97 protein-coding genes, 4 tRNA genes, 1 pseudogene and 1 riboswitch (1 of these 103 running past the window's edge) are annotated in these 107758 nt (G+C 69.8%); of the genes and pseudogenes, 38 read left to right on the top strand and 64 right to left on the bottom strand.

The window, feature by feature from the left end; translation table 11 throughout:
• Positions 1-91 precede the first annotated feature (91 nt).
• On the bottom strand, positions 92-787 hold the full coding sequence (locus tag CLV43_RS42530; protein ID WP_106195997.1) for a nitroreductase family protein: 696 nt from the start codon (positions 785-787) through the stop codon (positions 92-94).
• Between the two features lie 99 nt (positions 788-886).
• Between CLV43_RS42530 and CLV43_RS42525 the strand changes: the two genes are divergently transcribed.
• Entirely contained in the window at positions 887-2266 is a 1380-nt protein-coding gene (locus CLV43_RS42525) for a YibE/F family protein (protein ID WP_245887449.1), read from the top strand.
• On the opposite strand, the gene CLV43_RS42520 is transcribed toward CLV43_RS42525, so the two are convergent.
• The gene (locus CLV43_RS42520; RefSeq protein ID WP_106195963.1) at positions 2260-2622 is read right to left on the bottom strand and encodes a DUF1304 domain-containing protein; all 363 of its coding nucleotides are present in this window, start codon (positions 2620-2622) and stop codon (positions 2260-2262) included. The genes CLV43_RS42525 and CLV43_RS42520 overlap by 7 nt on opposite strands.
• 163 nt (positions 2623-2785) lie before the next feature.
• On the opposite strand from CLV43_RS42520, the gene CLV43_RS42515 reads away from it, so the two are divergent.
• Positions 2786-3649: a spermidine synthase gene (locus CLV43_RS42515; protein ID WP_106195995.1), complete on the top strand. Its 864-nt coding sequence runs from the start codon at positions 2786-2788 to the stop codon at positions 3647-3649.
• 448 nt (positions 3650-4097) lie between these two features.
• Here CLV43_RS42515 and CLV43_RS42510 read toward each other — a convergent pair whose 3' ends face one another.
• The 4 genes and pseudogenes from CLV43_RS42510 to CLV43_RS50390 all read right to left on the bottom strand — a co-directional run.
• Positions 4098-5231, bottom strand: a complete 1134-nt coding sequence (locus tag CLV43_RS42510) for a N(5)-(carboxyethyl)ornithine synthase (protein ID WP_106195962.1) — start codon at positions 5229-5231, stop codon at positions 4098-4100.
• 201 nt (positions 5232-5432) lie between these two features.
• Entirely contained in the window at positions 5433-6377 is a 945-nt protein-coding gene (locus CLV43_RS42505; RefSeq protein WP_106195960.1) for a threonine ammonia-lyase, read from the bottom strand.
• 103 nt (positions 6378-6480) lie between these two features.
• Positions 6481-7647, bottom strand: coding sequence for a hypothetical protein (locus tag CLV43_RS42500; RefSeq protein ID WP_106195958.1), 1167 nt, complete (start codon positions 7645-7647; stop codon positions 6481-6483).
• Positions 7647-7835, bottom strand: a pseudogene (locus CLV43_RS50390) (carbohydrate-binding protein); the annotation flags it as partial. The gene CLV43_RS42500 and the pseudogene CLV43_RS50390, both read right to left, overlap by 1 nt.
• 1221 nt (positions 7836-9056) lie before the next feature.
• On the opposite strand from CLV43_RS50390, the gene CLV43_RS42490 reads away from it, so the two are divergent.
• On the top strand, positions 9057-9767 hold the full coding sequence (locus CLV43_RS42490; RefSeq protein ID WP_106195957.1) for a GntR family transcriptional regulator: 711 nt from the start codon (positions 9057-9059) through the stop codon (positions 9765-9767).
• On the opposite strand, the gene CLV43_RS42485 is transcribed toward CLV43_RS42490, so the two are convergent.
• Together CLV43_RS42485 and CLV43_RS50275 are read right to left on the bottom strand one after the other, a co-directional pair.
• Positions 9722-11608 carry a DUF6807 family protein gene (locus CLV43_RS42485; RefSeq protein ID WP_106195955.1) on the bottom strand — a complete coding sequence of 629 codons (1887 nt, stop codon included), beginning with the start codon at positions 11606-11608 and terminating at the stop codon, positions 9722-9724. The two genes, CLV43_RS42490 and CLV43_RS42485, sit on opposite strands and share 46 nt — an antisense overlap.
• 540 nt (positions 11609-12148) lie before the next feature.
• Positions 12149-14002 carry a rhamnogalacturonan lyase gene (locus CLV43_RS50275; protein WP_170156259.1) on the bottom strand — a complete coding sequence of 618 codons (1854 nt, stop codon included), beginning with the start codon at positions 14000-14002 and terminating at the stop codon, positions 12149-12151.
• A gap of 407 nt (positions 14003-14409) precedes the next feature.
• Between CLV43_RS50275 and CLV43_RS42475 the strand changes: the two genes are divergently transcribed.
• The 6 genes from CLV43_RS42475 (at position 14410) to CLV43_RS42445 (ending at position 19719) form a co-directional block, all read left to right on the top strand.
• Positions 14410-15681 (top strand): ABC transporter substrate-binding protein, encoded by a 1272-nt coding sequence (locus CLV43_RS42475; RefSeq protein ID WP_146175127.1) that lies wholly within the window; start codon positions 14410-14412, stop codon positions 15679-15681.
• A 4-nt stretch (positions 15682-15685) separates the two neighbouring features.
• Positions 15686-16642, top strand: a complete 957-nt coding sequence (locus CLV43_RS42470; protein WP_106195951.1) for a carbohydrate ABC transporter permease — start codon at positions 15686-15688, stop codon at positions 16640-16642.
• A complete protein-coding gene (locus CLV43_RS42465) occupies positions 16639-17463 on the top strand; it encodes a carbohydrate ABC transporter permease (RefSeq protein ID WP_106195949.1) in 825 nt (274 codons plus the stop codon). Before CLV43_RS42470 ends, CLV43_RS42465 begins: the two co-directional genes overlap by 4 nt.
• A complete protein-coding gene (locus CLV43_RS48270) occupies positions 17460-18035 on the top strand; it encodes a hypothetical protein (RefSeq protein WP_170156258.1) in 576 nt (191 codons plus the stop codon). The genes CLV43_RS42465 and CLV43_RS48270 overlap by 4 nt, the downstream gene beginning before the upstream one ends.
• 187 nt (positions 18036-18222) lie before the next feature.
• Complete coding sequence (locus tag CLV43_RS42450) at positions 18223-18885, top strand: Crp/Fnr family transcriptional regulator (RefSeq protein WP_245887447.1); 663 nt, start codon at positions 18223-18225, stop codon at positions 18883-18885.
• A 42-nt stretch (positions 18886-18927) separates the two neighbouring features.
• Entirely contained in the window at positions 18928-19719 is a 792-nt protein-coding gene (locus tag CLV43_RS42445) for a nucleotidyl cyclase domain-containing protein (protein WP_211304825.1), read from the top strand.
• A gap of 97 nt (positions 19720-19816) precedes the next feature.
• Here the strand turns inward: CLV43_RS42445 and CLV43_RS42440 are convergent, their stop codons facing one another.
• From CLV43_RS42440 to CLV43_RS42410, 7 genes are all read right to left on the bottom strand, one after another.
• Positions 19817-21322 (bottom strand): beta-N-acetylhexosaminidase, encoded by a 1506-nt coding sequence (locus CLV43_RS42440; RefSeq protein WP_211304824.1) that lies wholly within the window; start codon positions 21320-21322, stop codon positions 19817-19819.
• A gap of 11 nt (positions 21323-21333) precedes the next feature.
• Positions 21334-22158: a carbohydrate ABC transporter permease gene (locus CLV43_RS42435; RefSeq protein WP_106195940.1), complete on the bottom strand. Its 825-nt coding sequence runs from the start codon at positions 22156-22158 to the stop codon at positions 21334-21336.
• Positions 22155-23114, bottom strand: a complete 960-nt coding sequence (locus CLV43_RS42430; RefSeq protein WP_211304823.1) for a carbohydrate ABC transporter permease — start codon at positions 23112-23114, stop codon at positions 22155-22157. The genes CLV43_RS42435 and CLV43_RS42430 overlap by 4 nt, the downstream gene beginning before the upstream one ends.
• Positions 23115-23123: 9 nt before the next feature.
• The gene (locus CLV43_RS42425) at positions 23124-24380 is read right to left on the bottom strand and encodes an extracellular solute-binding protein (protein WP_106195939.1); all 1257 of its coding nucleotides are present in this window, start codon (positions 24378-24380) and stop codon (positions 23124-23126) included.
• Between the two features lie 525 nt (positions 24381-24905).
• Positions 24906-25490, bottom strand: a complete 585-nt coding sequence (locus CLV43_RS42420) for a hypothetical protein (RefSeq protein WP_106195991.1) — start codon at positions 25488-25490, stop codon at positions 24906-24908.
• A 44-nt stretch (positions 25491-25534) separates the two neighbouring features.
• On the bottom strand, positions 25535-26797 hold the full coding sequence (hisS, locus tag CLV43_RS42415; protein WP_106195937.1) for a histidine--tRNA ligase: 1263 nt from the start codon (positions 26795-26797) through the stop codon (positions 25535-25537).
• 1 nt (position 26798) lies between these two features.
• Positions 26799-27497, bottom strand: coding sequence for an MBL fold metallo-hydrolase (locus CLV43_RS42410; protein ID WP_106195935.1), 699 nt, complete (start codon positions 27495-27497; stop codon positions 26799-26801).
• Between the two features lie 169 nt (positions 27498-27666).
• Between CLV43_RS42410 and CLV43_RS42405 the strand changes: the two genes are divergently transcribed.
• Entirely contained in the window at positions 27667-28536 is an 870-nt protein-coding gene (locus tag CLV43_RS42405) for a peptidylprolyl isomerase (RefSeq protein ID WP_106195934.1), read from the top strand.
• 97 nt (positions 28537-28633) lie between these two features.
• Here CLV43_RS42405 and CLV43_RS42400 read toward each other — a convergent pair whose 3' ends face one another.
• Positions 28634-28996: a winged helix-turn-helix transcriptional regulator gene (locus tag CLV43_RS42400; protein WP_106195932.1), complete on the bottom strand. Its 363-nt coding sequence runs from the start codon at positions 28994-28996 to the stop codon at positions 28634-28636.
• A gap of 99 nt (positions 28997-29095) precedes the next feature.
• Here CLV43_RS42400 and CLV43_RS42395 point away from each other — a divergent pair, with 99 nt between their 5' ends.
• On the top strand, positions 29096-29920 hold the full coding sequence (locus CLV43_RS42395) for an alpha/beta fold hydrolase (RefSeq protein WP_106195930.1): 825 nt from the start codon (positions 29096-29098) through the stop codon (positions 29918-29920).
• On the opposite strand, the gene CLV43_RS42390 is transcribed toward CLV43_RS42395, so the two are convergent.
• From CLV43_RS42390 to ruvC, 8 genes are all read right to left on the bottom strand, one after another.
• On the bottom strand, positions 29913-32213 hold the full coding sequence (locus tag CLV43_RS42390; RefSeq protein WP_106195928.1) for a RelA/SpoT family protein: 2301 nt from the start codon (positions 32211-32213) through the stop codon (positions 29913-29915). The two genes, CLV43_RS42395 and CLV43_RS42390, sit on opposite strands and share 8 nt — an antisense overlap.
• A gap of 81 nt (positions 32214-32294) precedes the next feature.
• On the bottom strand, positions 32295-32813 hold the full coding sequence (locus CLV43_RS42385) for an adenine phosphoribosyltransferase (RefSeq protein ID WP_106195927.1): 519 nt from the start codon (positions 32811-32813) through the stop codon (positions 32295-32297).
• Positions 32810-33991: a protein translocase subunit SecF gene (gene secF / locus CLV43_RS42380; RefSeq protein ID WP_106195925.1), complete on the bottom strand. Its 1182-nt coding sequence runs from the start codon at positions 33989-33991 to the stop codon at positions 32810-32812. The genes CLV43_RS42385 and secF overlap by 4 nt, the downstream gene beginning before the upstream one ends.
• A 1-nt stretch (position 33992) precedes the next feature.
• Positions 33993-35870, bottom strand: a complete 1878-nt coding sequence (gene secD, locus CLV43_RS42375; RefSeq protein WP_106195923.1) for a protein translocase subunit SecD — start codon at positions 35868-35870, stop codon at positions 33993-33995.
• Between the two features lie 201 nt (positions 35871-36071).
• Entirely contained in the window at positions 36072-36479 is a 408-nt protein-coding gene (yajC, locus tag CLV43_RS42370; protein ID WP_425445800.1) for a preprotein translocase subunit YajC, read from the bottom strand.
• A 95-nt stretch (positions 36480-36574) separates the two neighbouring features.
• Positions 36575-37552: a Holliday junction branch migration DNA helicase RuvB gene (gene ruvB, locus CLV43_RS42365; protein ID WP_106195987.1), complete on the bottom strand. Its 978-nt coding sequence runs from the start codon at positions 37550-37552 to the stop codon at positions 36575-36577.
• A 112-nt stretch (positions 37553-37664) separates the two neighbouring features.
• The gene (ruvA, locus tag CLV43_RS42360; protein ID WP_106195922.1) at positions 37665-38255 is read right to left on the bottom strand and encodes a Holliday junction branch migration protein RuvA; all 591 of its coding nucleotides are present in this window, start codon (positions 38253-38255) and stop codon (positions 37665-37667) included.
• Positions 38252-38830 (bottom strand): crossover junction endodeoxyribonuclease RuvC, encoded by a 579-nt coding sequence (gene ruvC / locus CLV43_RS42355; RefSeq protein WP_170156257.1) that lies wholly within the window; start codon positions 38828-38830, stop codon positions 38252-38254. The genes ruvA and ruvC overlap by 4 nt, the downstream gene beginning before the upstream one ends.
• A 254-nt stretch (positions 38831-39084) precedes the next feature.
• On the opposite strand from ruvC, the gene CLV43_RS50270 reads away from it, so the two are divergent.
• Both CLV43_RS50270 and CLV43_RS42345 read left to right on the top strand, forming a co-directional pair.
• Positions 39085-40581 (top strand): diguanylate cyclase domain-containing protein, encoded by a 1497-nt coding sequence (locus CLV43_RS50270; RefSeq protein WP_281262205.1) that lies wholly within the window; start codon positions 39085-39087, stop codon positions 40579-40581.
• Positions 40578-41048: a cupin domain-containing protein gene (locus CLV43_RS42345; RefSeq protein ID WP_245887445.1), complete on the top strand. Its 471-nt coding sequence runs from the start codon at positions 40578-40580 to the stop codon at positions 41046-41048. The genes CLV43_RS50270 and CLV43_RS42345 overlap by 4 nt, the downstream gene beginning before the upstream one ends.
• A 294-nt stretch (positions 41049-41342) precedes the next feature.
• Here CLV43_RS42345 and CLV43_RS42340 read toward each other — a convergent pair whose 3' ends face one another.
• Complete coding sequence (locus CLV43_RS42340) at positions 41343-42050, bottom strand: SDR family oxidoreductase (protein WP_106195919.1); 708 nt, start codon at positions 42048-42050, stop codon at positions 41343-41345.
• Between the two features lie 87 nt (positions 42051-42137).
• Here CLV43_RS42340 and CLV43_RS42335 point away from each other — a divergent pair, with 87 nt between their 5' ends.
• From CLV43_RS42335 to CLV43_RS42320, 4 genes are all read left to right on the top strand, one after another.
• Positions 42138-43190 (top strand): serine hydrolase, encoded by a 1053-nt coding sequence (locus CLV43_RS42335; protein ID WP_106195917.1) that lies wholly within the window; start codon positions 42138-42140, stop codon positions 43188-43190.
• Positions 43191-43356: 166 nt separating this feature from the next.
• A complete protein-coding gene (locus tag CLV43_RS42330) occupies positions 43357-44397 on the top strand; it encodes a LacI family DNA-binding transcriptional regulator (RefSeq protein WP_106195915.1) in 1041 nt (346 codons plus the stop codon).
• A gap of 164 nt (positions 44398-44561) precedes the next feature.
• A complete protein-coding gene (locus tag CLV43_RS42325) occupies positions 44562-45896 on the top strand; it encodes a hemolysin family protein (RefSeq protein WP_106195913.1) in 1335 nt (444 codons plus the stop codon).
• On the top strand, positions 45893-46930 hold the full coding sequence (locus tag CLV43_RS42320; protein ID WP_106195912.1) for a hemolysin family protein: 1038 nt from the start codon (positions 45893-45895) through the stop codon (positions 46928-46930). Before CLV43_RS42325 ends, CLV43_RS42320 begins: the two co-directional genes overlap by 4 nt.
• 24 nt (positions 46931-46954) lie before the next feature.
• On the opposite strand, the gene CLV43_RS42315 is transcribed toward CLV43_RS42320, so the two are convergent.
• The gene (locus tag CLV43_RS42315; protein WP_106195910.1) at positions 46955-48157 is read right to left on the bottom strand and encodes an MFS transporter; all 1203 of its coding nucleotides are present in this window, start codon (positions 48155-48157) and stop codon (positions 46955-46957) included.
• Between the two features lie 496 nt (positions 48158-48653).
• Between CLV43_RS42315 and CLV43_RS42310 the strand changes: the two genes are divergently transcribed.
• Both CLV43_RS42310 and CLV43_RS42305 read left to right on the top strand, forming a co-directional pair.
• Entirely contained in the window at positions 48654-49535 is an 882-nt protein-coding gene (locus CLV43_RS42310) for a 3-methyladenine DNA glycosylase (RefSeq protein ID WP_106195909.1), read from the top strand.
• A gap of 171 nt (positions 49536-49706) precedes the next feature.
• Positions 49707-51488: a substrate-binding domain-containing protein gene (locus CLV43_RS42305; protein WP_106195907.1), complete on the top strand. Its 1782-nt coding sequence runs from the start codon at positions 49707-49709 to the stop codon at positions 51486-51488.
• Here the strand turns inward: CLV43_RS42305 and CLV43_RS42300 are convergent.
• Complete coding sequence (locus tag CLV43_RS42300; RefSeq protein ID WP_106195906.1) at positions 51485-51898, bottom strand: SsgA family sporulation/cell division regulator; 414 nt, start codon at positions 51896-51898, stop codon at positions 51485-51487. The two genes, CLV43_RS42305 and CLV43_RS42300, sit on opposite strands and share 4 nt — an antisense overlap.
• A 113-nt stretch (positions 51899-52011) precedes the next feature.
• The gene (locus tag CLV43_RS42295) at positions 52012-52995 is read right to left on the bottom strand and encodes a helix-turn-helix transcriptional regulator (protein WP_106195904.1); all 984 of its coding nucleotides are present in this window, start codon (positions 52993-52995) and stop codon (positions 52012-52014) included.
• A gap of 62 nt (positions 52996-53057) precedes the next feature.
• Between CLV43_RS42295 and CLV43_RS42290 the strand changes: the two genes are divergently transcribed.
• A complete protein-coding gene (locus CLV43_RS42290; protein ID WP_106195902.1) occupies positions 53058-53471 on the top strand; it encodes a DUF3224 domain-containing protein in 414 nt (137 codons plus the stop codon).
• Between the two features lie 231 nt (positions 53472-53702).
• On the opposite strand, the gene CLV43_RS42285 is transcribed toward CLV43_RS42290, so the two are convergent.
• The 8 genes from CLV43_RS42285 to CLV43_RS42245 form a co-directional block, all read right to left on the bottom strand.
• Positions 53703-53951 (bottom strand): hypothetical protein, encoded by a 249-nt coding sequence (locus tag CLV43_RS42285; protein ID WP_106195901.1) that lies wholly within the window; start codon positions 53949-53951, stop codon positions 53703-53705.
• A 670-nt stretch (positions 53952-54621) separates the two neighbouring features.
• Complete coding sequence (locus tag CLV43_RS42275; RefSeq protein ID WP_106195897.1) at positions 54622-54987, bottom strand: DUF427 domain-containing protein; 366 nt, start codon at positions 54985-54987, stop codon at positions 54622-54624.
• 77 nt (positions 54988-55064) lie between these two features.
• Positions 55065-56303, bottom strand: coding sequence for an MFS transporter (locus tag CLV43_RS42270; protein WP_106195896.1), 1239 nt, complete (start codon positions 56301-56303; stop codon positions 55065-55067).
• The gene (locus CLV43_RS42265; RefSeq protein ID WP_106195894.1) at positions 56290-56856 is read right to left on the bottom strand and encodes an isochorismatase family protein; all 567 of its coding nucleotides are present in this window, start codon (positions 56854-56856) and stop codon (positions 56290-56292) included. Before CLV43_RS42265 ends, CLV43_RS42270 begins: the two co-directional genes overlap by 14 nt.
• A 50-nt stretch (positions 56857-56906) precedes the next feature.
• Entirely contained in the window at positions 56907-57341 is a 435-nt protein-coding gene (locus tag CLV43_RS42260) for a MarR family winged helix-turn-helix transcriptional regulator (protein WP_211304822.1), read from the bottom strand.
• 334 nt (positions 57342-57675) lie between these two features.
• Positions 57676-60561, bottom strand: coding sequence for an aminomethyl-transferring glycine dehydrogenase (gene gcvP, locus CLV43_RS42255; protein ID WP_106195890.1), 2886 nt, complete (start codon positions 60559-60561; stop codon positions 57676-57678).
• A 161-nt stretch (positions 60562-60722) separates the two neighbouring features.
• Positions 60723-60818, bottom strand: a riboswitch (glycine riboswitch).
• 176 nt (positions 60819-60994) lie between these two features.
• Entirely contained in the window at positions 60995-61639 is a 645-nt protein-coding gene (locus CLV43_RS42250) for a class I SAM-dependent methyltransferase (RefSeq protein WP_106195889.1), read from the bottom strand.
• 197 nt (positions 61640-61836) lie between these two features.
• The gene (locus tag CLV43_RS42245) at positions 61837-63765 is read right to left on the bottom strand and encodes an ATP-binding protein (RefSeq protein WP_146175125.1); all 1929 of its coding nucleotides are present in this window, start codon (positions 63763-63765) and stop codon (positions 61837-61839) included.
• Between the two features lie 1600 nt (positions 63766-65365).
• On the opposite strand from CLV43_RS42245, the gene CLV43_RS47425 reads away from it, so the two are divergent.
• The 4 genes from CLV43_RS47425 (at position 65366) to CLV43_RS42225 (ending at position 72676) form a co-directional block, all read left to right on the top strand.
• Complete coding sequence (locus tag CLV43_RS47425) at positions 65366-66712, top strand: hypothetical protein (RefSeq protein ID WP_146175124.1); 1347 nt, start codon at positions 65366-65368, stop codon at positions 66710-66712.
• Positions 66709-67281 carry a hypothetical protein gene (locus CLV43_RS42235; RefSeq protein WP_106195884.1) on the top strand — a complete coding sequence of 191 codons (573 nt, stop codon included), beginning with the start codon at positions 66709-66711 and terminating at the stop codon, positions 67279-67281. Before CLV43_RS47425 ends, CLV43_RS42235 begins: the two co-directional genes overlap by 4 nt.
• Positions 67278-69200 (top strand): AAA family ATPase, encoded by a 1923-nt coding sequence (locus CLV43_RS42230; RefSeq protein WP_106195882.1) that lies wholly within the window; start codon positions 67278-67280, stop codon positions 69198-69200. The genes CLV43_RS42235 and CLV43_RS42230 overlap by 4 nt, the downstream gene beginning before the upstream one ends.
• A gap of 1247 nt (positions 69201-70447) precedes the next feature.
• A complete protein-coding gene (locus tag CLV43_RS42225; RefSeq protein ID WP_106195880.1) occupies positions 70448-72676 on the top strand; it encodes an NACHT domain-containing protein in 2229 nt (742 codons plus the stop codon).
• Positions 72677-73016: 340 nt separating this feature from the next.
• On the opposite strand, the gene CLV43_RS48265 is transcribed toward CLV43_RS42225, so the two are convergent.
• The gene (locus tag CLV43_RS48265) at positions 73017-73292 is read right to left on the bottom strand and encodes a hypothetical protein (protein ID WP_170156256.1); all 276 of its coding nucleotides are present in this window, start codon (positions 73290-73292) and stop codon (positions 73017-73019) included.
• Between the two features lie 54 nt (positions 73293-73346).
• Positions 73347-73721, bottom strand: a complete 375-nt coding sequence (locus tag CLV43_RS42215) for a hypothetical protein (protein WP_245887444.1) — start codon at positions 73719-73721, stop codon at positions 73347-73349.
• A 239-nt stretch (positions 73722-73960) separates the two neighbouring features.
• Between CLV43_RS42215 and CLV43_RS47420 the strand changes: the two genes are divergently transcribed.
• A complete protein-coding gene (locus CLV43_RS47420; RefSeq protein WP_146175123.1) occupies positions 73961-74209 on the top strand; it encodes a hypothetical protein in 249 nt (82 codons plus the stop codon).
• Positions 74210-74618: 409 nt separating this feature from the next.
• Here the strand turns inward: CLV43_RS47420 and CLV43_RS42210 are convergent, their stop codons facing one another.
• The 7 genes from CLV43_RS42210 to CLV43_RS42180 all read right to left on the bottom strand — a co-directional run bounded on the left by CLV43_RS42210 (position 74619) and on the right by CLV43_RS42180 (position 79718).
• A complete protein-coding gene (locus CLV43_RS42210; RefSeq protein WP_106195878.1) occupies positions 74619-75185 on the bottom strand; it encodes a MerR family transcriptional regulator in 567 nt (188 codons plus the stop codon).
• 407 nt (positions 75186-75592) lie between these two features.
• A complete protein-coding gene (locus CLV43_RS42205) occupies positions 75593-76066 on the bottom strand; it encodes a bifunctional nuclease family protein (protein WP_106195876.1) in 474 nt (157 codons plus the stop codon).
• Positions 76067-76238: 172 nt separating this feature from the next.
• Complete coding sequence (gene ftsR / locus CLV43_RS42200; RefSeq protein WP_106195874.1) at positions 76239-76943, bottom strand: transcriptional regulator FtsR; 705 nt, start codon at positions 76941-76943, stop codon at positions 76239-76241.
• On the bottom strand, positions 76940-77404 hold the full coding sequence (garA, locus tag CLV43_RS42195; protein WP_106195872.1) for a glycogen accumulation regulator GarA: 465 nt from the start codon (positions 77402-77404) through the stop codon (positions 76940-76942). The genes ftsR and garA overlap by 4 nt, the downstream gene beginning before the upstream one ends.
• A 113-nt stretch (positions 77405-77517) precedes the next feature.
• The gene (gcvH, locus tag CLV43_RS42190; RefSeq protein ID WP_106195870.1) at positions 77518-77919 is read right to left on the bottom strand and encodes a glycine cleavage system protein GcvH; all 402 of its coding nucleotides are present in this window, start codon (positions 77917-77919) and stop codon (positions 77518-77520) included.
• A 90-nt stretch (positions 77920-78009) separates the two neighbouring features.
• Positions 78010-78606 (bottom strand): cardiolipin synthase ClsA, encoded by a 597-nt coding sequence (gene clsA / locus CLV43_RS42185; protein WP_106195868.1) that lies wholly within the window; start codon positions 78604-78606, stop codon positions 78010-78012.
• 884 nt (positions 78607-79490) lie between these two features.
• Positions 79491-79718, bottom strand: coding sequence for a hypothetical protein (locus CLV43_RS42180; RefSeq protein ID WP_106195982.1), 228 nt, complete (start codon positions 79716-79718; stop codon positions 79491-79493).
• Positions 79719-80247: 529 nt separating this feature from the next.
• Here CLV43_RS42180 and CLV43_RS42175 point away from each other — a divergent pair.
• The 3 genes from CLV43_RS42175 (at position 80248) to CLV43_RS42165 (ending at position 81782) form a co-directional block, all read left to right on the top strand.
• The gene (locus tag CLV43_RS42175) at positions 80248-80856 is read left to right on the top strand and encodes an FMN-binding negative transcriptional regulator (protein WP_106195866.1); all 609 of its coding nucleotides are present in this window, start codon (positions 80248-80250) and stop codon (positions 80854-80856) included.
• Positions 80857-80936: 80 nt separating this feature from the next.
• Complete coding sequence (locus CLV43_RS42170; protein ID WP_211304821.1) at positions 80937-81227, top strand: hypothetical protein; 291 nt, start codon at positions 80937-80939, stop codon at positions 81225-81227.
• 177 nt (positions 81228-81404) lie between these two features.
• A complete protein-coding gene (locus tag CLV43_RS42165) occupies positions 81405-81782 on the top strand; it encodes an anti-sigma factor antagonist (protein ID WP_245887443.1) in 378 nt (125 codons plus the stop codon).
• A 6-nt stretch (positions 81783-81788) separates the two neighbouring features.
• Here CLV43_RS42165 and CLV43_RS42160 read toward each other — a convergent pair whose 3' ends face one another.
• Positions 81789-82517 carry an ATP-binding protein gene (locus CLV43_RS42160; RefSeq protein ID WP_245887442.1) on the bottom strand — a complete coding sequence of 243 codons (729 nt, stop codon included), beginning with the start codon at positions 82515-82517 and terminating at the stop codon, positions 81789-81791.
• A 167-nt stretch (positions 82518-82684) separates the two neighbouring features.
• Between CLV43_RS42160 and CLV43_RS42155 the strand changes: the two genes are divergently transcribed.
• Positions 82685-83122, top strand: coding sequence for an ATP-binding protein (locus CLV43_RS42155; protein WP_106195860.1), 438 nt, complete (start codon positions 82685-82687; stop codon positions 83120-83122).
• Positions 83119-83940 carry a SigB/SigF/SigG family RNA polymerase sigma factor gene (locus CLV43_RS42150; RefSeq protein ID WP_106195859.1) on the top strand — a complete coding sequence of 274 codons (822 nt, stop codon included), beginning with the start codon at positions 83119-83121 and terminating at the stop codon, positions 83938-83940. The genes CLV43_RS42155 and CLV43_RS42150 overlap by 4 nt, the downstream gene beginning before the upstream one ends.
• Positions 83941-83949: 9 nt before the next feature.
• Here the strand turns inward: CLV43_RS42150 and CLV43_RS42145 are convergent, their stop codons facing one another.
• The 11 genes from CLV43_RS42145 to CLV43_RS42100 all read right to left on the bottom strand — a co-directional run bounded on the left by CLV43_RS42145 (position 83950) and on the right by CLV43_RS42100 (position 91645).
• Positions 83950-84246 carry a WhiB family transcriptional regulator gene (locus tag CLV43_RS42145; RefSeq protein WP_106195857.1) on the bottom strand — a complete coding sequence of 99 codons (297 nt, stop codon included), beginning with the start codon at positions 84244-84246 and terminating at the stop codon, positions 83950-83952.
• Positions 84247-84469: 223 nt separating this feature from the next.
• Positions 84470-84682, bottom strand: coding sequence for a hypothetical protein (locus CLV43_RS42140; RefSeq protein WP_106195855.1), 213 nt, complete (start codon positions 84680-84682; stop codon positions 84470-84472).
• 60 nt (positions 84683-84742) lie between these two features.
• Positions 84743-86524, bottom strand: coding sequence for a thiamine pyrophosphate-requiring protein (locus CLV43_RS42135; RefSeq protein ID WP_106195853.1), 1782 nt, complete (start codon positions 86522-86524; stop codon positions 84743-84745).
• A gap of 51 nt (positions 86525-86575) precedes the next feature.
• Positions 86576-87262, bottom strand: a complete 687-nt coding sequence (locus CLV43_RS42130) for a M50 family metallopeptidase (protein WP_245887452.1) — start codon at positions 87260-87262, stop codon at positions 86576-86578.
• Positions 87263-87797: 535 nt separating this feature from the next.
• Complete coding sequence (locus CLV43_RS42125; RefSeq protein ID WP_106195851.1) at positions 87798-88709, bottom strand: NsdA family TPR-like regulatory protein; 912 nt, start codon at positions 88707-88709, stop codon at positions 87798-87800.
• On the bottom strand, positions 88706-89392 hold the full coding sequence (locus CLV43_RS42120) for a DUF4383 domain-containing protein (protein WP_106195850.1): 687 nt from the start codon (positions 89390-89392) through the stop codon (positions 88706-88708). Before CLV43_RS42120 ends, CLV43_RS42125 begins: the two co-directional genes overlap by 4 nt.
• A gap of 114 nt (positions 89393-89506) precedes the next feature.
• A tRNA-His gene (locus tag CLV43_RS48260) sits at positions 89507-89583 on the bottom strand.
• Between the two features lie 2 nt (positions 89584-89585).
• Positions 89586-89659 (bottom strand) — tRNA-Leu (locus tag CLV43_RS42115).
• A 116-nt stretch (positions 89660-89775) separates the two neighbouring features.
• Positions 89776-89847 (bottom strand) — tRNA-Glu (locus CLV43_RS42110).
• A gap of 67 nt (positions 89848-89914) precedes the next feature.
• A tRNA-Arg gene (locus tag CLV43_RS42105) sits at positions 89915-89988 on the bottom strand.
• A 226-nt stretch (positions 89989-90214) separates the two neighbouring features.
• The gene (locus CLV43_RS42100; RefSeq protein WP_106195848.1) at positions 90215-91645 is read right to left on the bottom strand and encodes a PucR family transcriptional regulator; all 1431 of its coding nucleotides are present in this window, start codon (positions 91643-91645) and stop codon (positions 90215-90217) included.
• Positions 91646-91760: 115 nt separating this feature from the next.
• On the opposite strand from CLV43_RS42100, the gene speB reads away from it, so the two are divergent.
• The 6 genes from speB (at position 91761) to CLV43_RS42070 (ending at position 97847) form a co-directional block, all read left to right on the top strand.
• Positions 91761-92735 (top strand): agmatinase, encoded by a 975-nt coding sequence (gene speB / locus CLV43_RS42095; RefSeq protein ID WP_245887441.1) that lies wholly within the window; start codon positions 91761-91763, stop codon positions 92733-92735.
• Positions 92732-94057, top strand: coding sequence for a thiamine pyrophosphate-dependent enzyme (locus CLV43_RS42090; protein WP_106195845.1), 1326 nt, complete (start codon positions 92732-92734; stop codon positions 94055-94057). Before speB ends, CLV43_RS42090 begins: the two co-directional genes overlap by 4 nt.
• A gap of 73 nt (positions 94058-94130) precedes the next feature.
• Positions 94131-94946 carry a transglutaminase-like domain-containing protein gene (locus CLV43_RS42085; protein ID WP_106195844.1) on the top strand — a complete coding sequence of 272 codons (816 nt, stop codon included), beginning with the start codon at positions 94131-94133 and terminating at the stop codon, positions 94944-94946.
• Positions 94943-95824, top strand: coding sequence for a transglutaminase family protein (locus CLV43_RS42080; protein ID WP_106195842.1), 882 nt, complete (start codon positions 94943-94945; stop codon positions 95822-95824). Before CLV43_RS42085 ends, CLV43_RS42080 begins: the two co-directional genes overlap by 4 nt.
• Positions 95821-96831, top strand: coding sequence for an alpha/beta fold hydrolase (locus tag CLV43_RS42075; RefSeq protein WP_106195841.1), 1011 nt, complete (start codon positions 95821-95823; stop codon positions 96829-96831). Before CLV43_RS42080 ends, CLV43_RS42075 begins: the two co-directional genes overlap by 4 nt.
• 56 nt (positions 96832-96887) lie before the next feature.
• Positions 96888-97847 (top strand): zinc-binding dehydrogenase, encoded by a 960-nt coding sequence (locus CLV43_RS42070; protein ID WP_106195839.1) that lies wholly within the window; start codon positions 96888-96890, stop codon positions 97845-97847.
• A 153-nt stretch (positions 97848-98000) separates the two neighbouring features.
• Here CLV43_RS42070 and CLV43_RS42065 read toward each other — a convergent pair whose 3' ends face one another.
• The 3 genes from CLV43_RS42065 to CLV43_RS42055 all read right to left on the bottom strand — a co-directional run bounded on the left by CLV43_RS42065 (position 98001) and on the right by CLV43_RS42055 (position 100267).
• On the bottom strand, positions 98001-98705 hold the full coding sequence (locus CLV43_RS42065) for an anti-sigma factor family protein (RefSeq protein WP_106195837.1): 705 nt from the start codon (positions 98703-98705) through the stop codon (positions 98001-98003).
• Positions 98702-99253 carry a sigma-70 family RNA polymerase sigma factor gene (locus tag CLV43_RS42060; RefSeq protein ID WP_106195835.1) on the bottom strand — a complete coding sequence of 184 codons (552 nt, stop codon included), beginning with the start codon at positions 99251-99253 and terminating at the stop codon, positions 98702-98704. Before CLV43_RS42060 ends, CLV43_RS42065 begins: the two co-directional genes overlap by 4 nt.
• A gap of 78 nt (positions 99254-99331) precedes the next feature.
• Positions 99332-100267 (bottom strand): DUF1996 domain-containing protein, encoded by a 936-nt coding sequence (locus CLV43_RS42055; RefSeq protein ID WP_245887440.1) that lies wholly within the window; start codon positions 100265-100267, stop codon positions 99332-99334.
• A gap of 61 nt (positions 100268-100328) precedes the next feature.
• Here CLV43_RS42055 and CLV43_RS42050 point away from each other — a divergent pair, with 61 nt between their 5' ends.
• Positions 100329-100778, top strand: a complete 450-nt coding sequence (locus CLV43_RS42050) for a VOC family protein (protein WP_106195831.1) — start codon at positions 100329-100331, stop codon at positions 100776-100778.
• 34 nt (positions 100779-100812) lie between these two features.
• On the opposite strand, the gene CLV43_RS42045 is transcribed toward CLV43_RS42050, so the two are convergent.
• Positions 100813-101337 carry an anti-sigma factor gene (locus CLV43_RS42045; protein WP_146175122.1) on the bottom strand — a complete coding sequence of 175 codons (525 nt, stop codon included), beginning with the start codon at positions 101335-101337 and terminating at the stop codon, positions 100813-100815.
• A 391-nt stretch (positions 101338-101728) separates the two neighbouring features.
• On the opposite strand from CLV43_RS42045, the gene CLV43_RS42035 reads away from it, so the two are divergent.
• Positions 101729-102658, top strand: coding sequence for a LacI family DNA-binding transcriptional regulator (locus tag CLV43_RS42035; protein WP_342749855.1), 930 nt, complete (start codon positions 101729-101731; stop codon positions 102656-102658).
• 331 nt (positions 102659-102989) lie between these two features.
• On the opposite strand, the gene CLV43_RS42030 is transcribed toward CLV43_RS42035, so the two are convergent.
• The 3 genes from CLV43_RS42030 to CLV43_RS42020 all read right to left on the bottom strand — a co-directional run.
• Positions 102990-103625 (bottom strand): barstar family protein, encoded by a 636-nt coding sequence (locus CLV43_RS42030; protein ID WP_146175121.1) that lies wholly within the window; start codon positions 103623-103625, stop codon positions 102990-102992.
• A 156-nt stretch (positions 103626-103781) separates the two neighbouring features.
• On the bottom strand, positions 103782-105542 hold the full coding sequence (locus tag CLV43_RS42025; protein WP_106195823.1) for an AMP-dependent synthetase/ligase: 1761 nt from the start codon (positions 105540-105542) through the stop codon (positions 103782-103784).
• Positions 105543-105552: 10 nt separating this feature from the next.
• Positions 105553-107758, bottom strand: partial view of a molybdopterin-dependent oxidoreductase gene (locus tag CLV43_RS42020; RefSeq protein ID WP_106195821.1) — the 3' portion only. The gene runs 23 nt beyond the window's last position; only the last 2206 of its 2229 coding nucleotides appear in the window; its start codon lies beyond the right edge, outside the window; its stop codon occupies positions 105553-105555.

Here is a 107758-nt window from a genome sequence, read left to right as displayed (position 1 = left end):
GCCTCATCGTCGGAGAGCACCAACTCGGGCAGTTTCGGGTTCGGCATGCCACCGAACCCTACGCCTGCACACGAACTAAAGACTCAGGACACTAGATGGTGACGATCACCTGGTCCATCGACTTGCGGACCAGGTTCGGCACGACGCAGTCGTCCGCCGGGTAGCCGATCGGGATCACCGCGAACGCCTTCTCGTTGCGCGGCCGCTTCAGCACCTCGGCCAGGAACCTCATCGGCGACGGCGTGTGCGTCAACGCCGACAGCCCCGACAGGTGCAGTGCGGTCAGCAGCATCCCGACGGCGATGCCGACCGACTCGTCCACGTAGTAGTGCTTGCGGGTGCTGCCGTCGGCCTCCAGGTAGAACCGCTGCTCGAACACCACGACCAGGTAGGGGGCGTCGGTCAGGTGCGGCTTGTAGTCGTCCGTCCCGAGTGGACGGAGGGCGTCGAGCCACTGCTCGCCCAGCCTGCCCTGGTAGGAGATCCGCTCCTCGGCCTCGGCCGCCTCGCGGATGCGCGCCCGGACCTCCTTGTCCTTGACCACGACGAACGTCCACGGCTGCTGGTGGGCGCCGCTCGGCGCGGTCGAGGCGACCGCGATGGCGTCGAGCACGAGCTGTTCCGGCACGGCTTCCCTGGAGAACATCCGCACGGTTCGGCGTTCGTCCATGCGCTCCCGGAGCCAGGCCGCCGTGCGCAGCGACTCCTCAAGCGGGAGGCGCGCGGGCCGGTAGGGCACCGGCTCGTAGTCGAGTCCGTGGTCGGGTGTCCACCGTGTGCTCGTCACGTCACCGAGTGTGGCCCGGTGCACCCGTTCAGCAGAACCCCTGACCCGTCGACCGTCCGCGTAGCGGTCCCCCCTAGCCGGTCGTGAATGATGGGCGCCGTGGAGGACAAGCTGCCGACCGGACGACGCCGCCGTCGAGCCCAGCCGAGCACGGGGCACGGCCACGGCCATGGGCACGGTCCGGCGGAACCGGCGTCCAGACAGGTCCGCAAGCTGCTGCTGGTCCTGCTGCTGCCGCTGGTGCTGGCCACCGTGGTGGGCGCACTGGTGCTGTACCCGTTCGGCCACGACCAGAAGACCGGCGCGCAGCTCGGTCTGCACCAGACGCCGGTCAAGGCCGACGTGACCGGTGTGGTGCAGGGGTCGTGCGGCGGGCAGGCGGGCACGGGCAACTGCTTCCTGGTGACGGTGAAGACCACCGACGGCAACGCCGCGGGCACGACGCTGACGCTCCCGGTGCCCGACGAGCCCGCCACGCCGAAGTTCACCGCGGGCGACGCGGTGGTGCTGGCCTACTCCGGCGCCGACCCGAAGAACCCGCAGTCCTACCAGGTAGTCGACTTCCAGCGCGGACTGCCGCTGACGCTGCTCGCGGTGCTGTTCGTGCTGGCCGTGCTGGTCCTGGGCCGCAAGCAGGGGCTGGCCGCGCTGGGCGCGCTGGTCCTCAGCTTCGTGGTGCTGATCATGTTCGTGCTGCCCGCGATCCTGGCGGGCGAGAACCCGCTGACCGTGGCCGTGGTGGGCGCCGGACTGATCATGTTCATCGTGCTGTACCTCACGCACGGGCTGACCGCGCGGACGTCCACGGCGGTGCTCGGCACCCTCGTCAGCCTGGTCGTCATCGGCACGCTCGGCGCCCTGTTCTCGGCGTTCGCGAAGCTCACCGGGCTGGACGAGGAGACGGCGAACGTCATCGCGCTGCTCGGCCACGGCATCGACACGCGGGGACTGCTGCTGGCCGCGGCGCTGATCGGCGCGCTCGGCGTGCTGGACGACGTGACGGTCACCCAGACCAGCGCGGTGTGGGAGCTGCGGAGGGCGAACCCGTCGCTGACCACCCGCGAGCTGTACATCGCGGGCCTGCGGATCGGCCGCGACCACCTGTCGTCGGTGGTGAACACGCTGGTCATGGCGTACGCGGGTGCCGCGCTGCCGGTGCTGCTGGCGTTCGCGCTGTCCGGGCGCGGGCTCGGCGAGATCTTCACCGCGCAGCAGGTCGCCCAGGAGATCGTGCGGACGCTGGTCGGCAGCATCGGTCTGGTCGCCGCGGTGCCGGTGACCACGGTGCTGGCCGCGATCGTGGCCTCGCGGGAGCCCGTGTCCACTGTGGAGGAACCGGAACCGGAACCCGAGCCCGAACCGGACCTGGAGCCCGAACCGGTCGCCCCGCGCAGGCGGAGGCGACCGGTGGCGAGGCTGTCCGGCGACATCTACACCGGGTACCACCCGGACAAGGGGCCGTGGCGCAGGCCTCAGTGAGTGACCAGCACCGCGATCAGCGCGACCGTCGCGGGCAGGGTCTGCACGAAGATGATCCGCTTGCTCGCGGTCAGCGCGCCGTAGATGCCCGCCACGATCACGCACACCAGGAAGAACACGGCGAACTGGAACGACGGCTGCCCGTCGACGACCAGCGAGTACAGCAGGCCCGCGCCCAGGAAGCCGTTGTAGAGGCCCTGGTTGGCGCCGAGCGCCTTGGTCTCCTTCGCGTACTCCTCGGTGAAGCCGAACGCCTTCATGCCGCGCGGCTTGTCCCAGAGGAACATCTCCAGCACGAGGATGTAGAAGTGGATGATCGCCACCAGGCCGACCAAGATGTTCGCCGCGATCTGCACGGGGTTCCTCCAGGGTTGAGCGTGTGCTGCCCCGTATCGTGACAGCGCGCACCCGTTCCGGCTCGACCCGGTCTCCTATTAGGGGGTACGGGCAGCCGATCCAGGGGTGTTCGGGCAAGCCGGTCGTCAGGTCCACCTCCGGGGATGGCGGATACTGGTGGGCGTGGCACGCGGCAGGAACACACCCCAGACGGTGAGCGAGCAGGTCGACTCCGGCACGGCCGAACTGTCGCCGGACCCCGACCGCCCCAACGCCTGGCTCCTGCGCCTCAACGGCACCGCCCAGTCCCACGTGGACCTGGACGACCCGACCCACCTCGAGTTCGAGTACGTCCAACGCCTCGCCCACCTCGTGGACCTGCTCGCCCCCACCGGCAGACCGATCCGCGCACTGCACCTCGGCGGCGGCGGGTTCACCCTGCCGCGCTACATCGCGGCGACCCGACCGCGATCCACGCAGCAGGTGGTGGAGATCGACGGCGCGCTGATCGAACTGCTGCGGCGGGCACTGCCGACGGACAAGAACGCCCGGATCCGCATGCGCAACGGCGACGCGCGCGAAGTGATGTCACGAGCCCCGACCGACACCTTCGACCTCGTGGTGTCGGACGTGTTCTCCGGGGCGCGGACACCAGCCCACCTGACGTCGGTCGAGTACGTCCGGGAAGCCGCCCGGACGATGGTGGCGAGCGGGGTCTACGCGTCGAACATCGGGGACGGGAACGGGTTGGTCTACGCACGGGCCCAAGCGGCGACGGTGCGGGCGGTGTTCGAACACGTGGCGGTGATCGCGGAGCCGGGGATCCTGCGGGGGCGGAGGTTCGGCAACCTGGTGATCCTGGGGTCGGCGGTGGAGCTGCCGATCGAGCAGCTGGTGCGGAGGACGGCGGGGGACCCGTTCCCGGGGAGGGTGGAGCACGGGGGTTCGCTGGTGAAGTTCATCGGTGGGGCGAAGGCGACCACGGATGTGACGGCTACTCGGTCGCCTAGTCCGCCGCCTGGGACTTGGGGGTTGCCGGCGGAGTGATGGCGTGAGGTTGGGCGTTGTGTGTTGGCGGGGTCGGGCTCTCGACCCCGCCCGGGGGCCTGGGCCCGGTGCGTTGTGCTCCCCTGGGGAAGCCGGTTTTCGTCCCTCCAGCCCCTGGTGAAGCCCTGCCCCCGGCGCGCGATTGTCTCAATGCCCCACCCCTGTTTATCAAGACGATGAAGCTGTCTTGACAAACAGGGGTGGGGCAGGAGGGCGCTGTGTATCGGGGGCGGGAGGGGATCTGGCTTCGCCAGACATCAGGCTGCGCCTGACACAGGCATCGGCTGGCGCCGACAAGGCCCCAGGCGCTCCGCGCCGGATGCGCGCTGGCGGGCTGCGCCCAACTGCGGATCCTCGGCTCCGCCGTTGGACAGGGCATCCTCGCTGCGCGTCGGACAAAACGGGCGGGAGCTTTGCGCCGGGTGTGGGGTGGCGGCTTTGCGTTTGGTTAGTGGGGGTATTCGGCGGGGCGGTTTTGGAAAGCGAGGATGGCTGGGTTGCGGATGGTGCCGTTGGCGATTTCGATGGCGCGGCGGATGGTTTCGTCTTTTTCCCAGGTGGGGTGGCCGGAGAGGACGGTGCGGATGTGGGGTAGTAGAGCCTCGCTGATTTCCCAGGTGGCGGAGTTCCACAGGTGGGAAGGGCTGTGGTCGACGGCGTAGTAGGTGATGTTGTCGCCGACCACGAAGGTGGGGGCGGCGAAGGTGGTGGGGCGGGCCCAGCTGAAGCCCATGCCCTCGTCGCAGGAGACGTCGACGATGAGGGTGCCGGGCGGGAGGGTGGGGAGGTCGGCGTCGATGAGGAACGTGAGCGGGGCGGCGGTGTCCTGGAGGACGCAGTTGACGATGATGTCGTGGCCCGCGAGGAACTCGGCGAGCGGGACGCGACCGTCCTCGGTGTCGGCGTGGCTGCGGCGGGGGTCTTCGTCGTCGTGGTCGAACTGGACCATGACGGAGGACGGGATGGGGGAGCTGACGGCGGCGACGTCGCGGTTGGTGAGGACGTGGACGTCGTGGACGCCGAGGGCGTTGAGCGCCGTGACGGCGCCGCGGGCGGTGGCGCCGAAGCCGATGACGACGGCGCGCATGCGCCTGCCGTAGTCGCCGGTGGAGCCGACCTGCTCCAGCGCGTGCAGGACGGAGCAGTAGCCGGCGAGCTCGTTGTTCTTGTGGAAGACGTGCAGGCCGAACGAGCCGTCGCTGGTCCAGTGGTTCATCGCCTCGAACGCGATGACGGTCAGCCTGCGGTCGATGGCGGACTGGGTGAGCTTCTCGTCCTGGACGCAGTGCGGCCAGCCCCACAGCACCTGGCCGTCACGCAGGCCGGCCACGTCACCGGGCAGGGGCTTGGCGAGCAGGACGACGTCGCATTCGGCGATGAGCTCCGCGCGGGTGCGCAGGCCCGCGACCTGCGAGGCGAGGCGTTCGTCGGAGACGCCGAAGCGTTCGCCGTAACCGTGCTCGAGGTAGGTCACGGCCAGCAGGTCGGCGTCCATCCGGTCGAAGTGCGACGGGTGGATCGGCAGTCGGCGTTCATTCTCCTTGCTCGACCGAGAGATCACTCCGAGTGTGAGCAGGTCCACCTGAATCCCCTTTTCGCGCACGACTGAGAAACCGATCGCACGACTGTTGACCAGCTGAAATCTGGCCTGGCCGACCCTACGCCATTTTCCACCGGTCAGCCGGGTGGCGTTTTCGGTCGGGGCGCGGGGAAATCGACGGGGTTCCGGTCGGAAAAACGCGGGCCGGTGGAAATCGACGCGGCGGGGTGACGTACCGCGGGCTCAGACCGAGCCGGCGAGTGCGGCCAGACCGGTGTTGCCGCCGGACAGCACGAGCACGGTGACACCACCGGCGGGTGGGGTGACCAGGCCGGAGCGGACGGCGGCGAGACCGACGACGGCGGACGGCTCGACCAGCAGCTTGGTCGCGTCGACCACGCTCCACCAGGCGTCGCGGATGGCGTCCTCGGTGACCTCGACGACCTCGTCGACGTACTCCTTGACGTGCGCGAACGTCTTGATCCCCGCGAACGGCGCGGCCAGCCCGTCGGCCAGGGACACCGGTCGGATCGGCAGCGGCGCGGCGCCGCCCATCCGCAGGGCGTGGCTCATCGCGGGGGCGGTGACCGGCTCGACGCCGATCACGGCGGCCTGCGGCGCGAGCGCTTTCACGGCCGCCGCCACTCCGCTGATCAGCCCGCCGCCGCCGACCGGCACGAGCACGAGGTCCGGTGGCGGACCGGCCTCGACCAGCTCCAGGCCCACCGTGCCCTGGCCCGCGATCACGTCGAGGTCGTCGAACGGGTGCAGCAGGGGGTAGCCGCGCTCGGTGGACAGCGCCTCGGCGTCGATCAGCAGGTTCGGCGTGAACGCGATCTCACCGCCGTACCGGCGGACCGCGTCGACCTTGGCCGGGACCGCTCCCGGAGGCATGCAGACGACCACCCGGACACCGAGCAGCTGCCCGGCGCACGCGGTCGCCGCCGCGTGGTTGCCCGCGGAGAACGTCACCACCCCGGTGGGCAGCAGGCCGCGTTCCTTCTTGCGCAGCAAGGCGTTCAGCACGCCCCGGATCTTGAAGCTGCCCGCGTGCTGGAGGTTCTCCGCCTTCGCGAACACCCGCGAGCCCAGCTCGTCGGACAGCCGCTCGACCTCCAGCAGCGGAGTGCGCACCACCCGCCCCGCGATCCGGTCGGCAGCGGCCCGCACGTCCTCGATGGTCACCACGCGACCAACCTAGTGGTGCCGGGTGAACGGACGGCAGACGCGTGCGCGCCGACCGCGCGGAAACCCGGCGGGTGCGGTCTCCTGCGACCGCACCCGCCGAGGCTCAGCAGCGGCCGAGGTCCTCCCACTGGGCGGTCAGGCCCGGCTCGGAGCCCTGCGTCCACCAGCGGGCGCGCCACAGGTGCTGGACGTGCGCGACGCGGGCGTTCTCCAGGTAGACGTCACCCCACTGCCACGCGGGCACGCCCGCGCAGCCGACAGGCTGGCCCGGCGTGGTGGTGGTCGTCGTCGTGGTGGTCGTGGTGGTCGTCGTGGTCGTCGGCGGGGTGCCGCAGTCGCCCACGAGGTTGTCCACGAACTTCACGCCGCCGGACCGGTAGGACGCCGCGTTCGCCGCCGCGGCGGCGGGCGTGAGCACCTGGTTCTTCGCGTAGTAGACCCAGTCGGCCTGCTCCAGGTAGGTGGCGAGGCCGCCGTTGTGCGCGGCGAGGTCGATGAACCACTGGTTGAAGTTCAGCGACATGGCCTGGCGCGGGTACACGTCGAACGGCCCGGAGCGGTCGTGGTCGGCGACCAGCGTGCCGTCGATGTAGTACTTCACGTGCCCGTCCGCGACGGTCGCGACGACGTTGTGCCAACCGTCCACACTGGACCGCTGGCTGTTGTTCTTGTTCTTCGACACCCACGGTTCCAGCTGGTAGGTGTTCCAGCTGGTCTGGTAGTTGATCGGACCGGTCTCGCCCCACCCGCCGTTGGGCAGGTACTCGGAGAAGTCCAGCTCGCTGTAGAGCGGGTCGTTGTCGTAGCGCAGCGGGCTGATCGTGAAGAACGTCTGGTTCACGTGGTCGCCGTCGGGGCCGCTCACGGGGGCGTCGGAGAACCGGATCCGGCTCGCGTACGTGCCCTCGAAGAACCGGCGCTCCCCTTGCAGCACCTCGGTGTGCTTGGTGCCCGACGAGGTGCCGTCGGTCGACGAGGCCAGCTGCATGACCTTGTCCCCCGCCACCGTCGGGAACGTGACGTTCTCCGGCGCCCAGGTCGCGCCCGGAACACCGGGCCCGCCCGCGTTGGACCGCACCTGCCAGCCGTGCGAGCCGAGCGCGCCGTCGGTGTGCGACGTGTAGTCGAAGTCGTCGAACAGCACGCCGCAGCCCGCCGCCGCGGCCGGAGCCGCCGCGCCGTGCGCGCCACCGGTGGTGGCGAGCGAGACGACCACCACGGCCGCGGCGAGCGCGGCACCCGCTACCTGGAACGTCCTCGCGCGCCCCATCAGGCACGCTGCCAGAGTGCGGGGGTGTTCGTGGGCTCCCAGCCGGCGATGGCGGTGTGCTGCTGGAGGCAGCGGTAGGTGACGCCGTCGTAGGTCGTGGTCGCGCCGACCGCGTAGAACGTGCCCGCGGCCCAGGAGCCGGTGGCCGGTGGCTGCGTCGGGCTCGTCGGGGGTGGCGGGCTGCTGGTGCAGCTGCCGCTGCCGAGGTCGTCCTTGAAGCGCACGCCGCCCGAGCGGAACGAGGCCGCGTTGGCCACCGCCGTCGCGGGCGAGAGCACCTGGTCCTTCGCGTAGTAGACCCAGTCCACCTGCTGGAGGTAGGTGGACGTGCCGCCGCTGTGACCGGCGGTGTCGATGAACCACTGGTTGAAGTTCAGCGTCATCGCCTGGCGCGGGTAGACGTCGAACGGACCGGTGCGGTCGTGGTCGGCGACCAGCGTGCCGTCGATGTAGTACTTCACGTGCCCGGCGGAGACCGTGGACACGACGGTGTGCCAGCCGTTGATGCTGCGGCGCTGGGCGTTGCTCTTGTTCTCCGCGTACCAGGGGTCGGGGGTGTAGGTGTGCCAGCTGGTCTGGAAGTTGACCGGGCCGGTCTCGCCCCACCCGCCGTTGGGCAGGTACTCGGAGAAGTCCAGCTCGCTGTAGATCGGGTCGTTGTTGTAGCGCAGCGGGCTGATGGTGAAGAACGTCTGGTTGACGTGGTCGCCGTCCGCGCCGCCGGAGGGCGCGTCGGAGAACCGGATGCGGCTGGCGTAGGTGCCCTCCAGGAACCGCTGGGCCCCTTGGAAGATCTCGGTCTGCGTCGTGCCCGCGCCGGTGCCGTTCGTCGCCGACGCCAGCTGCAGCACCTTGTCGCCGTCCGACGTCGGGAACGTGACGTTCTCCGGGGCCCAGCGGGCACCGGGGACACCGGGACCGCCCGCGTTGGACCGCACCTGCCAGCCGTGCGACCGGAGGGCGCTGTCGGTGTAGGAGCCGTAGTTGAAGTCGTCGAACAGCGCGCCGCACGCCGCGGCGCCGACATCGCTTGAGGTGAGCGCCGGGGCGGCGGACGCGGTGGAGACGCCCACCACGGCCATCGCCAGCGCAGACACGGCCGCCGCTGCGGCCGTGGTGGTGCGGGTACTGCTGGATCGCGACATGAGCGTCCGCTCTCTCGGTGGGGACGGGGAGAACCGCGGCGACCGGTAGATCCGCTGCTGTTTACCACTGGTCCAGCAGCAGATCCCCCATCAGCAAAGTGGTCTACCTCACAGGTAAAGTCAAGAGGTCTAGACCGATATTCTGCCTGCGGTTCCAAGGTTAGGGGATACCGGCAACAGGTAATACCACTGGTCACTTTCCAACCGGCTGAACACCCTCACCAGTTGCTACGATGCACAGGGCGCAACGGGAGGGAGCCTGCGGTGCGGCGAACAGAGGTAAGAGAGCGTCTGCGCGAGCTCATCCAGCAACGCCAGCCCGGAGAGGTCATGCCCTCCGAGCGCGCGCTCAGCGAGGAGTTCGGCGTCTCCCGCCCCACCCTGCGCGCGGCCATGGACGACCTGGCGCGCGACGGCCTGCTGGTCCGCGAGCACGGCCGGGGCACGTTCACCGGCACCCGCAAGATCAGCCAGGAGCTGACCCCCACCACCCCCGGCGACTTCACCGTCCCGCCCGCGGAGGGCACCTGGTTCAGCAAGGTCGTCGAGTTCCGGGTCGAGGCCGCGGGCGCCCGCCTCGGCCGGCGCCTGGAGGTGTCCCCCAGCCACGAGCTCCTGACCGTCGCGCGGGTCCGCATCGTCGAGAAGGCGCCGATGGCGATCGAGCGGATCATCCTGCCGCACAACCTCGTCCCCGGCATCGGCCCGGAGGACTTCGAGTCGGGCTCGCTCTACGAGCTGCTCAGGATCCGGTACGAGATCGTCGCCACGACCGCGTTGCAGACCACCGAGCCCACGGTCACCGACCCGGAGGAGGCCGCCCTCCTCGGCGTCCCCCAGTACGCGCCCGCGCTGCTGTTCGAGCGCACCACCAGGGACGCCAACGAGCGGGTCTTCGAGTACACCAGGTCGATCTACCGCGGCGACCGCTACCGCATCACGTCCCACCTGCGCTTCGACCGCACGTCGGGCTGACCGGTCGGGGTGACCACCCCGTCGTGGAGGCTCATCACGACCTCGACGACGAGGTCCCGGCCGGGCCTGACGATCCTCGGCCTGTCCCAGCACAGCGCGGAGCCGATGCCGCGGTACTGGGCGACGCGCACGAACCACGGGTCGCGGGGTCCGGACAGCACCGCCGTCCACGGCGCAACGGGGTCGGCGACCACGACGGCCAGCCAGTCGGCGACGACGCCGTTGAGCTCGTCGGTGCCGCCGCCGTCCGGCGCGACCACCCGCACCAGCGCCGGGTCCACGTCCGGCAGCCGCCAGAACCAGCCGCCGTAGCCCGCCCCCCGCCTGCCCAGGCTGGCGGGGCTGTTCAGCACCACCTCGGCGTCGGCGGACAGCACGCTGGTCCACGTCAGCTCCCACCCGCCCGGCACGACCCGCCTGCGGATCTCCCGGCGTTCGCGCAGCAGGACTGCACCCAGCGAGTCGCACCACCGGACGGTGCCGTCGGCGGCCTGGCGGACCTGTCCCAGCTCGCCCTCGACGTACCCCCGGTCGCGCCGGTAGCTCCGACCGCCCCACAGGTTCACGCCGTCGACGTCGGGCAGCGCCAGGCCGATCCCCCGGTGCCACGGGTGGTCGACGGGGTGCTCGCCGGTGACGACCGCGCCGCCGAGCGTCCGGACCGGGTGCAACGCCGGTCGCGCCACCACCTCCGGTGGCACGACGGTCTCCACGCCGTACTCCGCCACCCGCCCGAGCACCGACCACGGGACACCCAGCTCGGCGAAGGTCCGCAGCTCGTCGGCCGCGCGGACCACCGCGTCGTCGACACCGTCCACCACGACCCGATTCCCCTTCCGCCGCAACCACTTCCGGTCGATCGGGACCGGCTCCGCGGCCGTCCGCACGGCTTCCAGCACGCGCATGAAGCCGCCGCACGCCGCCAGCGGCGACTGCAACGGCACCGCGGGGTCGGCCAGGTGCGCCAGCAGGTTCTCCAGCGGCGTGACGTGGTCGAACACCTCCTCGACGCCGTCGAGCACGAGCCGGTCGAGCGTGTAGTGCAGCTCGGCGCGGCCGCGGCTGCCGTGGACGACGAGCACGGGCTCCTGCTCGACGTCTGCGCACAGGGTCACCGCGATGACGACGGTCGTGCCGCGGTCGGTGCGCAGCCGCAGGCAGGACGTGTCGTCGGCCTCGATGTCGTTGGCCCGCAGCAGTTCCAGCTCGATCGCCGACACGTCGTCACCACCGTCCACGGCCAGCGCCGTCACGACGGCGTGCGCGTAGGGGTTGGTGATGGCGCCGTCCACCACGGGTTCACCGTCCAACGTGCGCCGCCCGGCCCACGGTGCGCGGGCGTAGTAGGCGTCGTCGCGCGACCACGCCCCGCGCACGCCGAACCCGGTGACCTCACCGAGCTCGCCGCGCCGCACCAGGTCGGCGAGCCGTCGCACTGCGCCGGAGCCCAGGCTTTGGAAGCCGACCTGGCAGGCTGCGCCGGCCGAGAGGTCGACGAGCTCCTGCCACTGCCGCAGGGTTGGCGTCGGGGGTTTCTCCAGGAGGAGGTGGGCGCCGGAGGTGAGGATGTGGCGGGCCAGCGGCAGGTGGGTGTGCAGGGGGGTGGAGACGATGCCGATGTCCGGGTGGGTGTCGGAGAGGAGCTGGGGGAGGTCGGGGGTGGAGGGGCGGTTGCCCAGTAGGCGTTGGGTTTCGGAGTCCAGGGGGGCGATTTCGCAGATGCCGGCGAAGTGGATCTTTCCGGTGGATTCGAGGTGGAGCAGTTCGCGTAGGTAGTGGCGGCCGTAGCCGGAGGCGCCGGCGAGGATGACGGTGGGTGGGCTGTTGGGCCTTGGCGTCATGTTTGTCTCGCTTGGAGAGGAAAGCGTTTACCGGGTTGGGGGTGTGGGGTTGCTCGGTGCTGGGGGGGGTGTTCTAGCCGCCGTGGGTGTCGCCCGGTGTTGGTGCCGCGGGCTCCGGGGGTGTCGCTGCGGTGGTTTCCGGGGGGTGTCGCTACAGCGGGCCCAGGTGCGGTCGGCTTGACTTGGGGCCCCTTTTTTGGGCTTCGTCGGGCGAAAAAGGGCAGGTGGTAGAGCCTGCCCGCCGCCGCAAGTTTAAGCCCAAAAACCCCAAGTCAAGCCGACCGCACGAGCGGACGAGCACCGCTCGCTTCCAGCGTCGCTGGGTGACTTGTGTGCTGCTTCCAGCGTCGTGGGCCGCTTGCTGGTTGCTTCCAGCGTCGTTGGGTGGCTGGCTGGCTGCTTCCAGCGTCGTTGGGCGTTGGCTTCTGGTTCCAGCGTTGGCGGGTAGTTGGTCGCTGTTGGTTCGTTGTTGCTGTGGATGTGGGAAGTGCTGTGCCGCAGCGTTGTGGTGACAGCGCTTCCGGTTGGGGTTCGTCTTGTTTAGGGGGTGGCGAAGCTGGGGTGTGGGGGTTGGTTGTAGGCGGTGTTCTGCCAGGCGATGGCCAGGCGGTACTGGCGGTCCTGCATGAGGGAGGGGTGTTTGATGGTGGTGGTGTCGGTGGTGGAGTAGATGCGGAGCGCCTTGTTGTCCGAGGTGCGCCAGATGACTTCCTCGCGCCAGTCGCCGAGGATGTCGGCGGAGAGGGCGGGGGTGGCTTTGGTGCCGTTGTTGGAGGAGACGCCGGAGCCGGTGAGGAGGCGGGTGTCGGCGGAGGTGCCGTACTTGTCGATGGTGGTGTCGTTGAGGAGCTCGCGCTGGGCGTCGCCGTCCCACCAGATGACGAAGTTGGCGGAACCCGGTTTGCGGCTGGCGACCTGGGAGCCGGTGGTGGCGGAGCGGAGGCCGCCGACCGCTGAGGACCAGACTTCGGCGCCGGTGTTGCCGGACCAGATGTCGGCGGCGACGCCGCGGCCGTTGTCGCAGCCGCAGGAGGGTGCGCTCCAGATGATCTGGCCGGTGCGGGCGTCGCCGATCCAGTCGGCGGGATCGGTGGTCGACTCGGAGGGCTTGAAGACCTCGAGGCCAGCTCTGGAGGGGATGAAGTCGCCGACGTGCAGGGCGTCGCCGTGGTGGGTGTTGTTCTGCCAGAGGCCGCTGCCGTTGTCGTCGACGGCCATCGAGCCGTAGATGATCTCGTCGCGGCCGTCGGAGTCGACGTCGGCTACGGACAGCTGGTGGTTGCCCTTGCCGGTCCACGCGGAGCCGTTGGTGGAGGACGAGGAGTCGAAGGTCCAGCGCCGGGTCAGCGCGCCGCCGCGGAAGTCCCAGGCCGACAGGGTGCTGCGGGTGTAGTAGCCGCGCGCCATGACGATGCTCGGCGAGGAACCGTCCAGGTAGGCCGTTCCGGCCAGGAACCGGTCGACCCGGTTGCCGTAGCTGTCGCCCCAGCCGGAGACCGTGCCGCGCGCGACCACGAAGTTCTCGGTGTCCAGGACGGCGCCGTCGGTGCCGCGGAACACCGACAGGTACTCGGGTCCGGTGAGGACGTAGCCGGAGGAGTTGCGGTAGTCCGCCGACGAGCTGCCGATGACCTGCCCGGTGCCGGACCTGGTGCCGTCACCGGTCTTGGTGACCACCTCGGCCTTGCCGTCGCCGTCGTAGTCGAACACCTGGAACTGGGTGTAGTGCGCGCCCGCCCGGATGTTGCGGCCGAGGTCGACGCGCCACAGCCTGGTGCCGTTGAGCTTGTAGGCGTCGAGGTACACGTTGCCCGTGTAGCCCGACTGCGAGTTGTCCTTGGCGTTGGTGGGGTCCCACTTCAGCACGATCTCCCACGAGCCGTCGCCGTCCAGGTCGCCGACCGAGGCGTCGTTCGCGACGTAGGTGTACGACTCGCCGCTGGGCGTCGTGCCGCCAGCGGGGATCTGCAGCGGGACGTCCTGGCTGGTCGCGGTCGCCGCCACGCCGTCGGCGCTCGCCGCGAGCTGTTCGACGCCGCCGACCACGGGCCGGACGGAGTAGCGCGCGCCGGGTGGGGCGCCCGCGTCCCGGTAGCTGGTCGCGGTGGTGACGGGTGTCGGGGTGACCAGCTTCCCGTCGCGGTAGACGTTGAACGCCGAGTCGGTGGCGTCGGTCCGGAGTTGCCGCCAGGACACGAAGTTGCCGTCGTCGGTGGACGACCGGATGCTGATCAGGCCCCGGTCGAGGTTCTCGGTCGTGCTCGTGGACGACGGCGGTGGCACCGCGTTCGCGGGTGCCGCGGCGGCGTTCACCGCCGCCGCGCAGGAGGCGACCAGCACGACCGCCAACAGGTGTCGTCGAGCCCGACCAGTACTGCCGTTGAGGATTCTCATGGCACCGCCCCGATTTCTCCGCACAGGTATCCGATTTCCAAGACAATGCGAAACCGACGAGGGCGACAGCCCCCGCCTTGCTCGACCCCGGCAGCGGTCGCGCTTGTTCGCGGCACCACCCGGAACACCGGGCGAGTGACCACTGGAAAGCGCTTTCCAAATTATCAACATAGGCGCGGCACCCATGCACGTCAACAAGGACTTCCCCCGGCGGGACCCGTCGAGCTCCCGCGTCGAAGCCGTTCGACAGCGCGTTCGACGGATTCGACGGCGAACCGCCGTTTTCCTTGCGGTGAAAGGAAAGCCGCATTGACCGCGGCGCGACGGCCTCGTAGCCTTCCCGGCACGACGGCACGAAACGGCGTCCTGCCAACGCGAATGCGACCGGAGGTACCACCGTGGTCGGATTGAAACGATTCAGGTCGCTGGTCGTGCCGGTGGTGGCGCTGCTGCTGGCCGCCACGACCGCGTGCGGCGGATCGGGTGGAGCCGACGGCGCGGAGGAGTCCGGCCCGGTCACCCTGCGGTTCTCCTGGTGGGGCAACGCCGAACGCGCGGCGCTCATGCAGCGGGCGCTGGACCTGTTCCACAGCAAGAACCCCACCATCACGGTCACGCCGAGCTTCCAGGAGTTCGAGGCCTACTGGCAGAAGATCGCGACCGAGACCGCGGGCGGGAACGCGCCGGACGTCCTGCAGACGGACTTCGCCTACCTCAGGGAGTACGCCGACCGCCACGCGCTCTACGACCTGAAGGAGCAGGAGGGCAAGAACCTCGACCTCGGCGACCTCATCGAAGGGCTCAAGGGCGCGGGTGAGATCAAGGACGGCCTGTACGGCGTGCCGGTGGGCGGCAACACCTGGGGCTACATCTACAACCCCGCTCTCTACGCCCAAGCCGGCGTGGCGGAGCCCGAGCTCGGCTGGACCTGGAGCGACTACCGCGCGGCCGCCAAGCGGATCACCGAGAAGACCGGGGTCGCGGGCAGCGGCAACCCCATCGACACCTACTACAACCTGGAGCTGCAGCTCCTCCAGGAGGGCAAGTCCCTCTACACCGACGAGGGGAAGCTCGGCTTCGACCGGGCCCGGCTCGCCGCCTTCCTCGGTGACGGCAAGAGGATGGCCGACGACAAGTCGGTGCTGCCGGTCGAGAAGGGCGTGCAGATCAAGCCGAAGCACCCGCTGGAGTCCGACCTGGTCGCGGGCGCGGGCGCGTGGGACAACTTCCTCGACCGCTACTCCAAGTCCACCAGGGCGGAGCTGAGGATCGCCCCCTCCCCCAGCGACACCCCCCAGGTCCTGGGCCAGTACATCAAGCCCGCGCTGCTGCTGAGCGTGTCGCGGAAGTCCGAGCACCCGGCGGCGGCCGCCAAGCTGGTGTCGTTCATGATCAACGATCCGGAGGTCGGCAGGATCTTCGGCGCCAACCGCGGCCTGCCACCGACCAACGCCCAGCGCGCGGCCGCACAGCTCACCGGACCCCTGGCCGCCGTGGCCGCCTACGAGGACGGGCTCAAGGGCAAGCTCACCAGGACGCCGCCCGCGCCGCCCAAGGGCGCGGGCGCGCTGGAGCAGGCGTTCATCCGGATCAACGAGGAGCTGCTGTACAACAGGATCACGGTGGACCAGGCCGTGGACCGGTTCTTCACCGAGGCCGACCAGACCCTCGGCTCCTGAGCCGATGGCGACGGTCACGCCGATCCGCGCCGCCGACGCCGCCCCGTCCGGAGCGGGCCACCGGCGCGGGCGGGCCCGCCGCTCCGACGACGGGATCACCGGGTACCTCTTCCTGTCGCCGTGGATCCTCGGCGTCCTGCTGCTGACACTCGGCCCGATGGCGACTTCGCTGTACCTCTCGTTCACCGACTACGACCTGTTCGACACCCCGGAATGGGTCGGCCTGGACAACTACGCGCGGATGTTCTCCGACCAGCGCTGGCTCAGGTCGGTGCGGGTGACCGCGCTCTACGTGGCGCTCGCGGTGCCCGTCAAGCTCGCCGCCGCGCTCGGCGTCGCCCTGCTGCTCAACGGCAAGCGCCGTGGCCAGGGGCTGTACCGGGCGGCGTTCTACGGGCCGTCGCTGATCGGCGGCAGCGTGAGCGTCGCGATCGTGTGGAAGACGATGTTCAGCGACGACGCCGCGGTCGACCGGGTGCTGCGGGCGTTCGGCGTCGACACCGGCGGGTGGGCGGGCAACCCGGACCTCTCGCTGCTGATGCTGGTGCTGCTGGCGGCGTGGCAGCTCGGCGCGCCGATGGTGATCTTCCTGGCCGGGCTCAAGCAGGTGCCGCGGGAGCTGTACGAGGCCGCCGAGGTCGACGGCGCGGGGCCGTGGCGGCGGTTCGCCTCGATCACCTTGCCGATGATCTCGCCGGTGGTCTTCTTCAACCTGCTGATGGAGACCATCCACTCGTTCCAGGTGTTCACGTCCGCCTACGTCGTGGGCGGGCCGAACGGCGCCCCGGCGGGCACGACGCTGTTCTACACCGTCTACCTGTTCGACCGCGGCTTCGGCGACTACCGCATGGGCTACGCGTCCGCGATGGCGTGGGTGCTGCTGCTGGCCGTCGGCCTGGTCACCGCGCTGCTGTTCCGGTCCGCGCGCGGCTGGGTCCACTACTCCGGGGAGAAGGCGTGAAGCGGGTGGTGTGGCACGTCGGCGTCCTGCTGCTGCTGGCCGTCCTGCTGTACCCGCTGGTGTGGATCGTGGCGGCCACGTTCAAGCCCTCGGCCGAGATCGTGGGCGACCTGCGGCTGCTGCCGACCGATCCCACGACGGCGAACTACGGGCGCGCCGTGGACGGGGTCGGCGGCGTCGGGATCGGGCGGTACTTCCTCAACTCCGGCCTGCTGGCCGTGCTGTCCGTCGTCGGCACCGTCTCGTCATCGGCGCCGGCCGCGTTCGCGTTCGCCCGGCTGCGCTTCCGCGGCCGCTCGGCGATGTTCGCCGTGATGATCTCCACGCTCCTGCTGCCGTTCCACGTGCTGATCATCCCGCAGTACGTCGTGTTCCAGCGGCTGGACCTCGTCGACACCTACGTGCCCCTGCTGATCGGCAAGTTCCTGGCGGCGGAGGCGTTCTTCGTCTTCCTCGTCGTCCAGTTCATCCGCACCATCCCGCACGAGCTCGACGAGTCGGCGAAGATCGACGGCGCGGGCCCGTGGCGGATCTTCTGGAACATCGTGCTGCCGCTGGCCAGACCCGCCCTGGTCACCACCGCGATCTTCACGTTCATCTGGACCTGGAACGACTTCTTCGGTCCGCTGATCTACCTCAGCACCCCGGACAAGTACCCGCTGCCGCTGGCGCTGCAGCTGTTCATCGACGAGGCGGGCGGTTCGGACTTCGGCGCGCTGATGGCGATGTCCGTGCTGGCCCTGGTGCCGGTCGTGCTGTTCTTCCTGTTCTTCCAGCGCTTCCTCGTCGAGGGCGTGTCGACCTCGGGGATCAAGGGGTGAAGCGGCTGCCGCTGTTCGCCGAGTGCCTCACCGCCGGGGTGCTGGTGGTGCTGACCGCCCTGCCCCTGGTCACCCTGCTGCCCGCGCTCGCCGCGGGCTGCGCGCACATCAGGGCGCACGTCGACGGCGAGACCACCGCGGTCCGCGCGTACTTCACCCGCGTGCGGGCGGCTGCGTGCGGAGGTGCGGGCCCGTCGGTCGGCGTGGTCGCCGGGTTCGCGGTGCCCGCCGCGGACCTGGTCGTCCTGCGGCACACCGGGTTGCCGGGCGGCGGCGCGGTCGGCGCGGTCTGCACGGCGGTGGCCGCCGGGCTCGCGGTGGTCGTCCTGCGGGCCGCCGCGACGTGGTCACCGGGTGGGCGCTGGACCGCACTCGTGCGGACGGCCGCGCGCCGCGCCGTGGTCGACCCGACCGGTTCGCTGCTCCTCGGCACGGCGCTCGGCGTGCTCGTCGTCGTCACCTGGCAGCTCCCACCGCTGGTCGTGCCCATGCTCGGCTGCGTCCTGATGGCGGCGGTCGCCGTGGAACGCCGCGCCACCCGGCTCCACGACCCGAGCCGCTCCGGGCGGTGAGTCCCGCTTCCGGTGGAATACCGGGAAATCCCCTAATCCGTTCCCGGTCCACGCAGCACACTGTGGCCCAGGAACGGGCCCGCCGTCGTGCCGGGAGTTCCTCCAACGGATGGGGTGCCGGATGAGTTCTGTTCAACCGCCGGGAGGCCGCTTCCCCGGCAACGGCGATTGGCCGACGGGAACGTACATGGACATGCTGCGGCCGCGCAGCCAGGCCGCGCTGCTCAGGTTGGGGGTACCGCTCACCTACCGGCACGGCGACGTGCTGCTGCGGGAGTCGGAGCGGTCCTCGCACGTCATGCTGCTGTGCCAGGCCGTGGTCAAGGCGACGGTGAGCCTGGAGAACGGGCGCATGGCGCTGCTGAGCATCAAGGTCGGCGGCGACGTGATCGGCGAGATGGCGGCGCTGAACGACGAGCCGAGGTCGGCCACGGTGACGGTGTTCGGCGAGGCGCGGGTGCGGCTGATCCAGTCCGAGGAGTTCCAGCACTACCTGGCGGAGTACCCCGACGCGAGCATCGCGCTCACCCGGATGATCATGCAGACGCTGAAGTGGGCCGACAAGCGCCGCGTCGACTTCAACGGCTACCCGGCGTTCGTCCGGCTGGCGCGGGCGGTGCACGAGCTGGCCGCGAACTACGGCCGCCGGGTGCCGGAGGGCATCACCGTGGACATCGGCCTCACGCAACGGGAGCTCGGTGCGCTCGTGGGCGTCGAGGAGGACACCGCGCGCAAGGAACTGCGCGAGCTCAAGAGCCGCGGTGTCATCAGTCTGGGCTACCGCACCATCACGGTAACGGACGAGAAGGCGTTGAGCGCCATCGCTGACGGCAACGGCGAACCCCGGTGATTCCCCTATTCGGTACCGCGGAACCGGGCGATGCTGACTCGCATGGACCAGTACACGATCGGGAACCCGCTGACTCGGCGAACCTCCACCCCCGTGGCCGGGGAGAGAGGTCGGCTGCTCGTCGCCGAGCGCGGCGCGCCGGAGGCGGCGACTCCCGATGAGCCGGGGCACCCGGCCACGACGGCGACCCACGGCGAGCTGGTGTACCGGCTCGTCGTGGCCGTGGACATCGCCAACTACAGCAAGCTGGACGCCCTCGACCAGTCGCTGGTGCAGAGCAGGCTGAGCGAGGTCCTCGACCGCGCGGGGCAGCGCGCGGGGCTGGCCAGGAGCCAGTGGTACCGCCAGCTCCGCGGCGACGGGGAGCTCGCGGTGCTGCCCGCGAACGTGGACGCGGCCTGGGTCGTCGCGGAGTTCACCGAACAGCTCGTCGCGGCACTGGCGGACGTCGCGCGGGCCCACCCGACCGAGCCGGCCCTGCGGCTGCGGATCGCGATGCACCACGGAACGCTGGCCGCGGGCCACTTCGGGTTGGCGGGCAACGCACCCGTGGTCACGTGCAGGCTGCTGGACTCCGACAACGCGCGCGACGCGCTGACCGAGGACTCGTCCGCGCACCTGGTGCTGGTCGTCTCCGAGCAGCTGTACCAGGACGTCGTCGTGAGCCGGTTCCACGGCCTGTCCCCGCAGCGGTTCCGGCAGACCAGGGTGTCGGCCAAGGACGTCGACTACGCCGGGTACCTCTGCACCGGCGGCCCGCGGACGCCGGACCGGCCGGACAACCGGGTCGGCGCCCTGCCGGGGAACGTCCGCAACATCAGGGAAGCCAGCTGAGCCGGGCACCACGGGGACCCCGTGCCGGAGGGCGCGTCCTGGTCGTTCGGCGTGGACCGCGACCAGGACGCGCCTCCCGTCGGTGGGGATCAGGGGGTCAGCCCGTCGCGCCCAGCGGGCGGTGGTTGATGGACAGGGCGCTCAGCCGCCGTTCGTGCTCCCGCAGGGTGGTGAGGAAGGCGGGCCAGTCGTCCCCGCCGGACCAGGCGCTGCCCGCCAGCGCGCACAGGCGCGGGAAGGCCAGGTACTCGGCGTGCGTCGGGTCCTTGACGAACTCCGTCCACAGCTGCGCCTGCGTGCCGAGCACGAGCGCCGACTCCTCGTCGGACCACCCCGGCGGCGGGAGCTCCTGGGTGTAGACGTCCTTGAGCGTGACCACGCCCGCGGGCTGGCCGGGCGGCTCGTCGGCGGTGTTCGCCTGCGGGTAGTCCAGGTAGGTGGAGCGCCACGGGGTCATGATCACCGGGTGGCCGTTGCGGGCGGCCTGCTTGCCGTGGGCGGGGTCCCGCCAGACCATGACCGCGGTCTCCGCGGGCAGGTCCGGCGCGCCGCCGCCCTCGTCCCAGCAGACCGGCGTGCGGCCGTTGGCCAGCAGGAACCTGCTGATCCTGGCGAGGAACCAGGAGTGCAGGTCGTCCGGGCCGGACAGGCCTTCCGCCGCGACCCGGTCGAGGGCCAGCGGGCTGCGGTGCCACTCCGCGGTGGGGCACTCGTCGCCGCCGATGTGGATGCGCTCACCGGGGAAGACGTCCATCACCTCGGCGAGGACCTCCTCGCAGAAGTCCAGTGTGGACTCCTGGACGCCGAACACCTCCTCCGAGACGCCCCAGCTGGTCCACACCGGCAGGTGGCGGTCCGGGAAGTTGCCGAGCCGCGGGTAGGCGGCGAGCGCGGCCCGCGCGTGGCCGGGCATCTCGATCTCCGGCATGATCGCGACCCCGCGCTCCTCGGCGTGCGCTACCAGGCCGCGCAGCTCCGCGGTGGTGTAGGCGCCGCCGTGCGGGCTGGCGTCGAACCGGGTGCTGCCGGCCGGGCCGACCATGCTCTCCGCGCGCCACCCGCCGACCTCGGTGAGCCTGGGGCGACCGGGGACGGGCATCCGCCAGCCCTGGTCGTCGGTCAGGTGCAGGTGCAGGACGTTGAGCTTGTGCAGCGCCAACAGGTCCACGAACCGGTGCAGGAACTCCACCGGCATGAAGTGCCTCGCCACGTCGAGCATGGCGCCGCGCCACGGGAAGGCCGGGACGTCGACCACGTCGACGCACGGCACCTCGACCGGACCGGCACCGGGCAGCGGGAGCAGCTGGCGCAACGACTGCACGCCGTGCAGCAGACCCGCGTGGGCGGCCGCCCGCAGCCGGACGTTGTGCTGGTCCACCCGCAGCTCGTAGCCCTCGTCGCCGAGGTGGGACAGCGCCGGGTTGACCGCCAGCACCACGGCGCCCTCCGACGACGGCGCCAGCGCGACGCCGTGCGGCCGGAGGTAGTCGCGGAGCAGCCGGACGGCCCCGGCGGCCTGCGGTCCGATGTGGACGGTCGTCGACCGGTCCAGCGCGAACGAGCCGGGAAGCCGCACCAGGTGTCTCGGCGGGGGAACGATCACGCCTGCACTCCTCATCCTTTGACCGCGCCCGCGGTGATACCGGAGGTGACCCGCCCCTGCAGGGCGAGGAAGACGAGCAGCACGGGCACCATGAACAGGGTCGAGGCGGCCATGGTGGCGCCCCAGTCGGTGCCGAAGGTGTTGCTGAACGAGGACAGCCAGACCGGGAGGGTCCGGTCGTCGCGGTTCTTGATGATCAGCAGGTTGGCGAAGGCGAACTCGTTCCACGCCGTGATGAAGCCGAACAGCGACGTGGACATGAGGCCCGGCGCCAGCAGCGGGAAGACGATCCGGCGGAACGCCTGCACCCGCGTGCAGCCGTCGACCAGCGCGGCCTCCTCCAGGTCCACCGGGATGGCGCCGAGGAACCCGCGCAGGGTGACGATGGTGAACGGGAGCGTGATCATGAAGTAGATCAGCGTCAGCATGGACAGCTTGTCGAGCATGTCCGTGTCGCGGGCGATGACGTACATCGGGATCAGCAGCGCCTCCCACGGGGTCATCTGGGCGACGAACACCATGAGGATGAACCCCCGCCTGCCCTTCCACCTCATCCGCGCGACGGCGAACGCCGCCAGCAGCGCGACGGCCAGCGCCAGCAGGACGCCACCGATCGACACGACGAGGCTGTTGCGCCAGAACAGCCAGAAGCCGCTGGCGTGGACCGCGGTGGCGAAGTGGTCGAAGCTGACCGTGGTGGGCCAGAACGTCGGCGTCGGGGCCTGGATGTCCTTGGTGGGCTTGAAGGCCGTGAGGACCATCCAGTACACCGGGAACACCGCGACCACGCAGACGAGCAGCGCGGAGAACGCGAGCGGGAGCCTGCGCCAGGTCACAGTTCCGCCTCCTGCCTGAACATCTGGCGGAAGTACGCCAGCAGCACGACCACCAGCAGCAGCACCGTGATCATCGAGACGGCCGCGCCGAGGTCGTACTTGTTGAGGGACTGGGCGATCTGGAACGCGTAGACCGGCAGCGTCGTCGTGGCATCCCCCGGACCACCCTGGCTGATGGCCCAGATCTGGACGAACGACTTGAACACCCAGATCACCTCCAGCGACAGGATCAGCCCGAACATCGGCCGCAGGATCGGGAACGTGATGGAGGTGAACAGCCGCCACGCGCCCGCGCCGTCGATCTTCGCCGACTCGTAGAGCTCGGACGGGACGGTCGTCATCGCCGAGTACAGCGACAGCGCGGCGAACGGGACCGACTGCCACACGATCAGCGCGACCAGGATGCCGAAGGTCGACGTCCCGTGCGCGAACCACGTGTAGTCCTGGAACCGCTCGAACCCCAGCTGGACCAGCACCCAGTTCACGACGCCGAGCCTGGACTGGAACAGCCACTGGAACACCGTGGTGGCCGCGATGATCGGGGTCGCCCAGGTGAGCACCAGGCAGCCCATCACCAGCAGCCGCAACCACTTGCCCAGCGCCGAGAGCAGCAGCGCGACCGCGGTGGACAGCACCATGATCAGCACGACGTTGACCGCGGTGAACAGCAGCGTCCGCCGGACCACCGCCCAGAACACCGGGTCGGCCAGCGCCTCCCGGTAGTTGGCCAGGCCCACGAACGCCGCGCCGCCGCGGATCAGCTCGCCGAGCCGGAAGTGCTGCACGGAGATGACCGCGTTGCGCACCAACGGGTACAGCAGCAGGTACGCCGACGCGAGCACGGTCGGCGCGACCAGCAGGTAGGGCCAGAACACCACCCGGCGCCGCCGCCTCGGGCGCTGAGGCGGCGGCGGTCCCTGGGTGGTGGCCGGTCGGGACGACAGGGTCGTCGACACGGCCGCGGCCTACTTGCCGGAGTTCAGCGCCGTGGCGATCACGTCGTCGGCCTTCTTGGCCTCCGCGGTCGGGTCACCACCGGTCAGCACGGCGGTGAGGAAGTCCTTCACCGGGTTCTTCGCCTCCACCGCGGCCCAGTTCGGCGACTGCGGCGTCCCGTGCCCGTTCACGGCGCCCGCGGCCATCGCCGAGGCACCGGGGTTCTCGGCCAGCGCGGAGGCGAGGCTCGTGCGGTTCGGCACGTAGTTCATCGCCTTCGCCAGCTCCGTCTGCCACTTCTCCCCGGCCAGCGCCTTGATCATCCGGTAGGCCTGGTCCTGGTGGTCCGACGACTCCGGCACGATCAGGTCCGACCCGCCGGTGAACACCGCACCCGGCTTGTCCGCCGTCTTGCCGGGGATCGGGAAGAACCCGAGCTTGCCCTCCAGCGCCGGGTTCGCCTTCGTGATCAGCGCGGCCGCGCCGGGCACAGCGATCAGCTGCGCGACGTCACCCCTCGAGAAGACGTCGGTCTGCTGCGGCTTCGCCTCGTCGGAGTCCTTGGGCCCCTTGCCCAACGCCTGGAGCTGCTTGTAGAAGTCCACGGCCGCGGCGCCCGCGGGCGTCCCCAGCCCGCCCTTCCACTTGTCGCCGTCCTTGGTCGCGAGGTCTCCCCCCTCGTCCCACAGGAACCCCGACAGCACGTACCAGTTCTGACCGGGCAGGTAGATGCCCTGGTTCGCGCCCTGGTTCAGCTTCGCCGTCGTCTCCAGCCACTCGGCCCGCGTCTTCGGCGGCGCCGCGACCCCCGCCGCCGCGAACAGGTCCTTGTTGTAGATCACGACCCGGTTCGCCGCGTAGTAGGGGATCCCGAACTGCTTCCCGTCCACCGCCCCCGGCTCGCTCAGCCCCGGAATCCAGTCCTTGCCGTTCAGCTCGTCGACCTTCGCGCTGAGGTCCACCACACCACCGCTGGCCGCGTACTGCGCCACCTGCGTGTTGCCCACCTCGATCACGTCGGGCGCGTCGTTGCTGGCCAGCGCGCTGACCACCTTCTGCCCGATCCCACCCCACTCCTGGATCTGGATGTTCAGCTTCACCTGCGAGTTCTGCGACTCGAAGTCACTGGTGAACCGCTGCAGGAAGTCCGGGGTGACGCTGTCCTTCATGAGCCAGACGTCCAACGTCACCGGACCGTCCGAAGTGGACGTCGGCGTGGACGAACCACAGGCCGCGGCGGCGAACGCCAGCGCGAACACAGCGGTGATCAGGCGGGGGCTCTTCATCAGTCACCTCGAGGCGCGATGTTGACCATTGGTAAGACCAGATCTGTTGCCCCAGAAGGTGGCATAGACCAATCCTCCGGTCAAGGGTCGAGACCCAAAGGATGTTTTCGCAGACCAGGGAGGGGGGTGATGATCTACCGAACGGCGGTTGACACCGCGGGCGGTGATGAGAACGAGGGCAAGTGGTCAGTTTTTGGCTAACCAGTTGGGTGGTGGGTGCCGAGGGGGTGGCTGGTTGTTCGACGCTGGGTATGGGATGCGCCGAGGTCGAGATCGGGTATCGCTGCGGCCGTGGGCGGTGCGGCCGACTTGACTTGGGGCCCCTTTTTTGGGCTTCGTCGGGCGAAAAAGGGCAGGTGGTAGAGCCTGCCCGCCGCCGCAAGTTTAAGCCCAAAAACCCCAAGTCAAGTCGGCCGCACGGCGGACGAGCATGCTCGCCGGCGTTGTGGGCGGGGTGTTTGCTCGGCTTGGTGGTGGGTTGCGCTGTTTACTCGGCCTGGTGGTGGGGCGCTGGGGGCAGTCGCACTACCCCAGGGAGGCCACGAACTTCGATACGGCGTCCGGGTGCAGTTTTTGGGCCAGGCGGCCTCCGGGGGCCAGCGAGCCGAGCTTGTACAGCGGGCGGTCGGCTGCTGCTTCTCCTCGTGCCTCCGCCCTCAGCTGGGCGATGAGCAGTTCGCAGAACACCAGGCCCCGTGCGTCGCCGCGCGAAGCCAGCACGTCCGCCAGTCTCCTCAGCGGGAACACACCCTGCTCGCGGCCGCCGGTGCCCGCGTAGATGGCCAGGGCCAGGTTGATCGCCTTGCCGCCGCCGCGCACGAACAGACCGACGGTCCTGCTGCCCCGGACGTCCGTGACGAGCAGGTCCAGTTCCTCCGCGCCCTTCAGGTCCACCGAACGGGTGCCGAAGGCGCGCACGGACAGGACGTGGCCTTGCAGCCAGACGCGCCGGCGCGCTTCGCTCCACGCCAGCAGCATCAGCGGCAGCGCCACGATCACGAACGCGATCAGGCCCGGCACGCGGCCGGCGATCAGGCCGATGACGCCGCCGAAGAACCCGGCCACGAGGACGGCGCCGATGGCGACCATGCGGGCGCGCTTGCGCACCATGACGGGGTCGAGGAGGTCGAGCGGGATGCGTTCGGCGTCGTCGGTCACCGGTCGAGGGCTTTCCGGACGGTGGTGACGACGTCGGTCAGCGGGACCGCCTGCTGGTCGCCGGTGGCGAGCTCCTTGAGCTGGGCGACACCGGCTTCGATGTCGCGTTCGCCGAGGACGAGGGCGTAGCGGGCGCCGGACTTGTCGGCGGCCTTCATGGCGCCCTTCATGCCGCGGCCGCCGTAGGCGAGGTCGAACCGCACCCCCGCCGCGCGCAGCTCACCGGACAGCCCGACCAGGCGGGACTTGGCGGTCTCGCCGAGCGGGACGCCGTAGACGTCGCACCTCGTCACGTCGCCGGGGGTGAGGCCCTCGGCCTGGCAGGCCAGCAGGGTGCGGTCGACACCGAGGCCGAAGCCGACGCCGGAAAGCGGTTGCCCGCCCAGCTGCTCCATGAGCCCGTCGTAGCGGCCGCCGCCGCCGATCCCGGACTGGGAGCCGAGACCGTCGTGCACGAACTCGAACGTCGTCTTCGTGTAGTAGTCGAGCCCGCGCACCATCCGCGGGTTCTCGGTGAACTTCACGCCGAGGTCGTCGAGGTAGCCCTTCACCTGCTCGTAGTGCGCCCGCGTCTCCGCCGCCAGATGGTCGAGCATGAGCGGCGCGTCGTCCATCAGCGCGCGCACCTCGGGGCGCTTGTCGTCCAGCACCCGCAACGGGTTCAGGTTCGCGCGGGTGCGGGTCGCCTCGTCCAGCGGCAGCTTCGCGAGGAACGCCTGGAGCTTCTCGCGGTACTGCGGGCGGTCCGAGCCGTCGCCCAGCGAGGTGATGTCGAGCCGGTAGCCGGTCAGGCCCAACGACCGGAAGCCCGCGTCGGCGATGGCGATCACCTCGGCGTCCAGCGCCGGGTCGTCCACGCCGACCGCCTCGACGCCGACCTGCTGGAGCTGGCGGTAGCGGCCGGCCTGCGGCCGCTCGTAGCGGAAGAACGGCCCGGCGTAGTACAGCTTCGCGGGCAGCTGGCCGCGGTCGAGGCCGTGCTCGATCACGGCCCGCATCACGCCCGCCGTGCCCTCGGGCCGCAGCGTCACGGACCGCTCGCCGCGGTCGTTGAAGGAGTACATCTCCTTGCTCACGACGTCGGTCGACTCGCCGACGCCGCGGGCGAACAGCGCCGTCTCCTCGAAGACGGGCAGCTCGACGTAGCCGTAACCGGCCAGGCGCGCGGGCTCGGCCAGCGCCTCGCGCACGGCGAGGAACGACGCGGAGGTCGGCGGGAAGTAGTCGGGGACACCCTTGGGTGCCGAGAAAGAAGTCACGTCACAGTCCTCGGTGCGGGGCGGCCGGTGCGGAGTCACCCAGTTGGAGCAGGTACGGGTTGCTCACGCGTTCGCGGCCGATGGTGGTCGTCGGTCCGTGGCCGGGCAGCACCACCGTGTCGTCCGACAGCGTCAACACCTTGCGGCGCAACGACGTCAGCATGCTCCGGTGGTCTCCGCCCGGCAGGTCGGTGCGGCCGATCGAGCCCGCGAAGAGGGTGTCGCCGGACAGCACCAGCCGTCCGCCCTCCTCGGTGCCCGCGCGGAACATCACCGACCCGCCCGTATGGCCAGGGGAGTGGTCGACGGTCATCTTCAGCCCGGCGAGGTCCAGCTCGGCGCCGTCGGACAGCTCGCGCACCTGCTTGGGCTCGCGCATCTCCAGCTTCCCGCCGAAGAACGCGGCCGACTCGGCGCTGATGCCCTTCAACGGGTCCGACAGCAGGTCCTGGTCGTCCGGGTGGATCCACGCCGGGACGTCGTGCCCGTCGCACACCGGCGCGACCGAGTACGAGTGGTCGAAGTGCCCGTGGGTCAGCAGCACGGCGACCGGCGACAACCGGTGCTCGCGCAGGGCCTTCTCCAACGGCTCGACGGCGTCCTGGCCGGGGTCGACCACCACGCAGGCCTCGCCCTCGCCCGTGGCCAACAGGTAGCAGTTGGCCTGCAGGGCGCCGGTCGGGAACCCGATCACCAGCACGGCGGTACCTCTCGACGGCAACGGATTGGCAACAGAAGGCGGCGGAACCGCTCCACCAGCCTAGCCGGCACACGCCAGTCATATGTGCGCCCCCTAGACTGCCCAGGATTGTCGGCTCTGCCGACGCGCTCTATCCACCCGCAGCACGACATCCCTGGGGAGGGAGCAGGTGCCGAACAACGAGCAGCGCCGCGAACAAGCAAAGCGGAAGCTGGAGCGTCAGCTCGAGAACCGACAGAAGCGGGCCAAGCGCCGCCGGACCACCGCACTGGTGGCGACGGTCGTGACCGTGGTGGTCGTCGCGGGCGGCATCTACTTCCTCGCGACGCGCGACTGGAGCAACGGCGACGCCACCGCCGCGACCGGCGAGAGCAGCACCGCTCCGAAGCCGATCCAGATCCCGACCGAGGTCAAGGCGCTGCCCAAGCGCCCGACCGCGCTCGCGGACCCGGTCACCTGCGAGTACCGGCCGTCCGCCGAGCCCGGCTCGAAGGAGGGCATCAAGGCGCCCGAGGCCGCCGGGATCTCCTCCACGGGCACCCAGGCGATCACGATCAAGGCGAACATCGGCGAGCTGAAGCTGACGCTCGACAAGTCGCTGGCGCCGTGCACGGTCAACAGCTTCGTCAGCCTGGTCACCCAGAAGTACTACGACGGGTCCAGCTGCCACCGGATCGGCACCGAGGGTCTGCAGATGCTGCAGTGCGGCGACCCGACCGGGACCGGCAGCGGCGGTCCGGGGTACGCGTTCGACAACGAGACGTGGCCGGAGCTGACCTACGGTCGCGGCTACCTCGCCATGGCGAACGCCGGGCTCGACCAGACGACGCAGAAGGGCACGAACGGCAGCCAGTTCTTCATCGTGTACGGCGATGCCCAGCTCTCGCCCGACTACACGGTGTTCGGCAGCCTCGACGAGGCGGGCCTGAAGCTCATCGACGACGTGGCGCGCGCCGGACACGACGGCTCGTTCGACCCGTCGCCCGGTGGCGGCAAGCCGAACAAGGAAGTGAAGTTCGAGACGGTCACCGTCGGCTAGTACCCAGGCGCACGGAGGCCCCCGGCACGATCGTGCTGGGGGCCTTCGCGTCTTCCCCGTGGGTGTCGCGACCCTGGCGGCATCGTGCCGAACGGCTCTAACGTTTCGCTGACGCGCGGGCGAGGTCGATCTCCGCCATGTGCTCCTCCGCCCACGTCCGCACGGCCGCCAGCGGACCGTCCAACGAGAGGCCGAGCGGCGTGAGCCGGTAGTGCACCCGCACCGGCACGGTCGGCTCGACCCGCCGTTCGGCCAGCCCGTCGTGGACCAGGTTCTGCAAGGTCACCGACAGCATCTTCTGCGAGACCCCCGGCATCCGCCGCCGCAGCTCCGCGAAGCGCACCTCCTCCGGGTCCGCCTCGGCCAGCACCTTGACCGCCATCGACGTCCACTTGGAGCCGATGCGGTCCAGCAGCCTTCGGGTCGGGCACTCGGGGCTGAACAGGTCGCCACGGGTCACCTGGAACTCACCACCTGTCGCGGAAGTGCCGTCTTGGCAGCTCGGAGCCGGTTACCTAGCTTGACCGGGTAACCAATCGTAACCCCCTCTGGAGCTCGCATGGTCGACATCACCGAACGCCTGGTCACCGCGAACGGGATCGAGGTGAACGTGGCGACCGCCGGACGCGGACCGGCCGTGCTCCTGCTGCACGGCTTCCCGCACACCTGGCGGCTGTGGTCGCGGGTCGTCCCCGCGCTCGCCGCGCACCACCGGGTGATCGCCCCGGACCTGCGCGGACTCGGCGCGAGCACCCGTGCGGCCGACGGCTACGACGCGGGGAACCTGGCCACGGACGCCGAGGGCGTGCTGGACGCGCTGGGCGAACCGACGGCCGCGGTGGTCGGGATCGACGCGGGCACTCCCCCGGCGTTCCTGCTCGCGATGCGCCGACCCGAACGAGTGCGGCGGCTGGTGCTGATGGAGTCGCTGCTGGGACCGCTGCCCGGCGCGGAGGCGTTCAGCCCGCCGTGGTGGTTCGGGTTCCACTCGGTGCCGGGGCTGGCCGAGGAGGTCGTCCAGGGCCAAGAGGCCGCCTACCTGCGGTTCTTCCTGAACGCGGGCACGCTCGGCCGGGGCGTCCCGGCGGAGGTCGAAGCGGCCTTCGTCGACGCCTACACCGGCCGGGAGTCGCTCCGCTGCGCGTTCGAGCACTACCGGGCGATGCCGGAGTCCGGACGGCAGATCCAGGACGCCGCCCGGACGGGCAGGCTCGCGGTGCCGACGATGGCGATCGGCTCCCACCCGGTCGGGAAGGCCCTGGAGCACCAGCTGCGGCCGGTCGCCGACGACCTGACCGGCCACCTGCTCGACGACTGCGGGCACATCATCCCGCTCGACCGGCCGAACGACCTGCTGCCGCTGCTGGAGGGGTTCCTCAGCTAGCCGACGTCACCCGGTACACGTCGTAGACGCCCTCCACGCTGCGCACCGCCTTCAGCACGTGGCCGAGGTGCTTCGGGTCGCCCATCTCGAACGAGAACCGGCTCACCGCCACCCGGTCGCGCGAGGTGGTGACCGACGCGGACAGGATGTTGACCTTCTCGTCGGCCAGCACCTTGGTCACGTCCGACAGCAGCCGGTGCCGGTCCAGCGCCTCCACCTGGATCGCCACCAGGAACACCGAGGACGCCGACGGCGCCCACTCGACGTCCAGCAGCCGCTCCGGCGAGGCCAGCAGCTCGTCCGCGTTCGTGCAGTCCGTGCGGTGCACGCTCACGCCACCACCGCGCGTCACGAACCCGAGGATGTCGTCGCCGGGCACCGGGGTACAGCACCGGGCGAGCTTCACCCACACGTCCGTGGCGTCCTTGACGACCACACCCGCGTCCCCGGTGACCCGGCGGCGCGTGACGGTGGACGGCGTGGAGCGCTCGGCCAGCTCCTCCTCGGCGTGGTCGACCCCGCCGAGCTGGGCGACCAGCCGCTGCACCACGTGCCGACCGGAGGTGTGGCCCTCCCCCACCGCGGCGTACAGCGCGCTCACGTCGGGGTAGTGCAGCTCCTTGGCCAGCGCGCCCATCGAGTCGGCCGACACCAACCGCTGCAAGGGCAGTCCGACGCGGCGGACCTCCTTGGCGATCGCGTCCTTGCCGACCTCGATCGCCTCTTCCTTGCGCTCCTTGGCGAACCACTGCTTGATCTTCGCCTTGGCCCTCGGCGAGGCCACGAACGACAGCCAGTCACGCGACGGGCCCGCTCCCTCGGCCTTCGAGGTGAAGATCTCGACGACCTCGCCGTTCTCGAGCTTGCGCTCCAGGGCGACGAGGCGGCCGTTCACGCGGGCGCCGATGCAGCGGTGGCCCACCTCGGTGTGCACCGAGTAGGCGAAGTCGACCGGCGTCGACCCGGCGGGCAGCGTCTCGACATCACCCTTCGGGGTGAACACGAAGATCTCGCGCGCGGCGAGGTCGAAGCGCAGCGACTCCAGGAACTCGCCGGGGTCGGCGGCCTCGCGCTGCCAGTCGAGGAGCTGGCGCATCCAGGCCATCTCGTCGACCTCGACGCCCTTGCCGTTGTGCGTGCCGCGCGTCTCCTTGTACCGCCAGTGCGCCGCGATTCCGTACTCGGCGGTGCGGTGCATGTCGTACGTGCGGATCTGCACTTCCAGCGGCTTGCCGTCCGGACCGATCACCGTGGTGTGCAGCGACTGGTAGACGCCGAAGCGCGGCTGGGCGATGTAGTCCTTGAACCGGCCGGGCATCGGCTGCCACAGCGCGTGCACGACGCCCATGGCGGCGTAGCAGTCGCGGACCTCGTCGACCTGGATCCGCACGCCCACCAGGTCGTGGATGTCGTCGAAGTCGCGGCCGCGGACGATCATCTTCTGGTGGATCGAGTAGTAGTGCTTCGGCCTGCCCTCGACCTTCGCGGTGATCCGCGAGCCCTCCAGCTGGCCGGTCAGCTCCTTGATCACGCCACCGAGGTAGGTGTCGCGCGAGGGCGCCCGGTTCGCGACCAGCCGGACGATCTCGTCGTACTTCTTCGGCTGCAGGATCGCGAACGCGAGGTCCTCCAGCTCCCACTTCACCGTCGCCATGCCCAGGCGGTGCGCGAGCGGGGCGAGGACCTCCAGGGTCTCCCGCGCCTTGCGCGCCTGCTTCTCGGGCGGCAGGAACCGCATCGTGCGCATGTTGTGCAGCCGGTCGGCCAGCTTGATGACCAGCACGCGCGGGTCCTTGGCCATGGCGATGACCATCTTGCGGATGGTCTCCGCCTCGGCCGCGGCGCCGAGCTTCACCTTGTCGAGCTTCGTCACGCCGTCGACCAGCCGGGCGACCTCGTCGCCGAAGTCCTCGCGGAGGGCCTCCAGCGAGTAGTCGGTGTCCTCGACGGTGTCGTGCAGCAGGGCCGCCACCAGCGTGGTGGTGTCCATGCCCAGCTCACCCAGGATCGTCGCCACGGCGAGCGGGTGGGTGATGTAGGGGTCGCCGGACTTGCGGCGCTGGGGCCGGTGCTTCTCCTCGGCCACGTCGTAGGCGGCCTGCAGCAGGGCCAGGTCGGCCTTGGGGTGCAGTCCGCTGTGCACGGCGGCGAGGGGTTCGAGCACCTGCTTGACGGGCGCCGCCCGCTGGGCGGTGATGCGCCGCGCGAGTCGCGCGCGCACGCGCCGGGTGGCTGACGGCGGCCGTGCGGGCACGGGCTGCGTCGTCGCCGCGGGTTCGGTGTCCTGGCTCAACCACGCTCCTCAGGGGCTAGAGACCCGAGGATAGCCCCGCGAGCCGGCAAAACCGGCGCGCGGGGCGACGAGCGGGGCACTTCACACGGCGAGCAGCGCGCTGACGTTCCGCCCGGCTAGTCGCTCGCGACCGCCCAATGCGGTGATCTCCAGGACCACGGAGACCCCGGTCACGATCGCCCCCGCGCGCTCCACGAGTGTGCAGGCGGCCTCGGCGGTGCCCCCGGTGGCGAGCACGTCGTCCACGATCACGACGTGCTGACCAGGCCGGATGGCCTCGGAGGGCAGTTCCAGCTCCGCCGTGCCGTACTCGAGCTCGTAGGGCTCTCGGTCCGCGACCGACGGCAGCTTGCCCGGCTTGCGCAGCGGCACGACGCCGTAGCGCCAGCCGTACCCGAGCGGGGCGCCCAGCAGGAAGCCGCGCGACTCGATCGCGGCGACCACCTGCGTGTCCGGGTGGATGTCGTCCTGCAGGGCGTCGACCACGGCGCGCAGTGCGTCCGGATCCGCCAACACCGGCGTGAGGTCCCGGAAGACGACACCCGGACGGGGGAAGTCCGGGACCTCACGCAGGAGCTTCAGCGCGTTCTCCAGCTTCAACGCTGCTTCTTGCCGGTCGGACGGCCGCGACGGAGGTCGCTGGCCTTGGGGGTGCGCGACGGCACGCCCGCGGCCGCGGCGTACGCCTTCTCCTTGCGGATCTCGGCGTCCACCACGGTCTCGTCGGTCGACTCCACGGCGTCGTCGACGGACTGGCCCGCGGCGAGCTTGCGGGCCTGGCTGGCGCGGCGGTCGAGCACCCGCTTGGCCTGGGCCTTGTACTTCGGGTCGCGCATCTTCAGGTCGACGGCCGCGGGCGTCGCGATGAAGATCGACGACAGGGCACCGATGAAGATACCGGTGAGCTGCACCAGCGCGAGGTCCTTGAGCGTGCCGACGCCGAGGAAGCCGACGCCGATCACGAGCAGGCCGAGCACCGGGAGCAGCGCGATCAGCGAGGTGTTGATCGACCGCATCAGGGTCTGGTTGACCGCCAGGTTGGCCGCCTCGCCGTACGTGCGGCGGGTCAGGCCCAGGATGCCCCTGGTGTTCTCCTTGACCTTGTCGAACACGACCACCGTGTCGTAGAGCGAGAAGCCGAGGATGGTCAGCAGGCCGATCACCGTCGCGGGCGAGACCTCGAACCCGACGAGCGAGTACACGCCCGCCGTGATGATGACGTCGTGGAGCACGGCGATGAGCGCCGCGATGGCCATCGACAGCTCGAAGTACAGCGCCAGGAAGATCGCGACCGCGATCAGGAACACGACCAGCGCGATCAGGGCCTTGGTGGTGATCTCACCGCCCCAGGACGCGCTCACCGCGCTGTCGCTGATCGCCTGGATGCCGCCGGTCGGCTTCAGGTCCGCGTCGAGCGTGCTCTTCAGCTTGGCGACCTGCTCGACGTTCAGCGTCTCGGACCGGATCTGGATGGTCGCGGTGTCGCCGACGCCGACGCTCTGCACGGCCGTCGCGTCCTCGCCGAGCGCCTTGGAGAAGCTCGACTTGACCGCCTCGACCGTGATGGGGCCCGAGGAGCTGGTGGACGGCATCTGGACCTTGGTGCCGCCGACGAAGTCGATGCCCAGGTTGAACTGCTTGATGCCGATCGAGGCGATCGAGATCAGCAGGATGATGCCGAAGAGCACGTACCAGCGCTTGCGCTTGCCGATGATGTCGAAGGCGCCCGTACCCACGTAGAGGCGGTGGAAGACACCGTTCCCCTTGACCTTCGCCACGTCAGGCCTCCTTCACGGCGGTGCTCTTCGAGCCCGCGTGAGCGCGCTGGTCGACACCGGCCTGCTGCGCCCCGCCGAGGCCGGACAGCTTGGGGTTGGACAGGAACTTGGACTTCGACGCCATGGCCACCAGCGGGTGCGTGACCAGGAAGACGACCACCAGGTCGAGCACCGTCGACATGCCGAGCGTGAACGCGAAGCCCTTCACCTGGCCGACCGCGATCACGTACAGGATCGCCGACGCCAGGAAGCTCACGCCGTCCGCGGACAGGATCGTGCGCCGCGAGCGGATCCACGCCCTGGGCACGGCCGACCGGAACGACCGGCCTTCGCGCACCTCGTCCTTCAGGCGTTCGAAGAACACCACGAACGAGTCCGCCGTGATGCCGATCGACACGATGAAGCCCGCGATGCCCGCGAGGTCCAGGGTGAACCCGATCCAGCGGCCGAGCAACACCAGGACGGCGTAGACGATGCCGCCCGAGAGGACCAGCGACATGATCGTCAGGATGCCGAGCAGGCGGTAGTAGAACAGGCAGTAGAGGAACACCAGGCCGAGGCCGATGCCACCGGCGATCAGACCGGCCTTGAGCGAGGCCAGGCCCAGGGTGGCGGACACCGTCTCGGCCTCGGAGGCCTCGAACGACAGCGGCAGCGAGCCGTACTTCAGCACGTTCGCGAGCTGGTCGGCCTCCTTCTGGGTGAAGGTGCCGCTGATCTGGGTGCTGCCGCCGAGGATCGGCTCGTTGATGTTCGGCGCCGACACGACCTGGCTGTCGAGCACCACGGCGACCTGCTGCTGCGTGTTCGCGGTGGTGAACTTGCCCCACTTGGAACCGCCGTCGCCCTTGAAGTCCAGGCTGACGACGAAGCCCGCGCCCTGCGGGTCGCTGCCCGAGGTCGCGTTGTTGATGTCCTCACCGGTGAGCCGGGTGTAGAGCGAGAAGTCGTCGGCCTTGGTGGTCTTGTCGTCCGCGGCCGGGTTGACCGGGGCGAGCACGTACTTCGCCGTCTGGTCCTGGTCGCAGGTGATCAGCGGCTTGTCGAAGTCGTCGTTGCCCAGCAGCGGGTCCTGCTTGGGGCAGGTGAACGCCGTCAGCGCCTGCGTCACGGTCTGCGCGTCCAGCGTGGTGAGCGCCGGGTCCTGGCGGCAGGCCTTGGCCTCCGCGATCGCCTTCGTGACGTCCTTGTCGTACTCGCCGCCGAAGACCTTCATGCAGTCGGGCTGGCCCGCGGGCGGCTGGGCCGCGTCGCTGGCCGGGGGCTGCGCCGGGTCGCTCGCGGCGGGCGACGACGGTGCCGTCGGGTCACCGCTGGCGGGCTGGTTCTCCAGCAGCGGGGCCGGACGGCCCTGCGGGGCGGCGCTCGACGACGGCGTCCCGGAGCCCGCGGTCTCGCCCGGCGGGACGGACCCCGACGTGGGGGGCGTGCTGCCGGACGTCGGCGCGGCGCTGCCGGTGGTGGACGGCGTGCCGCTCTGCGGGACGGTCGGCGCGTTCGGCAGCGGCTGGCCGACGACCTTGCGGAACGCCAGTCGGGCCGTCTTGCCGAGGCTCTTCGCGCCCTCGCCGTCGGCGCCGGGAACGGTGATGACCAGGTTCGTGCCGTCGCGGACGACCTCGGAGCCGGACACACCGAGACCGTTGACGCGGGTCTCGATGAGCGTGCGGGCCTGGTTGAGCGCCTCGTCCGTCGGCGTCTTCCCGTCGGGGGCTCGCGCGGTCAGCGTGACCCGCGTTCCACCCTGGAGGTCGATGCCGAGCTTGGGGGTCGCCTTGCCGCTCCCGGTGAAGAACACCAGGGAGTACAGCGCGACCACGATGAGGACAAATGCGCCCAGGTACTTCGCTGGGCGGATCTGCCCGGCCGGAGGTGCCACGGTCCGTCCGTCTCCTCGAACTGGAAGATGATGTCAGGTCGGCCACCCGTTCCCGGTGGAACGGACAGCACGCCCTCACCCGAAGGTGTTCAGTCCGGGCGAGGGCGGAGCGTACCCCGCGTCGTGTGAGCTGGACGTCACTGCCCGCAGTTGGCACTTTTGACCGTTGCCAACCGCGGGACCGCACGCCCGTTCAGGCGCTCACTTCTTGGCGTTGTGCTCCAGCGGCTCGGCGACGACGGCGGTCGACGCGGGGGTCGCGGACGGCGACGCCGGGGTCTCGACCTCGGTCACCTCGTCGAGCTCCTCGTCGTCCTCGTACTCGTCGTCGACGGTGTCGGCCGCGACGATCTTCTCGCGCACGGCCTGGCGCAGCCAGGTCGTCACGACGCCGTCCGCGATCTCCAGGTCGATCGTGCTCTCGTCGGTGGCGTCCGCGACCGTGGCGTACAGGCCGGAGGTCGTCATCACGCGGTCACCCGGCTCCAGCGAGCTCAGCAGCGTCTGCTGCTCGGCCGCCGCGCGCTTCTGCTTGCGCGCGCTGAGGAACAGCGGCACCGCGAGCAGCACCAGCAGCAACGGGAACATCAGGGATGAGAGTTGCATCATTCTCCGTTCGGCCGGACGACCGATCGGTGTCCGGAAAGTCCGATTTTTCTGGGTGCCAACGGCGATTGTGCCAGGTCACCGAACCCGATCACTCGTCAGGCCGACGGTGGCCGCAATCCCAGGTGCAGCCAGGCCGCGTCGGTGGCCACCCGTCCCCTGGGCGTACGCGCCAGCATGCCGGCTCTGACCAGGTAGGGCTCGCACACCTCCTCCACCGTGGTCACCTCCTCACCGACCGCGACCGCGAGCGTCGCGACGCCCACCGGGCCGCCGCCGAACGAGCGCACCAGCGCGCCGAGCACGGCCCGGTCCAGCCGGTCCAGGCCCAGCTCGTCCACGTCGTAGACGGCGAGCGCGTCGCGGGCGACCTGGAGGTCCACCACGCCGTCCGCGCGGACCTCGGCGAAGTCGCGGACCCGGCGCAGCAGCCGGTTCGCGATCCGGGGAGTGCCGCGGGACCGGCCCGCGATCTCCAGCGCGCCGTCCTCCCGCAGGTCGACGCCCAGGATCTTCGCCGAGCGCCGGACGATGTGGTCGAGCTCGTCGGCGGTGTAGAACTCCATGTGCCCGGTGAAGCCGAACCGGTCGCGCAGCGGACCGGTCAGCGACCCGGACCGGGTGGTGGCGCCGACCAGCGTGAACGGCGCGATGTCCAGCGGGATGCTGGTCGCGCCGGGGCCCTTGCCGACGACGACGTCGACCCGGAAGTCCTCCATCGCGAGGTACAGCATCTCCTCGGCGGGGCGGGCGATGCGGTGGATCTCGTCGATGAACAGCACGTCGCCCTCGACGAGGTTCGACAGCATCGCGGCGAGGTCGCCCGCCCGTTCCAGCGCGGGGCCGGAGGTGATCCGCAGCGACGCGCCCAGCTCGGCGGCGATGATCATCGCGAGGCTGGTCTTGCCCAGGCCGGGCGGACCGGACAGCAGCACGTGGTCCGGCGGCGAACCGCGCCGCATGGCGCCGTGCAGCACCAGCTCCAGCTGCTCGCGGACCTTGAGCTGGCCGACGAACTCGGTCAGGTCCTTCGGCCGCAGGGTGCCCTCGACGTCGCGCTCGGTCGGGACCACCAGCGGCGAGAGGGGCTCGTCGGAGTCGTCGAAGTCGAAGTCGGTGCTCACGACGCCTCCGCGCGGGCGGGCACGTCGGCGGTGCCCGCGGCTGGGACAAGCACGTCGGTGCGACTCACCGCTTGCGCCCCAGGGCCGCGAGCGAGCGGCGGAGCACGGTCGGGGTGGACTGGGCGGAGTCCTCGGCGATGACCGCGTCCACCGCCGACTCGGCCTGCTTGGCCGGGAACCCGAGCCCCAGCAGCGCCTCCACGACCTGGTCGCGCACCTGCGGCGCGCCCTCCGCGACGCCGTCCGCGCCGGGCAGCGGGCCCGCCTTGTCGCGCAGCTCGATGATCAGCCGCTCGGCGCCCTTGCGGCCGATGCCGGGCACCTGGGTCAGCACGGTGATGTTGCCGTCGGCCAGCGCCGCGCGCAGCTTGTCCGGCTCCAGCACGGCCAACGTGGCCAGCGCGAGCCGCGGACCGATCCCGGACACCGTCTGCAGCAGCCCGAACAGCTCGCGGGAGTCCGCGTCGGTGAAGCCGAACAGGGTCAGCGAGTCCTCGCGCACGACGAGCGCCGTCGACAGCCTCGCCTCCTCACCGCGGCGCAGCCCGGCCAGCGTGGACGGGGTCGCCTGCACGGCGAACCCCACTCCCCCGACCTCCACGACCACGTGGTCGAGCCCGATGGACAGCACCTGTCCGCGCAGCGACGAGATCACTTGGCCCTGCCTCCGTTCTTCGCCGCCGCCTGGGCGAGCCTGAGCTTGTGGGTGCGGGCAATCTCGGCGGCCTTCGCCTGCGCCTGCGCCATCCTGGTCTGCAGCGGCGCCCGCCAGATGTGGCAGATCGCCAGCGCGAGCGCGTCCGCCGCGTCCGCGGGCTTCGGCGCCTCGGCGAGACCGAGCAGCTTGGTCACCATGGTGGTGACCTGCGACTTGTCCGCGCGGCCCGACCCCGTGACGGCGGCCTTGACCTCGCTGGGGGTGTGGAACATGACCGGGAGACTCCGGCGCGCGGCGGCCAGCGCGACCACTCCGCCCGCCTGCGCGGTGGCCATCGCGGTGCGCACGTTGTGCTGGCTGAACACCCGCTCGATCGCGACGACCTCGGGGCGGTACCGGTCCAGCCAGACCTCGACCTCGTCGGCGAGGTGCAGCAGCCTCGTGGCCAGCTCGTCGTCCGGTGAGGTGCGGACCACGTCGACCGCGACGATCCGCACGGTCCGGCCCGGTCCGCCGTCCACGACGCCGAACCCGCACCGGGTCAGGCCTGGGTCGACGCCGAACACGCGCACTGGGGTCCCTCCACCGAGACGAACATCCGTTCGAACTTTAGTGGGTGCGGTCCGGGCGGCTCCGCCCGACACGCGACAGTCACGGATCAGCGACATCGGGCGCGCCTTCGGTCGACACTGCGTCACCGCGTCACTACAGTGACCACGTCCCATTGATCCACTTCTTCCTTCTCGACCGCGGCGAAGCGGGGGCCATGACACTGAGAAGATTCGGTGCCCGGGCGGCCTTCCTCTGCACCCTCCTGGTGCTCTTGGTGGCGGTCGTGGTGTCGGGCGTCCTCGGCCACGGGCTCTCCGTCGCGCTGGACAAGACCTCGCAGCTGGCCGTGTCGGTCACCGCGGTCGTCGTCTACTGGCGGACCGCCCACGCCCAGGAGGGCGTCGAACGCCGGTGGCGGCTCTGGATGACCGCCGCCATGACCTCGCTGTCGATCGGCCTGCTGGCCCTGGGCTGGACCCAGCTGGTCCTCGGCCTGTCGCTGACCGAGCCGACGCTGCTGCCGGTGGGCTTCATCATGCCGACGGTGCTGGCGATGGGCACGGTCCTCACGCTGGGCTTCCTGCTCTCGCCGGTGCTCGCGATGGGCGCGGTGCTGGCGCTGGCGCGCGGGTCGTCGGACTCGGTGCGCATCCCCCGCGGCCGGGTCGTCGTCGTGCTCGACGGGCTGATAGTCGTGGGCTCGCTGTTCGTGCTCACCTGGGTGGCCGCGCTGGAGTCGATGGTGCAGGCCTCGGTGACGTCGAGCCCCGGCTTCGCGATCAGCATCGCCCACCCCACCGTCTACCTCGTGCTCGTGGTGACCCTCCTGGTCACGTCGTGGACCCACCAGCCCGTGCGCAGGCTGCCGATGCTGCTGCTCGCGCTCGCGGCACTGGCCCAGTCGGGCTCCGGCTGGGTGTTCGCCTGGTTCGTCACCCACGGCGTGACCACCATCCCGCCGATCGCGGACGCCGGTTTCATGGCCTGCCCGGTGCTGCTGCTGCTCAGCGCCCTCGCCCCGGCCAAGACCCGCTCGGCCCGCCGCACCGGGTCCAAGGAACTGCCGCACCTGCTGGTGCCCTACCTCCCGCTGCTGGTCACCGGCCTGTTCATCGCGATCGGCACCGCCACGGGCGTCCGCTTCAACCCGCTGGAGATCTACGTCGGCCTCGGCGTGATGTTCCTGGTCATCGTGCGCCAGCTGATCACCCTCATGGACAACGCCGCCCTCGTGGCCAAGCTGCACGAGAGCCAGGAGCAGCTGCGCCACCAGGCCTTCCACGACCCGCTGACCGGCGTGGCCAACCGCGAGCTGTTCCGCGAACGGCTGACCGCCGCCCTGCGCCGCGGCGAACCGGTGGTGCTCGCGTTCATCGACGTGGACGGCTTCAAGACCGTGAACGACAACTACGGCCACGCCGAGGGCGACGCGGTGCTGCGGATCGTGGCGACCAGGCTCCAGCGCTGCGTGCGCGACCAGGACACCGTGGCCCGGCTCGGCGGCGACGAGTTCGGCCTGCTCGTGGAGAGCGGCGCGGTGGACCCGTCGGAGATCGGCAACCGCGTCCTCGACGCCCTCAAGACCCCGCACCAGACGCAGGGGCGCGAGCACGAGGTCCGCGCCAGCATCGGCATCGCCCACCGGCACGACTGCGACGAGGACGTCACCGCCGACGACATGCTGGGCACGGCCGACGCCGCGATGTACACGGCGAAGCGGCTGGGCAAGGGCATGGTGGTCGTGCACGGGTCGGTTCCCGAGCTGCGGTGAACGCCCCCGCCCCGCTGACGGCCGACGAGGTCGTCGCCGCGCTCGGACTGGTGGAGCTGCCCGTGGAGGGCGGGTACTTCGCGCAGGGGTACCGGTCGGAGGACCTGTCGACCATCTACTACCTGCTGCGGGACGGGGAGTTCTCGGCGGTGCACCGGTTGAGCGGGGTGGAGGTGTACGCGCACCACGCGGGGGCGCCGTTGCGGTTCCTGCTGCTGCACCCGGACGGGACGGTGACGCGTCCGGTGCTGGGGTCCGATCTCGGGGCCGGGGAGAGGCCGCAGCTGGTGGTGCCCGCGGGGGTGTGGCAGGCGAGCGAGCCGGTGGGAGGGTGGGCTTTGGTGACGACTGTGGTGGTGCCGCCTTATACGGATGAGGGGGTGGAGTTCGGGGAGGGGGAGTTGGGGGAGGCGTATCCGGGGTACGGGGCGGAGGTGCGGCGGTTGTGCGGGGTTGTCGAGGGGTAGCGAGTGCGCCTGGTCCGTGGCTGGGTGGGGGTTACGACCTGCGGTGGTGTGGTCGATTTGACTTGGGGCCCCTCTTTTTGGGCTTTGTCGGCGTAAAAGGGCAGGTGGTAGAGCGTGCCCGCCGACTAATTGTAAGCCCAAAAACCCCAAGTCAAATCGACCACGGTTGCGTGCTTTTCGTTGCGTACCAGCGGCTTTCGTGGGTCGGACGTTCTTCGTTGGTGCTGCCTTGTTGCTGCTCCTGCTCCCGCCCCTGCTTTGTTGTTGCTCTTGGTCTTGCTCTTGCTTGGTCGGTCAGCGGTAGGGGCCCTGGCCGGTGGGGCGGATGAGGATTTCGTTGACGTCGACCGTGGTGGGTTGCGAGACGGCGTAGAGGACTGCGCGGCCTACGTCGGCGGGGGCGAGTTTTGGTTCGGTGGTGCGGGTTTTCGGGATGGCGGTGGTGTCGGTGAGGCCTGGTTGGAGGAGGGTTACGCGGACGCCGGTTTCGGTGCATTCGGCGCGGATGTTCTGGGCGAGGGCGGTGACGGCCCATTTGGTGGCGGAGTAGAGGTTGCCGGGGCGGGTGCCGCGGCCGGCGGCGGAGCCGGTGAGGACGAGGTGGCCGGTGCTGCGCATGAGGGCGGGCATGGTGGCGCGGGCGGTGTAGGCGGGGCCGCAGATGTTGGTGAGGACCATGTCGGACCAGTCCGGGGGTGGGGCGCCCTGGTCGGTGGTGAAGGACGTGACGACGCTGCTGCCGGCGTTGGCGAAGACGACGTCGATGGAGCCCCACTCCTCCTCGACGCGCGAGGCGAGGAAAGCGAGCTCGTGCCAGGCGGTGACGTCGCAGCCCGCGGCCCACACGCGGTCGGGGCCGCCGAGTCTGGTGCCGAGGTTGACTAGGTCCTCGGGGTGGCGGGACGTCAGCACCAGCCGGTAGCCCGCGGCGGCGGCGAGTTCGGCGGTGGCCGCGCCGATGCCGCGGGAAGCACCCGTGATCATGAATACCGGATCGCCCATGACGCGCACGCTACTCAAGGTCGTCAGCGAAATGAGAGCGACACCTGATTGGATCAACGCGTTGGTCCGAACCAGGTGGGGGACACCATGAACATCACACGCAGATTCGCACTGGGGCTCGGTTCCGTGGCCGCCGCTTCCGCCGTTCTGGGGACGTCGGCGGCGACCGCCTCGGCCCAGGCGGACGAGGTGGACACCGAGCCGGAGCTGGAGAGCGTGATCCCGGGGACGGCGGAGGTGGCGCGGCGCAAGGTCGCGCGGAAGTACCGGCTGGAGACGCGCAAGGCGCGGGGCACGTGGTCGTCGTACATCGGGGTCGCCGACCCGAACGGCACCGTGCGGTCCGCGGTGGAGGAGAACGCCGACGCCGTGGTCGAGGCGTACAGCGTGAACAAGATCGCGGTCGCGGTGACCGTGCTCGACAAGGTCGACCGCGGTCTGCTGACGCTGGACCAGCGGATCGAGGTGACGGCGGACATCGTCATCCAGGACACCGACGGCATCTTCGGCCTGGACGGCGCGTACCCGAGCTCGGTGACGATCGGCCACGCGCTCGCCGCGCTGCTGACCGTCTCGGACAACACCGCGGTGCGGCTGTGCGGCCTGGTGGTGCCCGCGGCGGAGATCAACGAGATCCTGCGGTCCAAGGGCTTCGTGCACACCCAGGTCGTGCCGGTGGCCAACCCGAACCGGTACTACCTGGGCACGACGACGCCGCGCGAGACCTTCACGCTGCTGCAGAAGCTGGTGAAGGGCGAGCTGCTGTCGGAGGCGTCCACGGCCCACCTGCTGACCGTCCTGCGGTCGCTCACCGCGTTCACCGACGGCATCCGGCTGGAGCTGTCGTCGAACGAGCGGCTGCAGGTCGCGACGAAGGCGGGCTGGTTCGACGACGGCCGCAACGAGGCGGGCGTCGTGTTCGACAAGACCGGCAAGCCGATCATCACCTACGCGCTGTTCGCGTCGGGGGCCTTCCGCGGTGACGCGGCGGAGAACCTGGAGAACTACGGCGCGACGCACCCGGCGCTGCGGGCCCGCACGGCGATCGGCCGGACCCTGTTCGACTCGGTCCTGCGGATCACGTCGAGCACGCCGCGCTCCTGGCGTTCGCAGGGCTACCGCCCGTGGAAGGGCGCCTGAGGTATTTCCCGGCGCCCAGCGCCCTCCGGGAAGGAGACCGGGTCGGTCGTCGCCGCCGTCGACGACCGACCCGGTCGGGCGCGGAAAACGCTTGCGGTGAGCGCCGTGCCGCACCCGTCGCCTGCGACGACTACGCTCCGGAGCAGGCGAACGAGGAGGCACGGGTTTGACTCCCAGGCAGGTCACGCTGGCGGAGGTCGCGAGCCACGCGGGGGTGTCGCTGGCGACCGCGTCCCGCGTGCTCAACGGCAGCACGCGGCAGGTGAGCGACGAGCTGCGCGACCGCGTCGTCGGCTCGGCGGAGGAGCTCGGCTACCTCCCCAACGCCGCCGCGCAGTCGTTGGCGCGCAACAGCAGCGTCCTGGTCGGTCTGGTGGTGCACGACATCTCCGACCCGTACTTCTCCAGCATCGCCGCGGGCGTGACGAGGGTCGCCGAGGAGGCGGGCCTGGTCGTCGTGCTGGGCACGACCGGCCGCGACCCCGACCGCGAGGTGGAGCTGCTCTACACGCTGCGCGCGCACCGGGCGCGGGCCGTCGTCATCGCGGGCAGCCGCACGACCAGCCGCGCGAACACGGCCAGGCTCGCCGCCGAGATCGAGGCGTTCGGCGCCCAGGGCGGTCGGGTGGCGTGCGTCTCGCAGGCGCGGATCCCCACCGACACCGTGGTGCCGTCGAACCGGGCGGGCGCCCGCTCGTTGGCGCGCGAGCTCGCCGCGCTCGGGCACAAGAGGTTCGCCGTGCTCGCCGGACCGCCCTCGCTGGTGGTGGCGGGCGACCGGCTGGCCGGGTTCAAGGCGGGCCTCGCGGACGCGGGTGTCGACCTGCCCCCGTCGGCGGTGATCACCGGGGCGTTCACCAGGGACGGCGGCTACGCGGCCGCGAACGACCTGCTGGCCGCCAAGACCGGCGCGACCTGCGTGTTCGCCGTCAACGACGTGATGGCGCTGGGCGCCATGGCGGCGCTGCGCGACCGCGGGCTGAGGGTGCCGGAGGACGTGTCGGTCGCCGGTTTCGACGACATCCCCACGCTGCAGGACCTGGTGCCGGGGCTGAGCACCGTGCGGCTGCCGCTGGAGGAGCTGGGCGAGCGGGCCGCGCGGCTCGTGCTGGACGAGGGCTCGGTCGAGCCGCGGACGGTGAAGGTGGCGGGTGAGGTCGTGCTCAGGGCGAGCACCAGGGCACCGTCCGGAACCGGACTGCGCTGAGGGCCGTACGCTCTAAACTGGACCGAACTCTGTCCCACCTGCAAGATCCATCGAGGAGTGACTCCTTCCGTGCGCGACGCGCAGTCACCTGGTTTCAGTACTGAGCCGGGTCGAACACCCGGCTGCCATACCAGCCCGATCCCGTCCCTCGCCGGAGGCGGCAGGTGATCGGAACCCTCCTGAGCGTGCTCGGCCTGCTGGCCGTGATAGCCCTCACCGTCGGGACCGCCACCGCGGTCGCCGCCGAGTTCTCGTTGACCGCCCTCGAACGCAGCACCGTGGACAACCACGCGGCCGTCGTGGGCGACGCCAAGGCCCTGAAGCTCCAGAAGGCGCACAAGTCGCTGTCCTTCCAGCTCTCCGGCGCCCAGCTGGCCATCACCATCACCACCCTGATCACCGGTTACATCGCCGAACCCGCCATCGCGGAGCTGGTCGAGCCCGGCCTGACCGCGCTCGGCGTGCCGCTGGCGGTGGCCGACCCGTTGGCGCTGGCCATCGCGTTGGCGCTGGCCACGGCCGTGTCGATGGTGTTCGGCGAGCTGGTGCCGAAGAACCTCGCCATCGCCAAGCCCATGGAGACCGCCCGCGCGGTCGTCGGCTTCCAGTCGGCGTTCTCCAGCGCGTTCCGCTGGCTCATCAGCGGCATGAACCTCACGGCGAACTGGCTGGTCCGCAGGCTGGGCGTGGAACCGGTCGACGAGCTGGCGTCCGCGCGCTCGCCGGAGGAGCTGGGCGCGCTGGTGCGCTCCAGCGCCGAGCACGGCACGCTCGACCAGGGCACGGCGACGCTGCTGGACCGCTCGCTGCGCTTCGGCGACCGCACGGCCGGCGAGCTGATGACCCCGCGCGTGCAGGTCGAGTCGCTGCGGGTCGAGGCGACCGTGCTCGACCTGATCGAGAAGACCCGCGCGACCGGGTTCTCCCGGTTCCCCGTGCACAACGGGGACATCGACGAGGTGCGCGGCATGGTGCACGTGAAGCAGGCGTTCAGCGTGCCGGTGCACCAGCGCGCGAGCACCCCGGTGTCCGCGCTGACCAGGCCGGTGCAGACCGTGCCGGAGACCCTGGAGGGCGACGCGCTGCTGGACCGGTTGCGCGCCTCCGGGCTGCAGACCGCGCTCGTCGTCGACGAGTACGGCGGCACGGCGGGGCTCGTGACGCTGGAGGACGTGGTCGAGGAGATCGTGGGCGACGTCCGCGACGAGCACGACCGCGGCGAGGCGGCCCCGGTGCGGCCGTTGGGCAAGGGGAGCTGGATGGTGTCCGGCCTGCTGCGCGACGACGAGGTCGCCGAGGCGACCAGGTTCCGGATGCCCGAGGGCGACTACGAGACGCTGGCGGGGCTGGTCATGGCCAGGCTGGGCCGCATCCCCGACGTCGGGGACGAGATCAGGGTGGACGGCTGGCGGATCACCGTGATGCGGATGGACCGGCACCGGACGGCCGAGCTGCGGGTGGCCAAGGTCGTCGAGGCCGAGCAGGTGGCGGCGCAATGAGCCTCCTCGTGCTCCTGCTGTTCCTGGCGGGCAACGCGTTCTTCGTCGGCGCCGAGTTCGCCATCATCACCGCCCGCCGCGACCGGCTGGAGGCGCTGGCCGACCGCGGCAGCAGCCGGGCCCGCACCGCGATCAAGGCGGGCAGGCAGCTGCCGCTGATCATCGCGGGCGCGCAGCTCGGCATCACGCTGTGCTCGCTGGGGCTGGGCGCGATCGGCGAGCCGGCCGTCGCGTCGATCCTCGAGTCGCCGTTCCACGCGGTCGGCATCCCCACCGCGCTGCGGCACGGCATCTCCTTCGCCATCGCCCTGATCATCGTGGTCGCGCTGCACACGATCCTCGGCGAGATGGTCCCGAAGAACCTGGCCATCGCGAACCCCGAGCAGCTGGCGATCTGGCTCGTGCCGGTGCACTACGGGTTCTGCAAGCTGGTCGGCCCGGTGCTGCGGATGTTCACCGTCGTGTCGACGGCCGTGCTGAGGCTGATGAAGGTCACGCCGAAGGACGAGCTGGAGTCGGCGTACACGACCGACGAGCTGGCCATGCTCATCGCCCAGTCCCGCCAGGAGGGGCTGCTCGAGGACTCCGAGCACCGCAGGCTCGCGCAGACGCTGTCGTCGGCCGAGCGCACGGTGGCCGACGTGCTCGTGCCGCTGGACAGGTTGACGACGTTGTCGGCCAACCCGACCGTGGGCGAGGTCGAGTCGTCCGTGGCGCGGACCGGTTTCTCCCGGTTCCCCGTCCGCGGCGACAACGGCCGCCTGCTCGGCTACCTGCACGTCAAGGACGTGCTCGACCTCGCGGGCGCCGACCCCGGCACCCCGGTCCCGCGCACCCGCATCCGCGGCCTGCCGGACCTGCCGGTCGACGCCCACCTGGACGAGGCGCTGGCCGCCCTGCGCCGGGCGCAGTCGCACCTGGCGCGGGCCGTCGACGCCGACGGCGGGCTGTGCGGCGTCGTCGCCATGGAGGACCTGGTCGAGGAGTACGTGGGCACCGTCCGCGACGGCACCCACGTCAGCCGCGAGCTGTAGCTCCCGGAGGGGAGGCCCGAGCCGTCACGCGGCGACTCGGGCCTCCTCCACCGCGAACCCCTTCGGCGAGACCGTCCGCCACATCAGCACCACGGACAGCAGCTGCACCGCCGCCGCCATCACCCACACCCAGCGCAGCCCCCACTGCGCCGCCACGAACCCACCCGTGAGCGCCCCCAGCGGCGTCAACCCCCACGCCAGCGCCCGGTGGCTCGTCAACACCCGGCCCAGCAGCGGTTTCGGCGTGAACCGCTGCCTGCTCGACTGCGAGCACACGTTCCACAGCAGCGTCGTGGACGACAGCAGCCCCAACGACACCGCGACCAGCGCGAACACCGGCGGCAGCACCGCGATCAGCAGCTGCGACACGACCCCGGCGATCGCCGCGAACCTCATCGACCACGCGTACCCCAGCCAGTCGACCACCTTGTGCACCACGAACGACCCACCGATCCACCCCACCGCCAGGCACGCCAGCAGCACCCCGTAGCCGAACGAGCCGACGTGCAGCTCCTGCGTCGCGTACAGCACGAACATCGACACACCCGCGCTCGACGCGAACGACCCCAGCGCCACGGCCAACGTGATGTTGCGCAGCAACGGGCTCCCCACCAGGAACGCCAACCCCACCTTCACGTCCCGCAACGGGTTCCCCGGCGGACTCGGCTCGTGCCGCGCCGAGATTCCCCGCGCCAACCACAGCGCCACCACCGCCGTCCCGCACGCGATCCACGCCGACAACCCCAACGCCACCGCCAGCAGGAACCCGCTCAACGGCGGCACCAGGAACTGCACCACCCCGCGCTCGATCACGATCATCCGCGCGTTCGCCGCCGCCAGCCCCTCCGGCCCCACCACATCCGGCACCAACGCCCCACTGGCCCCGTCACCGAGCACCTGCGAGGTGACGACGACGAACGACACCACGAGCAGCAGCGGCAGGCTCAACCACCCCACCGCCGCCGCCACCCCCAATGTCGCCGCCGCCACCGCCTGCACCACGAACGCCGCCCCCAGCACAGCCGTCCGCGGAAACCGATCGATCAACACCCCGGCCACCAACGAGAACAACAACCACGGAAGCTGCCCCACCACGTTCACCAACGCGACCTGCCGCGGATCAGTCGTGATCGTCACCGCCATCAACGGCAACGCCGTCAACAACAACCCCTCCCCAGCCGACCCGCTGACCGCCACCACCTGCAACCGCCGCCACCCAGACCCCATCCCCACACCTTGTAGGCCAGAGCCGGAGACAAGCGAGCGTTTTAGCGAGCAGCGAAAGACCATCGACCAAAACCAAAACCAGCGAGCAAAACCCACCCCACCCCCTCCACGATGGGCGCAGCCCGCCAGCGCGCATCCGGCGCGGAGCGCCTGGGGCCTTGTCCGCAGCGCAGCAAGGATGCTCTGTCCGACGCGCAGCGAGGATGCCTCGTCGGGCGCAGCCCGATGCCTTGCTGGCGAAGCCAGATCCCCTCCCGCCCCCGATAAACAGCGCCCTCCTGCCCCACCCCCGTTTGTCAAGATAGCTTCACCGTCTTGACAAACAGGGGTGAGGCATTGAGACAATCGCGCGCCGGGGGCCGGGCTTCGCCAGGGGTGGGAGGGCCGGAAGCCGGACTTCACACGATAGGAGGCCCACAAGCCAGGCTCCACCCACGTGGACACAACGCACCGGGGCCCGGCCTCCCCTCACCCCCACCCCCGTACCGTTCCCCCCATGGAGGTGCTCACCCAACCCGACTGGACCTCACGCCAAGCCCACCACCGCACCCGCGTCCAGCACTGGACAACCCCCCACCACGCCCGCAAGGCCACCGGCGAGAAGCACCCCGTTCTCGACTTCCTCTTCTCCTACTACTCCCACCGCCCCTCCAAGCTCGAACGCTGGCACCCCGGCCCTGGCGTCGTCCTCACCGGCCCCGCCGCCCGCGAGTTCCTGCGCTGGCCCGCCTACACCGAAACCGCCGAAGGCGTCACGCTCGACGTGGCGCGGTTCGCCGAGGCGCGGTGGTCGACGGTGGGGTTCGCGCACCGGTTGTTGAGCGCGACCGCGTCGAGGGCGCCGCGGCTGGGCTGTTTCGGGTTGCACGAGTGGGCGATGGTGTACCGGCAGCGGGCCGAGCAGGTGCGGCACAACGCGTGGCCGTTGCGGCTCGGGTCGGCGGGGACGGACGCGGTGGTGGACGGGAGCCGGGTGCAGTGCGGGCACTTCGACGCGTTCCGGTTCTTCACGCCGGACGCGCGGCCGCACAACACGTTGCAGCCGACGCGGGAGACGCAGGTCGAGTTCGAGCAGCCGGGCTGCCTGCACGCGAACATGGACCTGTTCAAGTGGGCCTACAAGCTGGATCCGGCGACGCCGTCGGAGCTGGTGGCGGACTGCTTCGAGCTCGCGGCGGACGTGCGGGAGCTGGACATGAGGGCGAGCCCGTACGACCTGGCGCCGCTGGGCTACGAGCCGGTGGCGATCGAGACGCCGGAGGGGCGTGCGGAGTACGTGCGGCGGCAGGCGGAGTTCGCCGAGCGGGCGGTACCACTGCGAGCGGCGTTGTTGGAACTGAGCGTGACGTTGCTTCGCTCTTCCGCACCCGTGGACTGAGCCGTCCGGGGAAGAATGACGGCATTCGATCTACACATTCTTAACGTTCCCCTCAGTCCTCACCTGTTAGCGTGACGGCCGACCGGTACAGGTGTCGTCGGGGACGGTTGATCGGTCACCGGACGCGGTGGTCGTCCCACGTGCCGTGGTCAGACTCTGAAGGGGTAGTCGATGTCCCGACATCGCACGCTGCGCACACGGGTCAAGCGCGGCATAGCCGGGTGGCCGGTCGCGGTCATCGGAGTGGTCGCGCTGCTCGTCCTCGGGGTCTTCGGCTGGAGCTGGCTGGGCGGTGTGCTCGAACGCCGGGCCGCGGCCGAGGCCGGTGACTGCGCCGAGGGCGAGGCGCTGCTGCGGATCGCGTCGACGCCGAGCGCGGCCGACGCGGTGCGCGACGTGGCGAAGGCGTGGAGCGCGCAACGCCCGGTGGTCTACGACCACTGCATCCGCATCGAGGTGCAGTCGATCGACTCCGAGGTCGTGCTGGACAGCCTCACCCAGGGGTGGGACGAGGGGAAGCTGGGCGCGAAGCCGCACGCGTGGATCACCGACTCGATGCTGTGGGCGAACCGGTTGGGCGCGCAGAACCACGCGCTGCTCGGTGCCGCCCCGCAGTCGATCGCGCAGAGCCCCGTGCTGCTCGCCCTCCCCGAGGCGGGCGCGACGGCCGTGCAGTCCTCGGCGGGCTTCCGGTGGACCGACCTGCCCGGCGTGACGTCCGCGCCCGGCGGCTGGGACCGGTTCGGCAAGGGCGAGTGGGGCCAGTTCAAGGTGGCGATGCCCGACCCGACGACGAACGCGGCGACCGCGATGGCGATCCAGTCGGCGCTGGCGGGCGCGAGCCCCGAGGGCAAGGGCCCGGTCACCACGGAGATGCTGGGCCTCGACCCGGTGAAGAACACGATGGCGAGCCTGGTCGCGGCCAAGCCCGTGGAGACGCCCGGCAGCACGTGGGAGGCCATGAACCTGCTGGCCGACAGCTCCGCGGTGAACGGGTCGGGTTTCAGCGCGGTGCCCGTGTTCGAGGTCGACCTCTACCGGCACAACACCGGCAAGGACAGCGGCACTCCCCCGCTCAAGCCGCTCTACGGCGTGGCGCCGGGCGGTCCGACGCCGGTCGCGGACTTCCCGTTCGTGGCGCTGGCGGGCGACTGGGTCGGCGAGGCCCAGGTGCGGGCGGCGCAGGCGTTCCGCGAGTTCCTGACGGGCACCGGCCAGCAGAAGATCCTCGCCGAGGCGGGGCTGCGCGTGCCGTCCTCGACCGAACGGCCGAAGCCCTCACCGGGGGTGCGCTGGGCGACGATGACCGAGGGCCTGGCACCGGCGGACTCGAACACCACGCAGCAGATCTCGGCGGCGTGGGCGACGGCCGACAACGGCCAGGTCGTGCGGGTGCTGGTCGACTCGTCGAAGTCCATGGAGGAGTCGGGCGGTGACGGGAAGAGCCGGATGGAGTGGCTGAAGGCCGCGCTGTCGGGCCAGGTCAACCGTTCGCTGTCCGGGTCGGTCGGGCTGTGGGAGTTCTCGCGCCAGGTCGACGGCGACCTGCCGTACCGCGAGCTGGTGCCCACGGGCCCGGTCGTGGAGCAGCGGCAGGAACTGCTGGACGGCATCGCCGGGCTGAAACCGCTGAGCGCGACGCAGCTCTACACGAGCCTGGTGGCGCTGTACAAGGACGCGCTGAACGACTACCAGGACGGCAAGCGCAACCGGATCGTCGTGTTCACCGACGGGCCCAACGACGGCGGGCTCGACTTCGACGGGCTGCGCTCCCAGCTGGACAAGCTCAAGGACGAGGCCCGCCCGATCCCGGTCAGCATCATCGCGATCGGCTCCGCGCCGGAACGCGACCCGTTGACCCAGATCACCCAGTCGACCGGCGGCACGTTCTCCGTCGTGGAGGACGGCAGGGCGATCGACTCCGCGCTGGCGCAGGTCCTGTCGGCGCCCTAGCGCGGGATGGCGAGCTTCGCGAGCTCGGCCTCGAAGTCGATCCACAGCTCTTCCTCGCCGGGCGACACGAGGTCGTAGGAGAGGTCGAGGAACTCGGAGATGTCGTCGGACGGCACGGCCAGCACGGCGAACCCGGCGGGCGCGTTCAGCTCGACCAGGACGTGCTCGGGGTCCTCCGGCGACGGCTGGACCGCGATGTCGCCCTCACCCGTCGGCGAGAGCAGTCCGTCGGCCAGTAACTCGCGGCCGAACATCCACTCGACCTCGCCGTGGCCGGTGTGGAAGCGGACCGCGACGGCGTACGGGTCGTCGGGGTCGTAGCGCAGCTCGGCCGCGATCGGCGCGGGCGCGCCACCCGGCCCGAGCAGCTCGAACGTCGTCGAGACGGTGATCACGAACTTGTTGTCCATAGCATCGACGATAAGTACGCGACCAGGCACCCGATACCCCTAGAAAAGGCGAACGGACCCCAAAAACACCACAACTTGCCCTCTTGTGCCCGTGCCGGTCCGGGCAGCTCGGATCACGACCGCGTTTCGTAGACGGCGGCCATCGCGGCCACCCTCGCGATCATGCGGTCGCGGAGCTCCGGCGGACCGACGACCTCCGCGTCCGGACCGAGCCGCATGAGGTCGACCTCGGCGTGGTCGAGCGACTCGACGGGGACCTCCACGGTCGTCCAGCCGTCGGCGTCCGGCTCGGCGGTGGAGTCCCGCAGCGCCCGCGCGGCGACCAGGCTCAGCAGGAACTGCGCGCGGCCGAGCCCGGTGGGCGACATCCGGACCGTGACGCGCATGCCGTACATCCGCTGCTCGAAGTGCTCCGACCAGTCCGCCCAGAAGTCCGTGAGGTCGAAGTCGTCCGGCCGGTCGAACCCCTCGTCGACCGCCGTCAGCTCCAGCACGCGGGCCACGCGGTAGGTGCGCAGGTCGTCGTCGGCGCGCGCCACGAGGTACCAGACGCCCGCCTTCAGCACGAGGCCGAGCGGGTCGACCGTGCGGCGCACCTCGATCGCCCGCCCACCCCACCGCCGGTACCGGATGTCCAGCCGCCGCTGGTTCCACACCGCGTCCGCGATCGTCGACAGGAGCGGCGTCTCGTCGGCGTGCCGGAACCAGCCCGGCGTGTCCAGGTGGAACCGCTCGCGGATGCGCCCGGCCCGCGACCGCAGCTCCTGCGGCAACGCGGCCTGCAGCTTCAGCTGCGCCGCCGCCACCACCGTCCCCAACCCCAGCTCCGCCGCGGGCCCCGGCATCCCCGCCAGGAACAACGACTCGGCCTCCTCGCTGGTCAGCCCGGTCAACCGGGTGCGGTACCCGTCGAGCAACCGGTACCCGCCCGCGGGCCCCCGCTCCGCGTACACCGGCACCCCCGCCGCCCCGAGCGCCTCGACGTCCCGGTACACCGTCCGCACCGACACCTCCAGCTCGTCGGCCAGCTCCTGCGCCGTCAACCGCCCGCGCGACTGGAGCAGGAGCAGCAGGGACAGCAGTCGACTCGCGCGCATACCCCCAAGTTTCCCCCCTTACCTGACGTTCGGTGTCAGGTAAGGCGGGTTCACTTCCCGGCATGAGCACCACAGCGAGCGGCACCATCGAGATGAAGAGCTGGGACGAGAAGACCTGGGACGGCAAGCCCCACAACGAGGTCTCCGGCCACAAGCTCACCCAGGGCACGATGGTCGGCGCCTACCACGGCGACCTGGACGCCTCCGGCGAAACCCGGTTCGTCATGACCTACGCCGACGACGCCAACTGCGAGTCCACCGGCCACGAGCTCGTCACCGGGACGCTCGGCGACCGCACCGGCACGTTCGTGCTCCAGCACGTCAGCGGGTTCCACGACGGGACCGTGACGGGCGGGTTCACCGTGGTCGCGGGGTCGGGGACGGGGGAGCTGGAGGGGTTGAGCGGGCACGGGGAGGTCGTGTGGGCCGAGGGCCAAAGCGGCACCTACACCCTGGAGTACGACCTGCCCGCGTGAGTCGTGCCCGCATTCGATGACACGGGGTCAACGATGCGAAATCGCCACCCAAAAGAGGTCGGGTCGCATTACACTGCCCGCCATCGCGTGGGCTAACGTCGCCCGTGCACCGAACACACCGCGAAGTTGCCACAGGTGGCAACCCGATCAAGGGACTCCCATGGGCGGCGAGGAGGGTGACGACTAGGGTCGTCACGGCAGGACCGACCCGCACGCCCCGTGGTGTGCGGGTCATTTAATCTCCAGCCGCATCCCGACCGTGGTCTTCGACGGGAAACCGCACCCGCGAAAGGTGAACACCTTCCGTTCCTCCGGGTCCTCGCCGACAGTGATCGACAGGTTCTCGACCGGCTCCCGGAAACCGATGGCGGCGTGGTAAGCATCGACTTTCGCGGGCAGCACGACGGAGTACTCGACCGCCTGCACCGGCATCAGGTTGCTGAACCGGAACGTGAAGTCGTCGGCGATTCGGTCGCGCATCAGGGGAATGCACTTCCCCGGCCACACCCTCTCGACTTCGAGCCTGATCTGCCATGAGGGTCAGGACCTCGCGGACGTCCCCGTTCTTCGGAACGTACACGGTCTGCTTCCACTCCTCGACCAGGATCAACGGCTTGGGGTGGTTGTCGATCACGAAGTCGCAGTACCGCCCCAGGAGGAACTTGTGCGAGTCGTACTTCTTCTTCAGCTTCCGCCGGTCCGCGAGCAGCAGCAGAATGACCGACAGCACGAAGAGAACGACCGACACCAATGCGCCCAATTTGATGGACTGCGAGTTGCCGAACACCACGCCGAGCAGACCCGCGAATCCCATGAGGCCGACAATCGCCCGGATGACCGATGACGGTTCCTCACGGAGGAGGTAGTCGTCCAACCAGGCCACGAAGCTCTTGAGCATACCGCCTCCTCGGTCCGTCACCGCACCGAAACATCCCGTGAACGCCAGGGTAAATGGTGCAACTCGAAAACCTGCTGGTACGTTCGGGTAGTCCGGGCGAATTCGGAAAAGTGAAAGTCCGAGATGGCTTTCGGTACCGGATTGGCACGGGCGAATCCAACCGTTACCGATTTGCTGATCGAGGCGTGATCGCCGTCGAAAGCGAAAGCGGCCCCGTCCTGGTAGGACGGAGCCGCCTGCGGTGGGGTCAGGTCAGCCGACGGTGATGTCGACCTTGTTCGGGTAGAACGCCACGTGGCCCGCGATCTCCGCGACGGCCGGGTAGGGCTCCTCGTAGAACCAGACGACGTCGGTCAGGTCTTCGCCGCCGGTGATCGTGTAGTACGAGGCGTCGCCCTTGAACGGGCAGTACGTGCTGGTGTCGGTGCGTCGGAGCACGGACTGGTCGATGTCGCCGACCGGGATGTACTGCACGGCCGGGTAGGTGGACTCCTGGAGCGTGAGCGCCTTGGTGGTGTCGGCGATGACGCGGTCACCGGCGCGCACGACGACGCGGTCCGCCGTGGGCGTGACGGTGATGGGGTGGTCCGGGCCGGGGATCTTGACTTCGCGTGCCATGAGCGGGTGCTGCCTTTCGGTGGGGTCAGCGGGTCCTCCCCTGGTGCAACTCCCGGCGGGGGCGCGGCATTTCCGGGTCAGCCGACCGGCTGCTTGCGGGCGTACTTGAGCAGGTGGTACACGCCGACGACGGCCGCGGCGAAGCCCGCCGTGGCGCCGAGGCCGAGTGACCAGCGGGGGCCGAACGCGTCGGCGACCCAGCCGACGATCGGGGCGCCGATGGGAGTGCCGCCGACGACGATGGCCAGCAGGATGGAGATCACGCGGCCGCGCATCACGGGGTCGGTGGCCAGCTGGATGGAGCTGTTCGCGGTGGTCGTGAGGGTCTGGGAGGCCACGCCGACCACGACCAGCGCCATCCCGAACAGCCAGAACGTCGGCATCACCGCGGCCAGCGCGCACCCGACGCCGAACACGGCGGCGCCGACGGCGAGCAGGGAGACCCGCGGGCTGGCGCGGCGGGCGGACAGCAGCGCGCCCACGACGGAGCCGACGGCGAGCGCGGACGTGAGCAGCCCGAACTCCCGCGAGCCGAGGTGGAACACGCTGACCGACATGCTGGAGATGAAGATCGGGAAGTTCATCCCGAACGTGCCGACCAGGAACAGCATCAGCAGGATCGTCCTGATGTCCGGCCGCGCCCACACGTAGCGCAGGCCCTCGGCGAAGCCGCCGCGACCACGGGCCGCCCGAACCGCGGGGTGCAGCTCGCGCAGGCGCAGGAAGCGCAGCGACAGCAGCACGGCGCCGAACGTGGCCGCGTTGACCAGGAACACCCACCCGGAGCCGACGACCGAGATCAGCACCCCCGCCACCGCGGGCCCGATCATCCTGGCGGCGTTGAACGAGGTCGAGTTGAGCGCCACCGCGTTCGACAGGTTGGGCCCGACCACCAGCTCCGACACGAACGTCTGCCGCGCGGGCGCGTCGAACGCGGTCACGCAGCCGAGCAGCAGCGCGAACAGGTACACCTGCCACAGCCGCACGGCCCCGGTGACGGTCAGCAGGCCGAGGCCGAGCGCCAGGAACCCCATGGACGCCTGGGTCGCCATCAGCAGCTTGCGGCGGTCGAGCCGGTCGGCGGCGAGGCCGGTGAACGGCAGCAGCAGCACCTGCGGGCCGAACTGGAGCGCCATGACGACGCCGACGACGGTCGCGTTGTTGTGCGTGAGCTGGGTCAGCACCACCCAGTCCTGGGCCGTGCGCTGCATCCACGTCCCGATGTTCGAGACGATCGCGCCGCTCGCCCACACGCGGTAGTTGAAGACGCCCAGCGACCGGAACGTCCCCGTCGCCAGGACCTCAGGCGTCGCCATCACCACCGTCGAGGAGGGCGGTGATCTCCTCGGTCGTGCCGGTCTCGCCCAGCCTCGGGAAGATCCGCGTGACGCTGTTGTCGTGCGCCTCCGCGCTCCGGTCGGTCATCGCGTCGACTGCCAGGGTGACGTGGTAGCCGAGCTCGTGCGCGTGCCGCGCGGTCGACTCGACGCCCGCCGAGGTGGCGACGCCGACGACCACGACCTGCGTGACGCCCCGCCCCTTCAGGTACTCGTCGAGGTCGGTGCCGGTGAACGCGCCCCACGTCCGCTTGACGACGTCGTGGTCGCCCGGCTGCCGGTTCAGCTCCGGCACCAGCTCGCACCACTCCGCGGGGATGTCCCCCAACCGCGCCCCCTCCGTCCGGCCCGGCGCGCCGCCGGTGACCGTGACGAGGACGACCGGCAGGCCGTGCGCGCGGAACGCGTCGGCCAGCGCGGCGGAGTTCTTCACGACCTGGTCTACGGGGTGCGCCGCCGGGATGGCGACGACGCCCTTCTGCAGGTCGACGACGACGAGCGCGGTGTTCGGGTCGATCGTGGTGACTGGCATGGTTCCCCTTGGTTGCGGGCACGCCGAAGAAGCCCTCCGGCGTGGTGTTCCTACGAGTCCGCGACGCGCTTGAGCAGCTCGACGGCCGACGCCAGCTCCCGCTGTTCCGCGGGCGTGAGCGTCGCGCGGACGGCCTGGAACAACCAGCCCTCCCGCGCGGCCCGCCCCGCCGCGACCTTCTCCCGCGCCTCGGCGGTCAGCGACAGGATCGTGCGCCGCCCGTCAGCCGGGTCGGGCACACCCTCGACGAACCCGGCCGCCTCCAGCACGGCCACGTTCGCCCCCATCGACTGCGGCCGCACGCCCTCCGCACGGGCCAGGTCGGTCACCGTCGCCGGACCACCGTTCTCCAGGCGGACCAGCACGGCGATCTGCGACGGCGTGAAGTCGGTCGAGCTCGAATGCTCCCGCATCCGCCGCCTCAGCTTGGCGACCAGCGCCCGCAGCTCCGCTGCCAACGCCGCCACGTCCACGGTCTCGTCCACGCCTCCAGCGTAGCCGTTAGGAAGGCAAACTACAAAGGTTGCCTTCATAGTTTGGCCATGGAAATCCGCTGTCGGATCGTCAACGGATGCTGTTCACCTCGCCAGCACAGCTCAACTGGCACAGCACGGCCGGCACAGTTCGGCCGGCACAGTTCGGCCGGCACAGCCCCCGGCCAGCGCGAAACAGACGTCCCCCCTCAGGGGTCCCCCGGTTTTGATTCTACCGACGGGGTACGACAGTTTTCGCTGTTCAACGTGGCGGCAAGATCAAGTACTGGACCCCGGAAACGCGGAAGGGCCGCCCCGCAGGACGGCCCTTCCGCGGTGGTGGGAGCTAGCTGTATGCGGAGATGGGTGGGCAGGAGCAGACGAGGTTGCGGTCGCCCTTGGCGCCGTCGATGCGGCGGACCGGCGGCCAGATCTTCGGGGTGCCGGTGCCCGCGGGGAAGACGGCGGTCTCGCGGCTGTACGGGTGGTTCCACTCGCGGGTGATGGACGCGGCGGTGTGCGGTGCGTTGCGCAGCGGGTTGTCGTCGGCGGGCCATTCGCCGGAGGCGACCTGGTCGATCTCGCGGCGGATGGCGATCATGGCGTCGATGAACCGGTCGATCTCGCCGAGGTCCTCGCTCTCGGTGGGCTCGACCATCAGCGTGCCCGGCACGGGGAACGACATGGTCGGGGCGTGCAGGCCGTAGTCGGCGAGGCGCTTGGCCACGTCGTCCACGGTGACACCGGTCGACTTGGTGATGCCGCGCAGGTCGAGGATGCACTCGTGGGCGACGAAGCCGCCCTCGCCGGTGTAGAGGACCGGGTAGTGCTCGTCGAGCCGTCGGGCCACGTAGTTGGCGGCGGCGACCGCGGTCAGGGTGGCGCGGCGCAGGCCGTCGGCGCCCATCATGCGGACGTACGCCCACGAGATCGGCAGGATCGACGCGGAGCCCCACGGGGCGCCGCTGATCGGGCCGACACCGGTCTCGGGACCGGCCAGCGGCTGGAGCGGGTGGTTCGGCAGGTACGGCGCGAGGTGCGAGCGCACGCCGATCGGGCCGACGCCGGGACCGCCGCCGCCGTGCGGGATGCAGAACGTCTTGTGCAGGTTCAGGTGCGAGACGTCCGAGCCGAACTTGCCGTACTGGGCGAGGCCGATCAGCGCGTTGAGGTTCGCGCCGTCCACGTACACCTGGCCACCGGCGTCGTGCACCAGGCCGCAGACCTCGCGGACGGTGTCCTCGTACACGCCGTGCGTGGACGGGTAGGTGATCATGATCGCGGCGAGGTCGTCGCGGTGCTCGTCGACCGTGGCGCGCAGGTGCGCGAGGTCGATGTTGCCCTTGTCGTCGCACTTGACCACGACGACCTTCATGCCCGCCATCACGGCGCTGGCGGCGTTCGTGCCGTGCGCGCTGGACGGGATGAGGCAGATGTCGCGGGCCGCCTGGCCGCGGCCGCGGTGGTAGGCGCGGATCGCCAGCAGACCGGCGAACTCGCCCTGGCTGCCCGCGTTCGGCTGGATGCTCACCGCGTCGTAGCCGGTGACCTCGGCCAGCCAGTCCTCCAGGTCCTCCACCAGCGCGAGCAGGCCCTCGGCGTCCGACGCGGGCGCGAACGGGTGCAGGTCGGCGAACTCGGGCCAGGTGATGGGCTCCATCTCGGCGGTGGCGTTGAGCTTCATCGTGCACGAGCCCAGCGGGATCATGCTGCGGTCGAGCGCGACGTCCTTGTCCGACAGCGCGCGCAGGTAGCGCAGCAGCGCCGTCTCCGAGCGGTGCGCGTGGAACACCGGGTGCGTCATGAACTCCGACGTGCGGCGCAGCTCGGCCGGGATGCCGTCGGCGGTGTCCGCGTCGAGCGCGTCCACGTCCGACACCTCCACGCCGAACGCCAGCCACACGTCGACGAGGTTGGCGCGGGTCGTGGTCTCGTCGCAGGCGATCGCGACCGTGTCGCCGTCGACCAGCCGCAGGTTGATGCCGCGGGCGCGGGCGGCCTCGACGACCTCGGCCGCGCGGTCCGGCACGTGCGCCTGGACGGTGTCGAAGAACTCGCCGTGCACGACCTCCACGCCGCCTTCGAGCAGGCCGGCGGCGAGCACGGTGGCCATCCGGTGCGCCCTCGTGCCGATCGCGCGCAGGCCGTCGGGGCCGTGGTAGACGCCGTACATCGAGGCGATCACGGCGAGCAGGACCTGCGCCGTGCAGATGTTGCTGGTCGCCTTCTCGCGGCGGATGTGCTGCTCACGGGTCTGCAGCGCGAGCCGGTAGGCGCGGTCGCCGTCGGCGTCCACGGACACGCCCACCAGGCGGCCGGGCAGCTGGCGCTCCAGGCCGGTGCGCACCGCCATGTACCCGGCGTGCGGGCCGCCGAAGCCGATCGGCACGCCGAAGCGCTGGGTGGTGCCGACGACGACGTCCGCGCCGACCTCGCCGGGCGGGCGCAGCAGCGTGAGGGCCAGCAGGTCCGCGACGACGACCGCGAGCGCGCCCGCCTTGTGCACCTCGGCGATCACGGACTCGTGGTCGCGCACCACACCGGACGCGCCGGGGTAGGACAGCAGCACGCCGAAGAAGTCGCCGCCGAGGCCGAGGCCCTCGATGCCCTGCGACAGGTCCGCGACGACGATCTCGATGCCCAGCGGCTCCGCGCGCGTCTCGATCACGGCCAGCGTCTGCGGCAGCGTGTCGGCGTCCACCACGAACTTGGCCGACTTCGACTTGCCCGCCCGGCGCACCAGCGTCATCGCCTCGGCGGCCGCGGTGGACTCGTCGAGCATGGAGGCGTTGGACAGCGGCAGCGCGGTCAGGTCGGCGACCATGGTCTGGAAGTTCAGCAGCGCCTCGAGGCGGCCCTGCGAGATCTCCGGCTGGTAGGGCGTGTAGGCCGTGTACCAGGCCGGGCTCTCCAGCACGTTGCGGCGGATCACCGGGGGCGTGATCGTGCCGTAGTAGCCGAGGCCGATCATCTGCGTCATCGGCCGGTTGCGCGAGGCCAGCTCGCGCAGCTCGGCCAGCGCCTCGGTCTCCGTCGCGGGGGCGGGCAGGTCGAGGACCAGCTCGCGTTCGCGGATCGACGGCGGGACCGCCCGCTGCGCCAGCTCCTCCAACGAGCCGACACCGATGACGTCGAGGATCCGGGCCAGCTCGGCCGGGCGGGGACCGACGTGGCGGTCGGCGAACGGGGTGCCGTGCTCGAGAGCGGCGAGAGGAATGCGGTCCTGCGTCATGGAGGCGCCTCCGGCGGGGGTTGGGCTACGGACACACTTCTGCCGTTGCCCTCCCCCTCTGTCTCCAACCCGCTCAGCGGGCGCCTGAGAGCTTCACCCGGCACGAGACCGGGTTTTCACCGTCGGCGGGGTCGGTTTCCCGGCCCACTTTCCAGAGGCGTCTAGCCCGTGCGGTCCTTGCGCCTGAGAGGTTCCGGGGAGGATTTGCTCCTTCGGCGCCGAGCGGACGGGAACTCGGACTCTCCCGCACGGGTTCAGCGACTACCCGGTAATCGTACCCGGCCGGCATGGACGCGGTACCACGGGCGCGATGCGGATCACTAGGGCGGATCACCCGGCCGATCAGCGAAAACGACACCACGAGACCGGGGTCCCCTCGACGGGTGGGCCCCCGGTCAACACCGTACGGACGGGCACCGACATTTTCCGTTGGTCAGCCGACGGCCTTGCGGGCGAGCAGGCATGCGCCTTGGCGCTTGGCGCCCTCGGTGACGAGCCGCATGGTCACCTCGAACCCGCTCTCCCCCAGCAGATCCGCCATGGCTTCCGGCCGGTGCAGATCAACGGTGTAGGACACCGGATGCCCGCCGTAGGCGCTCCGCGGACTCAACCGCTCATCACCCACGTGAAACCCGACCAGCAACCGACCACCCGGCGCCAGAACCCGGTGGAAGCCATCGAGCACGCCCGGAAGCTCCTCACGGGGCACGTGGAAGATCGACCACCAGGCCACCACACCACCCAGCTCCCCGTCCGGAACGTCGAGCGCGGTCATCGACCCGACCTCGAACCGCAGATCGGGATAGGTGCGCCGAGCGATGCCGACCATGTTCGGCGACAGGTCCACACCGAACGCCTGCACGCCAAGAGAGCTAAGAAGCGCGGTCACCTGCCCCGGACCACACCCCACATCCGCGATCGGCCCACCCCCGTCACCCCGGACCAACTCGGCGAACGCCGCAAGAAGGTGACGCCCAAGCGGAAAGTTCGCAAAAAGCCCCTTCACCACCTCCGCGTAGTCCTCGGCAACCGTGTCGTAGGAGATCCGCGTAGCAGCAAGGTAAGCAGGCTCGACCATGCCGAAGAACCCTAGTCACCCCCACCACCCATAACTCAGGGATACCAAACCCCCAAGAAGCCTTGAAGAAACCCTCAAAGGGTATGTGTTGCGAAGACGCAACTAAGAACCGTTGCATCGAGCCCTGGCCAGGGCTCGTACCCGACTAGCCGAACCGCCCTTGCCAGTCATATGAAGGACATGAGGCGTGTACTCCGCTACGAAGACTCGCCCAGCCTACTGGTCACGATTGCTTCCCAGTGCGTGTCGCCGGTCTCCTGGAATGCGGTTACTGCTTTCCTCCAGGCACTCTTGGCCTCATCCAGCCGTCCTAAATTCTGCAGTGCGAGCCCAAGGTTGCATAGCGTTCGCCCTTCGCGGTGGCGATCATTGGTCTCTCGGTAGATGATGGCTGCATTCTGGTAGGCAGTGATCGCGTCCTCGAACTTCTGCAGCTCCTGTAGTGCGTTTCCGAGGTTGTTCAGCGCCTTGCCTTCGCCGTGGCGGTCGCCGGTCTCTCGGCAGATGGTCGAAGCGATCTGGTGAGCGGTGATCGCTTCATCGAACCGCCGCACCCGCCGCAGTGCGATCCCGAGGTTGTTCAGCGCTGTGCCTTCGCTGTGGCGGTCGCTGGTTTCCTGGTAGATGGTGGCGGCGTTTTGGTGGGCGGTGATCGCCTCGTCGAACCGCCGCACGTCCTGCAGTGCGTTTCCGAGGTTGTTCAGTGCCGCGCCTTCGCCATGGCGGTCGCCAGTTTCCAGACAGATGGCGAGGTCTTGATAGTGGGCGGTGATTGCTTCGTCGAACCGCCGTATCTCCCGTAGTGCGAGCCCAAGAAAGCTCCAGGCGTCGGCAAGTGTACTGGGGGTGTTGAGGTGTTTGGCGGCGGTGAGTGCGTGTTCACTGACGCTGACCCAGTCGGTGAAATGGCGACGCCACTCCAGGTATTGGGTCAGGTTGGTGGCGAGTTGGGTGGTGAGCTCGTAGTGGCCGGTGTCCAACGCGAGTGTGACTGCGGTGGTGAGGTTGGTGTGTTCGATGTCGAACCAGGCTAGCGCGTCTTGGCGGCCGGTAAACCGGTCGGGCACTGGGTTACCTGGTAGTGCCCGCAGGTGAGCATCTGCTGCTCTTGCGGTGTGCTGGTATTGCTCTAGTAGTCGGTGTGTGGCGGGGTTTCGTTGTTGGGGGTCGAGGTGGTCACGGGCGTGCAGGCGGATTACGTCGTGCATGGACCATCTGCCGTTGGTGTGGCGGAGCAGGCTCGCCTGCCGCAGTGCCCGCAGCCAGGGTGCTACGTGTGCGGGTGGGTGTCCGGCGAGAGCTGCTGCAGCGTCGGTGTGGAAGTCGGATCCGGGGTTGAGGGTGAGCAGTGGCAGTAGGTCGGCTGCTTCGGGCTCGCGGGCGCGGAGCCTTCGCCAGGACAGGTCGAAGACGGTGGTCAGGGATTGTTCGCCGTGCCGGACGCGATGCACTCCCAGCCCGTCGGTGAGTTCGGCGAGCAGGGTAGTGATGGTCATGGTGGGTTCGTCGGCCAGGATCGAGGCGGTGATTTCCACAGCCAGCGGCAGCGCCCCGCAGGTGTTCACCAGCTGAACTGCCGCATCCGGTTCCTGGGTGACTCGGGTGTCATCGGGGTGGCGTCGGGCAAGGATGCGGGTGAGCAGGTGCACGGCCTCATCGGTAGCGAGGACGTCCAAGTCGAGTTGGCGAGCACCGGCGAGGGTGTCGCGGGTGGTGACCAGCGCTCGGTGTGCCGGATGTCGTGGCAGCAGGTCGGACACCTGTCTGCCGGTGGAGGCGTTGTCGAGGACGAGAAGCACTCGATGGTCTTGGTCGGCGAGCTGGTCGAGAACCTGGTGGTACACCGTGGCTTGCTCGTCGACTGTGGCCGGAATTTGCTCGCTGGCTAGGCCGAGGACGCGCAGCACCGGTGCGTACACCTGTTCCGGTTGGACAGGGTTGTCGTCGAGGTCGTAGCCGCGCAGGTCGACGAACAGCACGCCACCGCTGAACCAGCCTTGCTCGGCGGCCTGGGTCGCGGTGTGGCGGGCGAGTGCAGTTTTGCCGATCCCGCCCATGCCCGCCACCGCTGACACCACCACCGTCCCCGAACCCGACTCAGTAGCTGCGGGGGCGAGCAGATCCAACAGTTGTTCCACCTGCTCGGCACGGCCGACGAACAGCTCACCCCGACCTGGCGCACCGCTCAGCCTGATGACAACTGCGGCTGCACCGGTCGCGGCAGCAGCCTAATAGACGACGTTGAAGTCTCGTCCGACGGTCCTGGCGGCGGCACCGCCAGGGCCGGTGTGTGCGTAGCCGGTCTGTGAGGTGGCCGGGGGCGTGGGGTGAGCGGGTGTGGTTCCGGGGGCGGGGTGCTCTAAGCCCGGTCCGGCCGGTGAGGGTCCGGTGCCTGCCCCAGGTTCGCGTCACGCCCGACCGCGCCGATCGCGATACTGCCGCTGCCGAAGCGTTTGCGGTGCCGCTGACGACAGTCACACTCTCCGAGGCCGCTAGGCCGCTGTTCTTCTCAGCTTCGACGAAGGTTGCGCCTCGCTCAATCGCTCCGTCACCGGAGGGCGTGTGCGATTCGGCAGGAGTGTCCATTCGGTGCATCGCGGTGCTGTCGGGTTTTTGCCGCATCGCTACCACCAGCGCCACGACAGCCACCGCCAGGCCGCCGATGCCGGCGATCCAGCTCAACGCCTCCAAGGTAGGGCGAGCCGGGTGGTTCTCGTCGGTCAGGAAGACCGGCACGCCGAACCGCAGCACCGCCCACACCAGACCACCACCAGCAAGGGCGCCACCGGCCACCCACCACGCGCGACTCCGACCGACCATGACCGATCCCCTCACCCCAAGCCCCCAGTGCGCCCGCGGACGGTAGTCGATGATCGCACCTCACCTGCTCCCCGTTACGGAAACACGCCCCGTTCACGACATCCGCCCGCGCACGTTCACCGCCGGGGCATAACCGCACGCTACTCAATGCTGGCCCGAACTGGTCACAAGAGATTCACCCCAAGAGACGAAACCGCAAAAATGCGACCTTGCTACTTAGTTCAAGACCAAGCGAACCTTTAACTACTGGTCTCAACGAAGGGTGTGTGTTGCGAAGACGTAACTAAAAACTTGAGGCTCACGCACAGGCCAGGACAGGTACCCGTCCCTCTGGATCAGCCGTACCTGTCCCGCCCGTTATACATGGGACAGGTAGGGCAGGACGGGCATGTGTTGCCTCTGAGCAGCGTTGACGTATCCGGTGGAGCGATGGGACGGGTCGTCGTGAACCCGTCCCGCCCGTCCCGAAGTCCACGTTCGGTGTCCATGTGAACGTCACCTTGCACGGGACAGGCGGCCGCGGTGACTCCGCCACCGCTTCAGCAGCGAGGAGCAGGAGCCATGATCGACCTGCACAGGTCCAGGGCTCCGGTGCGCGTAGTGGTGGATCGGTACGGCATCGAGGTACGCGCGATCAAGCGGCTACTTCAAGCACACAGCGTCCGCAAGCGGTAGTGCGGATGGTGGGCTTTATGAGGAAGCCCTGTGAGGGCGGAAGTTCTACACCTCCACAGGGCCTCTGTTTCGCCTTACGTAGGGCTAACGGCGTAGCCATGTCGACTGCTGCCGCCGTTAGAGTGATCGCGCAGTGTCGTCAGCCAGGTTTTGATCGCTGGGCTCTATAGTGTGCCGATGTCCTTAGGGCCACTTGTTCCTTCGCTTGGAGTCGCTGGCAGTGGTACCCCGGTGACTGCAGCCGAAATGGTGCTATCAGTGGTTCCAGCAGAAGACTCCGGGTCAGACACTGCCGATCGCTATGAGTGGCAGGCAGCCATGGCTGCTGCAGACAGCCTGGCACTCTACCTACGGTCGCTCGACGACCAAGGGAGGTTGCCGCATGATTGCGACGGTCGTGTTCTGTGCGAATGGCAGGAAGACTGGGTTTTGCTTGAGGGAGACGACGCTGAGCTCGTATCGGGCAAACATCGCGATCCTTCAGTTAGCGCCTTTACTACTGTAAATAAGCTCGCTGATGAGGGCGGGCTTGCGCATTTGTTTGAGCGCTGGTCTGTTTTGGATGAGACCCCGCTGTGTCGATTGGTCACTACCGGAGGAATCGCTGCTGGAGACCCCCAAGATGTTCTGGCGGCGTGTGACTACTTCCGTCAGATGAGACTGTCTGGCGTTGCCATTACAGTGACCGATGACCACCGTAATGTTGTGGATAAGCTGCGAGAGTCGATCGCTCGCTATCACTCTGCCGTCAAATCCCGATGGAAGGGAACAGGCGGTTCAGCGCCAGTATCAAAGGACAAGCAGTGCACTGAAGTGGCTCGGTTCCTGTCTATGTTGCGCTTGGATCACGGCAAACCGCAGCGCGCTCACATTGAGTATGCAGCACCGTCGATGTTTGCTCAACCCGTGCTTGACAGACTAGCTATGAGCGGAAGAGTCGCCGTCGTGTGGGAAGCCGTAGTGCGGCTGTTTCGAGCCCGTATGCGCGCCAAAGGGCCCATACCAAGCGCGGCTTTGCCCGCCGTGATGGCCTACAGAGTGGGGGCCTCCGTGCCAACCGCCAACGACGTCGAGCGCGACCTAGCCGCGCGGATCGTCACAATGAGCGACATTGACATAGCCATCAGGACGGCTCTCGCCATGCCAGCTGGATACGAGCCGGTGCAGCGGGTGCCGCTGACCACTCGACTGGCCGTGAAGATGAACACCGGCGGATGCTCCGACAATGCCGTCGAGCGTGCCGAGCACTTGCGCATGGAGTACCAGGATTACTGGCGTGACCGCATCAGCGGCGACGCCCTGGCTCGCGTGGAGCAAAGAGGCTTCGAGCGTCGGCTACTCCGCATCAATGACGAGGCCAACGACTCCGTTTCTGTCGCTGGCGGAGTGTTGTGGCGGCGGCTGCAACAGCGGATGGACGAGCTTCCTAGCGACTCGTTGCCCGCTGGCATGGACGCCGATCTCGCCCTAGGTGGGCTATGCGAGTGGGCTAATCGATGCAAGGTGTGGTTCGGGCAGCGTTTTGACGTCGACGCAGTGATTGCGCGGCTGCGCGCTGAGCGGGAAGCGGCATCATGACCCAACCCGAAGACGTACTCGAACGTACACTGTTGCGTGAAGACCTTGCCTATCATCAGGCGCGGGTGCTGCTGTTGGTCACCGCGGTGGCCGCTACTAAGGGGCATGCAAATAAGCTCGACGGGCTGACCAAGTTGGCAAAATTGGACTTTCTCCTCCGCTACCCGGCCTTGGCTCCGCAGGTTCTCGACCGACTCGATCGGACTGACCCGCGGTTGCACCTCGGTGTGCATGAATTATCCGCACCTACACACGTCGAAGCGCCAATGACGCGGTACAAATATGGGCCTTGGGATGATCGGTACTACGCCATCATCGGCGCATTGATCGGCCGAGGACTACTACGCTACACAGGTGCCCGCAAGGGCAGCGTTGCCGTGACCCCCACTCCTGCTGGCCGACGCCTCGCTGATGACCTGGGGAATAGTCAACAGTGGATCGACATCAACGATCGCAGCCGCGCGATTGCTGAGGCGTCGGCGAACATGACAGGAAATGCGTTGAAAGACCGCATCTATGAACGGCTTGCCTACCTCATGGACCGTCCGCACCGGCAGGTGATCCGGTGACCGTTCAGTTCCGCATCGACGCCTTGACCCTTGACACAACTGAAGGCGAGGTTGGTTATCAGTTCACCTCCGACCTTACCGTTCTAGCAGGTCCGACGGGGGTAGGTAAGACCACGCTGTTGGAGCTGATCAAGTTCGGCTTCGGAGGTGACGCTCGCCTTGCCCCAGTCGCAGTTGAGCACGTAGAGGCTGTGTCGCTCGACGTCACGCTCGGCGATGAAAAGCTGCGACTTACGCGCAGCCTGGATCAGGCTAAACGTAAGACTGCGCGTGTCACCGACCTGGTCACACTAGAACGGCAACCTGACCATAACGTCGGCAATGAGCAACCAAGTCTCAATACGCTCCTCTTGCGCTGCCTCGGCCTACCCGATGATATGCGCGCTGCCGCAGGTGGCAACAGTGTTCGTGAAGGCAACCGTATCACCTTCAATGACATTCTGACCTACCTCTACATCCCTCAATACGAGATCAACCGCGACATCGCACGTAGTCAAGACAGCTACCTTGAACCCAAGCGCCGGGCAGTGTTCGAGCTTCTTTTTGGCTTGACTGACGCAAACATCCTGGCAATGCGCTCGCGCATCAACAAACTCAAAGCTAAGATTGACAGTGCAGAAAAAGAGCACTCCACGGTGGTGGAATTTCTGCGTGCCAGCGGCACTACCGCCCGCAGCGAAGCCGTCGAGACCGGCGAGCAAGCACGGGCCAACCAGGAAGCCGCCGAGCGGGAACTGGGCGCCCTTCGGGAAGAAATTGAGCCGATCGCTGACCGGGAAACGCAAGTAGTGCGGGATCTTTTGGCGGAAGCCGAACGGGCCCTCGCTGATGTCCGTACCGCTAATGTTGACCTGAACAGGCGACAAGCCGAATACATGGCTGAACGTCGCCGGGTCCAAGGCGACCTCGATCGGCTAGACAGGATGCGCACGGCCGGCGAACGTCTGGCTGACATCGAATTCACAGTATGTCCTCGCTGCATGCAGTCCCTTGAACGACACATACCCGCAGGCGCCTGCCGGTTGTGTCTGCAAGCTGACACTGTCGTCGACACCGGGCAAATTGATCAGTACGAGGTTCGGCAACTTGCGTCTCAGCTGACCGAGATGGAAGACCAGCTCCGCGCTCTGGACACCCAGCAAGCAGTACTCATACGCGCTATTGGCGATCGCGAGCGACTCATCGAACACCTCTCTAGCACGCTCGAAACTCGCACGGCCGAGCGGGTGACTCCGCGGCTGCAAGCGTTCAGTGACGCCTCACAGCGTCTCGCCACAGCGCGGACGCAGCAAGAACTCCTCGAAGCCACGTTGCGTCAGTGGGATCGGGTAGCAGACTTGGAAAATGCCGCAGATACTCTCCGAGGTGAGCGTGAACAGCTAAAAGGGCAGTTGAAACGGGCTACCGCACAACTGGAAGAACGCCGTACCCGCATCGTCGATGAGATTAGCGAAGAGTTCGCCAGCACTGTCGCGGCAGTTGGTATCCCCGGTGTGCAGACTGCATCCGTTGACAAAGACAAGTACCTGCCGTTCCTTAACGGTAAGATTTTCTCCCAAGTGGTTCAAGTGGGCGGTGGCATGGCTACCGCCACGCAGGTGGCCTACTGGTCCTCTCTGCTGGCTATAGCCCTACGCAACCACGACACAAACTATCCAGCATTTCTGCTCCTTGATAGCCCTCGGCTAGCGCTAAACACAGCAGAGAAGCTTACGGCAGCGCTCTACCGGAGGCTTGTCACTCAGGCTGACGCCAATCCTGGCCGTGTCCAGTTCATCATCGCTGACAATGAGCTTCCAGACAGCTACCGTGGGCACTACGCACAGGTAGACTTTAACTATCTCCACCCGACTGTTGCCACCATCGAGCACCCAGGCGAATCCGAAGTGGTCACTATTGATGACCTTCATGACGAGTAATTATAATATCTGACGTACGTTTTGCATTGCTAGTTTATGGATTCCATGTCGGTCGGATATTTTTTCCTCTTGCGCTCGGAAGAAGTGCCAACGAGCTAACTCGAACTGGTCGCAAGAGATCCACCCTAAGAAGAAACCGCAAGAATGCGAATTTTCTGCTTGGCTCCGAACTGAATGAACCGCTAACTATTAGTCTCGATAAAGGGCGTGTGTTGCGAAGACGTAACCGCTGAGTAGCGTCCGACGTCGCCAGGGCGCTTCACGATCGTGGATTGGGCAAGTGGTCGCTACTCGACGAGTGACGACCGCATGTCCGGGGAGTCCGGTGGTCGTGACTTCAGGTCGAGTGGCAGCCGTGGCTGATAGCCTGACCGTGTCGGTGGTTTGCGTATCTGAAGAGAGTTCGCATGCCGCGCAAGCGGCCCCACAAGTTCAGGCGGATGACTCGCCATCGTGCGATGTGGCGGCACACGCCACACATTCGGGGTCTTCCCGCAGCGGTGCAAGGGAAAACGCTCAGATCGAGATCAAAACCGCGGCCAACTGGGCACAGTTCGGACTTTGGCCTGGTGCGGTGTCAGAAGCACTCGCGGGGTGGTCGCGGACCGCGTTGACCCCACGGGCTGTGGAATCTCACCCATGTGCGTGCTGTGGTCGCGGGAGTTGAGCGCTTCTGGACGAAGTGCTCGCGATGATGTCCACGTCGTCAGGGCGAGCCCTCACCCGCTTGATTGCCCTGATGGACGATGAGTTTCGTCAGCGAACATTGCCCAACCCTCTCGCGCCAGAGGAATGGCCGTGGTGGGAACGCACATGTGAACGTTGTTAAGGCTCGACCACCACAGCCGATAGCACCGCGTGGCCGGAGGCGTGATCATGCCGCATTCCGCTGGCCGCTCCTGCTGGTCTTGCCGAAGGGTATGTGTTGCGAAGACGCAACCAATGCCAGTCGTCCGCCGTATGCGTCAGCACGGCTGCGAGTCACTGACGCTCCCTCCGGCTGGACTCTGCGGTGTCCAGACATACCTTGCGGATCGCGTTGCTTGCGCGGCTTAGCCAGCCGAGGGGATGCCGACGATGATCGGTCTGGATGTCAGCGATGTGCTGAGGCTGGAGCGGAGCAGGCGGAGCGCCGAAAACGCGTGAGCCGTGGAGGGCCATTCGTTCGGGCCATAACGATGCGGCGTGGATGGGCGATGCAGGGGTGTGACGAACTAACGCACGAGCAGTCAACCTAGGTCGTTTGGGTGGGCAACTTGTTCGGCGCGGTCGTGTTCGGCTGGACAACGTCGGCAGTGTCTCCGGCTATCGACATGTGGGATGGGTGGGTCGGGATCAAGGTGATGACTGGCAGTGGTAACCGTTCTGGGCTGGTGTACGGGGTTGGTGCGGCCTTGTGTGTGGCTGTGGCAGTCGGGATGGGGGTGAGGCTGATACCGCAGGCGAAGGTCGGTGATGTCGACCCGGTGTCCGCCGTGGTGGCGCTGGCTGCGCTGGCGGTGGCGTTCCTGTCGGCTCGGCAGTCGGCGCGTGCGCTGCGATCCGCGCATCCAGTCGCGATGGAGGTGGCGGCGCGATTAGCCACCGAGGTACAGCGCAGGGAGGGACAGGCCCGGACGCAGTTGTTGGGCGGGCAGGGGCGCACGATCGATGTGGATTTCGACTTCCGCTCGGCGCTTGCCCACGACGCCCGCCACGCCGAGCCTGTGGGCCGTCTCAACGACGTGGTGGCCTACTACCGGGCTCTGCACCCGCAGCGGTTGGTCATCACCGGTGCTCCCGGTGCCGGGAAGACGGTGCTGGCGCTGGAACTGGCACTCGGACTACTTACAGATAGAGAGCCCGGCGACGCAGTGCCGGTTCGGGTGTCGGCGGCGGCCTGGGACACCGAACGCCCTCTTCGCGGATGGTTGATCGAGCACCTTGTCGAGGCTTACCTTCTGACGCGCTCGTCGGCCGAAGCACTCCTTGACGGGGGTTTGATTCTACCGGTCGTCGACGGCCTGGACGAGATGGACGCCGACCAGACTCCTGGCTACGCCTCGCGAGCGGCTCGCGCTGTCCAAGCACTCAATGCCTACCAGCATGGGCGCGACGTGGCGCCACTGGTGCTTACCTGCCGCAGCGGCCAGTATCAGGCTTTGAGGGAGGTCCGGGTCTGGGCACACGACGCGGCACGCGTCGAAATCCGCGCGGTCGACTCAGCAAAGGCTGCACAGTTCATCCGATCCCGCGTGACCGACGTGACCCGCTGGCGACCGGTCTTGGACACCATCACCGACCACCCCGGCGCTGTCCTGGCTGTCGGCCTGTCTACGCCGTGGCGACTGACCCTGGCCACCACTGTCTACGAGCAGCGGGAACCGGAAACCGGAAGCTATCTACGTGATCCCGTGGCATTGACCAGGCTCAGCGCGAACAGCCCCGAGTTGGTACGAGATCACCTACTGGAACACTTCATCCCCGCCGCCGTCGCCGCCCATATGGTTGCTGCCGAACTTTCAGAACAGTGCTACCCCGACCACCTAGTTCACCAGTGGCTCCGTGTGCTTGCCAGCTACCTTGAGCATAACGCCAGGATCGGTCGCACCCTGGGCGGCGTGCCGCTATCCGGCACTGATCTCGTTTTGCACCAGTTATGGCCACTTGCTGGGGTCAACCGTGTTCGCATTACAGTACTGGCAGCGTTCGCCCTGATCTGGCTCATCGCTACCCCGATCCTGCTGGTACAGGTTGGCATTGGCTTCAGCGTTCGTCAGGTGGTCGGCGCGGGTAGTCCGATGATCGGGGTCGTCTACATGGCCTACGCATCATGGTCAGAGCTCTGGCCTGCGCCAGCTCTCATCAACATCAGCAAGCTCCGAACCCGACGAGGCCGCCGTCAGTTTGCCGGTCATCTTGCGGGAGGGCTCGGGTTCGGACTCGTGATCGGGCTCGGGCTCGGGCCTGTGATTGGGCTCGTGAGCGGGCTCGTGTTCGGGCTCGCAAACGGGTTTATGCTCGGGCTCACGGCCGGGCTTGTGATCGGGCTCACGGCCGGGTTCGTGTTCGGGTTTGTAGAGGGGCTCGCGGACGACAGGACAGCTGCGTCGTGGGATCCGCGCGAAATCGTCAAGTTCGATCTAGCGGGTGGCCTCGTGATCGGCCTCGTGTTCGGGCTTGTGATCGGGCTCGTGTTCGCGGCCCGGCTCGTATTCGTGCCTGGACTCGTGTTCGCGGTCGTGGTTGTGGTCGCGTTTGGACTTACGTTCGGCCTCAGGTTTGGGCTCGCCGGAACCCGTTATGTTGCTCTTCTGTTCTGCATTAGGCGACCGTTCACGACTCGACCATTGCCGTGGCGGCTCGGTCAATTCCTCAACTGGTGCTACCAAGCGGGTCTGATCCGCCAAGCCGGTATCGGCTACCAGTTCCGCCACCGAGAATTGCAGCACTATCTTGCTCATTCCCCACCGCAGCCCGCTCCATCCACTCGATAATGATCTTCATCCCGTCAGGAATTGATCCAGTTCTCGAACGGCGTGTGTTGCGAAGGCGCAACCAAGGAGCCGCGAGTTCATGTACTGATCGGAGCGGGTATCCCGATCGACCCGGTCTTGCAAAGATCGCCACCTCGGTGAAGGCGGCCATCCGCCGCAGTGGAGTCATGCGAATACGGGGTATCCCAGTGCGTCGACAGCGGAGGAACACGGGGGCTCGGGTGGGGTACTTGATCGGTGTGGGCGGGTTGCTCCTGGTCGTCGTCGCGGTGTGGTGCGGCGGAAATCGCGAGGCAAGCGGCTTGCGCTCTTCGCCTACGTCGTGGCGCTCGCGGGCGGGTCACTGGTGGCGCAGTTCCTCCTCAAGCCACTCGTACCGCACTCCGTGGTGGCCGCGGTCCTGCTGGGTGGCATCACCGCGGGCATTCTCGCTGCGGCCGTCATCGGTAAACGTCGAACGAATCCGTGATCGCAGCGTGCCATCAGCGTTGTAGCCACGCACGTACTCGAAAGGCCTGCTGCCGGGCGGAGTCCCGTTCGCCGAGTTCTCCACCAGCCGGTCGTTGATCGGGCGTTTGAGCTTGCGGACCTCGCAGACCACCGAGTTCCCGACCAAGCCGATCGGTGACACCTACGAGGTCGCGAAGCGCATCGCGCAGGAACTGGAGAACTAGTTGCCACCGAACGCCTTGACCCGCTCCTCGCCGTCCACGCTCTCCCCGAACACCCGCGCGTCCGGGTCGTGGTCCCCTCGGCCGCGCACATCACCCGACGGCACGGCGGCCGCCAACGCGTTGACCCGCACCTGCGGAAGTGCTCCGGGTTCCCGGCGCCGCAGCCAGTCGACCAGGTGCTCCCGCACCAGGCACCGCAGATCCCACAACCGCGGGGCGTCCGGCGCGCTGACCAACGCCCGTACCCGCACGAACGAGTTCACCGCGTCCGTCACCTGCAACACGCACACCCGCCCGTCCCACAGGTCCACGCCCTCCAGCGCACGCCGCAGTTCCTGCCGCATGTCCTCGACCGGCACGGTCCAATCCACATCCAACTCCACTGTCCCGAGCAACTCGGATTGACTCTTCGTCCAGTTCTCGAAGGGCGTGTGTTGCGAAGACGTAAGCATCGACGCCGCTGCCGTGCTCTCTGATCAGAGTGGGTACCTCGATCGGCCCGGTCTTGCGAAGGTTGCCACCTCGGTGAAGGCGGCCATTCGCCGCAATGGAAGTCATGCGATACCGGGTATCCCAAGTGCGTCGACAGCGGACGAACAGGGGGGCTCGGGTGGGGTACTTGATCGGCGTGGGCGGGTTGCTGCTGGTCGTCGTCGCGGGTGTGGTGCGGTGGAAATCGCGAGGCAAGCGACTTGCCGTCTCCACCTATGTCGTGGCGCTCGCGGGCTGGTCACTAGCGGCGCAGTTCATCCTCAAGCCACTCGTACCGCCCTCCGTGGTGGCCGCAGTCCTGCTGGGTGGAATCACCGCGTGCATCATCGCCGCAGCCGTCATCGGCAAACGTCGAACGAATCCATGATCACGGCGCTGGCTCCCGCATCCCTGCCCCGCTCACAGAACGGGCAGCGGACCAACAACGAAGGGAAAGAACACCCCACACAAGATCACCAGTGACGAAACCCAACCCCACCACCACGACGCTGAGTCCAACCCGCCCCGCCGGAACGTCCAACCCTCCCCGCCGGAAGTTCCAACCCACCCCGCCGGAACGCACCGGAAGCACCCAACCGTGATCGATTTTACTTGGGGTTTTTGGGCTTAAAATTAGTCGGCGGGCAGGCTCTACCACCTGCCCTTTTTCGCCCGACGAAGCCCAAAAAGAGGGGCCCCAAGTCAAATCGATCACACCACCGCAGCCCGTACCCCATGCCCAACCACGAGCCAACAGCAGCAAGCATCAACACCCACAACCAACACGAACCGACCAATCAGCCGATCGCCCGGTTCCGCCGCCGCCGGGAAAGCTCGTCCTCGCTCACCGGGTCGATCTCCGCGCCGTCCACCCGCTCGGCCGGGAACTCGTGGATCGTCCCGCTGATCTCCCGCATCGCACCGCTGACCGCGATGCCGAACACCCCTTGGCCCCCTTGCAGGAGGTCGACGACCTCTTCGGCGGAGGTGCACTCGTAGACGGTGGTGCCGTCGCTGAACAGCGTGATCCGGGCCAGGTCCTGCACGCCGCGCTGGCGCAGGTGGTCGACGGCGACCCTGATGTTCTGCAACGAGACGCCGGTGTCCAGCAGGCGCTTCACGACCTTGAGGACCAGGATGTCCTTGAACGAGTACAGCCGCTGGCTGCCGGAGCCCTGCGCACTCCTTATGGTCGGGTTGACCAGTCCGGTGCGCGCCCAGTAGTCGAGCTGGCGGTAGGTGATCCCGGAGATCTGGCACGCGGCGGGCCCGCGGTAGCCGACGTACTCGTCTGGCAGCGAGGAGTCCGGGAACAGCTCACCTTGTTCCCCGGATCCGGCCCGGATGGGCGCTTCCTCTGCCACGCCTGCCTCCCCTCGGCCGGCCTGACGACCGGCGACCGTCACCGGTTGTTCCCGCGGACGGAGAACACCGGCCGTGAAGCTGCTGCGCTGTGGAATCACATCGTCGCAATTCACTCGAGTTCGACGGTAGGACCGGGTTGGGGGCAGGTCAACGCGACGCGCGGGACGGGTCTTTCCTCAACCTCAGGTTGAGGGTGAGAGAATGCGCCCGCCTCACCGTTCGAGTGACGTTTAGTGATCGTTTAGCCGAACGCCAATGACGTTGGGTAGCGCGACCGTGTGACCGCCGTAAGCGGGCCTCGCCCGAGCGGTCGTCACGCTGCGTCGCCAGCGTAACGAGGCCCAGACGCCGAGAAGGCCACCCACGAGACCCGTGGGTGGCCTTCTCGGCGCGTTCAGGTTCGATCTCAGGTGTCGGCGCCGCGGAAGTCCTCCGGCGAGATGGAGTCGAGGAACTCGCGGAACTTCTCGACCTCGTCCTCCTGCTCGTCCGGGATGATCAGCCCCGCCTCGGCGAGCACGGACTCGTCGGCGTGGATCGGCACCCCGACCCGCAGCGCGAGCGCCACGGAGTCGCTGGGCCGGGCCGACACCCGCACGTCGCCGTCGAAGACCAGCTCGGCGTAGTAGGTGCCCTCTTGCAGATCTGTGATCCGGACCTGTTCCAGCTGACGCCCCAGGGCGCCGATGACGTCCTTGAGGAGGTCGTGGGTGAGGGGCCGCACGGGCCGCACACCCTGCTGTTCCAGGGCGATGGCGGTCGCCTCGACCGATCCGATCCAGATCGGCAGGTACCGCTCGCCCTCGGTTTCGCGCAGCAACAGGATCGGCTGGTTGGCGGGCAGCTCCACCCGCACACCCACGACGCGCATTTCGCTCATCGGGTATCGCCTCCCTCAGCGCGCTGAACCACGGCGTCCCCGTACGACCACGAGGATCCTCCACGTACATCTTCGACGCTACCCGCCAAGCGGGCAGGTTGCCCCATTGGAGCCCACTTCGACATCACGATGCGGACAACGGGGTCAGACCGGTCCGGTACCGGCGATATCGCTATCCACCTGCGACACCCCGCAGACCGGCCTTCACCAGCAGTGTGTGCAACGTGACGGACAGCACTGCCAATTCCCGGAGCACTTCGTCGGCTCGGCCGCGCGCTTCGGGATCGCGCTGCCGGTACATCGGCGTGACGATCTGCTCCAGCAATCCGACTTCGCGGTCGGCGGACGCCCGGAATGCGCGGAGGTGCCGCGGTTCGATGCCGTATTCGGTCATCGCGCGCACGGTCGTCGCGACGACCACCGAGTCCGGGTCGTAGAACCCGGCCGCGCCCGCGCGGATGATCCCGTACTGCTCCAGGTCCGCCAGCATGGTCTTGCTGATGCCCGCCTGCGCGAGGAACTCCTCGCGGGTCAGCCTCGACGTGCTGGACGGCTGCTCGAAGTGCTCGACGGTCGGCACGCCCTCGACGGCCGCGAGCGCGCGCCTCGGCGGCTCCTCGGCGGTGTCGAGCTGCTGCTTGATGACCTTCAACGGGAGGTAGTGGTCCCGTTGGGCGGCCAGGACGAAGCGCAGCCGCTCGACGTCGGCCGAGGTGAACTGCCGGTACCCCGAGGCGGTGCGTGCCGGGCGGACCAGCCCCTCGGACTCCAGGAAGCGGATCTTCGAGATGGTCACGTCGGGGAACTCGGGGCGAAGCTGCGACAGCACCGCCCCGATGCTCAACCCACCGCGCTGCGGCCGCCCGGCAGCCGTCACTGCGCCCCCTGGCCCCCGGCTCCCGGACCGGTCAGGAACACGAGGCGGAACTTGCCGATCTGGACCTCGTCGCCGTTCGCCAGCACTGCCTGGTCCACCGGCTCGCGGTTGACGTAGGTGCCGTTGAGGCTGCCCACGTCGATGACCACGAACTCCCCGCCTTCGCGGCGGAACTCGGCATGGCGCCGGGAGACCGTCACGTCGTCGAGGAAGATGTCGCTGTCCGGGTGCCTACCCGCGCTGGTGGTGTCGCGGTCGAGCAGGAACCTGGACCCCGCGTTCGGGCCGCGCTTCACCACCAGCAGGGCTGACCCGGCGGGGAGTGCGTCGACCCCCGCGACCGCGGGCTCCTTCGCGGGCGCTTCCGCGCCCTCCACGTCGGCGAGGAAATCCGCCCGGAAAACGGAGGTCCGCTCCGGGGACTGCTCTGGCGGAACGCCTGGCCCGTCGTTCATGCTCACCTGAGCTCTCCTCCTGCTGCTGGAACCGTCGAGACCACTAGAACCTATCGTGCCCGATCCCTCACCCGAGGAGCGGCTCCCGAAGAGGCCGAGAAGACGTCGGAAGATCGTCGTCACTCCCCCGCCGCCAGCTCTTGGTACGCGGTCGCGTCGAGCAGGTCGTCGACCGCGCCGGGGTCGCCCAGCCGCAGTTCGATCATCCAGCCCTCGCCGTACGGATCGGAGTTGACCAGGTCGGGCTGCTGGTCGAGCGAGTCGTTGCGGGCGACCACCTCGCCGGCGAGCGGCGCGTAGATGTCCGAGACGCTCTTGGTGGACTCCACCTCACCGAGCGTCTGCCCGACGTCGACCGTCTCGCCGAGCTCGGGCAGCTGGACGAACACGACGTCCCCCAGCTGCTCCTGGGCGTAGTCGGTGATGCCGATGCGCACGGTGGCGTCACCTGTGCGCTGCACCCACTCGTGCTCCTCGGTGTACTTGAGCTCCTCGGGAATCACCGCGGTGCGCTCCTTCATGGTGGTCTTCCCCGCTCGCCCGGATGGACGAGTCCGTCAGTGTCGAAGGGTGATCTTCGCACGCGGAATCCTCCCACGCGTCTCACCCGTTCAGGCAGCCAGCACCCCTGGAGAGCGACGCACGGCGAGCACGAGTTGGTAGACGTACAGCCCGGCGGACCACAGGTACAGCGCGCCACCCCACAGCATGAACGCGTACGCGATCGGGCGAGCGATCTGCGCGGCCGTCGAACCGCCCTGCGCCAGCAGCAGCACCGGGAACGCGTAGAGCAGGTTGAAGGTCGCCGCCTTGCCCAGGTAGCTCACCTCGAACGGCCCGTAGCCGTAGCGCCGCAGGACCAGCAGGCACACCCCCACCAGCGCTTCTCGACCCACCAGGACCGCCGCGATCCACCACGGCACGATCTCCCGCACCACGAACGCCAACAACGTCGCGAAGATGTACAACCGGTCCGCCGCCGGATCCAGCAACGTCCCCAGCCTGCTCGTCTGGTCCAACCACCGCGCCAACTTGCCGTCCAACCAGTCCGACGCACCGGCCGCCGCCAACACCACGACCGCCCACCCGTCGGCGTGGGGGCCGAGCAGCAGGTAGAGGAACAGCGGCACGCCGAGCAACCGCAGCACGCTCAACGCGTTCGGAACAGTCACCCACCGATCCCCAGCGCCCTGACCAGCCTGGACCACGACCTCACACTCCCCCGTCACGCGCCGCCCATCACGACCGGCCACCCCCGGAATGCTAATCCCGCAGGTCGAACCCCACCCCGACCAGGCTCACCGGGATGTCCGGAGCAGGCGACGAGGGACGAGACGGTGGGTGAGCGGGCGCACGACGGGCAGCCCACAACAGGGTGATGACACACAGGCGAGTGACCGAGCCGACGGCAAGACCGAGGCCAAAACAATGATCAAAACAATGGAGTGGACGACAACTCCGAAGCCTCATGACTACGGACGCAGTTCACTCATGCGAGTGGATCTAGACCACAGCCCCCACACCAGGCCAGCACCCCCAGGTGCCCCTGCCACAGCAGCACACCACCCAGTCCAACGCGCAGCGAGGACGCCTTGTCCGGCGAAGCTCGGATGCCTTCCCTACCCGACGGCGCAGCCGAGGATCCGTCGTCGGGCGCAGCCCGCCAGCGCGCATCCGGCGCGGAGCGCCTGGGGCCTTGTCGGCGCCAGCCGATGCCCTGTCCGACGCGCAGCGAGGATGCCCTGTCCGACGGCGAAGCCGAGGATGCAGTGTCAGGCGAAGCCTGATGCTGGCGCCAGCCAGACCTACTCCCGCCCCGATCCGAAGCCATCTCTGGGCTTGACGGAGCTTGTCAAGACAGCTTCACCGTCTTGACAAGGTTCGTCAAGTCTAGAACACTCGGCGAGCGGGGTGGAGCCGCCTTGAACCCGCGAGCCCAACGCAAACCCGGATCACAGCCCGACCCCAACGCAAACCCGGATCACAGCCCGACCCCAACGCAAACCCGGATCACAGCCCGACCCCAACGCAAACTGGGATCACAGTCCGGACCCAACACGAACCAGGCCCAGACCCACACCCACGACCCGGATCAGTTCTGACTCCCCCGCGTGTACCCCCACCCACGCCGCTGAAGATCCGCCCCCGTGAACGCCTGCGGCCGCCCCCGGTCGTCCACCCCCACCCACCGCGCCCGGAACCCCTCCAGCACGTACGCGTGCCCCTTGCTCCACACCACGCTGCACGGTGCCGTGGGCAGCACCCTCGGCGCGGCGGAGGGCATGACGGCCTCGGGGCGGGTTTCGGTGGTGGTGCTCATGTGCATCCCTCCGCTGGGACTGGTTCGACGTGGCGTTCGGGGTTGTCCACGTGCCGTCGATTCTGCGGGACTGTGGCGCGGGACACCGTCCGTTCCCGGCCCCCGCTCGCCCACCGAGCACCTCCTCGCGCCGAGCTGTTCCCGAATTACGCCGGACTGTCGACAGACCGATCGGGCCGACAACCGTTCACCGCTCGCCGACGGCCGCACGTCGCCCGATGAACTACAGCCCCACTGATCAACTAGCACAAAACCGCAGCTCAAGACCCGACCATGCAACTAAACTCGATCACCCGGCACCGCCCGCGACGATCACCGGAACCACCGCGGAACCACCCGTCCCCGCCCGGACGGGCACCGGAAAAGCCCGCGAGCTGGGCCAACAGGACGCACCCGCGACGAACGACAACTTCCACCGGACGAGTGGTCACCGAAGAGGCACTCCCGGCCCCACCACCCAGAAGTGGCCTGCGAAACCAACCCCGCACTGGCCCTGTTGACCAGTCCACTTCACGACCACACTCAGGCCATGCTGATCCACCCCTGGGACTCGCCCCCGGACGACGAGTGGCGCCCGTGGCTAGCCGCCCACGACTTCGGCCAGCTCATCGCCTGCGGCCGCGACCGCGACCTGCCCGTGGTCGTCCCCACCCACTTCTCCTTCAACGGCGACAACACCGTCCGACTCCACCTGGCCCGCCCCAACCCCATCTGGCAGGCACTGGAGGAGAACCCGAACGTCCTGCTCACCGTCCTGGACGACTACACCTACGTCCCGGCGGCCTGGGGCGGCACCGACGTCCCCACCTCCTACTACGCCACCGTCCAGCTCGCCTGCACCGCCCTGGTCCTCGACGACCCGGCGGCGAAGGCCGAGCTGCTGACCCGGCAGCTGGCGCACTTCGAGCCGCCCGGCGGTCGGTCGGACGTGTCGGCGGACGACGAGGCCGACCGGAGGCTGCTGCCGGGGATCCGGGGGCTGGAGCTGACCATCAGGGAGGTCAGGGCGAAGTTCAAGTACGGCGGGAACAAGTCGCCCGAGGTCCGCGCGCGGGTCGCCCGGCGGCTCGCGGAACGGGACGGACGTCACGACGCGGCGGCGCGGTCGCACGTGCTGGATCGCGACCCGGCGCCTTAGCCTGGGCTAACGTGGGGTTCGACCGCGTGACACGGGGCCGTCCCCCGTGCGGGTACCGGTCGGGGTGAAGAGGGTGCCACGTGACCGGGTTCAGACGGTTGAGCACGACGGACCACATGGAGATCCGCCGCTGGGCGGAGAGCAGGGAAGCCGCGCCCGTGGCGCAGCTGGGGTTCGACTTCCCCGAGTACGACGACGACCTGGACCCGATGCCGTGGGACCGGTGGTTCGAGGAGTTCGACGCGCGCGGCATGGAGTTCGTCTACCAGGTCAGCGAGACCGAACGGCCGACCAACTTCTTCCAGCTCAGGCCCCGTGATCCCGACCGGGCTCTGACCACACAGGACTCGCGGGCGCCCCGGTCCTTGTGATGGTTCATCACGTTACGTACGGTGGTGCACGCAGCGGTTGAGCCAACAGCCGCGCCGGGGAGTTCCGGCGGGCCCGCACGGCCACCGTTCGCTGCACACGCGTAGCGTCACGCCGCCTGTGCCCACCAGGACTCCCCGCTCCACACACAGGGCTACACACCAAGAGGGAGATCCCACGTGACGGTCCAGGATCCGAACGTCGCGGAAGCGAACCGCGACGAACAGGCCATCGGCCTCGCGGTGAGCAACCCGGCGCAGGACGTCACCGTCGTGTCCGTCTCCGGCGAGGTCGACATGGTGTCCGCTCCGGCGTTGCGCGCGGGGGTGACGGCGAACCTGGTCGACGGCGGCAAGCTCGTGCTGGACCTGACCGGCGTGTCGTTCCTCGGCTCCGCCGGCCTCGCCGTGCTGGTGGAAGCCGCGCAGCAGAGCAGGAGCAGAGCGATCGCGTTCAGCGTCGTGGCCGCCGACCGCGCCGTGACCAGGCCCATCGCGGCCACCGGTCTCGGTGAGGTGTTCGACGTGCACCCGACGCTCGACGAGGCGATCGGCTGAGTCGTCTCACCCGATGGGCGCCACCACATCCGCCAAGTGCCGCACCCCGGACGCCTCGAGGGCCGTCCACACGGGAGTGCCGGGTCCGGCGAGCACGACGACCCGGTTGCCCGCGGCCGAGGCCGCGTCGGCGACCGCGAACACGGCGTGCACCGCGCCCGCGCACCGCGCTCCCAGCTCCGCGAGGTCGACGACGACCGGCACCGCGCCGCCGCGTGCCGCTGTGAGCAGCGAGCGGCGCAGGGCGGACCCGGCGTCCTCGGGCACGTCGCCGCGCACCACCACGTGCACGCTGGCCTCCCGTTCCTCCACCAGCACCTCGTGGCCGTGCCGCCGGGCCGGGACGCCCTCGTCGGCCGGTCGCGGCCGCAGCGACCGGCACAGCCGCACCGTCGTGCCCGCCGCCGTGCGCTCCACGACGACCTGGTCCACGTTCTCGCGCATCAGCAGCAGCCCCCGGCCGCGATCGGACAGCGCGGTGGGCGGCACCCGCCAGCGGCCGTCGTCGGCCACGACCACCACCACCGTGCCGTCGGACTCCAGGTCCGCGCAGACGCGCACCGTCCCGTCGACGCCGGGCTGGTAGGCGTGCTCAGCGGAGTTGGACACGGCCTCGTTGACGGCGACCAGCAGGTCGTACGCGGTGTCGTCGTCGGTGCCGATCGACTCCGTCCAGTCGCCGAACCGGGCGCGCAGCTCGGCGAGGTGGTTCGAGCGCGTTCGGAAGTCAAGCACGAAGCGCTCGACGGGGGCCTCCCCGTCGGCGCGGTGCCCTGGGCCTTCGGCAGGCGGTTGCACGCGCATCAAACGGGACTTCCCACAACGGGCCGCGCTCACACGTGTGAAACGCGACCAGTTCGGGTAGATAGGGCCATGGCCATCGCAACAGGACGGACTATGAGGTGAGCGTGTCGCAATCGGAGCCGGAGCGCGGTGAGTCGGAGAGCCCCCTCCAGGGGGTCGAGCTGCGCATGGCGGCCAACCCCACGCAGTTGTCGATCGTGCGCGCGGTGGCGGCGGACATCGCCATGCGGCAGGACTTCGACCTCGACTCCATCGAGGACCTCAAGCTCGCCGTGGACGAGGCGTGTTCCACGCTGATCGCCCTGGCCGCGCCGGACGCTGTGCTGAGCGCGCGGTTCGTGGTGACGGACGGGGTCGTGCAGGTCGCCACCCAGGTCGGGTCGAAGCGCTCGTCGCCGCCGGACCGGGACAGCTTCGGCTGGCGGGTGCTGAGCGCGCTGGTGGACTCGGTGACCACGTGGGTCGCACCGCAGGCCGGTGATGACGAGTACGTGGTCCACATCGACTTGGTCAAGCGCGGGCTGGTGGATGCGTGACCGAGACCGGCGCGGAGACCACGACGACCCCGGCCCCCGGCCCGGCGGCGTCGTCGTCGGGCACACGGGGCGATTACGACCACCTCGCCCCGCTTTTCGTGACGTTGGCGGCCACCCCGGCCGACGACCCGCGACGGGAGCGGTTGCGCGACGAGCTGGTGACCGAGCACCTGCCGGTCGCCAAGCACATCGCGCGCAGGTTCGGCAACCGCGGTGAGCCGCACGACGACCTCGTGCAGGTCGCCACGGTCGGCCTGATCAACGCGGTGGACCGGTTCGACCCCGAGCGCGGCAGCGACTTCCTGTCGTTCGCCGTGCCGACGATCATGGGCGAGGTCCGGAAGTACTTCCGGGACTCCAGCTGGTCGGTGCGGATGCCCAGGCGGCTCAAGGAGCTGCACCTGGCGATCAACGCGGGGTCGTCGCGGCTGTCGCAGACGTTGGGCCGGGCGCCGACGCCCAGTGAGCTCGCCGCGCACCTCGGGCTGTCCCGCGAGGAGGTCCACGAGGGGCTGGCGGCGGGCAACGCCTACCACAGCGCGTCGCTGGACGACATGCTGCTGGCGGACGACAGCTCCATCTCGCTGGGCAACACGCTGGGTGCCAACGACCCGGAGATGGAGGTGATCGAGCAGCGGGAGGCGCTGAACCCGCTGCTCGAACAGCTACCGGAACGGGAACGGAAGATCGTGGTCATGCGGTTCTTCGGCAACATGACCCAGACCCAGATCGCGGAGAAGATCGGCATCTCGCAGATGCACGTGTCGCGCTTGCTGGCGAAGACGCTGCGCCAGCTGCGCGACGGCCTGGAGGAGTAGTTCCGGGCCCTAGGCGACACGGAGGCGACGACGGGCCGACGCGATGATCTTGCGTCGCTCGTCCTCGCCCATCCCGCCCCACACGCCGTACGGCTCCTGCGCCTCAAGGGCGTGCTGGCGGCACTGCTCCAGCACCGGGCAGGCCGCGCAGATCTGCTTGGCGTGGTTCTCCCGCGCCGACCGCGCCGAGCCCCGCTCGTTGTCCGGGTGGAAGAAGATCGCGCTGTTGGCCCCTCGGCAGGAGCCCTCGATCTGCCAGTCCCACACATCGGCAACCGGCTTGGGCAGGCGGGTCGTGCACGTCATGGCGTTCTCCTCGCGGTAACTGTTCGGCGAGACAGAACTACCCGTGCACGAGACGGGCGCAAACCTGTCGGGAAGCGCTTTTTGCGGCCTGCACCGGATCGTGTCACCGGCCGGGGCGAAGATCCGCCGGAATGCCTGGTGACGGGCGCGCGGAGGCCCGGTTCGGTGATCACGGGCACACCGGATCGGGTGGTGACCAGCGGCGGCGGGCGTTTTCGGGGGTTCAGACCTCGTCGGGCTGCACGTCCGGTTCCTCCTGCGCCAGCCTGGCGTCCAGCGGCTCACCGGCGCGCTGCTCGGCCGACGTGGTGCCGAAGCTGTTGGCACCGGACCACCTGTACGGCGCCTCCACGCCCTCGTCGAGCGGGTCGACCCCCAGTTCGTCCTCGTCCGTCTCCTCGGCGGTGTCCAACGGGTTCTCGTTCGGGTCGGTCATCTCGCTCCTCCGCAGATCGTCGCTACCCACCGTATGCCGCGCGCGGGGAGCCCGCAGCGCTCAGCCGAGGAACTCCCGCGACTTGGTCCACAGCCCCTTCACCACGACGTCCCAGGCGTCGGGGTCGCCGCGCAGCACGGCCTCGGTGACCGACTTGAGCTGGTCGAAGGTGGCGTGCGGCGGGATCGGCGGGATGTCCGGGTCGCAGCGCACGTCCAGCACGACCGGCAGGTCGGCGGTCAGCGCCCGGTCCCACGCGGGCCCCAGGTCGTCCGGGTCGTCGACGGCGATGCCCTCCAGGCCGATGCCGCGGGCGAACCCGGCGTAGTCGAACTCCGGCAGCGACTGGGACTCCTCGAACTTCGGCGCCCCGCCCATCCCGCGCAGCTCCCAGGTGACCTGGTTGAGGTCGTTGTTGTGGAACACGCACACGACGCACCGCTGGTCGGCCCACAGGTGCCGGTAGCGGGCCAGCGTGAGCAGCTCGGCCAGTCCGTTCATCTGCATCGCCCCGTCGCCCACCAGCGCCACCACGGGCCGGTCGGGGTGCGCGAACTTGGCGCCGATCGCGTAGGGCACGGCCGCGCCCATCGTCGCCAGCGTCCCGGACAACGAGCCCCGCATAGTTCCGCGCATCCGGAGCTGGCGCGCGTACCAGTTCACCGCCGACCCCGAGTCGGCCGTGACGATCGCGTCCTCCGGCACGCGGGCGGACAGCTCCGACACGATCCGCATGGGGTTCACCGGGTCCGCCGCCACCGCGGCCTGCTTGGCCATGACGTCCCACCACTGCTCGACGTCGCGCTCGACCTTGGCGCGCCAGGAGCGGTCCTCCTTGCGCCGCACCAGGGGCAGCAGGGCCCGGAGGGTGCCGCCGGAGTCCCCGAGGAGCGTGGACTCGACCGGGTAGCGCAGGCCCATGTTGCGGCCGTCCACGTCGATCTGCACGGCCCGCGCCTTGCCGTACTCGGGCAGGAACTGCGAGTACGGGAAGTTCGAGCCGACGATGACCAGGGTGTCGCAGTCGCGCATCATCTCGTAGCTCGGCCGCGTGCCCAGCAGCCCGATCGACCCGGTCACGTAGGGCAGCTCGTCGGACAGCACGTCCTTGCCCAGCAACGCCTTCGCCACACCACCACCGGTCAGGTCCGCCAACGCCCGCACCTCGTCGCTCGCGCCGCGAGCGCCCTGGCCGACGAGGATCGCCACCCGCTCCCCCGCGTTGACCAGCTCCGCCGCGCGGACGAGCTCGGCCTCGGCCGGAACCGCGATGCTGACCGGGTCGCTGGGCGGGCTGGACGGCACGTGCTTGAACTCGTGCTTCGGCGGCGAGTAGGGCAGCTCCTGCACGTCGGCGGGGATGATCACGACCGTCGGCGCCTGCCGCGCGACCGCCGTGCGGATCGCCCGGTCCAGCGCGTTCGGCAGCTGCTCGGGCACGTCGACCTGGACCAGGTACTCGCTCGCGACGTCCTTGAACAGCGCCTGGAGGTCGACCTCCTGCTGGTAGCTGCCGCCGCGCGCGGTGCGGGCCGTCTGCCCGACGACCGCCACCACCGGCACGTGGTCGAGCTTCGCGTCGTACAGTCCGTTGAGCAGGTGGATCGCCCCCGGCCCCGACGTGGCCACGCAGACCCCGACCTGACCGCTGAACTTCGCGTACCCGACCGCCTCGAACGCGGCCATCTCCTCGTGCCGCGCCTGGATGAACACCGGCCGGTTGCCCGCCTTCCCGAACGCGGCGACGATCCCGTTGATGCCGTCCCCCGGATAGGCGAAGACCTGCTCCACACCCCAGTCGCGCAGGCGTTCCAGCAGGTAGTCGGCAACGGTCTCGGACATGGGTCCTCCTCGGCTGGGCAACAGCCACGGGTACCCGCCCAGGAGCCGACGTCACATGTCGACGAGCAGCAATCCGCCGAAGTACAGGCATGCGAGCGCCACCGCACCGAACACCAGCACCCAGACCGTCCCCGGCACCCCGGTCAGCCGCGCCAACTGGTCCGCGTCCGAACTGGGCGCCCGCCCCCGCACCCGCTTGCGCTGCAGCTCCCACACCGGCCGCACACCACCCAGCAGCAGGAACCAGCACACGAGGTACCCGAACGCGTCCTGCACCGGCTGCGTCGCGAACCACGACACCGCGAACACGATCCCCCCGGTCACCACCACGGAGATGACGCCGAACACGTTGCGGATCATCACCAGCATCGCCACCAGCAACGCCGTGCTGACCCACAGCAACGGCCGGATCTGCTCCGCCGCCACCAACACCGCCCCACCCAACCCCAACAGGGACGGCGCCACATACCCCGCAAACCCCGTCAGCACCATCCCGAACCCCGTGGTCCGCCCCCGCGACACCGTCACCCCCGACGTGTCGGAGTGCAACGTGATCCCCGACAGCCGCCGACCGCTCAACAACGCGAACAGCGCATGCCCACCTTCGTGCGCGATCGTCACCACGTTCCGACTCACCCGCCACACCGGACGGCTGACCACCAGGAACAACGCCACCACAGCCGACCCCAGGACCACCACAGCATCAGGCCGGTCCCAGAACTGCTCGATCGTCGCCATCGCGTCCATCACACCAGTGTGCTTGTGCACGACCACAGGACAGCCAGAGGGTCGCAGACCACGGCGACGGACAGCCGCGAACGATCAACGACAACAAAGCCAACGCAGCCGAACGGCGAAGCGCCCACCAACCAACGGCCACACACCGAAGCGCCCATCAACCAACGCCCGACCAAGACAACCCGCTGGTACGCAACGAAAGCACGCAACCGTGGTCGATTTTACTTGGGGTTTTTGGGCCTAAAATTGGTCGGCGGGCAGGCTCTACCACCTGCCCTTTTTCGCCCGACGAGGCCCAAAAAGAGGGGCCCCAAGTCAAATCGAGCACACCACCGCGGGTCGTAACCCCCACCCAGCCACGCACCCCGGCGAACTCGCTACGCCTCGACAACCACGCATAACCCACCGAGCCACCCAGGTACGGGACTCGCTACGCCTCGGAACCCCGCACAACCCCACCCAGCAGCCGCACCAACCGCACTCGCTACGCATCGAAACCACACGCAACAAACACGCCCCCACACCCAGCCAACCCCTACGCGCTGGCCCCGAACTCCTCGATCAACTCCACCAGCCCCCGAGCCTCCCCGCACCCCCGCGCCACCCTCAACAACGGCCTCATCCGGTCCGCCGTCCGAACCGACCGGATCGGGATCGCCTCCCGGACCGCCGTGTGCCCGACCTCCACCCCTTCCTCCACCTCTCCAGCCAGGAAACTGGCCGTGGACAGGGAGATCAGGCAGAACACCCGGCTCCGCGCCATGTCCTCCGGATACCCCTCAACGGCCTCCGACAGCGCCGGTACCGCCTCCTCCACGTGGGACAGCTCCCCGGCCTCGGCCAGGTCCGCGTGCACGGTTCCCGCCATCGCCACCAGGTCGTTCGCGGTGAAGAACCGCGCCCAGTCCGGCGCGGCGGCGATGTCCGCCTCCGCGAAGCCCTCCTGGGCGCGGGCCAGCAGCCGGGTCGCGTCGGTGGAGGACCCCATCTTGGCGTGGGTCCAGGCGAGGTTCGCGTCCACGATGGCGAGCTCCAGGCCCGATCCCGCGGCCGCCTGCCCGCTGGCCTCGAACTCGCGCAGCGCCGCGCCGAAGGCGTTGTGGTGCAGGAAGACCCGGCCGAGCCGGTAGTGGACGTTGGCCGCCAGCGAGTCGTTCCCCGCGGCGAGAGCCAGTTCCAGCGCCGAGTCGAAGTGCGACCGCGCTGCCTCCGCGCGGCCGAGGTCGAACAGGATCCAGCCCGCCAGGTTGTGCAGGTCGGCGAGCGCCACGTGCAGGCGGGTGCGGATCTCGGTCGACGCGATGCCGCCCAGCAGGCGGCGTCCGGTGGACAGCTGGGCGAGCACGGCGTCGGCGCAAGCGCCGCCGCCGTGCTCGTAGTCCAGTGCCCTCAAGGTGTGCGTCGCGGCTTCGAGGCCCGCCACGTCCGCCGCACCGATGTGGGTCAATGGCCGACCCGGTGCCGCTTGGGGTCGTCGGTCTGCACGGGAACGGGATCCGTGCGCGGCTCGGTCACCTCGTTGGCGCGGACCTCGTGGGCACGCACCTCGTCGGCGCGGACCTCGTCGGTGCGCAGGTCGCGGTCACGCAGGTCGTGGTCGCGGTTCTGCTCGGGCACGATCCGGTCGTGGTGCACCGGCTCGGGCTCGGTCACGACGTGCTCCTCGACGACCGGCTCGTCGACGACGATCTTCCGACGGGCGGGGAGCACGGCGATCAGCAGGCCGACCGCGGCGAAGCCGAGGTGCAGCCAGTTGTCGTTCGAGTTGAGCGCCAGCGGGTTGCCCAGTGCGGACACCGGGTTGCTGGAGATGACGCCCGCGAGCATCAGGCCCCACACGAAGACCGCGCCGTAGGCCAGGAACAGGATCCAGCCGTAGACGCGGGCCATGGCGGAGCTGCCCGCCAGCAGGAGCCCGAGCACACCGAAGGCGAGGTGGATGACGTTGTGCAACGGGTTCACCGCGAAGCCGAGCAGCATCGAGTGCTGCTCACCGGCGAAGTCGCCGAACCCCGTGCGCAGGAAACCCGCCACGCCCGCTGCGATGAACAGCACGGACATGAGGGCCACCAGCACCTGTGCCGGTTGCAGGCCGGCGACCTTGACACGCCCAGCAGTCGAGTTCTTCATAACGCGTGGTTACCCACATCACGTCGGTTCAAACCGATGGATGCTCACGTTGGGTTGACCAGCGGTCGTCGGAGGGCGACGAACCGGGCAGCCGTCGCCGCCCCACGACGGGAGTGGGGAGATCGGTGGGACTCGAACCCACTTGCACCGGGATCACGACCCGGCCCCTCGTCCACTTCGGGATCGATCTCAGTACCTCCGGCGCGAGTCGAACGCGCACTGGCCGGGTTCTGAACCCGGTGCCTCTTCCAGTTGGGCTACGAAGGCTCGGATGGGGAGCGGGCGCAGCGGACCCGCTCCCCACCGGTACCGGACAGGAGTTCCTCACAACGGACCTCGCCGTGCCGAGGTGTTCCCGACCCACCCCATAGAAGGTCGGGCTGTGGCGCGTACGGGGGTCGAACCCGTGTTTCCGGAGTGAGAGTCCGGCGTCCTGACCACTGGACGAACCCGCCTGGTCGCCGAACTCGCGAAGAAAGGGCGGCTTGCATTGCCCGCACCCCTTCCCCGAACCGCCGGCAGCACCCCAACCCGGATTCGAACCGGGGACCCCGGCGTTCGTAGCGCCGTGCTCTGTCCAGCTGAGCTATTGGGATATCGCACACCGAAAACAATGAAAAGAGCCGCCGACCGGTCTCCCGGTCGACGGCTCCCCGTCGCGACCTCGACCGCAGGTCACAACCGGGAGCCCCGACCACGTCGGAGATGGGGGAATCGCGTCGCCGCGCCGGTCCACTCCGATTCGCGCTCGATCATGGCCTCCCCCTTCCGTTCGCGGTGTCGGCACAACTATGAACGATTCCGCGCCGACCGGCAAAGCATTTATCCGGCGGTGGTCGCGGGCCATTCGGGTGGCAGCCAGCTGATCGCGCACCACAGGTCGGTGCGGTCCTGGGCCGAGGTGAGGTCGAGGCCGAGCGCGCGTTCGACGTGCCCCATCCGGTGCCGGACGCTGTTGCGGTGCACGCCGAGCGCCGCGGCGCTGCGGTCCCAGTTGCCGTGCTGCGCGAGCCACGCCCGCGCGGTCTCGACGAGCTCGACCGCCGAAGGCGAGCGGTGGTCGGCCAGCGGGGCGAGCAGGCCGCAGGCGAACCGGCGGGCCTGCGCCGGGTCGACCAGGCCGGTGACACCGGAGCCCTCCACGGCCAGCGCCGTGCGGCCGGTGGCGCGGGCCCGGCGCAGCAGGGCGGCGGCTTCCCGGTGCGCGGCGGGCAGTTCGGCGGGCGGGGCGGGCGCGCTGACGCCGACGACCAGGTCGGGGTCGATCGCGGTCCCGGAGACGACGACCGCGCGGAACCCGTCGTCGGCCACGTCCACCAGCGGCGTGCCGAGCACGTCCGCCAGCCGCTCGTACCCCTCGCCGTCCGCACCGGCGACGACCTGGAACGACGTCCCGCCCAGCAGCCCTTCGAGCAACGGGGCCGGGTCGCCGCCGAACACCAGCCGGGCGGCCAGCCGCGCGGTCGGGTCCGGGTCGGGGCGGAGCAGGGCGAGCAGCGCCAGCGCGACGGCGACCACGGCCCGGTCGGCCACCGAGAACGAGCGCGGCCTGCCGAGCACGAGCACCGACGGCCGCCGCCCGACCCGTTCGACGGGGTTGAGCACGAGCTGGTCGCCGTCCAGCGTGGTGCCCGCGCTGCGCGGACCGCTGCCCTCCCGGACGCGGTCGGCCAGGCGCACCAGGTCGGTGGTGGGCCCCGGCGCCTCCCCGGCGCGGGCGAGCACGCCGTTGTCGGCGTCGAGCAGCAGTGCCCAGCAGCCCAGCGCGTCGACCAGCGCGGCCAGCGTCCCCTCGACCGGCGCGGGCCGGACGGCGGCCCTGGTCATCGCGCGCTGGCTGTCGGCGAGCAGCCGCAGCTCCGCGTTCTGCGCTTCGGCCAGCGCCGCGCCCACGGCCTGGCTGACCGCCATGAACGGCGTCCCCGGCGGCACGGCGACCAGCGGCAGCCCGTGCGCGCGGCAGGCGTCGACCAGCTCCCGCGGCACGGCGTTGTGCACCGGCGTGACCCCGAACCCGAGCGCGGACACCCCGCGCCCGACCAGGCCCGCCACGTAGGCGTCCACGTCCTCCGGGTAGGTCACCCCGGCGGTGAGCAGCAGCTCCTGCCCGAGCAGGTACGGCACGGGGTCGACCAGCTCGCTCACGTGCGCCCAGCACACCGGCCGGTCGAGGTCGTCCTCGCCGACCAGCACGGTCAGCCCGAGGTCGTCCCGCCCGACCAACGCGGCCAGCGGAACGGTGCGCAGCACCATGAACGCCTCCGAAGTGCACAACGCCGACCCGCGCGTTGTGCGGATCGTCCACTTACCGGCGCAAGCGTGCGCTTCCTACCGTGGGCAGCACAAGGTTCGGGGGGAGGCCTGCGACGTGGTAGCGGAGCACGGGGGCGCGGGCCCGGTCGGCCCGACCGACTCCGCCAGGACACCCAGGTTCGCCGGACCGGCGACGTTCGCCCGGCTGCCGCGGCTGGACCAGGTGCCGGGCGCGGACATCGCGGTCGTGGGCGTGCCGTTCGACACCGGGGTCTCCTACCGCCCCGGCGCCCGGTTCGCGCCCACGGCCGTGCGCGAGGCCAGCCGCCTGCTCCGGCCCTACCACCCCGGCCTGGACGTGTCGCCGTTCAAGGCCTGCCAGGTGGTGGACGCGGGCGACATCGCCTGCACTCCCTACGACATCGGCGCGGCCATCGCCGAGATCGAGCTCCAGGCCTCGGGTCTGGTCGACACCGGCGCGCGGCTCGTCGCGATCGGCGGCGACCACACCGTCGCGCTGCCCCTGCTGCGGGCGGTCGCGCGCAGGCACGGACCGGTGGCGCTGCTGCACTTCGACGCGCACCTGGACACCTGGGACACCTACTTCGGCGAGCCGTACACGCACGGCACGCCGTTCCGCCGCGCGGTGGAGGAGGGCCTGCTGGACACCGAGGCCCTCTCGCACGTCGGCACCCGCGGCCCGCTCTACGGCAGCGGCGACCTCGCCGAGGACCGGCGGCTCGGCTTCGGCGTCGTCACGGCGGCGGACGTCCTGCGGCGCGGTGTGGACGAGGTAGCGCACGCGCTGCGCGAGCGGGTCGGCGACCGGCCGCTGTACGTGTCGGTCGACATCGACGTGCTCGACCCCGCGCACGCGCCCGGCACCGGCACACCCGAGGCGGGCGGGCTGACCAGCCGGGAGCTGCTGGAGATCCTGCGCGGCCTGGCCGGGGCGAACCTGGTCGGCGCGGACGTGGTCGAGGTCGCCCCGGCCTACGACCACGCCGACATCACGTCGGTCGCCGCCGCGCACGTCGCGTACGACCTGGTGTCCTTGTTGGCCCTCAACAGGATGGGGAGGTCCCGGTGAGCGAACGCACCGGTGGCGACGTGGTCGCCGAGACGCTGGCGGCACTGGGCGCGCGGACCGTGTTCGGTCCACTGGCCCTCGGCCCGTTCGACGCGGTCCGGCGGTCCGGGCTCAGGCACGTCAGCGGCCTGAACACCGCGGCCATGGCGGACGGCCACGCCAGGAGCGGCGGCGAGGTGACCGCGCTGCTGGTGCCCGGTGACGCGGGCGACCTCGTGGAGTCGACCCCGGTGGTGGCCATCGGCTGCCGGGCGGGCGGCGAGGTCGTGGGGTCGGCCGCCGAGATCCCGGCGGTGCTGACGCGGGCCTGGGACGACGCGGCGACGGCGCCGTTCGGCCCGGTGCGGGTGGAGATCCCGGAGCACGTGCTGCTGGGCCGGACCGCCGTCCCGCCGGTGCCCGCGATCGTGCCGTGCCCCCGGTCGGTCGTGCCCGACGCCGACCTGATCGCCTTGGCGGCCAAGCTGCTGGACGACGCCCTGCGGCCGGTGGTCCTCGCAGGCGGCGGTGTCGTGCGCGGGGACGCGCGCGCGGAACTGCTGGCGCTGGCGGAGAAGCTGCGCGCGCCGGTGCTGACCACGTTCGGCGGCAGGGGCGCCTTCCCCGTCGAGCACCCGCTGTCCGCCGGGTCGTGGCTCGGCGACCCGCGCACCACCCGGTTCCTCGCCGACGCCGACGTGGTGCTGGTGGTCGGCTCCGGGCAGGACGTGCCGCACCGGATCCGGATCGACGCCGACCCGGCCAGGCTGGACCAGCGGGCGCTCGGGGTGCACGGCGAGGCCCGGTTCGCGTTGGCGGACCTGGCCGACGCGGTGGCGGCCCGCCCGGCGGACGGCGTGGCGGAGGGCGAGGTGCGGGCGCTGCTCGACCTGGTCGGCGAGCCGGAACCGGCGCTGCTGACCGCGATCCGCGCGTCCCTGCCGGACCACTCGCCGACCTACTGGGACCGCACACCCCTCGGCGAGCTGGTCTGGTCGACCTGGGACCCGCGCGACTCCGAAGCCGTGAACGGCTCCCCGGACGGCCTCGGCTACGCCCTGCCCGCCGCGCTCGGCGCCGCCGCGGCGCTCGGCGACCACGTGCCCGTGCTGGCGGTGTCCGGAGGCGAGGGCGCCGCGCTGGGGCTGGCGGAGCTGAGCGCGGCCAGGCGGCACGGCCTGCGGGTGACCTGGCTGGTCGTCGACGGCGGGTCGGACGTGGTGGCGCTCGCCGACGCGTTCGGCGTCCCCACCGCGGCGAGCACGGCGGCTACCGTGGGCGAGGACCTGGGCGACGCGTTCGCGCAGGCCGGACCGCACGTCGTGGTGCTGCGACCGACGTGATCGGGGCCCGTCGCAAGACACCCGATGATCCCGCCGTTACGCGGAAGTAACCAAGACGGGGCACCATCACCCAATGGGAGAACGACGGCTGCGCATCGGGTGCGAGTTCACGTACGAGGCCGCCATCAGGACGCCCACGGTGTTCCAGGTGCAGGCGAACGACGAACCGCGGGTCAAGGTCCTGTCCGAGGAGTGGTCCATCGAGCCCGCGGTCGGGTCGCACGGCTACGTCGACCTCTACGGCAACCCCTGCCTGCGGGTGGTGCTGCCGCAGGGCATGTCGACGCTGACCTACGACGCGCTGGCGGTCGTCCCGGACGCGGTCGAGGAGTTCGACGAGGACGCGCCGGAGGTCATGCCGGAGCAGCTGCCCGACGACGTCCTGATCTACACCCTGCCCAGCCGCTACGTGCTGCCCGACATGCTGGCCGACGAGTCGTGGGCGCAGTTCGGCGCGATGCCGACCGGCTACCGGCGGGTGCGGGCCATCACCGACCACGTGCACAACCACCTGACGTTCAGCTACGGCAGCAGCGGCCCCACGTCCACGGCGGTGGACGTCTTCAACTCCGGGTACGGCGTGTGCCGCGACTTCACCCACCTGGCGATCTCGTTCTGCCGCGCGCTGAACATCCCCGCGCGCTACGTCTTCGGCTACCTGCCCGACATCGACATCAAGCCGTCCCCGGACGTGATGGACTTCGCGGCGTGGATGGAGGTCTGGCTGGGCGACCGGTGGTGGACCTTCGACCCCCGCAACAACCGCCGCCTCAAGGGGCGGGTCGTGGTCGGCCGCGGCCGCGACGCCTCCGACGTCGCGATGGCGACGACGTTCGGCGGTCCCGTGCTGCACTCGATGGTGGTCCACGCCGAGGAGGTCCTGCCATGACGCTCAGTCCTGAGCTGCTGTCCCGCCCGCTGCTCGACCACACCGGGCTGGACCTGGAGGCCGCCGACCGGGTCACCTACGTGCTGGAGCAGAGCCTGCACTACGGCTACGACCAGCCGATCGAGCTGCTCGACCACCGGCTGGTCGTCGTCCCGCTGGCCCGGCACGGCAACCAGCACCGCCGCGCGCACCGGGTGGACGTGGCGGGCGCGTCGGTGCGCCGCCGCTCCCGGCTCGACGGGCACGGCAACACCGTCGTGCGGGTGCGGGCCGACCGCGTCGAGGAGGGCGTGAGCTTCACCGTCGTCGCCCTGCTCGAACGCGTCCGCGCCGACGGCCCGACACACCTGTCCGCCGCCGCGCTGCACGACCCCAGGCTGCTGCGCCCGACCAGGCTCACCACACCGGACGACCGGTTGCGCGACCTGGCCGCGGGCGTCGGCGGGGGCACGCCGCTGGAGCGGGCCGAGCGGATCTGCGCGCTCGTGCACGACGCCATCCACTACGAGTACGGCGTGACCTCGGTCGAGACCACCGCGGCCGAGGCGCTGTCCGGCGGCCGCGGGGTCTGCCAGGACTCGGCCCACGTGATGATCACCCTGTGCCGCTTGGTGGGCGTGCCCGCCCGGTACGTGTCCGGCCACCTGCTCGGTGAGGGCGGCACGCACGGCTGGATGGAGGTCGTCGTGGCCGACGGCGACGCGGCCGTAGCCGTGCCCTTCGACCCGTGCAACGGCCGCCGGGCGGGCGCGGACTACATCACGGTGGCGACCGGGCGCGACTACTCCGACGTGGCGCCCACCTCGGGCAGCTACAGCGGGACCCCCAACAGCACGTTGACGACCAGCCGCCGCGTCGGCGTGCTGAGCGCCGCGTGACCGTGCCCGGCGAGGTGCGGACCGGCGTCCGCCTGGCGTTCGACGCGCTGGGCGGCGTGGTCCGCGTCGTGCAGGACATGCACCGCGCCATCGCCAAGCGCGGCCTGGGACCGGTAGGCGAGTTGCAGAGCGCTTTGGCCGCACCGGTCTACGCCGCGATCCGCGCGGGCCTGGCCGTGGGCGGGGCGGCGGCGCACGCCGTGCTGCCCGACGCCGCGGGCGCGTTGCCGGTCAAGCTCACCGGCGCGTTGAACGGCGCCGTCGGCGACCGCCTCGCCCGCGACTACCCGGCGCTGGCCACCCGCCTGCACGCCACCGGCGACGGCCCGGTCGGCGGCCACGTCGTCGTGTTCCTGCACGGCTTGGTGCACACCGAGCTGCACTGGGGGCACGGCGACCTCGCGGCCGAGGTCGGCGCCTCCGCGGTGCACGTGCGCTACAACTCCGGCCGCGACATCACCGCGAACGCCGCCGATCTGGCCGCACTGCTGGAAGTCCTGGTCACCGACCACCCCGTCACCCGGCTGTCGCTCGTCGGCCACTCGATGGGCGGCCTGGTCGCCCGCGCGGCGGTGCACCGGGCGGTGGCGGAGGGCGGGACCTGGCTCCCGCCGCTCGGCGACGTCGTCTGCCTGGGCAGCCCGCACCTCGGCTCGCCGGTCGAACGCGGCGCGGCCGTGATGGCGTTGCTGCTCAACGGTTTCCCGGAGTCCGCGCCGCTGGGCGCGCTGGTCGACCGCCGCAGCGCGGGCATCAAGGACCTGGCGCACGGCACCCCGTACCAGGCCGCACCCCAGGTGCGGCAGCACTTCCTGGCCGCGACCGTCGCCGCGAACCCCGCGGGCCTCCCCGGCAGGCTGGTCGGCGACCTGCTGGTGTCCACGGCCAGCGCGACCGACCCGGCGCAACGGGCCGACCGGCACGTGCTGGGCGGGGTCAGCCACCTCGGCCTGCTGCGGCACCCCGAGGTCCGCGCCAGGCTCGTCGAGATCCTGGCCGGTCCTTGACCTCCAGTTAACTGCAGCTCCTACGTTCGGCTGACCACCGAACCGAGGAGACGACCTTGCGCGCCATCCGCCAGCACGCCTTCGGGCCCGCCGAGAACCTGGTCCTCGAGGAGGTCGACGACCCGGTCCCCGGCACGGGGCAGGTGCGGATCGCCGTGTCCGCCGCGGGCGTGCACGTCGTCGACACGACGATCCGGTCCGGCCTCGGCCGGGGCCCCTTCCCGCTACCCGCACTCCCCATGACGCCGGGACGCGAGGTGGCCGGGGTGGTCACCTCGCTCGGCGACGACGTGGACCCCGGCTGGCTCGGCCGCCGCGTCGTGGCCCACCTCGGCCAGGCCAGTGGTGGTTACGCAGAGACCGCCGTGGCGAACGCCTCCGCGCTGCACGCCCTGCCCGACCACGTCTCCGACGACGTGGCGGTCGCGATGATCGGGACCGGCCGGACCGCGATGGGCGTGTTCGAGGGTGCCGCGATCCGGCCCGACGACACGGTCCTGGTGCTGGCCGCGGCGGGCGGCATCGGCGCGCTGGCCGTGCAGGAGGCGCACGCCGTCGGGGCGCGGGTGGTGGGCGCGGCGGGCGGAGCGGCGAAGGTCGACCTGGTCCGGAGCCTGGGCGCGGACGTCGCCGTCGACTACTCGGAACCCGGATGGGACAAGGGGATCGGGGGTGTCACGGTGGTGCTGGACGCCGTCGGCGGCACGCTCGGCCGGACCGCGTTCGACCTGCTCGTGCCCGGAGGCCGGGTGGTCCTGTTCGGCTGGGCGCTGGGGACCGAGCCGACGAAGTTCACCGGCGACGACCTGTTCGCCCGCAGCCTGACGGCGTCCGTCGTCCTGGGGCCGCACGTGTTCCGGCGGCTGCGCGAGTTCGAGGAGAAGTCGTTGGCGGCGGCCGCTTCCGGCAGGCTCACCCCGGTGGTCAGCTCGACGTTCCCGCTGGCCGAGGCCGCGCGGGCGCACCGGGCGCTGGAGAACCGGGAGACCGTGGGCAAGGTCGTGCTGAAGCCGTGAGACCCGGTGTCGCGCGCCGTCTCCCCTGCGGAGGCGGCGCGCGACACCGGGCGGTCCGCGCTCGAGGCGCGGATGGCGTGCGAACCGCATCCCCTGCAGAAGCGGTGCGCACGTGGTCCGAGCCGGGTGTCGCCACCCGGCGCGACGGCCGGCCTAGACCGGTACCGCGACGAACTTCTTGCCGTCGAAGTTCACGACCTCGACCGATGCCACGTCGTCCGGGGCTATCAGAGCCGAACCGTCGAGGTTCGTGCCCTCGCTCTCCCCGGTCTTGGACACCAGCCAACTCCCAATCTCCTCGCGGTGGCCGTCCTTCGCCACCACGAACAACCGGCACTTCTCATTCTGCGGAATCCCGCCGATGGCCGCGTTCACGCGCACCCACCCCGCGGCCGGTTTGACCTGGACGGTCATCACGGCCCCGGTGCCGGGGTCGGTGAACGACGAGACCTTCGTGCCCGCGGGCGGTTTCGCCGCCGACGTGACCGGGGCGGGCAGCGCCTCCTCCTGCGGAGCGGTGCTGCGGCCGACGACGACACCGCTGCCGAGGACGACCGCGATGACGACGGCCGCGGCCGCGCCGAGCGCGAACTGCCTGCGGCGGACGGCACCGCTGCGTTCGGTGCGCATCTGCCGGAGCGTGCGCTGCAGCAGGAGGTCACCGCCTTCGGGCGGACCGTCGAGCAGCGCCTCCGGTGGCACGTCGCCGAGCGACGCCTCCATGGCGCGCAGGTCCTCCAGCTCGGCCCGGCACTCGGGGCAGGTGGAGAGGTGGTCCTCCACGGCCCGCACCTCCTGCTCGTCGAGGGCTCCCAGCACGTAGGCGCCAAGCAGTTGTGGATCGTGCTGCGTGGTCATCCGGCCACCCCCTTCAAGGCCACCTGTTGCCCGGCGAACGTCTCGCGCAGCGCGCGCAACGCGTAGTGCGATCGGGACTTCACCGTGCCGGGTGGCACGCCGAGGGCCTCGGCCGCCTCCGTCACGCTGCGCCCGTTGAAGTAGATCTCGCGCAGGACGTCGCGGTGGTCGGAGGAGAGCTGGTCGAGGGCTTCGAGCACGACGACCGAGTTCACCACCGAGTCCGCGTGGTCGCGTTCGATCGGGGGCGTCGCGGGCGACTCCGCCACTTCCTGCGGTCGCGCCGCCTTCGCCCTGATCCGGTCGGTCACGATGTTGCGCGTCACGGTGAGCAGCCAGCCGCGCACCGAACCCTTGCCGTTGACGAGCGCGTCGGGGTGGCGCCAAGCTCGGAGGAGGGTCTCCTGGACCACGTCCTCGGCAGCCGCCCGGTCGCCGGTCAACCGCGTCGCGTAGGCAAGCAGAGCCCGACCGTGCTCCTCGTAGAGCGATCGGATCAGCGCCTCGTCGGCCGCGGCCTCCCGTTTGCGGGACCACAGTGCCGCCATCCACCCACTCCTCTCATCAACCGATTACCGCACAAACGGCCCCAGGGCCGATCCGGTTCACGAACCGGCCGAGAATTTTCAGCCGCAGGCGCGGCCCTCGTTGAGACATGCCGTGACCTGGGCCATCAGGGCCACCGGGAACGCGTTGACGAACATCGCGTGGTCCGTCATCGGGTCGCGGTGCTCGTCGGGGAAGCTGTCGACGGCGAACGGCCTGCCCGCCGGGACGTCGTAGGTCACCACCAGGTGCAGCTCGGGGACGGGGAACGTCCGCGCCGGGCACACGCCGTCGGCGGTGGCGAAGGCGACGTGGTCGCGGTGCGACGCGCTGTCGACGTTGCGACCGTCCCAGCAGCTCGGGAAGTCGAACGTCCGGACCACCTTGCTCCCCGCCGGGCAGCGGGGGTACTTCATCGTGGTCCGCCCCTCGAACCCGGAGCAACCCCACTTGGCGTTCGCGTTCAGGCCGCCGCCGGTCGCCGCGGACGGGTTGCCGGTGATCATCCGCACGAACCGCGGCAACGGCACCACCCGGCTGTTCGGGTTGCCGTCGAACACCACGCCCACCGACGCGGGCGGCAGCACCTCACCGGTGTTGCCGTGCACGCCCCCGCCTTCCGCGTGCTCGTCGTGCCCGGTCACGTCGGTCAGCCGCAGCACCGGCCAGAAGTAGGCGGACAGGTCGCCGTCGGCGCACGTGCTCGCCGCCGCGGCCAGGCTCTCCGGTGTCGAGAACGCGTCCGTCGACAGGTTGCCCACGTACTCGTGCGTGTGGTGCGCCCCGAACCGCACCCCCGGCGAGATCACCGCGTTGTCCGCGTTGAGGTGCCGCTCCCCGTTGCGCCCGCAGTCGATCCTGAACGACCCGGTCGAGGCGTCCGGACCCGGTGCCACCGCACCGGAGGAGACCACGACCTGCTCGATCCCGACGAACTGCCCCTCGTCCGCCGTCGTGCACGCCGCCAGCAGCGCCACGACCGCCAACACCACCGTCCGGAACACGGAGACAGCCAACCAGCCCACCACGTTGACGCGTCGACTACCCCCTCCACCGAACTTCGGCGAAGCTCTCCCCATGACCTCCACCCCAGCGGCAGGCGTTCCCGACATCCCCAGGTTCCACCTCGCGGTCCCCGTCACCGACCTGGCCGCGGCCAGGACCTTCTACGGCACCGTCATCGGCTGCCCCGAGGGCCGGTCGAGCGACCGCTGGATCGACTGGAACCTCTACGGCCACCAGTTCGTCACCCACCTGGTCGACCGCCCCACCGCCGGTGAGGCCCACAACCCCGTGGACGGCCACGACGTCCCGGTCCCGCACTTCGGCGTCCTGCTGACCGTGGAGGCGTTCCACGAGCTGAAGGACCGGCTGCTCGCGGCGGACACCGAGTTCGCCATCGAGCCCTACCTGCGCTTCGCGGGGCAGCCCGGCGAGCAGTGGACGATGTTCTTCCGCGACCCGTCGGGCAACGCCATCGAGGTCAAGGCGTTCGCCGACGACGCGCAGGTGTTCGCGACCGGCTAGCGCAGCGAGTTCCACCGTCCGGGCGCGACCGCGGTCACCGCGCCAGGGCGGTGACCAGGACCTGGCCGTCGACCGTCTCGACGCTCACCGACCGCACGTCGTCCGCCGCCACGAGGGCGGCCCCGTCGAGCTCGACGCCCCGGCCGTCCTCGCGGTCGGCGGCGACCCAGCTCCCCGCCACGAACCTCGTCCCGTCGGCGGCGGTCACGACGAGCCTGCACCGGCTGCCCGGCGCGACGCCGCCGACGTCGACCCGCAGCCGCGACCAGCCCTCCGCGGGGGTGATCACGGCGGTGAGGCCGGTCCCGTTCGCGACCCCGCTCACCACCAGCCCACCGGGGTCGGCGGTCAGCTCGCGCCCGATCACCACGCCACCCGCCAACGCCACCGCCAGCAGGCCCGTCGACACCGCGACGGCCAGTCCCTGCCGCCGCCTGCCCTCCCGCGCCTTCTCCTGCCGGACCCGGCCGAGGGTGCGCTGGAGCATCAGGTCCCCGCCGTCGGGAGGACCGTCGAGAGCGGCCTCGGGCGGCAGGTCGAACGGTGTGTCCAGGTGCATCGTCGTCTCGTTCAGCTCGGACTCCTGTGGGGACCACGGCGGCAAGCGCACGTCAGCGGACATGGCCCGTGACGGCGGATGTCGAGGCCTCGCCGCGCTCCGCCGCGGAAGCGGTGCCACCCGCCGGCTCCGCGCGTCCCGTCGTGGGGCGCGGGGCGTTCAGCGCGGCGGCGGCCCATTCCGAGGCGGCGCGGGCGCCGGGCGCGGAGGCGGTCAGGACGCGGCTGGTGCGCATGAGTGGCTCTCCTAGACGTTTGGGACGTCCCGCGGTTCCGCGTGACCTGCAACTGGGAAACGAGCCGCCCCCGGAATCGGTTCAACGGCACCCCAATCACGAGCAATCGTCACAATTACGGTTGGATCAACCCCCGTGACGATCACCATCCGCGATGTGGCACGCAAGGCCCACGTGTCGGTAGCGACGGTGTCGCGCGCGCTGTCCTCCCCCGACCTCGTGCGGCCCGACACCCGATCACGCGTGCTGACCGCCGCCACCGAGCTCGGCTACCACCCCAACCGCGCGGCTCGCGGCCTCATCACCGGCAAGACCGGCAACATCGGCATCGTCGTCCCCGACCTCGACAACCCCTTCTTCACCGGCGTCCTCAAAGCCGTGCGGGCACGAGCCGCCCAAGCCGACTACGCCGTGTTCGTCGCGGACAGCGACGACGACCCGACCGCGGAGGCGAAGCTCGTCCAAGCGATGGCGAAGCAGGTCGACGGGCTGGTGCTGTGCTCACCGGGACTCACGGACGAGCACCTGGCCGAGACGGCCGGGAGCACCTCGCTGGTGCTGCTGAACCACGAGCTCGCCGGAGTGCCCAGCACGGTGATGGACCGGCGGGGCGGGGTGGAGCAGGTGTTCGCGCACCTGGTGGCGTTGGGGCACCGGAGGGTGGCGGTGCTGAACGGGACCGATCGGTGCGCCGCGCTGGACGTGGTGAACCTGGGGCCGTTCGCTCCGCGGTACGAAGGTGGGCTGCACGCGGCGGATCTGGCGTTGGCGGCTGGGGTTACGGCGATCGTGGCGTACAACGACGTGATGGCGTTGGGGGTGATGGCCCGGTTGCGGGATCGGGGGGTGGGGGTGCCGGACGAGGTGAGCGTGACGGGGTTCGACGATCTGGCTTACGCGTCGTTGGCCACGCCGGCGTTGACGACGGTGGGGATGCCGTTGGCGGCTGCTGGGCGGACGGCTGCGGGGATGCTGGTGGAGAGGATGGAGTTGGGGGGTGGGGGGTTCGTGGGAGGGGAGGCGCCTCGGGTGGTGCTGCCTACGCAGATCATCATTCGGGGGAGTACGGGGCCTGTTCGGGGGTGAGGTGGGCGAGAAAGAGGGAAGCCCAGCCCCCGGCGCGCGATTGTCTCAATGCCCGATCTTCGTTGTCAAGACGATGAAGCTGTCTTGACAACGAAGATCGGGCAGGAGGGCGCTGTGGATCGGGGGCAGAGGGGAAGTCTGGCTTCGCCAGCATCGAGCTCCGCTCGACACTGCATCCTCGGCTTCGCCATCGGACCAGGCATCCGCGCTGCGCGTCGGACCAGACATCGGCTGGCGCCGACAAGGCCCCAGGCGCTCCGCGCCGGATGCGCGCTGGCGGGCTTCGCCCAACGTGGAGGCGGTGGGTGGGTTTTTGTTGGTTTTGTTGTTGTTATTCGAAGCGGACGGTGAAGCGGGCGTCGCGGGCGGCTACTGAGGTTAGTACTGAGCGGATGCGGTCGAAGGTTTCTGCGCCGAGTAGGCGTCTGCTGGTGGTGGAGGCGCGCCAGACGAGTTCTACTGGGCGGCTCAGGTCGGAGGAGAGGCGGCGCCAGAGGGCTTCCAGGGTTGCTGCGTAGTGGGGGCCGAAGTTGAGGCGGTGGGCCAGGAGGTCGTGGAGGTCGGCTTCGGTTCTGATGGTGGTGCCGTCGACGAGGACGGTGGTGCTGCCGACCTCCAGCCAGGAGCGGGCCAGTTCGGTGCGGACGTCGGTGGCGAGTTGGCGTAGTTCGCGCCATTCGGTGGTTTCCGCCAAGGCCTCTTCGGTCCACAGTGGAGCGGAGCTCTCGGTCATGGCGTCGACGTGGGCGCCGACCAGTTCGATGAGGTTGAGCTCGTGGCGGAGGAGGAGCTTGTCGCGCCACCGGGCCTGTGCGGTGACGACGGCGTCGTCCAGCTCCAGGAGGAGCTCGTCGACGCCGACGCCTGCGTCGCGCAGGTAGCGGACCTGGTGCAGCGGGTCGGCGGCGATGGTGTCCAGCACGGCGAGGATCCAGCGGCGGAAGCTCGCGAGGTCGTCTTCGGACATGCTCAGCAACTCCGGCCGCGGGTGTGCGGGGGCAGACCTTCGGGGCAGGTGTGTGTCCACCGAGGACACTCGGTCACGATCACTCGTACGAGTTAACTCCTTCGTGTCGGCACCGCGGCGAGCGGGGGTGCGGTGCCGACACGGGTGGTGGTCGCGCTAGGAGTAGAGGCGCTGGTAGAGGTCTTCGTGGACGGAGTGGATGACCTTGCGCTTCACCTTCAGGGTGGGGGTGAGCTCACCGTCCTCCTGGGACAGGTCGCGGTCGAGGATGGTGAACTTCTTGATCTGCGAGTCCTTGACGAAGTGGGCGTTGGCCTCGTCCACCAGGCCCTGCACCAGGTCCACGACCGTGGGGTGGGCGGCGAGCTCGGCGAAGGTGCCCGCGATGCCCTGCTGCTCGGCCCAGGGCAGGATCTCCTCGGCGTCGAGGGTGATCAGGGCGACGAGGTAGGGCTTGCGGTCGCCGAAGACGACGGCGTGGGAGATCCAGCGGGACTGGCGCAGCTCGTTCTCGACGTTGGCGGGTGCGATGTTCTTGCCGCCCGCGGTGATGATGATGTCCTTCTTGCGCCCGGTGATCCGCACGAACCCGTCGTCGTCGACCTCGCCTAGGTCGCCGGTGTGCAGCCAGCCGTCCTGGAGGACCTCGGCGGTGGCCTCGGGGTTGCGCCAGTAGCCCGCGAACAGGTGCGGGCCGCTCATCAGGATCTCGCCGTCCTCGGCGATGCGGACGTCCAGACCGCTCTTGCCGAACGTGCCGACCGTGCCGATCCGGAACCGGTCCAGGGTGTTGACGGTGCCGACGCCGGTGGACTCGCTCATGCCGTAGCCCTCCAGCACGGGCACACCCGCGGCGAGGAAGAAGTTCAGCACGTCGGGGGAGATCGGCGCCGCGCCGGACAGCGCCTGGCGGAGCCTGCCGCCGAAGACGCCGCGCACACGGGCGAACACGGCGTCGACCTGGGCGAAAGCGGCCTCCAGCTCCGGTGGGACCGGCTGGCCGGCGGCGGTGAGGGCGCGGTGCTTGAGGCCGACGCCGACGGCCTGCTGGAGCTGCTCGGCGGGGATGCCCGCGGTGGCGATGGTGTAGATCTTCTCGAAGATGCGGGGCACCGAGGGCAGGAACGTCGGCTTCACCTCGGCAAGCTCCGGCACGATCCGCTTGGCGTCACCGCCGAAGAACGCGAGCGTCGCCCCCATGTACAGCGCGCTGAACTGGACGATCTGCGCGAACACGTGCGCCAGCGGCAGGAACAGGTACACCGTGTCGTCGGCGACGACGTAGGACAGCTCCTCGGTGAAGTGGCACATCGTCAGCCAGTTGCGGTGGGTCAGCACGCAGCCCTTGGGCGGCCCGGTGGTGCCGGAGGTGTAGATGATCACGCTCGGGTCGTCCGGCGAGACGCCCGCGCGGCGGGCCTCCAGCTCGTCGGCCAGCGGGTTCGCCCTGCCCTCCTCGGCCAGCTCGGCGGTGGTCCGGTGCGCGGAGTCGGCGTCGATCACCAGGACCTCGCGCAGCTCGGGCCGCGCGGCGACGTCGATCTTGCCCGCCTGGGCGGCGTTCTCGGCGACCAGCAGCACCGCGCCGGAGTTGTCGATGATGAACGCGCACTCCTCCGGGGAGCTGCTGGCGTAGATCGGCACTACGATGCCACCCGCGGCGAGCACCGCCAGCCCGGCGATCGACCACTCGTAGCGGGTCTCGGCCAGCACGGCGACCCGGTCGCCGACCTGGACACCCGCGTGCGCGAAGCCCGCGGCCAGCTCCCCCACCGCCTCGGCGACCTCGACGAACGTCTTCTGCTGCCAGGCGTCGTGCTCGCGGTAGCGCCACGCGACCCGGTCCTGGTGGACCTGCGCGGCGACGAACGGGAGGTCCGACACGACGCGCGCGGAACCGACCGTGGGGACGGACATGGGCTCTCCTCTAGTTTGCGGCGGGGCTGACGTGCACGCGAACCCCGTTGAGCACGGCGGTTCCGGACAGCGGGTCGATCCTGAGGTCGTCGGTGAGCAGGTTGACGTTGACGCCCGCGTGCGCGCTCGCCACGGACATGCGGGTGCCGGGCCGGTCGTGGCCCCACCCGTGGGGCAGGCTCACCACGCCGGAGGCGATGTCGTCGGTGACCTCCACGGTGGCCTCGACCTTGCCGACCCGCGAGGACACCTGGGCCACGCCGCCGCCGGTCAGGCCGAGCCGCAGGGCGTCGGCGGTGTTGACCAGCAGCGTGCACGTCGGCTTGCCCTTCACCAGGGTCGGCACGTTGTGCATCCAGGAGTTGTTGGAGCGCAGGTGCCTGCGCCCCACCAGGAGCAGGTCGTCCGGGCGGTCGCGCAGCGCGGCGAGCACGCGCGGGACGTCCTGGGCGATCGGGTCGGGGCACAGCTCGACCTTGCCGGACGGGGTGCGCAGGACCTCCGGGATCCGCGGCTGGAGCGCGCCGAGGTCGACGCCGTGCGGGTTGGCCAGCAGCTTGGCCATGGACAGCCCGTCGGGGACGGCGCCGAACCAGTCGCCGTAGGCGCCGGTGCGCAGCTTGAGGTCCAGCAGCCGCTCCTCGCGCGTGCCGTCCACGAGCGCGGACCGCAGCTCCTCGGCGGTGCGGCCGTGCAGCGGGCTCTTGGGGTGCTCGACCAGCTTGGCCAACGCGGCGTCGAGCTGCTCGGCGGCCGCGGCGTCCAGGTCGGTGTCCGCGCCGCGACCGGCGAGGACGGCGGCGAGCCGCAGCAGGATGTCCGCCTCCGGCATCGAACCCTCGTCGAGCGCGATCACCGGCGGCGAGAACTTGGCGACGTTGCGGACGGCGAAGCCGAGGAAGGCGATGTCGTAGTGCGGGCGCCTGCTCGGCGGGGGCGGCGGCAGGACGACGTCGGCGTGCCGGGTGGTCTCGTTGAGGTACGGGTCGACCGACACGACGAAGTCCAGCGTGCCCAGCGCGGCCTCCAGCCGGGCGGAGTTGGGCAGCGACAGCGCCGGGTTGCCCGCGATGGTGACGAGCGCCCGCACCTGCCCCTCGCCGGGCGTCTCGATCTCGTCGGCCAGCGTCACGGCGGGGAACTCGCTCGCGACCTCGGGCAACCCGCGGACCCGGCTGTGCCAGCGTCCGGTGGTGAACCCCTTGCCCGACCCCCTGCCCTTGGCCAGGTGCGCGGGCAGCGGGAACATCGAGCCGCCGGGCCGGTCGAGGTTGCCGGTGAGCGCGTTCAGCACGTCGACCAGCCAACTCGCGACCGTGCCGAAGTCGACCGTCGTGGTGCCGATCCGGCCGTACACGGCGGCGCGCTCGGCCGCGGCGAACCGGTGGGTCAGGGCGCGGATCGTGGCCGCGTCGACCCCGCACTTCCCGGCCACCGCCTCCGGCGTGAACGGCGCGACCAGCTCCCGCACCCCGTCCAGCCCGGTCACGTGCGGGGCCAGGTCGCCGAGGTCGACCAGGTCGGCGGCGAACAGCTCCTGCGCCATCGCCAGCAGCAGGAACACGTCCGTGCCCGGTGTGATCGGCACGTGCTGGTCGGCGGCCGCCGCGGTCCGGCTGCGCCGCGGGTCCACCACGACGAACGCGCCGCCGCGGGCCCGCAGCGCCTTGAGCCGCTTCGGCATGTCCGGCGCGGTCCAGAGGCTCCCGTTGGAGGTGTAGGGGTCCGCGCCGAGCAGCAGCAGGAAGTCCGTTCGGTCGATGTCGGGCACCGGGATCGTGTACATCCCGCCGTACATCAGGCCCGACGAGACGTGCTTGGGCATCTGGTCCACAGTGGACGCGGTGAACACGTTGCGCGAGCCCAGCGCCCGGCGCAGCTCACCGGCGTACAGACCGCCCGCGAGCGAGTGGACCATCGGGTTGCCGAGGTACATCGCGACGGCGTCGCGGCCGTGCTCGGCCATGATCGCGGTCAGCCTGCTCCGCACGACCTCGAACGCCTCGGCCCAACCGACCGGCACGTGCACGCCGTCGCGCTTGACCAGCGGCGTGGTGAGCCGGTCGGGGTCGGCGTCGAGCTGGCCGAGCGAGGCGCCCTTCGGGCAGAGGAAGCCCCCGCTGAACCCGTCGAGGCGGTCACCGCGCACCCCGGTGATCCGGTCGTCGGTGACGGTCAGCTCAAGGCCGCAGGTCGCCTCGCACAGCGGGCAGGTG

This window comes from Umezawaea tangerina, from assembly GCF_003002815.1.
Lineage (GTDB): Bacteria > Actinomycetota > Actinomycetes > Mycobacteriales > Pseudonocardiaceae > Umezawaea > Umezawaea tangerina.
This window is presented reverse-complemented; position numbering and strand designations above follow the sequence as displayed.

What these genes read in the sequence shown, in the direction of transcription:
- CLV43_RS42100 (WP_106195848.1), bottom strand. Translation starts at nt 91,645, where the DNA reads ATGGTGCTGCGCACCGTTCCGCTGGCCGCGTTGGTCGGGCGGGACGAC.
- CLV43_RS42080 (WP_106195842.1), top strand. Translation starts at nt 94,943, where the DNA reads ATGACGCTCAGTCCTGAGCTGCTGTCCCGCCCGCTGCTCGACCACACC.
- CLV43_RS42050 (WP_106195831.1), top strand. Translation starts at nt 100,329, where the DNA reads ATGACCTCCACCCCAGCGGCAGGCGTTCCCGACATCCCCAGGTTCCAC.
- CLV43_RS50275 (WP_170156259.1), bottom strand. Translation starts at nt 14,002, where the DNA reads ATGAGAATCCTCAACGGCAGTACTGGTCGGGCTCGACGACACCTGTTG.
- CLV43_RS42450 (WP_245887447.1), top strand. Translation starts at nt 18,223, where the DNA reads ATGGACATGCTGCGGCCGCGCAGCCAGGCCGCGCTGCTCAGGTTGGGG.
- CLV43_RS42135 (WP_106195853.1), bottom strand. Translation starts at nt 86,524, where the DNA reads ATGTCCGAGACCGTTGCCGACTACCTGCTGGAACGCCTGCGCGACTGG.
- CLV43_RS42295 (WP_106195904.1), bottom strand. Translation starts at nt 52,995, where the DNA reads ATGCGCGCGAGTCGACTGCTGTCCCTGCTGCTCCTGCTCCAGTCGCGC.
- CLV43_RS42285 (WP_106195901.1), bottom strand. Translation starts at nt 53,951, where the DNA reads ATGCGCGACCGAATCGCCGACGACTTCACGTTCCGGTTCAGCAACCTG.
- CLV43_RS42270 (WP_106195896.1), bottom strand. Translation starts at nt 56,303, where the DNA reads ATGGCGACGCCTGAGGTCCTGGCGACGGGGACGTTCCGGTCGCTGGGC.
- CLV43_RS42300 (WP_106195906.1), bottom strand. Translation starts at nt 51,898, where the DNA reads ATGGACAACAAGTTCGTGATCACCGTCTCGACGACGTTCGAGCTGCTC.
- CLV43_RS42420 (WP_106195991.1), bottom strand. Translation starts at nt 25,490, where the DNA reads ATGGTGCGCAAGCGCGCCCGCATGGTCGCCATCGGCGCCGTCCTCGTG.
- CLV43_RS42235 (WP_106195884.1), top strand. Translation starts at nt 66,709, where the DNA reads ATGACCCAACCCGAAGACGTACTCGAACGTACACTGTTGCGTGAAGAC.
- CLV43_RS42025 (WP_106195823.1), bottom strand. Translation starts at nt 105,542, where the DNA reads ATGTCCGTCCCCACGGTCGGTTCCGCGCGCGTCGTGTCGGACCTCCCG.
- gcvP (WP_106195890.1), bottom strand. Translation starts at nt 60,561, where the DNA reads ATGACGCAGGACCGCATTCCTCTCGCCGCTCTCGAGCACGGCACCCCG.
- CLV43_RS42060 (WP_106195835.1), bottom strand. Translation starts at nt 99,253, where the DNA reads ATGGCGGCACTGTGGTCCCGCAAACGGGAGGCCGCGGCCGACGAGGCG.
- CLV43_RS42275 (WP_106195897.1), bottom strand. Translation starts at nt 54,987, where the DNA reads ATGGCACGCGAAGTCAAGATCCCCGGCCCGGACCACCCCATCACCGTC.
- CLV43_RS42395 (WP_106195930.1), top strand. Translation starts at nt 29,096, where the DNA reads ATGGTCGACATCACCGAACGCCTGGTCACCGCGAACGGGATCGAGGTG.
- CLV43_RS42340 (WP_106195919.1), bottom strand. Translation starts at nt 42,050, where the DNA reads ATGGGCGATCCGGTATTCATGATCACGGGTGCTTCCCGCGGCATCGGC.
- CLV43_RS42045 (WP_146175122.1), bottom strand. Translation starts at nt 101,337, where the DNA reads ATGCACCTGGACACACCGTTCGACCTGCCGCCCGAGGCCGCTCTCGAC.
- CLV43_RS42030 (WP_146175121.1), bottom strand. Translation starts at nt 103,625, where the DNA reads ATGTCCGAAGACGACCTCGCGAGCTTCCGCCGCTGGATCCTCGCCGTG.
- CLV43_RS42180 (WP_106195982.1), bottom strand. Translation starts at nt 79,718, where the DNA reads ATGAGCACCACCACCGAAACCCGCCCCGAGGCCGTCATGCCCTCCGCC.
- CLV43_RS42320 (WP_106195912.1), top strand. Translation starts at nt 45,893, where the DNA reads ATGAGCCTCCTCGTGCTCCTGCTGTTCCTGGCGGGCAACGCGTTCTTC.
- CLV43_RS42315 (WP_106195910.1), bottom strand. Translation starts at nt 48,157, where the DNA reads ATGGGGTCTGGGTGGCGGCGGTTGCAGGTGGTGGCGGTCAGCGGGTCG.
- CLV43_RS42120 (WP_106195850.1), bottom strand. Translation starts at nt 89,392, where the DNA reads ATGAAGAACTCGACTGCTGGGCGTGTCAAGGTCGCCGGCCTGCAACCG.
- CLV43_RS42065 (WP_106195837.1), bottom strand. Translation starts at nt 98,705, where the DNA reads ATGACCACGCAGCACGATCCACAACTGCTTGGCGCCTACGTGCTGGGA.
- yajC (WP_425445800.1), bottom strand. Translation starts at nt 36,479, where the DNA reads ATGATGCAACTCTCATCCCTGATGTTCCCGTTGCTGCTGGTGCTGCTC.
- CLV43_RS42335 (WP_106195917.1), top strand. Translation starts at nt 42,138, where the DNA reads ATGAACATCACACGCAGATTCGCACTGGGGCTCGGTTCCGTGGCCGCC.
- CLV43_RS42500 (WP_106195958.1), bottom strand. Translation starts at nt 7,647, where the DNA reads ATGGGGCGCGCGAGGACGTTCCAGGTAGCGGGTGCCGCGCTCGCCGCG.
- CLV43_RS42250 (WP_106195889.1), bottom strand. Translation starts at nt 61,639, where the DNA reads ATGGTCGAGCCTGCTTACCTTGCTGCTACGCGGATCTCCTACGACACG.
- CLV43_RS42085 (WP_106195844.1), top strand. Translation starts at nt 94,131, where the DNA reads ATGGGAGAACGACGGCTGCGCATCGGGTGCGAGTTCACGTACGAGGCC.
- CLV43_RS42175 (WP_106195866.1), top strand. Translation starts at nt 80,248, where the DNA reads ATGCTGATCCACCCCTGGGACTCGCCCCCGGACGACGAGTGGCGCCCG.
- CLV43_RS42290 (WP_106195902.1), top strand. Translation starts at nt 53,058, where the DNA reads ATGAGCACCACAGCGAGCGGCACCATCGAGATGAAGAGCTGGGACGAG.
- CLV43_RS42485 (WP_106195955.1), bottom strand. Translation starts at nt 11,608, where the DNA reads ATGACGCCAAGGCCCAACAGCCCACCCACCGTCATCCTCGCCGGCGCC.
- CLV43_RS42445 (WP_211304825.1), top strand. Translation starts at nt 18,928, where the DNA reads ATGGACCAGTACACGATCGGGAACCCGCTGACTCGGCGAACCTCCACC.
- CLV43_RS42145 (WP_106195857.1), bottom strand. Translation starts at nt 84,246, where the DNA reads ATGACGTGCACGACCCGCCTGCCCAAGCCGGTTGCCGATGTGTGGGAC.
- CLV43_RS42470 (WP_106195951.1), top strand. Translation starts at nt 15,686, where the DNA reads ATGGCGACGGTCACGCCGATCCGCGCCGCCGACGCCGCCCCGTCCGGA.
- CLV43_RS42205 (WP_106195876.1), bottom strand. Translation starts at nt 76,066, where the DNA reads ATGAGCGAAATGCGCGTCGTGGGTGTGCGGGTGGAGCTGCCCGCCAAC.
- CLV43_RS42140 (WP_106195855.1), bottom strand. Translation starts at nt 84,682, where the DNA reads ATGACCGACCCGAACGAGAACCCGTTGGACACCGCCGAGGAGACGGAC.
- CLV43_RS42265 (WP_106195894.1), bottom strand. Translation starts at nt 56,856, where the DNA reads ATGCCAGTCACCACGATCGACCCGAACACCGCGCTCGTCGTCGTCGAC.
- CLV43_RS42305 (WP_106195907.1), top strand. Translation starts at nt 49,707, where the DNA reads ATGTCCCGACATCGCACGCTGCGCACACGGGTCAAGCGCGGCATAGCC.
- CLV43_RS42310 (WP_106195909.1), top strand. Translation starts at nt 48,654, where the DNA reads ATGGAGGTGCTCACCCAACCCGACTGGACCTCACGCCAAGCCCACCAC.
- CLV43_RS42425 (WP_106195939.1), bottom strand. Translation starts at nt 24,380, where the DNA reads ATGAAGAGCCCCCGCCTGATCACCGCTGTGTTCGCGCTGGCGTTCGCC.
- CLV43_RS42130 (WP_245887452.1), bottom strand. Translation starts at nt 87,262, where the DNA reads ATGGCGACGATCGAGCAGTTCTGGGACCGGCCTGATGCTGTGGTGGTC.
- gcvH (WP_106195870.1), bottom strand. Translation starts at nt 77,919, where the DNA reads ATGAAGGAGCGCACCGCGGTGATTCCCGAGGAGCTCAAGTACACCGAG.